The following is a 112,535-nucleotide window of genomic DNA, read 5'->3' as shown; positions in this document are numbered from 1 at the left end:
GTGTTCTGGTGGTTCGCGCCGTGGTCGGCGCGGGCGTACGCCGATTTCGTGGGATTGCCCATGCGCGAACATATTCGGGGTATTCCGGCCACGCCGGCGCTGATCCCGTTCTGCCTGATCCCGGTCGGCATCGTCATCGATCTGCTGGTGCGGCGGACCGGTGCGACCGCGCGGCTGCTCCCGGCGCTGGCGGGCGGGCTGGGCGGCGCGATCATCGCGGTCTTCCATCCGGTGCAGGACATCATCGTCTACGACGCGCACCTGGCACGGGCGGCGGTCATCATCGCCACCACCATCGCGGGCGCCGCCCTGGGCGCGCTCGGCGGATTCCTGGGCTGGCGTTTCGGGCAGCTGCTGCGCCTGACCGCCCCGGCCGCGGAGGTGACCGCGTGAAACGCGTATTCGCCACCGTCGCAACGCTGATCGCTTTCCTGGGGCTGACCGCGGCGGCCACCGGTACGGCCGCCGCCTATCAGCCCGTCGACATCGTGCACACCGAGCATGTGCAGGCGGGCCCGTACAACCTGACCCTCGGTTTCAGCCAATGGCCTTTGCGCGCAATGCAATCGCTGGATTTCACCTTCATTCCCGACGGTGGTATCGACGACAAGTCGGGCACCCTGACCACGGTGGAACCCGACGGCAAGATCCGCCATGCGGACCCTTTGTCGCGGCATCCCCGCAAGCGCGATGTCTGGGGCCTGGATGTGCGGTCCCTGGACACACAGGGCGACTGGATCTTCCGGTTCGCCATCGACGGCCCCCTGGGCCACGGCGAGGGTCAGCTGACGAACCTGACGGTCCTGAAGCAGCCCGGTCCCCCGCTCGGCCTGAGCTGGGCCATCAGCACCTTGCCGCTGCTCGGCCTGATCGCGTTCCTCACCTACGTCTGGCGGCGCACCCGTCCCGCGAGCCGGGCGGTCGCCACCGCCGGCTGAGATCACCGAATCACTGTCGTCGAAAGAATCGCGACCAACAATCCGAGCAGTAATCCGGAAAGCACCTCGAGTACCCGGGAGTGCGTCCGGGGCACCGGCGTTCCGGCGGTCTTCGAACTGATGGCGTGCATTCCTGCTCCTGAATTCCTGGACAGTTCCGGAATTACATTCGAACGCATCGGAATGCGGTCCGGACAGGGCGGATGGTCGTTCGGTACGGGTCCGGGTGGCCCTCCTCGGGTGGCCGACCGGAATATCGGCCGCACGAATTCGATCTCCCGGACATTCCACACAGGCGTATGCAGCTGTGCATCGGCGGCGCGCTGATTGTGGTGTTCGCGGCGCTGTATCTGATCCTGTTGATCGTGACGATCCACAGCGGTCACCACTGGCATCACGGCGGTGGCGGCATGCGCGGCCCGGTCATGCGGCAGGGCTGACCCGGACGCCGGGTGACCCGGTCGCGCAGTGCGGCACGATCGGGTCGTATGCCCGGTGAGTAGCCGGCGCCGGAAGTCCCCCGGTGCCGGCTGCGCGGGCGGTGGAAGCCGCGGCTGGCAAGCTGGGCGGAGTGTGGAAATATGCGATGGCGGCAGGTGCGCTGGCGGTGGTCACCGGATGGCTACCCGCCGGCGCCGCCTACGAGGTCGGCGTCACCCGGGCGCTGCCGATTCTGGGCTTCCTCGTCGCGATTACTGTGCTGGCCGAATTGGCCGATACCGCAGGCGTCTTCGATGCGGCCGCGGACCGGTGCGCCCGGCTGGCCCGCGGCTCGACGGCCGCACTGTTCGCGCTGGTGGCCGTGCTGGCCACGGCGACCACCGTCGGCATGAGCCTGGACACGACGGCGGTGCTGCTCACTCCCGTCGTGCTCGCGCTGACCGCGCGGCTGGGTCTGGCCCCGCTCCCGTTCGCGCTGCTGGTGATCTGGCTGGCCAATACCGCGAGCCTGCTGCTGCCGATCTCGAATCTCACGAATCTGCTTGCGCTGCAGCACAGCCGGATGTCGACGGTGGAGTTCGCGGGCCGGATGGCCTTGCCCGAATTGGCGGCGGTCACCGTGACGGTGGTCTTTCTCGCGATCCTGTTCCGCCGCAAATTGATCGGCCGCTACGACGTGCCCGAGACCTCGCCGCCCGCCGATCGGATCACCTTCGGGCTCTGTGTGGTGGCCTGCGTGGGATTCGTCGTGGCCGTCACCGCCGGCGTGCCGCCGTGGCTCGCGGCCACCCTCGCCGCGCTGGTCGCCCTGACCGTGTTCGTGGTGCGCGGCCGGAAACACCTGCGCTGGTCGCTGTTTCCGTGGCGGCTGGTGCTCATGACCGAGGGCCTGTTCCTGCTCGTGGCCGCCCTGGTCCAGCACGGCCTCGGCACGCTGCTGACCCGCTGGGCGGATCATTCCGGCCTGCTGACCACCCTGCTCGCCGCGGGTGCGGGCAATCTGGTCAATAATCTGCCCGCCTATCTGGCCATGGAGACCTCGGTCCCGGCCGGGTCCGGCCACGGCCTGTTCGAGATCCTGCTGGGCACCAATATCGGCCCGCTGGTGACCATGTGGGGTTCGCTGGCCACGCTGCTGTGGGCCGATCGCTGCCGCGCCCGCGGGGTGCGGGTGCGGCCCACTACCTTCGCGGCCATCGGCCTGGCCGGTATGCCGCTGGTACTGCTCGGCGCGTGGGCCGCACTCCAGGTGTGACGCACGCGCCGAAAGCGATTACCGGACAGCCGCTCTACTCGGCCGGCGAGGTTTTCTCCGGGATGGTCACCACGTGGTTGGTCGTGTCGGGAACGGTGGCCTCCGGGGCGGCCCCCTTGCCGGACCGCCAGTGGTTGAACAGCAGGTTCAGTACGAACACCACGATCACCGCGGAGGTGATCGGGCTGCTGGCGATCATCTGGAAGTCGGTCGGGAACTTGGTGTAGAAGCTCGGCGCGACCGCCGGCAGCAGGGCCACCGACAGCGTGACCGCGATGATCAGCATATTGCTGGTGCCCTCGAACTGGACCTTGTGCAGCACACGCAGGCCGACCGCGGTCACCATGGCGAACATGACGGTCGCCGCGCCGCCGACCACCGGACCGGGCAGCGCCGCAACCACATTGCCGACCTTGGGCACCAGGCCGAGCACCACGAGGAAGCCACCGCAGACCGCGACCACCCACCGGCTGCGCACCCCGGTCAAGCCGACCAGGCCGACGTTCTCGGCGAAAGCGGTGTCGGGGAACGAGTTCATGAAGCCGGCCAGCACGGCGGACAGGCCGTCCGCGGCCAGACCACGGGCCAGATCGGCGGGTTCGAGCTGCTTGTCGACCATTTCGGCGACGGCGACCATATCGGCGGTGGATTCGGTGAAGGTCACCAGCATGACCACGCACATGGAGATGATCGCGGCCAGATGGAACTGCGGCGCACCGAAGTGGAACGGCTGGGAGATGCCGAACCAGCTCGCCTTGCCGACCCCGGACATGTCGACCAGATGCATCGGCCACGCGACCAGCGTGCCGACCGCGACGCTGATCAGCACCGCGAGCTGACTCACCAACCCCCGCCCGAACTTGGTGACCACTACGATGAGCAGGATCACCAGCCCGGCCAGCGCGATATGCGAGATCTGGCCGTAGTCGGCCGATTTCGGGTCGTCGCCGGCGATCAGCCCGGCATCGGCGCCGATCAGCGACAACCCGATCACACAGATGACGCAGCCCGACACCAAGGGCGGGAAGAACCGCGCGACCTTGGCGAAGAACCGCGCGATCAGCAGGCCGAACACACCCGACACCAGGATGGCGCCGTACACCGTGGGCAGGCCGGCCTCACCACCGCCGAACTGTTCCGCGATCAGGATCATCGGCGAGACCACGGTGAAGGTCGCGCCCGCGACCACCGGTAGTCGCACACCCAGGATCCGGCCGATGCCGATGGATTGGATGAGCGTGACGATGCCCGACACCAGCAGGTCGGCATTCACCAATAGGCCGATGGTGTGCGTGGGTAGTTTCAGCGCACCGCCGACGAGCAGCGGCACGGCGACCGCGCCCGCATACATGATCGCGAGGTGCTGCAGACCGAGCAGCACCAACCGTGGCGGGGGTGGAACTTCATCGACGGGGTGCCGAGCGACGCCGGGATCGGAAGTACGGGCGGGGCGCGAAAATCGCATTTGCATGGCATGTCTCCTGGACAAGCAGAAATACGGCCGAAACCACCGGGGGGCGACATCGAAATGCCATGAGCCGACGTCCGGTTGACCGCAATACACATATCTACAGTAGAAAGACGGCCGCCACAGCGTTTTATATGATAGTCCAGCCGGATCATTCGCGGCGATACGGCCATTCGTACGATCCTCCAAATCCCAGCCGGGGCTCCTGCCTGCGGCTCGGCCGCCTGCGGCAGAAAGCGGCATAGAATATATTCTTAGTTATACGCACGTCCAGGTATGAGAATCGGGGTGCGGCATGGTAGAAGCGCAGATCAATATCAACGGGCACGACGTCCCGATTTCGCCCGCCGCGACGCATACGACGATCCTGGACTTTCTGCGCGACAACGACCGCACCGGAACGAAAGAAGGCTGCGCCGAGGGTGCGGTCGCCTTCGCGCTCGACATCGAGGACGGCACGGTGGGCAGGGCCCGCATCGGATTGGGTGGCGTGGCCGCGACGCCGATCCGCGCGCGGGCCGCCGAGGAGGCACTGACGGGCCGGCCGTGGTCGGCCGCCACCGTCGAGGTCGCGGCGGAGCTGCTGCAGGCGGCGGGCACGCCGCTGGAGGATCACCGGGCGAGCGCTCGCTACCGCAGCGCCATGCTCGGTCAGAGCTTGCGAAAGCTGTACGCGGAGACCACCGAGGCGGTGCCGTCATGAACCATCCGAAGGGGCCGTCATGAGCCGGTTGTCCCAGCGACCCGAGAATCCGGCCGTCGGCATGGCCCTGCCGCACGAGAGCGCGGTCCTGCACGTCACCGGAAAAGCGCTCTACACCGATGATCTCGTGCAACGCACCAAGGATGTCCTGCACGCCTACCCGGTACAGGTCATGCAGGCGCATGCGCGCATCACCACGCTGCGCACCGCACCCGCGCTGGTGGTGCCCGGCGTGGTGCGGGTGCTCACCGCCGCGGATGTGCCCGGCGTGAACGACGCCGGAGTCAAGCACGATGAGCCATTGTTCCCCGACGAGGTCATGTTCCACGGGCACGCGGTCTGCTGGGTGCTCGGCGAGACCGTGGAAGCCGCGCGGCTGGGCGCGGCCGCCGTCGAGGTCGAGACCACCCCGCTGCCCTCGCTGATCTCGATCGTGGATGCGGTGTCCGCCAACAGTTTCCAGGGTGCACAGCGGCTGGTGCAGCGCGGCGATATCGAGGCCGGCTTCGCCGCGGCGGCGCACATCTACAGCGGCGAGATCCAGTTCTCCGATCAAGAGCACTTCTATCTGGAGACGCACGCCGCGCTGGCCCTGGTCGACGAGGGCGGACAGGTTTTCGTGCAGTCCAGCACCCAGCATCCTTCGGAGACACAGGAAATCGTCGCCCATGTCCTCGGCCTGCACAGTCACGAGATCACCGTGCAGTGCCTGCGCATGGGCGGCGGGTTCGGCGGCAAGGAGATGCAACCGCACGGGTTCGCCGCCATTGCCGCGCTGGGCGCGACGCTGACCGGGCGGCCGGTCCGGCTGCGGCTCAACCGGACCCAGGATCTGACCATGTCCGGTAAGCGGCACGGATTCCACGCGAGCTGGCGGGCCGGCTTCGACGCCCAGGGGCACGTGCTGGCGCTGGACACCACCCTCACCGCGGACGGCGGCTGGAGCCTGGACCTGTCGGAGCCGGTGCTGGCCCGCGCGCTCTGCCACATCGACAATGTCTACTGGATTCCCAACGCGCGCTTCCTCGGTCGCATCGCCAAGACCAACAAGACCTCCAATACCGCCTTCCGTGGTTTCGGCGGACCGCAGGGCATGCTGGTGATGGAGGATCTGCTGGGCCGTTGCGCGCCGCTGCTCGGACTGGATCCGATGGAGTTGCGGCGGCGCAACTTCTACCGGGCCGGCCAATCCACGCCCTACGGGCAGGTGGTGCGGCACCCGGAGCGGATCGCCGCCACCTGGGAGCAGGTCATCGAGCGGGGCGAGGTCGATGCGCGGCGGCGCGGGATCGCGGAATTCAATGCGGCGCACCGCAATACCAAGCGCGGGCTCGCCGTGACCGGGGTCAAGTTCGGTATCTCGTTCAACCTGACCACCTTCAATCAGGGCGGGGCGCTGGTGCTGATCTACAAGGACGGCTCGGTGCTCATCAATCACGGTGGCACCGAGATGGGTCAGGGCCTGCACACCAAGATGCTGCAGGTGGCCGCCACCACGCTGGGTATTCCGCTGCCGAAGGTGCGACTGGCGCCGACGCGAACGGACAAGGTGCCCAATACTTCCGCCACCGCGGCCAGCTCCGGCGCCGACCTCAATGGCGCGGCGGTCAAGAACGCCTGCGAGCAGTTGCGTGAGCGGCTGATGCGAGTCGCCGCAACACAATTCGGCGTCGGTCCCGCGGATGTGCGCCTGACCGAGGGCATTGCACGGCCGCTCGGGGACGAGACGCGGACCCTGGACTGGAACACCCTGGTCCGCACCGCGTACCAGCAGCGAGTTCAGTTGTCGGCGGCCGGTTTCTACCGGACCGAGGGCCTGCACTGGGACGCACAGGCCATGCAGGGCACCCCGTTCAAGTACTTCGCCTACGGGGCCGCCGCGGCCGAGGTGGAGGTCGACGGCTTCACCGGCGCCTACCGCATCCGCCGGGTCGACATCGTGCACGATGTCGGCGACAGCCTCTCCCCGCTCATCGATCTCGGTCAGGTCGAGGGCGGCTTCGTGCAGGGCGCGGGCTGGCTGACGCTCGAAGAACTGCGCTGGGATACCGGCACCGGGCCCGGCCGCGGCCGACTCCTCACCCAGGCCGCGAGTACCTACAAGCTGCCCAGCTTTTCGGAGATGCCCGAGGTCTTCAATGTCACGCTGCTTGCGAACGCCACCGAGGAGGGCGCGGTCTACGGATCCAAGGCCGTCGGCGAACCGCCGCTCATGCTGGCCTTTTCGGTGCGTGAGGCATTGCGGCAGGCCGCCGCGGCCTTCGGACCCGAGGGGATCAGCGTCGCACTCGGCGCCCCGGCCACGCCGGAGGCCGTGTACTGGGCGCTGGACGCCGCCCGGCGCGCCGCGAACGCGCCCGGCGAGACCACCATCGAAGAGCCGAGCCGGATCAATGTCTGACCTGAACTGGGTGGCCGCGATCACCCACCTGCGCACTTGCCGGGAGCCGGGCGTATTGGTGACGGTGGCGACCGTCCGCGGGCACGCGCCCCGCCGCCCGGGCGCGAAACTCGTTGTGGGCCCGGCGGATACGTGGGGCTCGATCGGCGGCGGCAATATCGAGGCCGTCGCCATCGAGCGGGGACGCGAACTGCTGGGCAAGACCGAGGCCGAACCGGAACTCATGGAATTCGCCTTGAACGACAAGGTGATCGGCGAGCACGGCGTGCAATGCTGCGGCGGCGTGGTCACCCTGCTGCTGGAGCCGCTGCCGGTGGTGCCCGCGGTGGCGATCTTCGGCGTCGGGCATGTGGGGATCGAGCTGGCGCGCATCCTGGCCCGCCACGATCTGGAGTTGCACCTGATCGACACCCGGCCCGACATGCTCTCCGCGGAACGGCTCGCGGCGCTCTCGGATGCGGTGGCGCGGATACACGTTCACCACACCCCGCTGCTGCCGGAGGAGGTACTCGAGCAGCTGCCGGCCGGCAGTCACGTGCTGATCATGACCCATGACCACGCCGAGGACGCGGCGCTCTGCGATGCGGCGCTGCGGCTGGGCCACTTCGATTCCATCGGGCTCATCGGCTCCGCCGCCAAATGGTCGCGCTTCCGCAGCCGGCTGATCACCGAGGGCGGCCATGATCCGGCAACGCTCACCCGCATCAAAACGCCCATCGGCCTGCCCGAGATCACCGGTAAGGAACCCGCCGTCATCGCGGTCGGTGTCGCCGCTGACCTGCTGCACGCCTTCGAGCATCGGCCCATCACCGGTTGAAGTCGAGGTAGCCTGTGGGACACGACATTTCAGGAGGCGATGTGTTCGATCCGGATGCCATCGAGGCCATTACCTTCGATATCTTCGGTACCACCGTCGACTGGTACACGGGTGTCAGCCGGCAGGCCGAGACGATATTCCGGGCGGCGGGTGTGGACCTCGAGGCCGGCGGGTTCGTCTCCGAATGGCGGGCGCGGTATCTGCCCGCGCTGGAACGGGTCCGCGACGGCGAACGCAAGTGGGCGTACCTGGACACCCTGCACCGGGAATCGCTCGACGAGTTGCTGGACCGCCACGGCGTCGGCGCGGCGCTCGACGACACCGCGCGAAACCGGTTGGTGCGCACCTGGCATCGCCTGCCCGCCTGGCCCGACGCCACGCCCGGCCTCAAGCGCCTCCGCACCCGCTACACCGTGGCCGCGCTGTCCAATGGCGGCTTCGCGCTCATGACGCGACTGATCAAGTCGGAGAACCTGCCCTTCGACTGTGTGCTGTCCGCCGAACTCGCGCGGACCTACAAGCCCGGTTCGCAGGCGTATCTGACCGCGGCCGAGCTGCTGGATCTGCCGCCGGACCGGATCCTCATGGTCGCCGCCCATCGCTGGGATCTGTCGGGCGCCCGGTCCGCGGGTTTCCACACCGCCTACGTCGAACGCCCCTACGAGCAAGGCCCGGATCACGCCACCGACCGCACCGATCCGGCCGCCGACTTCAATGTGAACAGCTTCCCCGCCCTGGCCGCGGCGCTCGGCTGCTGAGCTGTGCCGCCCGGACCGATCGAGATTTGTAAGCCCGGGTAACGTTCTACCCGGATACTGATGTCGGGCGAAGGCGAGTCGGAGTGCACCGGTGACGATGACCCAGGCCCTCCTGTTGCTGCTCATAGGATTCGGTTCGGGGCTGGCGGGCGTGCTCACCAGCGTCGCGTCGCTCATTTCCTATCCGGCACTGCTGGCCATGGGATTGCCGCCCGTCTCGGCGAATGTCACCAACACCATGGCGGTGCTGTTCACCGGTGCGGGCGCGGCCGCGGGTTCCCGCCCCGAGTTGTCCGGCAAACGTGAGATCATCCTGAAGCTGAGCGCGCTGGCGGCGATCGGCGGCGCGATCGGCGCCGCCCTGCTGCTGCTCGCGCCCGCCTCCACCTTCCATGTGGTGGTGCCGTTCCTCATCGGCGGCTCATCGCTGTTCCTGCTGGCCCAGCCCTATCTCGCGCGCCGCCGGGCCGAGCACGCCACCGACCCGCCGCATCGGCCCTCGCGCTGGCTCTATGCCGCGTTCCTGGCCTCCGCCGTGTACACCGGTTACTTCGGCGCCGCGGGCGCGGTCATGATTCTCGCGATTCTCGCCGCCATGTATCCGACGTGGACGGCCCAGCAGTCCAATGCGGTGAAGGCCCTGGTCAGCTTTGCCGGAAACGGCGCTGCCGCCATCGGATTCGCGTTCTTCGGACCGGTGCACTGGGCCTTCGTCATTCCCTTGGCCCTGGGCTCGTTCCTGGGCGGCCGTATCGGGCCGTCGGTGGCCCGCCGCATGCCCGGCACCGCCCTGCGCATTCTCGCCGCCACCTGCGGTCTCGCCATGGCAGTGAAATTCGCCTTCTGACAACGACAGTCGGCGCCCAGCTCGAGCAACGACAGTCAGTGCCCGCCCATATCCATGCCCGGCATGCCGGGCTGCCGGTGCCCGGGAACCGTGACCGACGAATCGACCTGCCGCCCGGACGAAATCCATCCGACGGTCCACGCCGTGCTGAACACGAAGGTCAGCGCGAGCGCGAAAACGCCTATCCGCCACCGCGGCCCACGTTCGACCCGCCGTCCCGCCTCATCCATGCCGGACATGGTCTCACGGGGCCGTCACCAGGGCACAACCCCGGCGTCGTCGAAGAACCCGCCGGTCGGTCCGTCGTCGGGCAGGGTCGCGAGCCGGATGGCGATGGCCGCACCCTGCTCGGGCGTGCGGACGCCATGGAAACCGTTGAGGTCGGTCGCGGTGTAACCCGGGCAGCCGGCATTGATCAGAATATTGCTGCCGCGCAGCTCTTTCACGTACTGGATCATGACGGCATTGAGGAAGCTCTTCGACGGCGCGTAGGCGGCGGACACCGGGCTCGCCGCCACCTCGGACGCATCCGACGCCTGCAGGGTGAGCGAACCGACGCTGCTGGACATGTTCACGATGCGCGGCGAGGCCGAGCGGCGCAGCAGCGGCAGCAGCGCATTGGTGACGCGGATAACGCCGATCACATTGGTTTCCACGGCAGTTCGCACGGCGTCGAGATCCGCCCGGGTCGGTTCCTGCGGCATCCCGCCGGTGACGCCGGCATTGTTGACGAGCACGTCGAGGCGTCCGGCGCGCTCGTCGAGCAGCCGCGCCGCGGCGGTCACGCTCGCATCATCGGTGACGTCCAGTGGGACGCCGAACGCGTCGGCGCCGGCCGCCCGCAACTTCGCCACGGCCTCCTCGCGGCGGCGCTCGTCCCGCGCGCCGACGCCGACGCTCCAGCCGAGTGCGCCCAGCCCCACGGCGATTTCGTATCCGATCCCCTTGTTCGCGCCGGTGACCAGCGCGATCGTCTTGTCACTCATGTCTCCAATCTGTCCGTGCCGCAAGGAAACGTCCAAGACCATGTGGGTGGGCAGCGATACCTCAGCGGTATCGTTGCCGGTACCGTGGTTGTCATGGAGACGCGAGAACTGCGGTACTTCGTCGCCGTCGCCGAGGAGTTGCATTTCGGCCGGGCCGCACAGCGGCTCGGGATCGCGCAGCCACCCCTGTCACGGGCGATACGCCAACTCGAAAGACGGCTCGGGGTAACGCTGCTGGATCGCAACAGCCGTGCGGTCACCTTGACCGAAGCCGGTTCGGTGCTGCTGAACGAGGGACGCGCGGCGCTGCACGCGGTCGATGCCGCGGACCGCCGCACCCGCCGGGCCGCGCGCACGGCGGCCGGTGGTCCCGAGCTGGTGCTCGTCACGAAGGCGGGCGCCTCCAGCGAACTGCTGCGGAAGCTGCTCGACGCGTACGCCGCCGAGCCCGATGCGGTGGCGGTCGAAGTGGTGCTGTGCGGGCCCGGCGAGCAGCAGCAGGTACTGCGGGACGGGCGCGCCGATGTGGCGCTGCTACACCTCCCGTTCGACTCGACGGCCGACTTCGACACCGAGGAGCTGCAGACCGAAGGGCAGGTCGTCGTGCTGCCCGCCGGGCACGCCCTCAGCGCCCGCGCGACCGTCCGCCTGGCCGATATCACCGGGCTCCCCGACCTGCCGCTGCCGCGCTGGCCCCGGCCCGCCGGCGACTATCCCGAGGGCCCCGGACCGGAGGTGCACAGCAGCACGCAGCTGTATCAGCTCATCGCCCTGGGCCGCGCCGCGGCGGTGCTGCCGGAATCGTCCCGCATCCACCTGCAACCCGATCTGGCCGCTGTCCCGGTGGTGGACGCGCCCGCGGTGACCACCGTCATCGCGTGGCCGCCGCACAGCCGTTCCCGGGCGCTCGCCGGGCTGATCCGCGCGGCCACCAGGCTCTAGCGATATCGCCGTTCAGCGCCGGAGCCGGGCGAGGGCCAGGTCGGCGGCGTGGGCGCCGCACATCCCGTGGGCGCCCGGTCCGGGTGGGGTGGCGGCGGAGCAGATGTACATGCCCGGGATGCCGATGCTGTACGGGGACAGCGTGGTTCGCGGTCCGAACACCAGCTGGCGGATGTCCTTGGCGCCGGTCATGATGTCGCCGCCGACGTAATTCGGGTTGTAGGCAGCCAATTGGGCGGGATTGCGCGTCGAGTGCGCGATGATCCGGTCCCGGAATCCGGGCGCGAACCGTTCGATCTGCGCGATGATCGCCGCGGTCGCGTCACCGGTATATCCATTGGGCGCATGGGCGTAGGCCCACAGCGGATGGATGTCACCGGCCGAGCGCTGCGGATCGGCCAGGTACTGCTGGCCGACCAGGACGAACGGTCTTTCGGGCATGCGGCCGGCATGCACGGCACGCTCGGTGGCGGCCAATTCGGCGTAGTCCCCGATCACATGAACGGTACCGGCGCGGCGGGCGGGTGCGCTGGTCCACGGGACGCCGTCCTGGATGGCGAAGTCCACCTTGAAGGCGGCCGGGCCCTGCCGGAATCGGCGGTAAGCGCGGACGATCCGGGCGGGCAGGCGGTCGCCGAGAATATCCGCGACCGCATCGGGGGCCAGGTCGAAGAGCGTCACATCGCTGTCCGGGAGCTGCGCGGCGGCCTCGATCCGGGTGCCGGTCTCGATCTTGCCGCCGAGTTCGGTCAGCAAGGCGGCCAGCGCATTCGTGATCGATTGCGAACCACCCGCGGCGACCGGCCAGCCGTAGCGGTGCCCGGCGGTGAGAATGCCGAGCCCGATGGCCGAGGTGAGGGGCAGGTGCAGGGGCCGGAAGGCATGGGCCGCAATGCCTCCGAACAAGGCGCGCGCCTCGTCGGTGCGGAAGGTCCGGGCCAGCGCCGAGGCGGGCAGCAGGGTCGGCACGCCGAACCGGGTCAGGGTCAGCGGATGCCGTGGCACGCGCAGCAGCGGGCTCAGAATGTCCTGGGCCAGTTCGTCGTAGCGGGCCGAGGGCCCGGCGAACAGGGCCCGCCAGCGGCCGCCGTCGGGCCCGAATCCGGTGGCCGTCTCGTCCACCGAGCGGTGCAGGACCCCGGCCCGGCCGCCGTCGAGCGGATGCACACAGTCGATTTCCGCTGTGCGCCAGGACAATCCGTACCGCTCCAGGCCGAGCTCGGCGAGGAACGGCGAGCCCGCGGCCATGGGATGGGTGGCCGAGCACCGGTCGTGCAGCAGGCCGGGCACGAGCGCTTCGTGGGTACGGGTGCCGCCGCCGACCTCGTCGGCGGCCTCCAGCAGGGTCACCTGCACGCCCGCGCGGGCCAGGCGCACGGCGGCGGCGAGTCCATTGGGCCCGCCGCCCACCACCGTCGCGGTCGTCATGCCCGCGCCCCGTGTCCGCGCCGATCCTGTTCGCTCACCACGTGATCCGGCTCGCCGGGCGTGCCCGCCGCCGCGGTCCAGGTGACCGTCAAGGGGATGGGCCCGTTGGGCAGCCAGGGTTGTTCGGCCACCGCGTCGGCCACCCGCCAGGTGCCGCGTTCGGTGACGCCCAGCGCGGCGTCGATCACCTTGTAGTGCTGTACCCCGCTGCCCCAGGCCTGTGATTCCACCCAGACCACCACCAGCTCACCGGGTTCGAAGCCCGCTTCCTGCTGGACGGCGGCGATCATGTCCTCGTTGTGCAGGTGCCCGTCGCCGAAGTTGAAGCCGATCAGCGAGTTACAGCTGAACTCGGCCTCGCGCACGGTGCGGGTGTCGATATCGGGCAGGTTCTTCAGCAGCACCGAGAACAGTCCGCGGCCCTGACTGTGCATGGTGCGCCAGGCGGTGGTGAGCTGCATGGTCACTTCGGCCCATTCCGGTTCGTAACCGAATTCGACGAACTGGTCGACCTGATTCTTCGCGGTACGGGTCACCCCATCCAGTTTGCCCTCCGCGCCCGGAGCGAAGGCCCACACCGCCGACGCCCAGTTGCCGGCGTACTGCCGCATGGACGGCAGGAACGACACCTTGTCGGGCCGGAAGTTGCCCAGAATCGGGAACACCAGCAACGCGGCGATCAGCAGTACGGCCAGCCAGGGCGCGGAGATATCGGTGAGCGCGTACCCCTTCCAGTTCGGGAAGCCGAGGAACAGGAACACGGTCGCGTACGCGAACAGCACATTCCATTCCAGCGGCACCGCCAGCGGGAACGTCGACACGATGAACAGGTGGAAGATCACCATCACCGCCACGGCCGCCAGCGTCAGCCACTTGTTCGTCGAGAAGAACAGCACCAGCGGGACGACCACCTCGATGGTGGTGCCACCGACGTGCGCCATCAGATCGGCCACCCGCGACGGGCGCAGATCGCGCGGAAAGTCCCGATAGTGCGCGCGCTTCAACCAGGTGAACGGCACCGACGGACTGTTGCTCACCATCGGCGGCACCACGTGCGAGAAGTGCTTGCCGAACTTGGACACGCCCGCACCGACCCACACCACCAGGATCAGCAGTTTCAGCGCGATGATCATGTCGACGAACGGCAGCACGGTGAAGAAGATCAGCGCGGGCAGATACTGCTCGCCGCGAGCGCCCAGGAAGATGGTCTTGTCGCGCAGGCCGTTCAATATGAGCAGCACGATCGGCGCGATCAACAGCGCGGGCCGGACCAGCCCCGAGGTATTGCCCGGCACCACCGCCGACAGCGAATCACTGTGCACGCCAGGGAAAGCCAGCGCGACCACGAGGCTGATCAGCAGGGCGGCATACAGCCCGACATCGAGCCGGTTGCGGCGATTTCCCGCCGTCCCCGGCACCCATGTCCACGGCCGTAACCGGATGGTCCCCGGCCGGGCCCAGAACAGAATGCCACCGGTCATCGGTTTCACCTTGCCCGCCAGCGGCCCCCAGGAGCCCGCAATGCCGATGGTCTCCAGCAGCACGGTCCACAGAATCACCTTCTGGTAGACGATCGGCTGATTCCACCACTGCGAAACATGCCAGAAGGCGGGCAGATTCGATGTGAGCGTGGCGACCAGTACCCCACCCAGCACATAGAGCACCAGCAGTTTGACGATGTATACGGTATGCACCATCCGCGGCGACCCGAACCCGTGCTCGGCCCAGTGCAGCGCCAGGATGCGCATCCGCTCCATGAGCGGCAGCTGCAGAAACGTGTGCGGATCCACCTGCGGCAGATCGGGTTTCGTGAATCCCATGATTTCTCACCCTTGGTTATCGGACAACTGGCGATAACGGTAGAAATCCGGGCGGCCGGCGGCACCGTCGCGCATCGACGAAATCCGGCGCGGGAGTTGTCGCCGGAGAACAATCCGATACCCGGTGTGGGGCGGCCCGTCAGCCGAGCGAGTGCGAAATCGATTCCAGGAAGCCCGCGAGCAGACCGGTGACCACGCCGGGTTGTTCCAGGGTGCTGGTGTGGCCGCAGTTCTCGATGAACTCCAGGCGGGCCGCGGGAATGCGGTCGGCGAGCTCGCGGGCGCCGGGCGGCGGTGTGGCCTGATCGTCGGCGCCCACCGCGATCAGGGTGGGCACGGTGATGGCGGAGATCTCGTCCAGGACGGCGGCACGGTCGGCCACGCCCAGCACGGCCTGCTGGAGGGCGGCCCGGTCGGCCCGGCGCAGCCGCGCCGACCATTCCCGGATGATCGGGCGCGCGGCCGGATCCGCGCGGAAGGCCGGACCGAACATGTGCGGCTCGACCAGACGCTGGATCGCACGGAAGCCGAGCAGGCGCAAGGCCAGCGCGAGTCGCTTGTACTCGGCCACCTTGGCCGGATCCTCTTGTCCTGCACTGGTATCCAGCAGCGTCAGTGAGCGCAGTAGTTCGCCGTGGCGGGCGGCGAGGCGCTGGCCGACGAAGCCGCCCATCGACAGCCCGACCCAGTGCACCGGTGCGAGATCGAGGGCGCGGATCAGCGCGGCAGCATCTGCGGTGAGGGTGTCCATGTCGTAGCCGCCGCCCGGCACCCTCGGCGTCTCGCCCTGACCGCGCCAATCGATGGTGACGCAGCGGTAGCGCTCGCGCAGCGCGGCGATCTGCGGGCCGAACATCCAGCCGCCGAACAACAGGCCGTGGCCGAAGACGATGGTCGGCGCACCGGGATAACCGGGCGGAATCCCGGTGTCGGAGTACGCGATCGGCACACCGTCGAGCTGAATGGTCGGCATGGGGCGGCTCCTCGGCTATACCGTGACGATGAGTTCGGCGGGGCCGCGGACATTGATGCGGCCGTTCCAGCGCACGTCCTCCACCACAGCGTCCGGGAAGCGCCGGACGAAGGCGGGCAGAGCGATCCGGCTCTCCAGCCGGACCAGGGCGGCGCCGGCGCAGTGATGGATACCGGCGCCGAACGAACCGTGCTGCACGGCGATCGGCCGGTCCAGGCGCAGTTCGGCGGCGTCCTCGCCCCAGAATCCGGGATCCCGATTGGCGGCCGCGATGCAGCCGAGCACCCAGCTGCCGGTGGGGATCTCGATCTCGTCGATGGTCAGCGGCTCGACGGTGATGCGGCGCATCAGGTGGACCGGGGAGTCGTAGCGCAGCAGCTCCTCTACGGCGTTGGCGGCCAGCGCCGGCTCGGTGCGCAGTCGCCCGGCCTGCTCCGGATGCCGCAGCAGGGCGAGCAGCCCGCCCGCCAGATGGTTCACGGTGGTCTCGTGCCCGGCCAGATACAGGAACATCACCTGTGCGGTCAGCTCGTCCTCGCTGAGCACGTCGCCCTCGTGCTCGGCGGCGATCAGCGCGCTCAGTAGATCGTCACCCGGATGCGCGCGCTTCCACCGGACCAGTTCACCCACGCGGCCGAACAGTTCCGCATCGGCCGCCCGGACCCGTTCCTGCAGCTGCGGATCCGCGAGCGGTTCGAGCGAGAGCACCACCATGGCGGTGAGTTCCCGCAGCCGCGCGTCGTCGGCCACCGGAATGCCGAGCATTTCCGAGATGATCGTGAACGGCAAGGGAAAAGCCAGCTCGGCAACTACATCCACGCGCCCGGCCGCCGCCATCCGGTCCAGTGCGGTGTCGACGTAGGCTTCGATGCGGGGCTGCAGGTCCTCCACCGCCCGGCGCGTGAAGGCCTTGGCGACCAGGCGGCGCAAGCGGGTGTGATCGGGCGGGTCCTGATCCAGCATGGACATCCCGCCCATCATCCGATTCCGTTTGCCGAGGGTGGCGCTGTCGCTCTTCCAGGCGGGCAGGCGGGTCAGGTTCGCCTCGTCGACCGAGTGCGAGGCGCGTTGCAGCGCGGCCACATCCGCGTACCTGGACACGATCCAGAAGCCGAGCGGATGCTCGTATACCGGGGCCTGGGTGCGCAAACGCGCATAGTGCGGATACGGGTCCGCCGCGTAATCGGGTGCGAACGGATCGAAGACGAACGGCGCGGTGGTCACGACTATCCCAGCTTCACATTGCGCATGGTGACCAGTGCGGTGGCGCAGAGGATCTCGGCTTCGCCCTCGAGAGAGTAGAGATCGGCCGCGGCGATGGTGATGAGCGCGCCCGGTTTCACCACCCGGCCCCGGGCCAGTACCTGCTCGCCCTTGGCCGGTGCGAGGATCTTCACCGTGTAGTCGATGGTCATATTGACCCAGCCCGGCTGCAGCAGCGTGCCGGCCGCGGAGCCGGCGGCGAAGTCGGCCAGCGAACCGAGCACACCGCCCTGGAAGTACCCGTTGTGCTCGGTGAGTTCGGCGCGGTGCGGCTGCACGATCTCGACCTCGCCCGGCGCTATCTTGCCGAACTCGAAGCCCAGGTGCCGGGCGGCGGGCATGGTCAGCACCACGGCCTCGATCGCCGCGGCGTAGTCCGGATTCGATATCTGCCAGGTCTGCATGCTCAGCTCCTCTGTGCTTCGGTGAGATCGTCGGATCGCGGCAGCCACGGCGCCACTTCGCGTGCCAGGTATCGGGTCCGGACGGCGGACCGCCGGATCTTGCCGCTGCTGGTGCGCTGCACCTGATCCGGTGCCGCGAGCACGACATCGGCCGGGGCGAGTTCATGTTCGGCGACCACGGCCGCCCGGATGGCGCCCAGCACCTCGGCGGGGTCCGCCGCGGCGTCGCGGCGGATTTCCTGGACCACCACCAGCTGTTCGCCCGCCGGCGCGGGGATCGCGAACGCGGCGCAGGCGCCCGCCCGCAGTGCGGGATGGCTGGCCTGCACGGTCTGCTCGATGTCCTGCGGGTAGTAATTGCGGCCGCGAATGATGACCATGTCCTTCGCTCGGCCGACCACGTACAACTCGCCGTCCACCAGCAGGCCGAGGTCACCGGTGCGCAGATACTCGCCCGCGGCGCGGAAGGTCTGTGCGGTGGCGGACGGATTGCGCCAATAGCCCTGGGCGACTTGACCGCCCGACACCCAGATCTCCCCCACTCGATCCGGCGGGCAGGTTTCGCCGGTGGCGGGATCGGCTATCCGCACGGTCTCGCCCGGCAGCACCTGCCCGCAACCGACGAGGGTCTTGGACCGCGTCCCCGTGGCGGGGACGTACCGGCGCGCACCGAGCGCCTCCGCGTCCACCTCGAGCAGCCGGGGTCCGCGACCGGGTGTACCGCCGCTGACCAGCAGGGTCGCCTCGGCGAGGCCGTAGCACGGATACCAGGCGCCGGGGTCGAACCCGTGCGGTGCAAAGGTTTCCGCGAATCGTTCCAGGGTCTCCGGTCGGATCGGTTCGGCGCCGTTGAAGGCGACCCGCCAGCTGCCGAGGTCCAGCTCCGGCAGAGGCCCAGCGGCCGCTCGCGCCACGCAGGCCTCGAAGGCGAAATTCGGGCCGCCGCTGGTGTGCGCGCGATACCGGGAGATGGTCGACAGCCACAGCAGCGGCCGGCGGATGAACGCGACCGGCGACATCAGGATGGCGGTGGTGCCCACGTAAAGGGGTTGCAGCACATTGCCGATCAGCCCCTGATCATGGAAGAACGGCGCCCAGCCGACCACGGTGGAATCGCGGGAGTGGCCGAAGCCCTGGCGGATCATCTCCTCATTGGCCACCAGATTCCCGTGGGTGACCATGACGCCCTTGGGCGCGCCGGTGGAGCCCGAGGTGTATTGCAGGAAGGCCACCTCCGCCGGTGCGGCCCGCCGGGGTTCGAAATCGACTGCCGCACTCGCCATTCCGTCCACGGCCAGCCAATGCGAGGCCGTGCACAGCGGCTCCAGCGCCGCGCGCAGCGGAGCCACGAACATATCCAGGGTCAGCACGGCGGCCGGAGCACAGTCCCGCATGATCGAACCGGTCGCATCCTGAATCCGGTTGCGGCGCGGCGGGTTCAGCGGCACGGCGATCACGCCCGCGTACAGGCAGCCGAAGTAGGCGATGATGAACTCGGGGCACTGCGGGAACACCAAGGCCGCACGATCACCCGGGACACAGCGTGATTCGAGTTCGGCGGCCACCGCGAGCGCTCGCTCGTGCAGTTCACGGTAGGTGAGGGTGGTGGCCTCCGCGCCGGTGTCATCGAGGAAGACATACGCGGTACGGCCGGGCTCGGCGCCGGCGCGGCGGGTGAGGATCTCCGGCAGCAGTTCCGGGCGCGGGTCGCTCATGCGGCGCTCCGGATGGCCACCGGCAGGTTTTTCAGTCCGCGGACGATGAAACTGTGTTCCTGCCATTCGAATTCGCCGGTCAGCGGTTCCAGGTCGAGTTTGCTGAGCCACGCGAACGCGGTCTCGGCGAGCAGTTCGGCCAGCTGCCCGCCCAGGCAGCCGTGCATGCCGTGCCCGAAGGCCAGATGGCCGCTGCCGCCGCGCACCGGATCGAACTCGTCGGGTCGTGCGAAGACCTCGGGATCGCGATTGGCCGCGCCGAGGCAGACCAGCACCTGATCGCCTGCGCGGATCGTCTGCCCGCCGAGCTCGACCTCGCGGGTGGCGAGCCGCTTGGTCAGCTGCAATGGGCTGTCGTAGCGAAGCGCTTCTGTCACCACGGCTTTCACCGATCCGGGCGTGCGGCGCAGCGCCCGTGCCTGCTCGGGATGCCGCAGCAGCGCGAGTGCGCCATTGCCGATCAGGGATTTGGTCGTCTCGTTCCCCGCGACGAAACACATGATGCAGACGAAGACCAGCTCCTCCTCGCTCAGTGCGTCACCACCCGCGGTGCGGGCCGCCAGCAACCGGCTGATGAGATCGCCGCCCGGCTGCGCGCGGCGTGCGGCCAGCACGCCGGTGAGCGCGGCCGCGAACTCCGCCACGACCGTGCGCACCCGGTCGAAGTCGGCGGCCTGCATCAGACCGGGCTCCAGCAGGAAGCGAATGTCATGCGTCCACGGCCCGACCTGTTCGCGCAGGTCTGCGGGCAGCGCCATCCACTCGCACAGCACCGAAACCGGCAGCGGAGCAGCGAGATCGGCGATCACATCCAGGCCGCCGGCGGCATGCGCGCGAGCGCGGCAGCGGTCGACGAATTCGGTCGCCACCGGACGCAGCTCGGCTATCGCCTGGGCGGTGAACACCCGGTTCACCAGCCCGCGCAGGCGCGCGTGATCGGGATTGTCGGTGAATACCAGCGACTTCTTCCCGAGCCGGTCGATGCGGTCCACCTCGGCCTGGCCCAGCCGCCGGGCCTGTTCGGTCACCAGTTGCGGGATCAGCCCGGCGCTGAAGGTCCGATCGTGCAGGACGGCCTTGACATCAGCGTGCCGGGTCAGCACCCACATGCCGAGGGTCTTGTGCACCGGCCGGGTTTCGCGCAGTTCGCGGTACATCGGGTAGGGGTCGCGCCGGAACTCGGTGCTGAACGGGTTGAACCGGAGGCGCGGGCGCGCCGGTTCCGAGGCTTGTACCGTCATGCGATCACAGTTCCGCGGCCGGCGAAGTATTCGCTCCGGTAGGGCCGCAGCACCAGCCGGAACAGCGTGAGCTTGCCCATCCGGAAACCCATGGCGGACAGCTTGAGATAGCGCGCGTAGCGGGCCACCGCGTCGGGCCCGACCAGTGCGGTGGCCGCCGCCCGCTCGGCCCGCAGCCGGCGCGCCCATTCCGTGCAGGTCCAGGCGTAGTCGAGGCGGCCGTTGGTGATCGCGCAGATCTCGAACAACCCGTCGGCGGCGGCGGTGATCTCGGCCAGGGTGGGCAGTTCGGCGTCGGGGAAGATCTCCCGTTGCATGAAGGTGTCCGCCTGTGCCGCGCTCATGTTCGCGTAGGCGATGGTCTGCAATGAAAGTGCGCCGTCCGGCGTCAGCCAGTCCCGGCAGCGGGTGAAGAATTCGCGGTAGACGCGGATCTTCTCCGCGGGCCCGTCGTCGGGACGCGCGAAGTGCTCGAAGGCGCCGATGGAGACGATGCCGTCGAACCGTTCCGCCGGGCGGTAGTGCAGCCAGTCCTCGACCCGCACCTCCACACCCGGATAGTGCTGTGCACGAACGTATTCCGCCTGCTCCGGGCTGAGGGTGAGCCCGACCGACCGGGCCACACCGTGCCGGTTCGACAAGCGGTCCAGCAGCGCGCCCCACCCGCAGCCGATATCGAGCACCGCGCGCGCCCGGCCGGCGTCGATGGCATCGAGGTGATGACGCAGTTTCCGCTCCTGCGCGACTTCCAGTGTGTCGTCCGGCTGTTCGCGCAGCGCGCACGAATAGCTCAGCGTCGGGTCGAGCCAGAGCCGGTAGAAGTCATTGCCGATGTCGTAGTGATGGCGGATGGCCGCAGCCGCGGCATCGGTGCGCCCGGTATCCGTCTCGATGCGACCGGTGTCGGTGGCGACCATCCTCAGGCCGCGTTCTCGGCGAGCTGCTCGTGCAGGTAGGCGCCGACGGCGTCCAGGTTCGGATTGCGGTAGAGGTCCTCCGGTGACAGGTCGATGCCGTAGCGCTCCTCGACCTCGATGAGCAGTGATACCGCCAGCGCCGAATCGACGCCGAGCCGGTCGAAGTCCGCCTGCGGGTCGATCGCCGCCGCGGGCACTTCCATCAGGTCCGCCAGGTACTCCCGGCACCAGGTCACGATCGCTTCCTTACTGGTATCCACGGTGTTCCCTCTCTCAGGCAATGCGTTTGGCGGCCATGCGCGCCTCGGACGGCAGCTTCAGATCCCAGGCGAGACCGGCGGCGGCGAGCGTTCTTATCAGCCAGTACCCGGGATCGAGCCGGTACCAATGCAGGCCGAAGGACGGGGATTCCGGGAACGCGTGGTGATTGTTGTGCCAGGACTCCCCCAGCGTCACCAGTGCGAACACCCCGCCGTTGCGGCTGTTCTCCCGGGAGTCGTAGGGCCGGGTGCCGAACATGTGCAGAAACGAATTGATGGCCCACACAATGTGTTCGAGCAGGAACATGCGGGCGAAACCGCCCCACAGCAGACCGCTCACCGCACCGGTCCAGCTCATGCTGATCAGTCCGCCGAGCACGGCCGGAATCAGCAACCCGAGCGCGACCCACCAGTAATACAGCCGGGCCACGCGCACCAGCCTCCGATCCTTGATGAGATCGGGCGCGTAATGCACGATGTTCGGGTATTCGTGGCGGCGCATCCACAGGAAGTGCGAATGCGCCAGTCCGCGTACCGCGCCCAGGACGCCGCCGCCGGACAGATTCGGCGAGTGCGGGTCTCCCTCACGGTCGCTGAATTCGTGGTGGCGGCGGTGCAGCGCGACCCAGGACACCACCGCGCCCTGGCCTGCCATCGAACCGAGCACGACCAGGACATCGACCACCCACGGTGCGGCCTTGAAGGTGCGGTGCGTGAACAGCCGGTGATAGCCGACCGTCACACCGAGCCCGGTGACCAGCCACATCGAGAACAACAGTGCGAATTCGAGCACGCCGAACGGCCGCACCCACAGGAACCCGACCGCCGCCACCGTGCCGATGATCGGCATGACATCGAACAACAGGAAATGCCGTTGCTGCAATCGGTGAATATAGGGGGTGCTGATCGTCTTCCTGCGCGGCGCGGATTTCCAGTTCCCGAATGCCTCCGGGAAATCCCCGACCGACAGCGGATTGTCCTCGCTCATACCTCCGAAGGTAGTCACCGATTTCCGGCCACTGAAGTCGAATCCCGTTTGCCTGCACTGCGATTCGTTCTCCCTATCGCCGCAGACCCCCATCGATGATCGTGATCGTGCCCGACCTGCTCTGACCAGGCCGCCAGCGGCAGGCGGCGGGCATGAGCGATCATGGGTTGATGGGCAGCACAATGGTCGAACTTGCCGCGGGTGACGCGGGACTGAGCATCGATACCGGGACCGGGCGTATCACGAGCTTCCGGGTGGGTGGAGCCGACATACTCACCCCGGGGCCGAAGAACGGGGCCTTCCCCATGGCGCCGTGGTGCGGGCGCATGCGCAATGGGATTCTGGCGTGGGACGGGAAGCAGTACGAGTTTCCGCGCAATGCCGAGCCGCACGCCATGCACGGGACCGTGCGCGGCCATCCGTGGGAGGTGGCCGAGCGGTCCGACGCGCGCATCGTGCTCACGCAGAAGCTCCAGGAGCGCTGGCCCTTTCCGGGGACCATCACGCAGTCGATCGATCTGACGGCCGATTCCGCCGCCTTCCGCATGACGATCGACGCGGACGCCGAACCCTTTCCGGCACAGGTCGGCTGGCATCCCTGGTTCGCCAAGCGGCTGGCCACGGGCGGCGCGGCGCAACTCGACTTCCGTCCGGCCTGGCAGGAGGAGCGGGGTCCCGACTATCTGCCCGACGGCAACCGGATCGCTCCCCTGCCCAGTCCGTGGGACGACTGTTTCGGCATGCCCGACGGCGTGCACGCCACCCTCACCTGGCCGGGCGCCTTCGAGCTCACGATGTCCAGTCCGCTGCGGTGGATCGTGGTCTTCGACGAGCCAGCCGACAGCATCTGCGTGGAACCGATGTCCGGCCCGCCGAACGGGCTCAACACCATGCCGCACACCGTGACGCCCGATGCGCCACTGCAAGCCGAAATGAACTGGCAGTGGCGGGATCTCAGCTCGGGCTCGACTCCGCAGCAGTGATCGTGATGGCCGCGGCGGGGCAGTCCCACGCGGCACGGTCGACGAGTTCGGCCTGGCCGGCGGTCACCTCGATGGGGCCGCCGGTCAGTTCCCCGCCGCTGTGCAGCGCGACAATGCCCTCCGCGTCGAGGGCGAAGACCTGCGGCGCGGTGTGTACGCAGTATCCGGACGACTGACACACCTCGCGGTCGACTTCGACTCGGATCCCGGCCATCTCGTCACCTCCTGCTGATCCGGACGGGCAGGCCGCCGTCGAGAGTGATGGAGAACGTGGAGGCGTGCCGGGGCCGCCAATCCGGCGGCGTCTCCAGGCGGTACCGCTGGAAGATCAGCGTGAGCAGGAATTGGGCGTTCATATAGGCCATTCCGGAGCCGATGCAGTGATGCGGCCCGGCGCCGAACGGGATGAACGCGGTATTCGGACGATTGGGATGGGAGGCGTCGGTGAAACGGGTCGGATCGTAGCGATCCGGGTCCTGCCACCAGCGTTCGTCCCGGTGCACGGTGTAGACCGGGGTACCGATCAGGGTGCCGCGCGGAATATGGAAGCCGCCGAGTTCGCTGTCGCGCAGGGTGAGTCGCGGGTTCATGGGGTGGCCCTGCAGCCGCTGGCCTTCGTCGAAGCAGGCCTTGGCCCAGGTCAGCCGGGACAGATCGGCGAGCGTGGGTGTCGCATCGCCGAGTTCGTCGATCTCCGCGTAGAGCCGTTGCGCCGGTTCGGTATTCACGCAGAGGTGGGCGAGCGTGTGGGACAGCGAGGCGACCACGGTCTCGTAGCCGCCACCCATGAGCGCGATGAGTTCGGCGCGCAGATCGCGGCGGGACAGGGCGGTGCCGTCCTCGTAGCGGCTCTCCAGCAGCAACCCCAGCAGATCGGTGTCCTCGATCGGGTGGGCGGCGCGCTCGTCGATGAATCCACCGACCAGGGTGACCATCCGCCACACCGCCAGCGGCAGGTTCTCGGTGCCCGGAATCGGCAGTGGATTGGGCGGATTCGACAGGAACACCCCCGCGGCGACCGTGCGCATGAGCAGCCGCATATCCGCGTCGACCCGGGCGAGCTGCACATCGGTGAGCCGGGTGGAGTACATGGCGCGCAGGAAGGCGGGCAGCGTTACCTGCGCGATCTCGTGCTGCAGATCCACGGTTTCGCCGGTATCGGCGAAGCGATCCCAGCGCTCGATGCGCCGGGTGAACTCGTCGACGATGGTGTCGGCGATGCGGGCGAGGTGCTTGCGCCCGAACATCGGGGTGAGCATGCGCCGGCGCTGCCGGAAACGCTCCCCCTCCATCATCGGCAGCGCGGACCCGATGGTGCGGGCCACCGGGCGCTCACCGGGACCGATCATGCTGTACCTGCCTTCGCGATTGTTCATTACCTCGTTGACCAGATCCGGGTGGTTGATCATGACGAGGTTCCAGGCCGGAATGGGCACCCGGAACACGTCACCGTGCTCGCGCGCCCAGCCGCGCACGGATTCGAAAGGGTCCCTGCGGAATTGGGGCAGCACCCCGAGCACCGGCAGCCCCTTCGGGCCGGGGATGGCCGGGTCCAGCGCCCGGCCCAGGGTGCTCAGGCGGCGGGCGCTCATGCCCGCGTCTCCTGCGTACTGCCCTGCCATTGGTCGAGCTTGGTGATGTTGGGCATGGGCAGATCGAACCGGCGATGCGCTTCCATACCGCCGCGCCCGAACCGGTTCAGCAGCGGTATCAGTACCCGCGCGGCCACCGAGGCCAGCCGCATCACCTCCAGTCCCGGCGCCTTGATACCCAAGGGCGACAACTGGATTCCCATGTACACCATGTCCCAGTCGGTATCGATGTGGCTGATCCGGAAATCATCGGTGAGCAGGTAGCGGTCGACGCCGATGAAGTTCAGGCAGCGCCCCGTCGGCGGGAAGACGATCTCGGTTCCGGGCAGGCGCAGCGGTCCCGCCCAGCGGGTGATGCCACGCCAGGGAATGAGCATGCGCAGCTGGCCGTGCGTGTAATCCAGGAAGGGCAGGGCGCGCAGGCTGTCGTCCTGCGGGTAGAAGGCCATGTCCGGGAAGGCTTCGAAGCAGGCCGCGCAGTTGGCGAGGGTCTCCTCGCGCCCGATGCGGATGTTCTGGAAGGTGGTGCTGTCGATGAAATCGCACTCCTCGGCCATGCAATCGCGCAGCCCGTCGACATTCTGAGTTGCCCAGGCGTCCAGCCACTTTCGCCCGAATTCGGTCGCGCCGGCGATCGGGAACCCGCGTTCGAGCGCCTCGGTCTCCTGCTGCTCGACCTTCCGCCAGAAGTCCGGGAGCAGGGCCTGGTAGCGCGGGTGCTCGGGAGACGGGCCGAGGTGATGGAAAGTCCTCATCAGGGGATGCCTTTCGAATCAAGATGTGAGACGAAAGTACGCAGTTGTAACACCACAGGTCAAGGAAACAGTGCTAACTTGCAGTTCAGAGCGTGAACACTTTTGATTTTTCGTCTCATCACGGAGCGCCTATGCCCAGCCGGTAATCTCGCAGTCATGACCTTCCCGGGTGCCGACCAGTTGCTCAGCGCGGGCCTGCCCACCACCGACGCCGATCAGCAGCGGCTGCTGGACGCGGCCCGCGCCGAATTCGTCGAGCGCGGCTTCCGGCGTACCTCGGTCGGCGATATCGCCCGCCGGGCAGGCGTTTCCAGGCCCACGGTCTACCGGCGACTCGGCGACAAGGACGAGATCGTGCGTCAGGTCGTGGTGCGCGAGGTGGTGTCGTTCTTCGTCGCGATCGGCCCCCGGGTCCTCGGCAAGAACACCCCCGCCGAGAAGGCGATCGAGGCCTTCGTGCTCGGCGTTCGCGAATGCCGCCGCCATCCGCTGGTCGCCGCGCTGCGGCAGTTCGAGCCCGAGACTTTCAACTCGTTCCTCACCGACGATGTCGCGACCATGGAACCGGTGCGCGCCGCCATCGCCATGGCCATTGCCGGCGACAGACTGCCCCTCGACGCCGCCCTGCGCGCCGCCGAGATGTTCGTCCGCGTCACCGCGTCCATGCTGCTGGTCTCCAGCGAATTGCTCCCCATCGATACCGACGAGCACGCCCGCTGGTTCGCGCAGACCTACTTTCCCCCGCTGATCGCGGCCTCGGCCGGACCCGGCCCGCGCTGAACCCACTCACAGCCGGCACATAGGTGCGGCACAGCAATCGTCCAGTCACATGATCGAGGCTGGGACGATGCCCTCGACGACCACCGCGAACAGCCCTATCGGGCGCGTGAACATGCTGCGTACGGACGGCAGCGCGATCAGCGTGCTGGTCGTCGACGACGAACCCGCGCTGGCCGAGCTGGTATCCATGGCGTTGCGCTATGAGGGCTGGGAGGTCAGCACCGCCGCCGACGGACGCACCGCCGTCACCGTCGCGCGCGAGGTGCGCCCGGACGTGGTCGTCCTGGACCTGATGTTGCCGGATATGAGCGGGCTGGAGGTGCTCGCCCGCTTGCGGCAACAGCTCCCGCAGTTGCCGGTACTGCTGCTCACCGCCAAGGATTCCGTCGAGGACCGGATCGCCGGGTTCACCGCGGGCGGCGACGACTACGTGACCAAGCCCTTCAGCCTCGAAGAAGTCGTGCTGCGGCTGCGGGCACTGCTGCGGCGCACCGGAGTGTCCGGCCCGGACAGCGGCGCCGAAATCGTGGTCGGGGACCTGATACTCGACGAGGACAGCCACGAGGTCGCCCGCGCCGGCGAGCAGATCGTGCTCACCTCCACCGAATTCGAGCTGCTGCGCTTCTTCATGCGCAATCCCCGGCGCGTGCTGAGCAAGGCGCAAATCCTGGACCGGGTGTGGAGCTACGACTTCGGCGGGCGCTCCAATATCGTCGAACTGTATGTCTCCTACCTGCGCAAGAAGATCGACAGCGGCCGCGAGCCGATGATCCATACCCTGCGCGGCGCCGGCTATGTCCTCAAGCCCGCGAGCTGACGCCGTGCGCCGGGTCCGGTCGCCGCGGCGCTGGTCACTGCGCGCGCGGCTGCTGGTGGGCCAGGTGCTGCTGCTCGTGGTCGTGGTCATCGGCATCGGCGTCGCGACCGAGGCCGCGCTGCAACATTTCCTGGTGCACCAGCTCGACACCGGACTCATCGACATCGAGCAGCGCTCGCTCGGTGCGGCGGGCGGCGGCCCCAGCCTCGGCCCGCCCCCGGACACCGGCACGACTCCCGGCCCGCCGCCGCCGGACCTCACCGGTGGACCCGGACCCGATTTCATGAATCTGCATGGCCTGCAACCCGATACCATCGGCGCACTCGTCACGAACGGGCAGACCACCGCGAGCCATATACGCACCGACGGCAGCCAGGTGGCGCTGTCGGCCGCGGCGGACCAGCAGCTGTCCCGGATCGGGCCCGGACAGACCGTCACCATCGATCTGGACGGTCAGGGTAGTTATCGCCTTGTCGCGCAATCGACCTGGTCCGGCGACACCGTGATCACCGGACTGCCGATGACATCCGTGGACGCGACTCTCACCCAGGTACTACTGATCCTGCTGATCGTCACCGTCGTGGTGCTGATCGTCGCGATCAGCGCGGGCATCTGGGTGATCCGGCGGGCGCTCGCCCCCCTGGACCGCGTCGCGAGCACCGCGGCGCGGGTCGCGGATCTGCGCCTGGATCGCGGGGAAGTCGAACTGCCCGTCCGGGTTCCGGCCGCCGACACCGACCCGCACACCGAAGTCGGGCGCCTCGGCGAAGCCATCAATCGCATGCTCGATCACATCACCGAAGCGCTCTCCGCCCGGCACGCCAGTGAGACCCGCGTCCGCCGGTTCCTCGCCGACGCCAGCCACGAACTGCGCACCCCGCTCGCCGCCATCCGCGGATATGCCGAACTGGCGCAACGCGAACGCGGCGCCGTACCCGCCGAGATGGCCACCGCCATGGGCCGGGTGGAATCGGAATCCAAACGGATGACGACGCTGGTGGAGGACATGCTGCTACTCGCCCGCCTGGATTCCGGACGCGGACTCGAGCATGCCGCGGTCGATCTCACCCAGCTGACCGTGGACGCGGTCAGCGATGCGCACATCGCCGGACCCGAGCAGCACTGGGACCTGGAGTTGCCCGCGGAACCGGTGGTCGTCGACGGCGATACCGCACGCCTGCACCAGGTCCTGGCCAATCTGCTCGCCAATGCGCGCACCCACACCGGCCCCGGCACGACCGTCACCGTCGCACTCGCGGCCGACGGTGACGGCGGCGCGCTCTGGCGCGTCACCGATGACGGACCGGGTATTCCGCCGGACCTGCAGCCGGAAGTGTTCGAACGCTTCGCCCGCGGCGACTCCTCCCGCTCCCGGCGAGCGGGCAGCACCGGACTGGGCCTGGCGATCGTCGCCGCGGTGGTGCAGGCGCACGGCGGGGACATCGCGGTCGAAAGCGCGCCGGGGCGAACCGAATTCACGGTGCGACTGCCGGGATCGCGAGTGGAACAGCGGACCGCACCGGACGCGGAACCGCCGGATACCCGCCACGAACCCGGCCGCCATACACAGCGGGCACATAGCTCGCACCAACAGTCGGCCCACATCGCGCCCGAAGAATCGTCGGCATGACTACCGCTACCCTCGATAGTCCCGCGCGGGAGCACCCGGCCGCGGCGGGCGCAGCAACCGTATGGCGTGTCCGCGGCGCATGCTGGGCAATGCTGGCCACCACGGGCATGCTCTACTTCTGGGGCCTGAGCAGATCCGGTTGGGCCAACGACTTCTACGCCGCCGCCGTGCAGGCCGGCACCCAGAGCTGGAAGGCACTGCTCTTCGGTTCACTGGATGCCGGCAATGCCATCACCGTCGACAAGCCACCCGCCGCCCTGTGGGTGATGGGGTTGTCGGGCCGGCTGTTCGGCTTCAGCTCGTTCTCCATGCTGCTGCCGCAGGCGCTCATGGGCGTCGCCTCGGTCGCGCTGGTGTACGCGGCGGTGAAACGCTGGAGCGGTCCTACCGCCGGTCTGCTGGCGGGCGCGGCGCTGGCCGCGACTCCCGTTGCGGCGCTGATGTTCAAGTTCGACAACCCCGACGCACTACTGGTGCTGCTGCTGGTGGGCGCGGCCTACTGCACGGTGCGCGCCACCGAGAACGGCAGTGGCCGCTGGCTCGCCGGGGCGGGCGTATGCGTGGGATTCGCCTTCCTCGCCAAGCTGATGCAGGCCTTCCTGGTGCTCCCCGCACTCGGACTGGTGTTCCTGATCGCGGCGCCGATCGCGCTGCGCGGCCGGATCTTCCGGCTGCTGGGCGCCTGCCTCGCCATGGTGATCTCCGGCGGCTGGTTCGTCGCACTGGTCAGCCTGTGGCCCGCGGGCTCCCGGCCCTATATCGGCGGCTCGACCGATAATTCGCTGCTGCAATTGGCCCTCGGCTACAACGGACTCGGCCGCGTCCTCGGCGGCAACGGTGACGGCGGAGGCGGCGGTGCACCGCACGGCGGTCCCGGCGGTGGAAACTCCATGTTCGGTGGCAGCACCGGAATCACCCGCCTGTTCGGTGATTCCATGGGCACCGAGATCTCCTGGCTGCTGCCCGCCGCACTGATCGGACTGCCGGCAGGACTGTGGCTCACCCGCCGCGCGCCCCGCACCGACCGCACCCGCGCCGGACTGCTGCTCTGGGGTGGCTGGCTGCTGGTGACGGCCGTGGTGTTCAGCTACATGCAGGGCATCATGCACCCGTACTACACGGTCGCTCTCGCACCCGCGGTGGCGGCGGTGGCCGGGATCTCGGCCTGGGCGCTGTGGAAGCAACGGGAGTCGCTCTGGGCCCGAATCGTGCTCGGCGCCATGCTCGCCGCGACCGGAGTATGGAACTACGTCCTGCTGGACCGCACGCCCGACTGGTACCCGGCACTCCGGTGGATCATCCTGATCGGCGCACTCGTGACGGCCGTGGTCCTCACGTCCGTCGGGCACCGACTCGGCCGCTCGACCGCCGTGATCGTCACGGCCGCAATCCTCTTCGGATTCGCGGGCAGCGCCGCGTACACCATCGACACGGCCCTCACCCCGCACACCGGCTCCATCCCCACCTCCGGCCCGAACAGGGGCCACGACATGGGATTCCCCGGCGGCGGCACCCCGCCCGGCAGCGCAAGCACCGACAGCACCGCACTGAATTCACTGCTGACCGGCACTCACAACCGCTGGGCCGCGGCAACAGTCGGCTCCCAGACCGCCGCACCCCTCGAATTGTCCACCGGCACTTCGATCATGGCGATCGGCGGCTTCAGTGGCGGCGACAACTCCCCCACCCTCGCCCGATTCCAGCAGTACGTCGCCACCGGCCAGATCCACTACTTCATCACCGGCGGCGGAACGCACGGAGCGCCCGGCAACTCACCGGACGGAAAGGGCGGCGGCCCAGGAGGAATGGGCGGCTTCGGCGGCGGATCCGGCGACGCCTCCGCGATCACCGCCTGGGTGAAGGCCCACTACACCGCTACCACGGTGGACGGCACGACGGTCTACGACCTCACCGCACCGGCCACCTCCTGACGAACGAACGCCGAGCGGTCCCCGGCATGAACCGGAGACCGCTTGCCGTCCGGAACTAGCGGGCGGCCGATGATTCGTGTCCGCGCACCCCTCGTGCGAGTTCCGCTGCGAACGTTCGCACGGCATCGGCTCCGGTGTAGACGTCAGGGGCGTCGAGGAGTGTCTTGACCAGTGCAGAACCGACGATCACACCGTCGGCGAAGTCCGCCACGGCGGCAGCCTGTTCCGCGGTGGAGATACCGATGCCGACACACACGGGCAGGTCCGTGACCGCCCGGATGCGCCGCACCAGCGTGCTCGCCGCCTCGCCGACCGACTTTCGCGAACCGGTCACTCCCATCAGGGCGGAGGCATAGACGAATCCGGAACCGGCCGCGGTGATTTCGTGCAGCCGCTCGTCCTCGCTGCTGGGCGCGACCACGAAGACGGTGGCGAGACCGCGGGCGGTGGCATGTGCTCGCCATTCGGCCGATTCCTGCACCGGCAGATCGGGCAGGATGCAGCCCGCGCCACCGGCCTCGGCCAATTCGGTGGTGAAGCGTTCGATCCCGTAGCGCGAGATCGGATTCCAGTAGGACATCACCAGCACCGGTTTGCCCGTGGCGTGATACACCTCCCGCACCGTGCGGATGACGTCCTTGATGCGGGTGCCACCGCGCAGGGCGATATCGGCGGCGGTCTGGATGATCGGCCCGTCCAGCACCGGATCACTGTGCGGCAGACCGACTTCGACGATATCCGCCCCGCCCTCGAGTATCGCGGTGAGTGCGGCGATCCCGCCGTCGACGGTCGGGAATCCGGCCGGCAGATACCCGATGAGCGCCGCGCGATGCTCCCGCTTCGCGGCGGCGAAGGTCTCGGCCAGCAGTGTGATGTTTCCGCTCATGTCACATTCCCCCGTCGATCGCAGCCGCGTCCCGGTCGCTGAAATAGCGGGCGGCGGTATCCATGTCCTTGTCGCCCCGGCCGGACAGATTGACCAGGATCAGTCCGTCCTCCCCGAGTTCCCTGCCCACTTCGAGCGCGCCGGCCAGCGCGTGCGCGCTCTCGATGGCCGGAATGATCCCCTCGGTCCGCGACAGCAGCCGAAACGCCTGCATCGCGGCGTCATCGGTGATCGGGCGGTATTCGCCGCGGCCGCTGTCGTGCAGATACGCGTGCTCGGGCCCGATGCCCGGATAGTCGAGTCCGGCGGAGATGGAGTGCGCCTCGGTGATCTGCCCCTCGTCGTCCTGCAGTACGAAAGACCGTGAACCGTGCAGGATTCCGGGCTCGCCCGCCGACAGCGACGCCGCGTGCCGGCCGGTCTCCACCCCGTCCCCGGCGGCCTCGCAGCCGATGAGCCGCACGCTCGCATCATCGAGGAAGGCGTGGAAGAGGCCGATCGCATTGGATCCGCCGCCGACGCACGCAATGGCCGCATCGGGCAGCCGCCCGGCCCGTTCCAGGAGCTGGCGGCGCGCCTCCACGCCGATGACCCGCTGGAAGTCGCGGATCATGGCCGGGAACGGGTGCGGCCCGGCGACGGTGCCGAAGATGTAGTGCGTGTCCTCGACATTCGCGACCCAGTCGCGGAAGGTCTCGTTGATGGCGTCCTTCAAGGTGCGCGAGCCCGTGGTCACCGGAACCACCTGCGCGCCCAGCATTTCCATTCGCGCCACATTCAGCGCCTGCCGCTGGGTGTCGACTTCCCCCATGTAGATGACGCATTCGAGGCCGAACAGCGCGCATGCGGTCGCGGTGGCGACGCCGTGCGATCCGGCGCCGGTCTCGGCGATGACGCGCCGCTTGCCCATGCGCTTGGTGAGCAGCGCCTGGCCCAGCACATTGTTCACCTTGTGCGAGCCGGTGTGATTGAGATCCTCACGCTTGAGGAAAATCCTTGCGCCACCGGCATGTTCGGCGAATCGGGGCGCCTCGGTGAGCGCGGTGGGCCGGCCCGCGTAGTTGGCGAGCAGGCCGTCGAGCTCGGCGAGGAAATCGGGATCGGTCTTGGCCTTCTCGTAGGCGACGGCGACCTCGTCCACGGTGGCGACCAGCGCCTCCGGAATGAATGTGCCGCCGAAGTCGCCGAAATAGCCTCGGGCAGTGGGGAATCGCCCCGGCGCGGCCGGGACGAAGAATTGACTGGTCATTATGGGACATGCTCCTCGACCGGGACGCAGGTCCCGGTGGTCAGCTGATGGGGGTCACGAGAACGCGCCGCCGGGGCGCGTCGTGCCATCGCATGCCATTGACCTGACCGGGCTCGGAGCCGATCACATAGCGCACCCTGCGTCCGTGGACCCGCCGTGCGGGCGCCCGGCAGCCACGCGGGCGGCAACCCGGGGCGAGACGGACGGCAATGGGCATGCCGCGATCCTAACCCATTTCTCAGGTACCCCGTGTTACCGTTATTGCAGCACTACTGCAATAAGACAGAGTGCGGCAATTGCACCGATCGAGAACGGACCGTGACAGCATGTCAGTAGCCGAACGTTCGCTATTGGTTCCAGCACATGCCCGACCACAGGTGGCGACATTGGAGTTCGACGAGCAGACCCGGCCTACCGCAGCTGATATGTGGGGCAAGTTCAGGGCACTCGGCGGCCTGCAGCACCTTCTGGACGGCGCCGCGCCCGCCATCGGCTTCCTGCTCGGCTACGGCATCTGGAACGCGAAGATCGGCGTGCTGATCGCGCTGGCGGTGGCCGTCGGGATCGGCGTCTACCGCCTGTTGCACGGTGATTCGATCAAGGTCGTCGCCATTTCGGTCGCGGTCGTGGCGTTGTTCTCGCTCTTCGTCGGCCTCACCGGCGAAGGCCGCGGTTTCTATCTGCCCGACCTGCTGGTCGGCGCGGCGGGCACGCTCGCATTCGGCATCGCCGCGGTGACCCGGCGTCCGCTGAGCCACTGGATCTGCCGCCGCATCGGCCTGGAACCGGCCGAAACCGCCGATCCCGCCGCACGATTGCGGCTGCATCGCCGAGTCACCTTGGCGTGGTTCGTGTTCTGGGCGCTGCACCTGGTGGTGATGGTGCCGCTGTATGCCGCGAACCAGGTGGTCATCCTCGGTTCCGTCGCCCTCGTACTGGGCAAACCCGCCCTCGTGGTGATGCTCGCCGCCACGTGGCTGTGGGTGCGCCGATCTCTCCATTCCGCACCAGAAGCAACTCCGAACAGGAAGGTGTCCTGATGACCGCAGCTACCGAACCCAGTAGCTATATCGTCGACCAGAACCAGCGTGTCGCCGCCGAACTGCCGTTCGCCGACACCACCGATCAGGACGACGCCGACCGCGGCTTCATCGCGGCACTCGAACCCGGGGTGGTCCGGGACGCCGCCGGAAACATGGTCTGGGACAACGACTCCTACGACTTCCTCGAGGGCGCCTGCCCCGCCAGCGTGAACCCAAGCCTGTGGCGGCAGGCCGGGCTGAACATCCGCCAGGGCCTCTACCGGGTGACGGACCGGATCTATCAGATCCGCGGCCTGGACCTCTCGAACATGACGATCATCGAGGGCGACACCGGCGTGATCGTGATCGATCCGCTCATCTCCGCCGAGACCGCCAAGGCCGGCCTGGACCTGTATTTCGCACACCGCGAGCAGCGCCCGGTCACCGGCATGATCTACACCCACTCGCACGTCGACCACTTCGGCGGCGCCATGGGCGTGATGACCGCCGAGGACGCCGCATCCGGCCGCATCCCGGTGATCGCGCCCGCCGGCTTCCTGGAACACGCGGTGGCCGAAAACGTCTACGCCGGCACGGCCATGACCCGCCGGGCCACCTACATGTACGGCGCGGTCCTCCCCCGCGGTCCGAAGGGCCAGGTCACCGCCGGCCTCGGACAGACCACCTCGACGGGCACGGTCACCCTCATCGCGCCCACCGTCGACATCACCGAGACCGAGCAGGAACTCACCGTGGACGGGGTGCGGATCGTCTTCCAGATCACCCCCGGCACCGAGGCGCCCTCGGAGATGAACTTCTTCTTCCCGGACATGCGCGCCCTGTGCATGGCCGAGAACGCCACCCACAACCTGCACAACCTGCTCACGCTGCGCGGCGCCCTGGTGCGCGACCCGCACGTGTGGTCGCAGTACCTCACCGAGTCGATCAACCTGTTCGGCTACGACTCCGATGTCGTATTCGCCTCGCACCACTGGCCGACCTGGGACACCGAGCGGCTCATCGGCTACCTGTCGATCCAGCGCGACCTCTACGCCTACCTGCACGACCAGACCCTGCGCCGGCTCAATCAGGGCTACGTCGGGGGCGAGATCGCCGAAATGATCGAGCTGCCACCGGCAATCGAGAACGCCTGGCACGCGCGCGGCTACTACGGCTCGGTCTCGCATAATGTGAAGGCCATCTACCAGCGCTACATGGGCTGGTTCGACGGCAACCCCGCGCACCTGTGGGAGCACCCGCCCGTCGAATCCGCCAAGCGGCACGTGGAATTCATGGGCGGCGCGGACGAGGTGCTGCGCAAGGCGCGCATCTCCTTCGACAACGGCGACTACCGCTGGGTGGCCCAGGTCATCAACTACGTCATCTTCGCCGATCCCTCGAACGAGGCCGCGAAAACCTTGCAGGCCAGCACCTTCGATCAGCTCGGCTATGGCGCCGAGAACGGCCCGTGGCGCAACTTCTACCTCATGGGCGCCTACGAATTGCGCAATGGCAGCGTCGGCACGCCCACCAAGGCGAATGCGCCGACCATGGTGGCCGCGCTGAGCATCGATCAGGTCTTCGACGCCTTGTCGCTGCGCCTGGACGGCCCCAAAGCGTGGCACGAAAAGGCCGTCAGCGACTGGCATTTCACCGATGAGCAGCGGCTGCACCGGCTCGAACTCCGCAATGGCGTACTGGTGCATTACGACCGCCGCAGTGGCGACAAGCTGCCGCCCGCGGAGGTGACCTTCACGCTCACCCGGCAGGCCCTCATCGGCGTCCTGCTCGGCGGTCAGGACCTGGGCGCCACCATGCAGTCCGGCGCCATCAAGATCGACGGCGACGCCCAGAGCTTCGCCAAACTCATCACCCTGTTCGACGCACCCGACCCGGGCTTCAATATCGTCACCCCCTGACGACCGCTCTCATTCCCCGATCCGGGCGATGGTCTCCGCCACTCGTTCCAGATGATCGGTCATGGCGAGACGGGCAGCCTCCGCCGACCCGGCTTCGATCGCGCGCACGATGGCCTCGTGCTCACGGTCGGAGTCGGCCCGGCGATGCTGGGTCAGATTCAGGAACTCCGACTGCACGTCCAGCGCGCGCCGGGTGTCGGCCACCATCGACTTGAGCATCGCGTTCCCGCTCGCCGCCGCGATTGCGGTATGCAGTTCACCATCGAGCCGCACCCATTCCCGGGCATCGGTCGTCTCGCCCAGCTTGTCCAGCAGGGCGAACAGGTGCCGCAACTGATCGGGCCGCCGACGCTCGGCGGCGAACCCCGCAGCCGGTATCTCCACCAGCCGACGAGCCTCGATGAGGTCACGAGCATCCACGCCGGCAAACCTCAGCTGCGAACTCTCCTTACTGGAGACAACGAAAGTGCCGCGCCCCGTCCGGGTTTCCGTGAGCCCGAGAATCGCGCAGGCATGCAGCGCCTCCCGCACCACCGGCCGACTCACCCCGAATTCCTTGGCCAGCGCGATCTCCCCCGGCAAGCGGTCCCCAACCGCGTACTCCCCGGTATGAATCAAGCTCTTCAGCCGGCGAAAGACGGCTTCGGTAGCGCCGATGCGCTGCACTTGTCCTTCTTCGACCGTCACGCGACAAGTATGCATTGACATCGAGTGTGACCCCTATTACGGTTCACCTGTCTTACAGCCTGACAGCCTTACTGCCGGAGCTCTCGTGTCCGTGCCCATGAAGGCTGGATGCGGCTCCCGGAAGGTTTGAAGGATCTCCATGCAGCACGACTCAGTGACGAGTCCCCCGGCCACCACGCCGGCGCCCCCGATCGACGCAGGCGACCTCGGGTATCAGAAGCACCTGCGTAAACGGCATATGCGGATGATCGCCATCGGCGGATCGATCGGCACCGGCCTGTTCCTCGGGGCGAGCGGGCGGATGGCGCTGGCCGGACCGTCGCTGGCCCTCGTCTACATCGTGTGCGGCATCTTCACCTTCATGGTCGTGCGCGCGCTGGGTGAGCTGGTGATGTACCGGCCCTCGTCCGGTGCGTTCGTCTCCTACGCCCGTGAGTTCCTGGGTGAGCGCGGTGCGTATTCGGTGGGGTGGCTCTACTTCCTCAACTGGTCGACCACGCTGGTCGCGGACATCACCGCCGTCGCGCTGTATGTGCACTACTGGTCGTTCTTCGTGCCGGTGCCGCAGTGGGTGCTCGCGCTCATCGCACTGACCGTCGTGGTCGCGCTGAACGTGGTGTCGGTCAAGCTCTTCGGTGAGCTCGAATTCTGGTTCGCGCTGATCAAGGTCGGGACCATCGTGGTGTTCATGGCGGTGGCCATCGGATTCATCGTCACCGGAACGCATATCGGCGGGCATGCGCCGGGCTTCTCGACCATCACCGATAACGGCGGCATCTTCCCGCGCGGTCTCGCCCCGATGCTGACCATCGCGCTGGGTGTGGTGTTCGCGTTCGGCGGCACCGAGATGATCGGTGTGGCCGCGGGCGAATCCGATGATCCGAAGGCCGTGGTGCCGAAGGCCGTCAACTCGATCATGTGGCGGATCATCCTGTTCTACGCCGGATCGGTGGTGCTGTTCACGCTGCTGCTGCCGTGGACCGCGTACTCCGCGGCGGAAAGCCCGTTCGTCACGGTGATGAGCAAGATCGGTGTGCCGCACGCCGGCGACGTGATGAATCTGGTGGTGCTCACCGCCGCCATGTCCAGCCTCAATGCGGGCCTGTACGCGACCGGCCGCACCCTGCGCTCGATGGCCGTGGCCGGCACCGCGCCGCGCTTCGCCGCCCGGATGAATCGCAATGGTGTGCCCTACGGCGGCATTCTCATGACCAGTGCGGTCGGCATCGCGGGTGTGGTGCTGAATCTGCTGATGCCGCAGAAGGCCTTCGAGATCGTGCTGAATCTGGCCGGGCTGGGCATTGTCGGCACCTGGGCGTCGATCATGATCTGCCACTGGATCTTCGTGCGCCGGGCCGAACGCGGCGACTATCCGCGGCCGGACTTCCGGCTGCCCTTCGCACCGGTGCTCAATGTGCTGACCCTCGGCTTCCTGGTCGCGGTGGTGGTGCTGATGTTCTTCGACGGCGATATCGGGCGCATCACGCTGGTGGTGTTCGCGGGCGTGGTCGTCGCCATGGTCGCGGGCTGGTTCCGGGTGCGCGGCCGGCTGAATCAGGAGGTCCTGCAGTGAGCACGTCCGCAACCACCCTCGCGGCGCCGGAAGTGACGACCTTGCGCGTCAGCATTCTGTACACCGGCGGCACGTTCGGCATGGTCGATCGGGGCGACGGGCTGCATCCGCGCTCCGGGATCGATGACGAGATCACCGAGGTGGTCGAGGCTTTCGCCGCCGAGACCGGTATCGAGGTCGAGGTTCGCTACACCGAATTCGACGATGTCATCGATAGCGCCAATGCCGATCCCGCCACCGCCCGCCGGATCGCCGAGCGGGTGCGCACGGATCTCGGACCGAGCATGCCCGACGGTGTCATCGTCATCCACGGCACCGACACCATGGCCTATGCCGGTGCGCGAATCGCGTTCGAGCTGCACGACATCGAGGTTCCGGTGGTGCTCACCGGGGCGCAGATACCGCTGGGCCATCCCGGTAGCGATGCCCGCGACAATCTGGTGCTGGCCCTGAATTCGATTGCCGCGCAACCCGGTCCGGGCACCTTCATTGCCTTCGGCACGACATTGCATCCGGCCGTGCGCGCCAGCAAGCGCAGCTGCGACGGTTACGACGGGTTCGCCACCTTGCGGGAGTTCACTCCCCCGTCGGCCCGGCCCGCGCTCCCGGCACCGCGGCGCCGGCGCGAAACCCCCGCGCCGATCGGCCTTTTCGCCGTGTTCCCCGGAGTCGACATCGATCTCCTCGACGCCGCACTGCGCATCTATCACGGCGGTGTGGTGCTCGAATGCTATGGCTCGGGCACCATGCCCCTCGATGGCGGCCGGACCGTCGAGGCCGTCCGCCGCGCCACCCGGCGCGCCACTCCGGTCGTCGTGATCACCCACTGTGACAGCGGTGCGGTCGATCTCGGCCGCTACCAACCCGGACGGGCGCTGCTGGAGGCGGGCGTCATCGGCGGGGCGGATCTCACCCGCGAGGCGGCGCTGGCCAAGCTGGCCCACCTCACCGGGCTCGGGCTCACCGGCGCCGAGCTACACCGCTGGATGACCACAAATCTTCTCGGCGAACTCTCGAATTCCCTTGCTCATCAATGAATTACCCGTCAGTTGATAACCGCATGGAGACGCTAGTGAACAACACTCGCACGGAAAACGATTCGCTCGGCAGCCTCGAAGTGCCCCGGGAGGCCTACTGGGGCATTCACACCGCACGCGCGCTGGACAACTTCGCCATCTCCGGGGACGCCATCGGCCGCTACCCGGCGCTGATCATCTCGCTGGCCGCCGTCAAACAGGCTGCGTGCCGCGCCAATCGGGAGCTGGGCCTGCTCGATGACCGCCGCGCGGATGCCATCGAGGCGGCGTGCGCCGAGATCCGCGGCGGCGCATTGCACGACCAGTTCCCGATCGATCCCATCCAGGGCGGTGCTGGCACCTCGACGAATATGAACGCCAACGAGGTCATCGCCAACCGGGCCCTGGAACTGCTCGGCTTCGAGCGCGGCGACTACGCCGAACTCGATCCGCTGGATCATGTGAACCTCGGCCAGTCCACAAACGATGTCTATCCGACGGCCGTCAGACTCGCTGTCGTGCAGCACATTCGGCTGCTGGTGGCCGCGATGGGCCGGCTGACCGGCGAGTTCGCCCGCAAGTCGGCCGAGTTCGCCGATGTGCTCAAGATGGGCCGCACCCAGTTGCAGGATGCGGTGCCGATGACGCTGGGTCAGGAGTTCGGCACCTTCGCGGTGATGCTGCGCGAGGACTGCGCCCGGCTGGAGGAGGGCATCGCCCTGCTGCGCGAGGCGAATCTGGGCGGCACCGCCATCGGCACCGGCATCAACGGTCATCCGCTGTATCCCGCGCTGGCGTGCGCGCAGCTCAGTGAGCTGACCGGTGAGCAGGTGGTGTCGGCCGAGAATCTGATCGAGGCCACTCAGGACTGCGGCGCGTTCGTGCAGATCTCCGGGATTCTCAAGCGGGTGGCGGTGAAGCTGTCCAAGACCTGCAATGATCTGCGCCTGATGTCGTCGGGCCCGATCACGGGCCTGGGCGAGATCAATCTGCCGCCGGTGCAGGCGGGTTCGTCGATCATGCCGGGAAAGGTCAATCCGGTCATTCCGGAAATCGTCAATCAGGTGGCCTTCGAGGCCATCGGCTCGGATCTGACGGTCACCATGGCGGCGGAGGGCGGGCAGTTCCAGCTCAACGCATTCGAGCCGATCATCGGTTACAGCCTGCTGCGCACGACCGCGCATCTGACCGCGGCGGCCGACACCCTGGCCACGAAATGCGTCAGTGGAATCACGGCAAATCGGGAACGCCTCTACGACAGCGTGCATCGCTCGATCGGAATTGTCACCGCACTGACCCCGCATATCGGATATGCCGCAAGTGCCCGAATCGCCAAGCACGCCTTGCAAACCGGACAGCCGGTGGCCGAGGTCGCGACCGAACTCGGCCTGCTCACACCCGAGACCGTGCACGCATTGCTGGCGCCGCATCGCCTGGCCGGATTGCCCAGTCCGACCCCCGCCTGACGCGCGGCTCGCCTGGTCATCGCAACTTGCGGCAAATCGGCAACAGGACCGGATAGTTTTTTTGGTATGTTCGGCGCGGTGTCTCCACCGCATGCCGAGTATTCGCCAAGTCTCGCCCGGCAGGCGTCGGGCGGGGCCGGGCGTGGATATCGCAGTGTCGCTCATCCCCGCACAGTGGGGTGCCGCAAGCTTACGAATGGTCTCGAGCAAGGAGTGTTGGCCTTGTCGTTTCGAACAACGCGGTTTAGAACTGCCTGTGCCGCCGCGACGTCCGTGGTCGCGGTCGCCGCGGGAGTGCTGTCCGCTACCACCGGTGCACCGCACGCTGCCGCCGCGCCCGGCGGCTGCCCGGACATCAATGTCATCGCCGTCCCCGGTACCTGGGAGACGTCCGACAGTGATCCGCGCCAGGGCATGTTGTCCCTGGTGACGCGCGGCCTGCCGGGCAATGTGCAAACGGATTACGTCAACTATGCCGCCACCGCCCTGCCCTGGGAGGGTGCGGTCTACGGTCGCTCCGAGCATGAGGGCGTCAACAATGCCCGGGGCATGATCTCCGATATGGCGGCCCGCTGTGGCAACACACGTTTCGCCATGGTCGGTTACAGCCAGGGTGCGAACGTGGCGGGCGATGTGGCCGCCGAGATCGGCACCGGGATCGGGGTCATCCCGCCCGATCGGCTGATCGCGGTCGGCCTGCTGTCCGACCCCCGCCGCTCTCCCACCGACGCGCTGGTGGGCCCGCCGGTGCCGGGTGCGGGTGCGGGCGGCGCCCGGGTGGGTGGCTTCGGCTGGGTGAGCCCGGCGGTCCGGTCCTTCTGTGCGGCGGGCGATTTGTACTGTTCCGTCCCCACCGATGACCTCGCCGGGCGTTTTGCCGGCTGGGCCACCGAACTGTCCGCGCCCGATGTGCTGCAGGTCCCCAACTACGTCTACAACTTCAATTCCATCCTCGGCGAAGCCCTGATCCCCGGCTGGCAGTCCATTCTGTCCGCCCCGCAGGACGATCCGTCGAGCAAACAGTGGACCCGGCAGATCCAGGACTTCCTGGCCTCCGGCGTGCACCAGTCCTACCCGCGCTACGTGGTGGACAGCAATGGCACCACCGCCACCACCTGGCTGCACAACTGGCTGTCCGACCTGGCCGGCCACTGATCCGAGCCGAAGAAGAAGCCAAAGAATGGGCCCGGCACCGATTTCGGTGCCGGGCCCATTCTTTGCCGCTTCAGCCGCTTCAGCCGATATCGCCGAAGAACTGGTAGCCGGTGGGATCACCGGTCATCTTCCAGTGCAGGCCCTGCAGCAGGAAGCACGCCACGAGATTGGTGCCGGCAAAGGCCAGCAACACCATCGGGGTAATCCGGGCCGCGGTACGCAGCCCCGCCGAGGCAGCCGCCAGCGGTTCGGCGAACTGGGTCAGGAACAACGCGACGGCAGCGGCGAATGCGGCGGCCACGAAGGTGATCAGCGCCCAGGTGTACAGATGCAGCCCGAACAACGCACCGGCATAACCGGGATCCGGCGGCACCACATGCATGAGCACCTGCGCGGCCGACACCATGCCGCCGAGTATGGCGGCCATGATCGACCACCCCCAGCCCGCGGCGAATTCCCGGGTGGTCACCGAACCGGTGCGCGAACGCACAATGATCCACACCGGACCGATCGCGGTCAGCAGGAAGAACATTCGCTGCAGCAGGCACATCGGGCACGGGTGCTCCCACAACCCGAACTGGAAGAAATACGCGCCGGCCAAGGTGCCGCAGATACCCAGCACATAGACATGTGCGAACCACAATCCGAGACGATGGGAAAGGCTTGTCATCTCGGGCATCACAGCCCGATTCCGAACGACCGGCCCACGACGTGCGGCAGAAAGGCCAGCACCGCCAGCGCCAATGTCCCCGAGCACAACGCCATGACCTTGGGCCGCGGCCAGTTTCGGACCACGCCCACCGCACAGAGCACGATCAACGCAAAAAGTAGGGTGTACACAACGACCTGATTTCATCGGATTCCTGTTTCATCCTCGACTCTGCCCGCGAGGATTGCTATCAGGTAGCCGCCACGAATCGATGCACCCATAGATTCGATCTATGGGTGCATCGAGGGCCGGGTGATATCAGGCGCGGAGTTCGAGAGCTATTGCGCCGGTGAGGAGTTGGCGAGCCGCATCCAGGGAGATCGACCCACTGTGCCAGCGTTCGCTGAGTCCCTCGACGAGCGCCGTGAGGCGGACCGCCGCGGCATCGGCATCGACGCCGGGACCGACCGCGCCGGAATCCTGGGCCTGGCGGATCAGGAGTTCGACATCGGCGTTCCACGCCCGGGTGGTGTTCCGCAGCGGTTCCCGGAGGTCCGGGTTGAACACCGCGCTGGCACGCAATTCGCCCCAGGCGATGCTGGTTTCGCGGACCTCGTCACTGTCCTGAAGTTCGAGCAGGAGCATCCGCTCGACCTGGGTGCGTGGATCGGCGATCTCGGTGAAGGCCGTGTCGGTGTAGCCCTGCGCGCGGTGATTGATGTGCTCGAGGGCCGCGTGCAGCACGCCGGACCGATCCTTGAAGTGGTAGTAGATCAATGCCGTCGACACTTCGGCCGCGGCGGCGAGCTTCTCTATGCGCAGTCCGCGCACGCCATCCTGAGCGATGACACGGACTGCGGCTTCCAGGATCTGGGTTCGACGTTCCGACACGGTTCCTCACAGTAGGGGTGAGCCGGCTAGGCGGGCTCTTGCTGGGTGGTGCAGTGGATGCCGCCACCGCCGGCGGCGATGCCGTCGATATTGATCTGCACCACCTGGCGACCCGGGAACAGGCGCTCCAGCGTCGATTTCGCGGCGGCGTCGGTATCCGGGTCACCGAATTCGGGGCCGATGACCGCGCCGTTGCAGACATAGAAGTTGATGTATCCGGCGGCGAAATCCTCGTCCGCGAACGTCTCTCGCACGGTCGACGGCCCTTCGAGCACCTCGACCTGGAGCGCGTTCCCGTGCACATCCGTGGCCGAGTGCAGGATGTCGAGGTGACGGCGGGTCACGTCGTAATCGAAAGAGTCCGGATCGTTTTCGAGTCCGGCCACCACCACGCCCGGGCTCGCGAAGCGGGCGTAGAAATCGGTGTGACCGTCGGTGATGTCCTTACCGGCGATGCCCGGCAGCCAGATCACCTTCTTGACGCCCAGCAGGTGGTCGAGTTCGGCCTCGACATCCTGCTTCTTCCAGCCGCGGTTGCGATTGTTGTTGAGGACGCAGCTCTCGGTGATGATCGCGGTGCCCTGACCGTCGACCTCGAGTGCGCCGCCCTCGAGGACGAGATCGGTGTGCACCGTCTCGACTCCCGCACGGCCGGTGACGAATTGGGCCACCTTCGCGTCATTGCGGTGCTGCTGCTTGCCGCCCCAGCCGTTGAAGTTGAAATCCACACCGGCCTTGGTGTTCCCGTTCTTCACGAACACCGGGCCGGTATCGCGCATCCAGAGATCGTCGAGTTCGGCGGCCACGAGTTCCACGTTCGCGTCGCCGATGAGTGTCTTGGCCTGCCCCAGCTGCCCCGGGGAGACCAGCATGGACACCGGCTCGAACCGGGCGATGGTGGTGGCGATGCCGGCCAGGTTGCGTTGCACCTCCGGCACCAGGTTCGCACCCCAGATGCGTTCGTTCGCGGCGAACGCCATCCAGGTGCGGGTGTGCGGCTGTCCCTCGTCGGGCATCAGCCAGGTCCTGCCGTCGTCGTGTTCACCGCTGGGACCGCCGCCGAGCGGCAGGCTCTTGTCGTTGCAAGCGGCGAGCAGCACACTGCCGAGCGCGGCCATAGAAGTCTGGACGAACGTCCGTCGTCGCATTTCCATGTCTCCTCTGTTCGACCCTCGCAGACCAGGACTCTAGATCCTGACTAAAAAATTAGTCAAGGCGACGGGCACCGACGTGACCCACGTCATGCAGATTTGCTATCGAGCCGATTATGCCTGGCCGGAGGTCCCCGACATCAGGTCGTAGCAGTAGTCCACCCAGGTGGTGACGAAGCGATCGCGGTCCACGCCGAGCGGGGGCTGCGAATAGGTCCACTGGGTGCGCGCGTAGTTGAACACCGCGCCGATCATGACGGTGGCGGAGGCTTCCGGATCACGGGCGGGGTGACTGGTCTCGGCCGCCCAGCGGCAGGTGAACTGCACGGCGGCCAGATGCGCGGCGTCGATGAGGTTGACGCGGAAGTGGTCGCGCAGCTCCGGGAAGCGATCGCCGTCGCGTTCGACGACGCGGAACAGATCCCGCTGCTGCTCGATCGCGCCCAGCAGCCAGCGGCACACCAGTGTCAGTTCGGACCGGAGATCGCCCAGCGGCAGCAGGCCGAGCACCGCCGCCTGCCCCTGCGAGATCTCGCGGATATGGGTGTCCACGGCTGCGGCGAGCACTTCCTCCTTGGACTGGAAATGCCGGTAGAAGCCGCCGCCGCGGGGTGTCAGGCCGGCGTCGCCCTCGATATCGCCGACGGTGGTGCCCGCGAAACCCTTGTCCGCGAACAGCTTCAGCGCCGAGTTCAGCAGTCGCTCGCGCGTGGACCCGCTGCCCTCCCCCGCCCCGGTGACCGCGTCGGGTGACGGCGTTCGCTCGGGCTTGGGCGGAGTTCGTTTCGGCATTCGGCCATTATCGCCCGGCGTATCACCGCGGCCCGTCAGGCATTGACCATGCCATCAATTGATTACTAGAATCATCACTGGATTGCACGGCTGGCATCGACAGCCACACCTCACCCACTCAGGGGGTTCCCGTGACCAAGAAGAATCTGACCGCGTCCATCGACATCGACGCAGCGCCGGAACAGGTTTGGGGCATCGTGTCCGATCTGAAGCGCATGCCCGAATGGAGTGACCAGTGCCGGCTGATGCGGCCGCTGGGCCGTGTCAAGGTCGGCGCCCTCACCGTCAACATGAACCATCGCGGCCGCAGGTACTGGCCCACGGTCTCCAAGATCGAACGCTTCGAACCCGGCCACGCCATCGCGTTCCGCACCCTGAGCAACGACAGCGTGTGGCACTTCGAAATCACGCCCACCGCAACCGGTTCCACCGTCGTGCACCGCCGCACCGTGCCCCCGCACGGCACCAAGTGGATCTCGTACACCATCGTCGACCACTGGCTCGGCGGCGAGGAGACCTTCGATATCGAGATGGAGGAAGGCCTGAACACCACACTGCGGCGGATCAAGGCGGCCCTCGAGCATCGCCCAGCCGAAATCTGGCCGCGCACCGTGTGAATACCGATGGCCCGACCGGGTAGTGCGTGAGGACGACACACGGACGCGCGACCTCCCGGAAAGGACTCATCATGCTGCGGCGAGTTGCTCATCCCCTGTTGGCGGCGGTTTTCGTCGTCGACGGAATCGATACGCTCACCAGTCCCGAACCGCGGGCGAAGGCGGCGACGGAACTCGTGCACCGCGGCGAGAAGCGGCTGCCGCCCAAGCTGGCGGCCTATCTGCCCGACGACCCCCTGCTGGCGGTCCGGATCAATGCCGCGGTCCGGATCGGTGGCGGGGCGCTGCTCGCACTGGGCAAGCTGCCGCGTCTCTCGGCGGTCGTGCTCGCCGCGACCATCATTCCGTCCGCACTGACCGAGGACGATTACTGGAGCGAGCAGAGTCCGGAGCGGAGGGCGGCGAAACGCACTTCGCTACTGAAGGACGCGAGCCTGCTCGGCGGCCTGCTGATCGCCTCCACCGACCGGGAGGGCAGGCCCTCGCTGGGCTGGCGTGGGCGGCGGGCGGTTTCGCGGCTCCGCAATGAATCCACGCCCCCGCGCGAGCGTTTCGCGGATATCGCCGATTTCGCGAAGGATCACGGGCCCGAACTGGGCTCCGCACTGCGGGATCAGGGCGGGAAGCTCGTCGAGGTCACCCGCGATCTCGGTGCCCAGGTGGGTACGGTGGCCGCCGATCGGGGCGGGAAGCTCCTCGACGCGGCCCTCGAACGCGGCAGCCAGTTCGCCGAGGTCGCGCGTGAACGTGGCGGACAGGTCGCCGAAATCGCACGCGAGCGCAGCGAACAGCTCGCGGAAGTAGCGCGCGAGCGCAGCGAGCAGCTGGCCGAGGCGGCACGCGAGCGCGGCGAACAGCTCGCGGACGTGGCGCGCGAACGCGGGGAACAGCTGGCCGACGCCACTCGCGAGGCGACTCGCGACGCGGCTTCCCGCGTGCGCTGACGCTGCCTCGAATTCCCCGGTCCTGTTGCAGGGCCGGGGATTTCAGCTGCCCGGGGCCGGCGGCTCCGCATCCAGGCGCGGAAAGAGCATCTCCTGCACGAGCAGCAGGACGGCCGCGGCCAGCGGGATGGCGATGAGCGCGCCCAGGACACCGAGCAGTGCGCCACCGATCAGCACGGCGACCACGGTCACCACGGCGGGGACCTGCACGGTGCGGCCGATGATGCGAGGCGAAAGCAGGTAGTCCTCGAGCAGGCGCAGGACGAGGAAGAAACCGATGGTGGCCAAGCAGACCGGGAATGAGACGGTCAGCGCGACCACCGCGATGATCAGCCCGGCGAGGGTGGATCCGATCAAGGGGATCAGGTCGAGCAGCGCCACCAGCACCGCGAGCACGAGCGGGAACGGCACGCGGAATGCGGTGAGCCACACGAAGGTCAGGGCGCCGGTGACCAGTGAGATCAGCAGGTTACCGAGCACATAGCCGCCGACCTTCGCGAAAATGGCGTCTCCGATGAGGATTGCGCGCGGGCGGCGCGAGGCCGGGAACAGGCGATACAGATTCGCGCGCAGGCTGGGGAAATTCGCCGAGAAGTAGGCGGTCAGCACCGCGACGATGACGGTACTGGTCAAGGCGCTGAACACGATTCGCCCCGCGCCCACCACGCCGCGCGATACCGGTCCGAAGTCGTTGCCCAGCCCTTGGCGCAATTTCTGGTCGAGCTGGAAACGCTGGTCCAGTGACCGCACCAGCGGATAGGTCTGTTCCAGGTGGTGCAGCCGGTCGGGCCCGTGCGCGATCAGCGCTTGGGCCTGGGCGATGAGCGGGGTGATCGCCGCGAACAGGAATCCGCCCAGTCCGGCGAGCACGAGCACGTACACCAGGGCCACGGCCACCGTGCGCCGGAATCGATGCCGCACCAGCCAGGAGATCGCGGGTTCGATTCCGATGGCCAGGAACATGGATGCCACCACGAGCAGCAGCGCCTCGCGGGCGGCGAGCAGGGCGCGCACCCCGGCCAGTGCGACGAGAACGCCTGCGGCACCGGCCAATCCGAGCATGAACGGCGAGCGCCGGTCGAACCTCCGTCCGGGCGTCCCGAGAGGATGTTCGGCGCCGGTTTGTTCGGCGGCTTCGGCTTCCGCCTCCAGAATGGGTTCGGGTTCGTCGGTGGGTTCCGGTCTGCCCACCCAGTCGTCGGGCTGTTCGCCGGGCGCCGGCTGCTCCTGGTCGTTCTGGTCGCTCATGACTCCACCTCGGTGCGCTTCCGCACGGGCAGTACCCCATGGAAGGGTTGTCAGTCCCCGAGCGATGCCCGGTCAGTCTTTGAGCGATTCCTCGCGAAGCCAGTTGAGGGTTCGGGTGAGGATGCGGGAGACCTGCATCTGCGAGACGCCGAGTTGTTCGGCGATCTGGCTCTGGGTCTTGGATTCGAAGAACCGCATGACCAGCACGCGCCGTTCGCGGTCCGGTAGTTCTTCGATGAGTGGCCGCACCGCCAGAAACTGATCGACCAGTTCGTAATTCGGTTCTTCCTCGCCCAGCGCGTCCAGCAGCGCGAGCGGCGTGTTCTCGCCTTCATCGGGCGCCACCGCGTCCAATGAGGTGCTCTGATAGGCGTTGGAGGCGAGCAGCGCCTGGGTGATCTCCGGCCGGTCCACGCCGAGTTCGGCGGCCAGTTCGCGGGCCTTGGGCATGCGGCCCAGCCGCTGGGCGAGGGTTTCGATGGTGATGCCGAGCCGATTCTGGGTTTCCTTGACCCGTCTCGGTACCCGTACCGCCCAGGTGTTGTCGCGGAAGTAGCGCCGGACCTCACCCATGATGGTCGGCACGGCGAAGGACAGGAACCGCGAGCCGCGGCTCACATCGAAGCGGTCGATGGACTGCACCATGCCGAGCCGCGCGACCTGCAGCAGGTCTTCGTAGGCTTCGCCGCGGCCGGAGAACTTGCGCGCGATGTGGTCGGCCAGGGGCAGGCATCGGCGAATTGCTTCCTCCCGCAGGGCATCTCGCTCGGAAGCATCGTTTTCCGCGGCGACGGCAAGCGCTTTCAGCAGCGGCTCGATATCGTCGTAACTGTCACCCGTCATCGGCGTCACTCCGTACTCGGCTGAACTGCACGAGTATCGGGTACCCGCCGAGACGGTCGTCGAACGTGCCGGGTGTTATTTCCAGGGAATCGGTCAAGGTGCCCAGCACGTGCCAGGCGAAACTGTCCTCGTCGATGGCGTTGTCGGTGGCGCCGACCGAGGCGACCCGCACGGTGATCGCCTCGGCGTCGTAACGGAATTCGCAGTCGATCACCGCGCCCGGCACGGCGGCGACGATCATGGCGGTCGCGACCTCGTCGAGGGCCACGCGCATATCGGTGACCACGTCCAGGGTGAAATCCGCTGTCAGCATGATGGTTTCGGTGATCGCGCGCAGCATGCCGAGTTGGGCGGCCGCCGCCGGTATCTGCAGTCGGAGCACATTGCGGTGATCATCCGGCGCCGCGGTCGAATCGGACGCCGGCTCGGATTCGATGTGCCGGCCCCGGGTCGATTTCGTCATCGCCCGCCACCCCCGTCGATGCGCTCGTGCACTGTCAGCAGCAGATGATCGAACCGGGTCCGCAGCGAGGCGGTGGAGTCGGCGAACGAGCCGAGCTCCTCGACCAATTGTTCGGCGAGCGCCCGCAGTTTCGTATTGGTCTCCTGGGACCGCCAGGTCAGGACCCGGAAGGCCTGGTCGGCGCTGATGCCGTAGACCAGCCGCAACGCCCCTTTGGCCTGTTCGATCACCGCGCGGGCGGCGAACAGTTCGGGTAACTCGTCGTCGAGCGTCTCCTGCCGTTGTTCGGCCAGCGTATCGGTGACGTCGATGTAGTAGCCCGCGGTGCCCACGACCCGGCCGTCGTCATCGAGCATCTGGTCGCCGACGACGATCACGTGGTGAACTTCGCCGGCCGTGTCCACGATGCGGTGCCGGCTGCAGAACGGCTCGGCGTCCTGGACCGACCGGTCGATCGTGTTCGCGACCTGCACCCGGTCGTCGGGATGCTTGTGCGTCAGCAGCAGTTCGGTGGTCGGGTGTACCGTCCCGGGCCGATACCCGTGCATTTCGGCCAGTTCGTCGGACCATTCCCATCGCTGATCGTCGAACCAGAAGCGGAAGCTGCCGATCGTCTGCGCACAACCGGGCCCACCCATCACCTGCTCGAACGCCTTCACCTCATCGGGCGAGGCCTCACCACCGTGCATCACAGTGGGAATTATCCGCTTCGCCGCTGCTGAAAGTGCTGTTCCGCGTGCATACGGAATCGCTGTTCCGCGTGCATACGGCCGGGCCGGGTGGCAATACCACCCGGCCCGGCCGCCGTTCCGGCGATTCACGCTGTTCTCGCGTGTATTACCGCTGCTGCTGCGCGCGCTGGCGGGCCTCTTCGGCCGCGGCCTTGGCACGCTCCGCCTCGGCCTGGGCCTCCTTCTTGGCCGCCTCGCGCTGGGCTTCCGCCTTGTCCTGCTGGGTGCGGCCCTCGCGGCGCAGATTCTCATCGCCGAAGACGCTGCCCGCTACCTCCTTGACCTTGCCCTTGATGCCCTCGGCCGCGCCTTCCAGGCCTTCGCGGGGTCCGCTCTTCTCGTGTTCGGACATGTGATGTACCTCCGGAATATCGGATTTTCAGGGACATCCCGAGTGCTACCCGGCCATTTGGCGACGAAACAGCCACGCCACCAATAACTTTCGTGAGCGGGATCACCTCGTGTTTCACCCGACCGGTCGGGGTCATTGCCGGTCCGTGACATCGGTCCGAGAATCGGCCGCCCGACACCCGCACACCGGCGCCCGCGCCGCCGGACCTTTGACTTCGCTGGATCGGATACCACAATTCGGCATGCCGGGTATACGATTTCACCCTGGTACATGCCGGTCGAGAACACGGCTGGCTACCGCCGACTTTCCATACCGGCCCCGTCGGTGTGGCATCCGCTGAAAGGCATGCCTTGTCCGACGTATCGATCGTCTCGGACCGCCTCGATATCAGTCCCAATGGCGACAGCACGGGGCTGCTGTCGGAATTGGTACAGCATCTGCGGCAGAACCGGACGGTCCTTCGGGAAGAGTGGGCGCGGCGCATTACCAGCGCCCAGCTGCTCACCGCGATGACGCCCGACGAGATGTTCTCCGAAGCGACCTCGGTCTACGACAATTACGTCGCCGTGCTGGAGACCGGTTCGGTGGAGGCGCTGCAGGATTACGCGCGTGACCTGTCCGAGCGCATCATTCCGCGGGGCGTGGAAACCGACGAGGTGCTCGGTATCGTACTGCTGCTGCGAGACGTGCTGGCGCGCTCGCTGTTCCAGAAGTACCAATCCGACTTCGAGGTGCTCAATCGCGTTCTCGACGCCTACGAACCCGCCGCGAACCGTATCGCCAATACCGTGGGCGTCTCCTTCGTCGATGAGCGCGAACGCATCATCCGCCAGCAGCAGGAAGCCATCCGCGAGCTCTCCACCCCCGTGCTGCAGGTGCGTGAGCAGTTGCTCATCCTCCCGATCATCGGCGTACTGGACGGTCAGCGGGCCAGACAGCTCACCGAGCAGTTGCTGCGCGCGATTCGCGCCAATCGCGCCAAGGTCGTCGTCATCGATATCACCGGTGTGCCCGAAATCGATTCCACCGTCGCCAACCACCTGGTGCAGACCGTCGACGCCTCCGGCCTCATGGGCGCGAGCGTGATCATCACCGGCATGTCCTCGAAGATCGCCCTCACCCTGGTGGCCATCGGTCTCGACTTGTCCAAGATGAACGCGGTCGGCGACCTCCAGGGCGGTATCGAGGAAGCCGAACGCCTGCTCGGTTACGAGGTCAGCCGCACCGGCGACAACAGCTGACTCCGTGAGAGCTCGCGAAGTGCCAGCTACTCCGGAGTCGTGTTCCGGGTGTCGACGGCGGGCAGGTTGGCCAGGCGAACATTGCCACGTGCGATGAGTTTTCCCTCGGAGTCGGTGATCGTCACGGCCCACAGCTGCTGAGCTCGACCACGATGCAACGGGAGAGCCACGCCGTAGAGTGTTCCTTCGCGCGTCGCCCGCAGGAAATCGGTGTTGTTGTTCACCCCGACCACCCGGCCACGCTCGCCGTACCAGTGCGAGCCGCCGACGCTGCCCAGCGCCTCGACCACCGCACTGTAGACACCGCCGTGCACGATCCCGTCGGGCTGATGCAGGGTGGGGTTGATCGACAGTTCCGCTGCCACCCGATCGCTGGTGACCTCGCTGTACTTCAGGCCCAGCACGTCGCCGAAACCCGCATTGATATTGTCTCCGACCATATTTCGGGTGCTCATTTCAGAACGCGGCTTCGTGGAGTTCCATGACGTCGATGTCGATCTCGGCCAGGATGGATTTGGTGGAGGTCAGACTCGGCAGGATGTTCTTGGCGAAGAACGCCGCGGCCGCGACCTTGCCTTCGTAGAACCGGCGATCCTCCCCCTCGGCGCCGGCCAGCAAGGCAGTGAGGGCGATTTCGGCGTGGTGTAGCAGTTGCCATCCGATCAGTAGGTCGCCCACCGCGAGCAGGTACCGCACCGAGCCGAGGCCGATCTTGTACAGCTTGCGAGGATCCTGTTGTGCGGCAACGAGGTAGGCGGTCATCGTCATGGTCATCTCGTGGACGTCCTCGAGCGCTGTCTTCAGCAGTGCGCGTTCGGTTTTGAGTGCGTCCTGGGCGACGTCGCTGTCGAGGAACGCCGTGATCTGCGCGGTCAGGTGCCGCAGCGCCACACCCTGGTCGCGGGCGATCTTGCGGAAGAAGAAGTCCTGCGCCTGGATGGCGGTGGTGCCCTCGTAGAGCGAGTCGATCTTCGCGTCGCGGATGTACTGCTCGATCGGGTAGTCCTGCAGGAAGCCCGACCCACCGAAGGTCTGCAGCGATTCGGTCAGGTACTGGTATGCCCGCTCGGAACCGACACCCTTCACGATCGGCAGCAACAGATCGTTGACGCGGAACGCGGTGTCGGTGTCGGCGCCGGAAACCAGTTCGGCCACATCGGCGTTCTGGTGCGCGGCGGTGTACAGGTACACCGCGCGCATACCCTCGGCATAGGCCTTTTGCAAGATCAGACTGCGCCGCACATCGGGGTGATGGGTGATCGTCACCCTGGGCGCGTCCTTGTCCGCCGAGCGGGTCAGGTCCGCGCCCTGCACACGAACCTTGGCATACTCCAACGCGTTCAGGTACCCGGTCGACAACGTGCCGATGGCCTTGGTGCCCACCATCATCCGCGCGTTCTCGATGACGTCGAACATCTGCGCGATCCCGTTGTGCACCTCGCCCACCAGCCAGCCCTTCGCGGGCACACCATGCCCGCCGAAGGTCAGCTCACAAGTGGCCGAGGCCTTCAACCCCATCTTGTGCTCGACATTGGTGACGAACACACCGTTGCGCTCACCCCGGGTCCGGGTGTCGAAATCGAAGTGGAACTTCGGCACATAGAACAGCGACAGGCCCTTGGTGCCCGGTCCGGCGCCCTCGGGGCGGGCCAGCACCAGATGCATGATGTTCTCGAACAGATCATCGGAATCACCCGAGGTGATGAACCGCTTCACACCCTCGATATGCCAGGAACCATCCTCCTGCGCAACGGCTTTGGTACGGCCCACACCGACGTCGGAGCCCGCGTCCGGCTCGGTCAGCACCATGGTGGCGCCCCAATTGCGCGCAGCGATGGTCCGAGCCCACCGCTTCTGCTCATCGGTGCCGTTGTCGTAGAAGATGTTCGCGAACGCCGGCCCCGCGTTGTACAGATGAGCGCCCGGCTGGGCACTGACGATCATCTCGGTCAACGCCCACGACACCGCACGCGGTACCGCCTGCCCACCGAGTTCTTCCGCGACACCCAACAGGGCCCAGCCACCGGCCTGCAACGCCCGGAACGACCGCTTGAACGGCTCGGGCAGCCGCACCGAGTGCGTCTCGGGATCGAAAGTCGGTGGATGACGGTCGGTCTCGGCATACGACGCCGCCAGCGGACCCTCGGCCAGCCGCCGAACCTCACGCAACATCTCACGCACCGCGTCCGAGTCCAGCTCGCCGTAGGCTCCCGACTCCAGAAGCGGGCCCAGACCGAGCGCTTCGAAGAGGTTGAACTCCAGATCACGCACATTGCTCTTGTAATGACCCATCGACCGGGTCCTTTCTCGATCGTCGCCAAGCGTGCATCACGCGATGCCCATCCCGGCGGACAACCGAGATTGATACGCGCTTGCGTATCATCTACATGAAATGACTATCTGTCAACGCTTATCTTCGGGCCCGATATGACAGCCGGCAAAAAGCGGCTTCCGTGCATGTCTTCGCCGCAATCGGGTAGGCGGCCCGGTAAGGCGAACAACGACAACACAAGGAGTTGGTTCAGAGTCATGAGCACCGCGAACACACCCTCGGAGGCCGCTCGTACCCCATCCGATTCGAAGACGGCGCTGCTGATCTACGCCATCGTGCCGGCCGAAACGCGGCTCGCGGCAGACGGTATCGGCCGTGTCCCCTCCCCGGTCCGCACCGTCACGCACGGGCCGATCGCGGCGCTGGTCAGCGAGGTGCCGGCCGGGCAGCCGCTGGATCAGGCCGAGGACATCCGGGGTTTCGCGAATATCGTGGACGCCCTGGTCACTCAGGGACCCATCATTCCCATGCGGTTCGGCTCCGCGCTGCCCGACGACAAGGCCGTGGACGAGAGCCTGCTCGCGCCGAACGAGGAACGCTTCCATGCGGCGCTGGGCCAATTGTTCGGGCAGGCCGAATATCTGGTGCAGGCCCAGTACCTCGAGATGCTCACCACCGCGGTGGCCGAGGAGCAACGCCACGCCGACAGTGAGATCCTGCTGCGGGCCCTGTCGCAGCTGACCGGGCAGATCTCGGTACGGCCGCCCACCCACGATGCGGAACTGGCCGATATCGCCGTGCTGATCCCGTTCGACAAGCAGCAGGAACTGCTGCACATCGTGAACAGCTTTGCCGAGGAGTGGCAGCAGCGGGCGCAGCTGCGCATCGTGGGACCGCTGGCGGCGTGGGATTTCCTGGCCGCCGAGGCCCCGGAGTCGACCGCGCGACTGCGCTGAGGTAGCCGAGTTCCACTGGGTGGTACCGGAACCGCTCGACGACCGGCCGCTGTGCTCTAGTGGATCAATGCGTCTGGATATCCAGCTCGATGCCCGGCCGGATCAATTGCTCTCCAGGGCAACCGATCTGGCCGGGCTCGGGATCGATGGGCTGTTCACCTTCGAGGGCCGTCATGATGTCTTCGTACCGCTCGCGGTGGTCGCGGCGGCGGTGCCGGTGGACATCATGACGAATGTCGCCGTGGCCTTTCCGCGGAGTCCGCTGCAGGTGGCGCACGCGGCCTACGATCTGCAACTGCTGAGCGGTGGCCGTTTCCGGCTCGGGCTCGGGTCGCAGGTCCGGACGCATATCGAAAAACGTTATGGCGCAACCTGGTCCAAGCCCGCGGCGCGGCTGGGTGAGTTCGTATCGGCGGTGCGGGCCATCCTCTCGGCCTGGCAGACCGGCGAACCATTGGACTTCCGCGGCGAATTCACGACGCACACCTTCATGCCCGCCGCTTTCGACCCGGGCCCGAATCCGATGGGGATGCCGCCGATCCTGATGGGCGGCTCTGGGCCGATCATGGTGCGCACGGCGGCCGAGGTGGCCGACGGACTGCTGGTGATGCCGTTCCATACCGAGCGGCACTTCCGGGAGCGCACACTGACCGCGGTTCGCGCGGGCCTGGATCGGGCCGGCCGCGCGGCCGAGGATTTCACGATCGTGCCGCAGGTGATGGCGGCAATGGGCACGACCCCGGAGCAGCGGACCCGGGCCGAAGCCGGTGTGCGCGAACTGATCGCCTTCTACGGGTCGACCCCGGCCTACGCGCCGGTCCTCGAGGTCGAAGGCCGAGGCGAGCTGCAGCCGCAGCTGAACGCCTTGTCCAAGCGCGGCGCCGCGGATCGGATGGCCGAGCTGATCGACGATTCGCTGCTGTCCGCGGTCGCGGTCACCGGAACTCCGGAACAGTGCGCGGCCGAGATCTGCCGCCGCTTCGGCGAAGTGGCCGATCGAGTGTGTGTCTACTTCCCCGGCTACACCCCGGATTCGCGGGACATCGCCGCCCTGCGCACCGCCCTGCGGTCATGATGACGGAATATCGGACAATCCAATTCGATGTCGGTGCGCGCATCGCGACGGTGACGCTGCATCGACCGGACCGCCGCAATGCCTTCACCCGCGAGATGGGCGTGGAACTCGCGGATGCCTACCGCCGCTGCGACGCCGACGATGACATCCGGGCCGTGGTGCTCACCGGTACCCCGCCCGCGTTCTGTGCGGGCGCCGATCTCGCGACCGGTGACCGCACCTTCACCGAGCCGGGCGCGGAGTTCAGCGCCGCCGGTGTCGAGCTGCCGGCGTGGCGGGTGCGCAAGCCGGTGATCGCGGCCGTCAACGGTCATGCCGTGGGGATCGGCCTCACCCTGGCCTTGCAGTGCGATCTGCGCATCATGGCCGCGGACGCCAAATACGGTGTGGTGCAGGTGCGCCGGGGCATGATCGGTGACGCCTACTCGCATTGGACACTGCCGCGACTGGTCGGTATGTCACGCGCCGCGTATCTGCTGCTGACCGGCGCCACCATCGACGGCCGGCGGGCCGCCGAGATGGGTCTGTGCCTGGAGGTCCTGCCGGCCGCGGAAGTCCTCGACGCCGCCCTGGCGATTGCCCGCGATATCGCCGAGCACACCGCCCCTTTGGCGGTGGCGGCGAGCAAACGCCTGCTGTGGTCCGCCTTCGAGAACGACGAACACCGCACGGCCGCCGCCGAAACCGATCTGCACCTGCTGCTGATGGAGCACGACGATGCGCGCGAAGGCATGCGCGCCTTCCTCGACAACCGGCTGCCCGACTGGACGGGCCGGCCGAGCCGGCTGCCCGCGGATCCGCCGTCAGCGTGAGATCCCCGCGAGCTTGGCCAGGTAGCCGACTTCCGTTCGGGTGAGGTAGTTGTCACGGCGAAGCAGGTGCTGGACGCAGTGGTGGGCTTCGGCGTCGTAGCGGATGTCCTCCGGGCTGACATTGGCGATCTTCATCAAAGCCAGTGTGGCCTCGGCGTCCTCGCGCCGCAGAACGTAGGCGCGGGCCTGGCAGATGTGATAAGCGGCGCGGCGTTCATAGGATTGCCCCTCGAAGAGCGGGACCGCCGGCGCCAGCCGGATGGCCTGATCCGGATCGTGCTGCGCGAGCGCCATTTCCACCGTCGTGATGCCGACCTCGCTGGGACCGAAGGGGATTCCGCGCGCGGTGCGATCGGCGCCGAAGCTCACGGCCCGGGTCTTGGCCTCGCTGAGCAGTCCCGCCGATTCGGTGAGATCGCCGGCGACGGCCGCGGCGTGCGAGGCCAGCAGGCGTAGCGCGGCATCGATGATGTCCGAATCCGGCGTGGACAGCCCGGTTTCGGTTAGTCGGCAGGCGGCCGCCAGGGCGTAGTCGTGGCTCTCGACCGGATGTCCGGAGTGCAGGAGTGCGGTGGCGACGTGCCAGGCGCTGGCGGCGATCAGCAGCGGCTGATGCACCTGCGCCGCCGTGCCCATGGCGCGATCGGCGACGGTGGCGGCCATGCTGTGGTCGCCGCAGGCGGTGAGCAGGTGGCGGGCAATGTGATACGCCTCGACGAGCTGATCGGCCGTCTCCAGGTTCTGTAGCTGCCAGCGCGCGGAGCGGGCCGCCTCGATGACATCCGGGAGGGTGCGGGTGAGCTGTGAATACCGTTGCGCCGAACCCGTCCACACCTGGCGGCAGGTGCGCAGGTCGGCGGTCAGGACCGCCTGGTCGTAGTCGTCGACCGGGCGATTGCTCCGGATTCGCAAGGCGGGGTGGTCGATGATGACCTCGCGCAGTTCGCGAAGGCATTCGTGGGGTTCGACATTCGTGTGTGGAATCACCCGGGCGGGCCAGTCGATCAATTCGGTGACGTCGTCGATCTGCAGCACTTCGGCGAGCCGGGCCAATACTTCAAGGCTGTCCAGTTTGCGTTGTCCGGATTCGACGAGTCTGAGCCATTCCTCGCTGCGGCCAACCAGATTCGCCACCACCTTCCGGGATAGGCCGCGACGCCGCCGGCGGAATTCGAGCCGTTGACCCACCGTCTGTCCACCCATTTTCGGCGTCACGAAAGCCAATGGTGACATCACCATTCGGGCACGCGCGGCGACATGGAAGTATCGGTTTGGGCACAGTCTCCATTCGGGCGCGTCGCCGGTTCGGACTCTTCGCCGGTTCGGGACGCCTCGTCAGTTCGAGCAAAGGGGTGATCCGGGTGTGACGCCGGTGAGCGCGCCGCCGCGCAGGACCGGAATCCCCGCTACCAGAACATCATCGATACCCCCGGCCAACTCCCTCGGATTGTGGTAATCGGCGCGATCGGCCACGGTATTCGGATCGATGACAATGACATCGGCGGCATATCCGGGCGCGAGCCGCCCCCGGTGCGGCAATCGGAACCGTTCGGCGGGGCGGGTCGAGAGATGCTCGATCGCGTCCGCCCAGGACCAATCCCCCCACTCCCGGACCTGTCCGCGCAGAAATCGCGCGAAGGCCCCGTACCCGCGCGGATGCGGATGCCCGCCGATATAGATGCCGTCAGAGCCGCCGACATGCGCGGAATCTCTTGCGAGCGTGCGCATATCGTCGATCGTGGTGGTCGCGGGATAGTCGAAGACCATGGCGGTCTCGGCGCGCGTGGCGATGAGCAGTTCGGCGCAGAGTTCGCCGACGGTCAGGCCGGCGCGCTCGGCGGCGCAGGGCAGGGTCAGGCCCTCGGCCCAGGCGAAGCGGGCTTCCGGGATGTGCGCCAAGGTCACCCGGGCCGATCGGTCCGGCCCCATCTCGACCGTCAGACGGTGCCGTATGCGCCTGTCCGACAGCACATCACACAGCCGCTCGGGATCGCCGCTGGGCAGCCATTCGGGCAGTACGGCGGTCAGGACGCTGGCGCCCTTCAGGTACGGGTAACTGTCGAACGAGACGTCCGCACCGCTGCTCCGGGCCTGCTCCAGCAGGGCCGTGAGCGAGCGCGCCGGGCCATGATAGTGCGAGATATGCACGGGAATCCCTGCGCCGCAGCCGATCGCGGCCGCCTCCGCCATCCCGATGGCGGCCCGCTCCTCGTAGCCGCGCATATGGGTGACATACGGCAGGCCCCGGGCGGCCAGCGGCCGGCAGAGTTCGGTGAGTTCGGCGGCGTCGGCGTAGCGGCCCGGCAGATAACCCAATCCGCTCGACAGGCCGATGGCGCCGTCGGCCAGCGCCCGGTCGACCATGGCGCGCATGCGAGCCGTCTCCGCGCCGGAGGGGCGGTAGTCCCGCCCACCCATGACCACCCGCCGAATAGTGCCGTGCGGGGCCAGATATGCCGTGTTCAGCGCGGTGGAGCCGCGATAGGTCGCCAGCAGGCGCGCGACGTCCACCCAGCCGCTCGCGGGCACCGTGAGGGTCGGATGGCGGCCGTTGACGCCGGCGAAGTAGCCGCCCACCCAGTCCAGGGTCGCGGCATCGGCGGGTGCGAAGGACAGCCCGTCCTGGCCGAGAATCATGGTGGTGATCCCCTGTCGCAGGGCCGCGAGCTGCACGTCCGCATCGAGGATGCGGGCGTCCGCGTGCACGTGGGCGTCGACGAATCCGGGCGCGACCAGGCGGCCCGTCGCATCGATCTCGCGCCGCGCGCGGGCCGCCGCCAAACCGCCTACGGCAGCGACCTTCCCGCCGGTGATGCCGATATCGGCCGCATATGCCGTGCGCCCGGAGCCATCGAGCACACTGCCGGCGCGAATCACGATGTCGAACATCATTGCTCCCTCTCGATGGTGCGCTCCGGATGCCGAAAGACCGCCGCTATGATCGCCGCATGGATTGTCCGCCACGGTTTTTGCCGACGACCGAGCCCCGGATATATCAATTCCGCGATCCGGCGGAAATATCCGAGGGGATCGCGCTGTATCGGAATGTATTTCGAGTTCCGCCGGCGGACTGTACGCTCGGCCCGCGCTTGCTCACCGGATTGGCGAACAATCATGGCTTCGTATTCGGCGCCCGGATCGGTTCCGAACTGGTCGGTTTCGCCTACGGATTTCCCTGCATCCCCGACTCCTGGACCCCGCCATATCTTTATCTGCAATTGATAGTCGTGCATCCCGAACATCAAGGCGCCGGCATCGGGCGAACCATGATGGTGGCCTTGGCCGATTTCGCACTGGCCCGCGGATTGCTGACCGTCCGCTGGGCCTTCGACCCGGTCGATACCCGCAATGCCCACTTCTACCTCGATGTCATCGGAGCCTCCGCGCAGCAGTTCGTGCCGGACATGTACGGCGCGGCGGCGGACGCCCCGACCGACCGGGTCATCGCCGAATGGGACCTGACCGATTACGCCGGACCAACCATTCTCCATGCCCCGCGCGGTGCATCGACCTGCTGAACATGGCCACAACCAGCGTTGGATGATCCGGGTCCCGGACCCTTAGCGTCGGAAGGCATGATTCAGCAATCGATCGGGATCATATCGACCGGTTCCTATGTTCCGGACCGCACGATCTCCAATGCCGAATTGGCCGCGCGGACAGGCACTTCGCCAGAATGGATAGAACTCAAGACACAGATCAGAAGCCGGCGCTACGCCGCCCCCGATCAGGCGGCCTCGGATCTCGCCGTCCTCGCCGGGCGGCGCGCGCTCACCGCGGCACGGTTGTCCGCGAACGATATCGATTACCTGATCGTCTCCACCTCCACCGGTGATTCACCGCAGCCACCGACCGCGGCGCTGGTCCAGCACGCGCTGCAGGCGCACCGCGCGGCCTGCCTCGATATCAATGTGGTCTGCAGTGGATTCGTCTACGCGCTCGAACTCGCGCACGCCCTGCTCACCCTGCATCCGGGCGGCCGGGCACTGGTCATCGCCGCCGATGTGTATTCGCGCATACTCGATTTCAGCGATCCGCGCACGGCGGTGCTGTTCGCCGACGGCGCCGGTGCGGCCGTGGTGGGCCCGGTCCCCGGACCATACGGGATCGAGCGCGTGCTGCTCCGCAGCTTCGGCAATATGCACCACCTGCTCGGGGTGCCGGCCGGGGGCAGCCGATCACCGGCCTCCCATGCCACCGTCGACGGCGGTGCGCACTACTTCAAGATGGACGGGCACGCCACCGCGGACTTCCTGCTCGACATCCTGCCGCCGCTGATCACCGAGGTGGTACACGCGGCGGGCTTCGAACTCGACGATATCGAACACGTTGTGCCCCACCAGCCCAACGGGCGGCTGATCGACGATCTCGCGCACAAGGCGGGGCTGGACCACACCCGCATCCACCGCACCATCGACACCCTCGGAAACATGGGCAGCGCCTCGATCGCGGTCACCCTCGACCGGGCGTGCGCCGAGTTCACCGACGGCGATCTGATTCTGCTGATCGGATTCGGCGGCGGTATGGCGGCCGGGGCGTGTCTGTTGCGTTGGGCGCAGCGCCGGGAGTTGTGATCGGAGACCAACAGAAGTTGGGTGGCCGCTTCCACGCCGCGTTGGTGATCGAACACTTTGGCACGCCGCGCAATCCGCTCTCCTACCGTGAACGGACGGCATTCGGCCGCACGGTGAACATTCGCCCATCTGTGAATCCGATCTTCTGGAGGTGACTCCGCATGCCCGCATTGGCTACCGGATCGGCTGTGCAACGGTCTTCGGCCTCGAGGCAACTGGCGCAGGCCCGCGCCCTCATCGACCCGATCCTCAGGAACGCGGTGGCGACGCTGCCGCCGCCGCTCGACGTCATGACCGGCTATCACTTCGGCTGGTTCGACTCCCAGGGCAGCGTCGCATCGAACCCGCCCGGCAAAGCCCTGCGCCCGGCCTTGACGGTGGCCGCCGCACAGGCTTGCGGCGGCGCACCCGCCGATGTCGCGCATGCCGCCGCGGCGGTCGAACTGCTGCACAACTTCTCGCTGGTGCACGACGATATCGTCGACGCCGATCCGATCCGGCACGGCCGGCCCACGGTGTGGACGGTCTGGGGTGCGCCCAATGCGATTCTGGTCGGCGACACCCTGCATGCGCTGGCCGCCAAGGTACTGGTCGCCGGGGCCGCGGCGGGCGCGATCACCGAGTGCGCGCTCCGATTGGCCGATGCCACCATCGAATTGTGCCGGGGCCAGCAGCTGGACTGCGCCTTCGAGACCCGCGGCGAAGTGACGGTGGGCGAGTATCTCTCGATGTCGATGGGCAAGACGGGCGCGCTGATGGGCTGCGCGTGTGCCCTCGGCGCCCGCACCGCGGGCGCGGATGCGGCGACCGTGCAGGCCATGGACGCCTTCGGGCGGGCCGTGGGGATCGGATTCCAGTTGGTGGACGATGTCATCGGCATCTGGGGCGATCCGGAACTGACCGGTAAGCCGGCGGGCAGCGATCTGGCGCGCCGGAAGTGGACCTTTCCGGTGGTGCGCGTGCTGAATTCGGGTTCCGTGGAGGCCGGGCACCTGGCCCGGCTGTACCGGGCGCGGGAACCGATGTCCCCGGCCGATGTGGCGACGGCCACCCGGCTACTCGACGCGGCCGGCGGCGCCGAGCCCACGCTGCACTATGCCGCGCAACGCGTGGCCGCCGCCTTCGAATCGCTGCCGGCGTACTCCGGATCCGCCGAACTGCAGGCGCTGGCACACCGCGTCGCACACCGGGACCGGTAGCCATGACGACAGCGAACTCCGAAATTCCCGCGGCGCAACGGATTACCGCAATGGACGACTCCCGGGGAATGCGCCTGCGCGGCACCGGTCACGCGCATGCGAAGGTGATACTGATCGGCGAACACACCGTCGTGCACGGCACCCCCGCCATCGCCGTTCCGGTGCGCCGCTTGCAGATCGATGCGATCGCCTATCTCGGCGGCACGAACACGACCACCGGCCCGATCGCACCGGACACGGCGCGCTCCGGCACCGACCAGGCCGTCCAGGAACTGTTGCGCCAGTGGGGAATCACGGACGCCACCGTGGATCTCCGGCTGCACATCGGCATTCCGCCCGCGCGTGGCCTGGGCGGCAGCGCCGCCTGCACGGCCGCGGCCGTCCGGGCCGTCGCGCAGCTCTGCGGCCGGGAACTCGATGCGGCGCAGCTGTACGAATCGGTGCAGTTCGGGGAGCGGATAGCGCACGGGCGCGCCAGCGGGATCGATACCGCCGCGGTCCTCGCCTCGGACCCCATCCGGTTCGAGCGGGGCGAGAGCCGTCCGGCCGCCTGCGGGGTGCGCGCCGGACTGATCATCGCCGACTCCGGGATCCGGGGCGAGACGCGACCGGCGGTGGCCGCCGTCGCGGCCCGGCTCGGCGACGATCCCCGGCGGGGCAGCGAGATATTGACGCACGCAAGGGAATTGGTCGAGGAATCGGCCGAGTTCCTGAGCGCGGGCCGGATCGCCGAGCTCGGTCGCGCCCTCAGCGAATTCCACCGCGTGCTCGGCGGGCTGGGAGTGAGCCTGCCCCGGCTGGATCACCTGGCCGAGGCCGCGCTGCGGGCGGGCGCCTACGGCGCCAAGCTCACCGGTGGCGGACTGGGCGGCTGTGTGATCGCGCTGGCCGACCCGGATACCGAGAGCCAGCAGCGAATTCGTACCGCCCTGACCGAGGCGGGCGCAATCCGCACCTGGGTCACGACGCTCGGCGGTGCGTCATGAGCATCCTCTACACCACCGGCCGTGAATCCGGCGCCGGTCACGAATCACGAACCGCTGCCGTGGAATCGACTCCCGACCACGCCACCGCCATCGCGCATCCCAATATCGCGCTGGTCAAGTACTGGGGCAAGCGCGACGATTCCCTCATCCTGCCGGTGACGGACAGCCTTTCGATGACGGTGGACATCTTCCCCACCGTCACCACCGTGTCGATCGACCCGCAGGTGCGCGCCGATACCGTCGTCTTCGGCGAAGAGCCTGCCCCCGAACACATTCGGGCCAGGATCACGCGCTTCCTCGACCTGATCCGCGAATTCGCCGGCGCTTCCGGTCATGCCGTGGTGCACACCCGTAACTCCGTGCCGACCGGAGCCGGATTGGCCTCCTCCGCAAGCGGTTTCGCCGCCCTGGCGCTGGCCGCGGCGACGGTCTACGGGCTGCGGCCGGATCGCGCGACCCTGTCGCGGCTGGCGCGGCGCGGTTCGGGCTCGGCGTGCCGATCCGTGCACGGCGGGTTCGCGCTGTGGCATGCCGGGGCCGGTTGGGGCGCGGACGGTGACCATTCCTCCTACGCCGAACAGCTGTACACCTCGGAATTCGATCCGGCCATGGTGATCACGGTCGTCGATGACCGGGCCAAGCGGATCTCCAGCCGCGATGCCATGCACCGCACGCTGAGCACCTCACCCCTGTATCTGGCGTGGGCCAATACCTGCGCCGCCGATATCGCCGGCATCCGGGCCGCGCTGGGCTGCGGGGATCTCGATGCGATCGGCCGGATCGCCGAGCACAATGCGCTGGGCATGCATGCCACCATGCTGGCCGCGCGCCCGCCGATCCGGTACCTCTCGCCCAAGTCCGTCGCCGTGCTCGACCGCATTCTGCACCTGCGTGAGCAGGGCCTGTGCGTCTACGCGACCGTCGACGCCGGCCCGAATGTGGTGGCGCTGTGCCATGAATCCGACGCGGTGGCCGTGGCCGCCGAGCTGGGTGCGGCGGGTGAGCACATTCGTACCTTCATCGCGCGTCCCGGCCCGGGGGCCGCGCTGGTCTCGGGCGGTGGCGCATGATCGTCTGCCGCGCGCCCGGGAAACTGTTCATCGCCGGGGAATACGCCGTGCTGGAGCCCGGGCACTGCGCGGTGCTGGTGGCCGTCGACCGCTTCGTCACGGTCACATTGTCCGAGCACGGCGAATTCGATACGGTGCTGCTCGAATCCGATCTGGACGGCGGAGTCGAGCTGGCGTGCAGGCGATCCGGGCAGTCGCTCATACCGCTCGGGGCGCGGGCCCCGATCACCGCCTTCGCCTTCGTGCTCGCGGCCATCGACGCCATCGAGGAGTTGCTCGGCGAACGGGAACTGTCCCCCAGGTCTTTCCGCCTCACCGTGCACAGCGAACTGGCCGAGCCGGACGGCCGCAAGTACGGGCTCGGCTCGAGCGCCGCGGTCACCGTCGCGACCGTCGCGGCGCTCGACCGGTTCTACCGCCTCAACCTGACCCGCGAAGATCGCTACCGGGTGGCCCTGCTGGCCACGCTGGCCGTGCATCCCGAGGCCTCGGGCGCCGACGTGGCCGCCGCCACCTGGACCGGCTGGCTGGCCTACAGCTCACCGGACCGCTGGCTGATCAACTCGCAGCGCGCCGCCTACGGCATGCTCTCCGCACTCCATGCGCCATGGCCGGGCCTGGCCATCCGGCATCTGCCCGAACCGGTCACCGTGCGATTGCTGGTCGGCTGGACCGGACGGCCCGCCGTCACCCATCGCCTGGCCGCCCGGCTGGATCAGGAGAGCGGCGGAGAACCCTACGAGCGTTTCCTCGCCAGCACCGCGACCACCGTCCGGCTGCTCATCGAGGATCTCATCGCCGACAATCCGTTCCTCATCAAACGCGATATCCGCTGGGCCCGAACCGGACTCATCACCTTCGACGATGCCATGGGGATCGGCATCATGACGCCCCGGCTGCATGCGCTGTGCTGGGCGGCCGAGGCCGCGCGGGCCGCGGCGAAACCCTCGGGAGCCGGCGGCGGGGACTGCGGCATCGCGATCGCGGACGCCCTCGATCAGGACCAGATCGAGGAGGTGGAGAAGCGCTGGGACGTCGCCCGGATACAACCCCTGCGGCTGAGCGTGTATTCGGAAGGACGGGTATGGCAATGACAACAGGCGAATACGCCGCGATCCCACTCGAATGGGTCGGCCCCCTGCGTATCACGGGCGCGATCGAGGAGGAGATCGAAGTCCCGCTCGCCACCTACGAGTCTCCGCTGTGGCCCTCGGTGCGGCGCGGCGCGCGCCTGAGCACGGCGCTCGAACGCGGCATCGTCGCCACCGTGATCGACGACCGCATGACCCGCTCCATCCTGCTGGAGGCCGACGATGCCGCCGCCGCGCTCACCGCGACCCGCGAGCTGGAACGTCAACTGCCGCAACTGCAGACGATCGTCGCCGGCACCAGTCGCTTCGCACAGCTGATCGGACTGCATCATCAGATCACCGGCAATCTCTTGTTCCTGCGCTTCGAATTCACCACGGGTGACGCCTCCGGCCACAATATGGCGACCTTGGCCGCCGACCGGCTCATCACCCACATCCTGGACACCAGCCCCCGGCTGCGCTACGAATCGATCTCCGGAAACTATTGCGTCGACAAGAAGGCCGCCGCGGTCAACGGGATCCTCGGCCGCGGAAAGAATGTCGTCACCGAGATCCTCATCCCGGGCGCCTTGGTGCGGGATCGCCTGCACACGACGCCGGCGCGCGTGGCGCAGCTCAATGTCCGCAAGAATCTGATCGGCACCATCCTGGCCGGCGGAATCCGTTCCGCCAATGCGCATTACGCCAATATGCTGCTCGGTTTCTATCTGGCCACCGGTCAGGACGCCGCCAATATCGTGGAGGGCTCGCAGGGCATCACCCATGCCGAGGAGCGCGGCGCGGATCTCTACTTCTCCTGCACGCTGCCGAATCTCATTGTCGGCACCCACGGCAACGGCAAGGCCCTGCCCGCCGTCGAGGCGGCCCTGCGCCGGCTCGGCTGCCTTGCCCCGCGCCCGCCCGGCGACAATGCCCGCCGGCTGGCCGTGCTCGCCGCCGCAACAGTCCTGTGCGGTGAGTTGTCCCTGCTGGCAGCCCAGACCAATCCGGGTGAGCTGATGCGCGCCCATACCAGGCTAGAACGTCCCGACACACGAAATTTGGTGAGCAACCCATGAATCCGATCGCCGTCGGAATCCACGACCTCTCGCTGGCCGCCACCCACTACTTCCTCGATCTCGCCGTCCTCGCCGAACGCAGCGGCGTCGACGTGGACAAGTACTACCTAGGTCTGGGGCAGGAACTCATGAGCGTGCCCGCCGCGGACGAGGACATCGTCACCATGGCCGCGGCCGCGGCCCAGCCGATCCTCGCACGGCACGGCACCGCGGGGTTACGCACGGTGCTGTTCGCCACGGAAAGCGGTGTGGACCAATCCAAAGCCGCGGGCTTGTTCCTGCATCCGTTGCTGGGCCTGCCGCACGATTGCCGCGTCGTCGAGTTGAAGCAGGCCTGCTACGGCGGCACCGCCGCCCTGCAGTTCGCGGCGGCCCTGGTGGCCCGCGACCCGCAGCAGCGGGTGCTGGTCATCGCCTCCGATATCGCGAAATACCAGCCCGACTCCCCCGGCGAACCGACCCAGGGCGCGGCCGCGGTCGCCATGCTGGTGACCGCCGATCCGGCCATCCTGGCGCTGGATGCCGTCTCCGGCATCTATTCCGAGGACATCATGGACTTCTGGCGCCCCAATCACCGGACCACCGCGCTGGTCGACGGCAAGCTCTCCATCGAGGCCTACCTGCGGGCAAGTCTCGGGGCCTGGGAGGACTATCGGCGGCGCGGCGGCCTGGCCCTTACCGAGTTCGCCGCGTTCTGCTATCACCAGCCGTTCACCAAGATGGCCTACAAGGCGCACCGTAATCTGTTGCAGGCGAACGGCTTCAATCCCAGTTCCGCCGATCTCGACGCGGCGCTGCTGGCCACCACCACCTACAACCGCCTGCTCGGCAACAGTTATACCGCCTCGGTGTACGTCGCGCTCGCGGCCCTGCTCGACAGCACCGCCGATCTCACCGCGCGGCCCATCGCCTTCCTGAGCTACGGCTCGGGCAATGTGGCCGAATTCTTCAGCGGGCGAGTCGTTTCCGGCTATCGCGACCAGCTGCGCACCGTCGCCAATGCCGAGATGATCGCCCACCGCAAACCGATCACCTTCGATCGCTACCGCGAACTGCCCGATGCCTTGCGCGCCGCCGTCGGAAACCTCGTGTCCCCCAGGGAATCCGAGGGGGCCTTCCGCATCGCCGCCATCCGGGACGACAAGCGCATCTACGAGGTCGTCCTGCACTAGTCGTGTCACGGCGTCACCGCCCGGCCGTCGACGAGTTCGGTGCGGGCGGTGACGACCACGTTCGCAATACCCTCCGCCGTGAACCCGGCCTCGTCCAGCAGCTCGCTCCGGCCGCACTGTGACAGGAACCGATGCGGAAGTCCCATGCCGCGCACCGGAATCGGGGCGCCGGCCGCGGTCAGCGCCCGCGCCAGCGCACAGGCGACGGCGCCCGCGACGGTGTTCTCCTCCACCACCACGACCAGCCGATAACGCAGGCACACCCCGATCAGCACATCGGTGATCGGCAATACCCAGCGCGGGTCGACGACCGTCACATACACGCCGACCTCCGCCAATTGCCGTGCCGCGGAGACGCATTCGGCCGTCACCGGACCCACACCCATCAGCAGTACATCCCGCCGCGCCGACCGATACAGCACATCGAGCGACCCCCACCGCTCGACCGCCGGAATATCGGGCCCCACCGCATCCCGCGGAAATCGCAGCGCCGTCGGCCCGGTGTCACAGCAGATCGCCTCGCCCACCAGTTCTCGTAATGCGGTCCCGTCGCGCGGAGCGGCGACCCGGATCCCCGGCACCGCCGCCAGCAGGGTCAGATCCCATAAACCGTGATGGCTGGCCCCATCCGGACCGGTGATGCCCGCGCCGCCCAGCACCAATGTCACCGGGAGCCGGTGCAGGGCGACATCGAACAGCAGTTGATCGAAGGCACGATTGAGGAACGTCGAGTAGATCGCCACCACCGGATGCAGGCCCGCCGTGGCCGCGCCCGCCGCACTGGCCAGGGCATGCTGTTCGGCGGCTCCGACGTCGTAGCAGCGATGCGGGAAGCGCGCCGCGAACGCGGTCAGCCCGGTCGGGCCCGGCGCGCCCGCCGTAATGGCGACGACGTCGGCCCGCCGGTGCGCGATCGTCACCAGTTCCGCGCCGAATACCTCACTCCACACCGGACTTCCGGGGTCGACGGCACCGCCGGTACCCGAGCCGATGGTGTGCATCCGCTCGGCGTCCGCATCGGCCGGTGGATAGCCGTGCCCCTTGACGGTGGTCACGTGCACGACCACCGGCCGGCGCAGCGCCCGCGCCTGCCGCAGCACGGCCTCCAGGGCCGGGATGTCATGACCGTCCACCGGCCCCAGATAGCTCAGGCCGAGTTGTTCGAACACGGTCGTCCGATCGAACACGCTGGGCCCCAAGGGACTTGCCGGTGCCCCCGCGCGCAAGCGGCTCAGGTGCCGGGCGATCGCTCCCGCCGTGGGCGCGCAGCTGAACCCGTTGTCGTTCAGCACGACGATCACCGGCCGCTGCGGCGCCGCGCCGATATTGTTCAGTGCCTCGTAGGCCATCCCGCCGGTCAGCGCGCCGTCACCGACCACCGCGACCACCGCGCGATCGGTGACGCCCTGCAGCGCACGGGCTTTCGCGATCCCGTCGGCGTATCCGAGCGCGGTGGAGGCGTGGCTGTTCTCGATCACATCGTGCTCGGACTCCCCGCGATCGGGGTAGCCCGACAGCCCGCCCTCCTTGCGCAGCCCGTAGGCGAAGGCGAGCCGCCGCCCGGTGAGAATCTTGTGCACATAGGCCTGATGACCGCCATCGAACAGCAGCGTGTCCCGGGGCGAGTCGAAGACACGGTGCAGCGCGATGGACAGTTCGACGACACCGAGATTCGACCCGAGGTGGCCGCCGCTCGACAGCACCGTGTCGAGCAGTAGCCGTCGAATCTGGGCGGCGAGCAGCGGCAGCTGCTCGGGCGGTAGTCGCCGCAGGTCGTCCGGGGAGGCGATATCCGTCAATGGTTTGCCCACCATCCAACGATATTTCCGCGGACCCGCGGCGCACCCATCTCCCGTTGGAGCCAACCGTATTGGTCACGCCCGCCAGGCGGCGCGCAGCGTGGTGTCGTGGTTCACCAGGCGTCCGCCGGTCTTGGTCGCGTTCACCGCGTCGGGGTCGTGGCGTACGTAGACGTTGTAGTAGCCGAGCGCGACCAGTCCGAACCACGCCACGAGCAGGTTCGCGATCCCCGAGTGAAAGATCGCGAAGGCAAAGAAGGCAACCACGACCGCCGCGACGACCGCGCAATCGAGCAACTTCCCGTTCACCGAATTCTCCTCATCCTTGATACTGCGAGCGATTTGTTCCAGATGGAAGAGTAATACCGATCCATGGTCGAAGTAAAAGGATTCGTCATGAGATGGGATGACTGATTCGCCAAAATGACTCGCGGCGTACTTATTTCGTAAATACTCGCGCGAAATGCGAAGGGAAACCGTTAATTCGAGACGGCCGGAACTTCGCTAGTGACCGATCACGGTGAAGCGAAGGTAATGAAGTGACGACAACGCCCGCCGCCGGCGGCGCGCCGCGGCCATGGTGGCGTCGACGGCCGCGAGTTCGGCGGGCGCGTTCCGGATCTTCGCCATGCGGCGGGCCAGCTCGTCGCGTTGCTTCGCCACCGCCGCGGCGGCCGTCGCGGCCTCCTCGGAGAGGGACCGCTGGCTGATTTCCAGCCGCTGCCTGGCGTTTTCGCTGCGCGTGCGAGCATCCGAGCCGATCACCCGGCGCTGTTCCTCCAGCTGACGGCGATCGGCGGCGAACTGGTCGGTTATGGCCGGGCCGCGGGCCGGTGCGTGAATCGTGCACCGCGCCCGCATCATTGCGGCCAGCCGGTCCCGCCACTCCATCAGCGCATTCGCGGTGGCCTCCCCGATACCCCTGATATGCACCGAGCGCCCGTTCGGCAGGAAGAATGTCGTGGTCACCGAGTTGTCGCCGCCCACGCCGTGGCGGAGCCGAATTCGAGTGAAGTCGGCCGCCGTTCGGATCCCGTGCTCCGCCAGCTCCGCCGCGATTCCCCGCCCTATTCCCGCGATCGCCGCACCGGACAGGCTGAATGTGGCGAGTTCGCGCTGCACGAATTCACGCTGCTCCTGGAGGAGTGCGGCCGCGAGCCCATCCTGCAGCGCCTGTCCCAGCGCATCGATACGGCGATCCAGACCGGCGGAGGCCATGACCCGGTGCCGCTCGATCTCGGCCCGTTCCTTGTCGTATTGGCGCCGCAACTGATCCCGCAGACCGTTCAGGTGCGCCAACTGCTGCTGCTCCGACGCATCGAGCAGGTTGCGATCACGCTGGACGGCCCCCGCCGCGTCCGCGGTGTCCACGATCCCGCGGCGATGCGCTTCCAGATCGCGCACGTACTGCCGGAGCGTGACGAGCTCGACCCGCGAGCGCCGGGCGGCCGACACCGCCAGGGCCGCCGCGACGATCGGGCCGGCCGCGATCGCGACCGGGGCGCCGAAATTCAGGCACACCACCGGGATCAGCAGCGTGAGCAGGAACAGCAGCAGAACCAGGACATCGGCGGTCCGGCGACCGGCGAACCCCGCCTTCCCGTCGAGTGCGGCCGGGACCTCGACGCGCGGCAGCAGCGCGACCGGGGCCACATGCCCCGCCATCCACCGGGGCAGGCCATTGCCGGCCGCTCCCCCGTCCGGCGCCGGCGCCTCGGCGGCGGTCGTGGCCAAGGCGGGCAAGGTCATCAGAGGCTGGGCGACCAACAGCCGGACCTGCGCCGCTAACTGCCGGATCCGCCCGTCCGAATGCGCGAGCAGGGCCGGAAAGCGCTGCGAGATCGACGGATCCTCGAAGTCCGCCTCCCGCAGCAGCAGATACTCCCCTTGTGGTTCGTGCAGTCGCTCCCACAGCTCCGGATCGATGGCGACGGCCTTCAACGCGAGATAGATGACCCACGCGGAGAATCGGTCCAGCGTCGCATCGAAATCGTAATCACCGCGCTGCGGGGACTGATAGTTCCGGTGCCCCCGTTCGGTGCCGCCCAGACCGGCCAGCGCCGGGACGAACATGCCGTCGTAGTCCAGCAGCCGCAGCGTGTCATCCTCCGCGACGAGCAGATTGCCGTGCTGCAGATCGCCGTGCGCGATGCCGTACACCGCGAGATCGGCGATCAGCTCCGCGAACCGTTCGGCCACCCGGTCCACCGCGCGGCTGTCCCGGTGGTGCACATCGAGCCACGCCGCCAGCGTGGTGCCCTGCGCCCATTCCATTTTCAGCACCGGATATCGGCTCGCGCCGACCAGCACGGCATCCGGCAGATATTCGAATCCGATCTTCCAGGGCTGCGACAGCTCCGCCGCGGACAGGGCGGCCAGCTTCTCACTGATGGCGCGGTATCTGGCCTGCTGGTCGGGCACATAGCGGGTGAAGCATTTGACGGCGTAGCGGTGACCGGTCCGGGTGTGGGTCATCGGGAACACGCTCGCGAATGCGCCCGAAATGGCCCGGGGCTGCCGGAGTTTGGTCAATTCCGGGACCGAATCCCTGAGCTCGGCGTGTGTGAAGCACAGGCTCGGATGCTGCAGGGCCTCTTGATAATTGCCCGCGGTGGGAAAAGCCCGGGCAATCCCCGTCGTCATCCCCGCTATCTCCCCTCGACGTCGATGCGGATCAAGGCGACGTCGTCGTTTCGAAGGTCCTGCCGGGCCCGCAGTTTGCCCAGCCATTCGGCGAATCCGGGCGTATCGTGCGGACCGCCGAACTCCAGGAGTTCGCGCAGCGCCGCACCCGGGTCCCCCGCAGCCAGGAGCCAGGCCGCCAATGCGTCCGACATCAGCAACAGCCTGTCACCCGGCAGGCACGTACCCGTGTCGAATCGGGTACGAGCCGTCAACAAGGCGGTGTCATGGTTGCGACTGCCGAAAAGGTCGGGGGTCGTTCCGAAATCCTCGGCGCTCTCGATCGGGAACGACCGGATCAGCGCCTCGTCGCGAATATGGAACAGGCACGAATCACCGAGTGCCGCCGCGTGCCAATGCCATTCGGGGGTTGCCCCCGCCTCGGCTTCGGGTCCACCGGGCGAATCGCCGGGTGCGACACGCACGGTGAGCATGGTGGCGAAGGTGCTGCCCGCCAGCTTCGCCTGCTCGTACCATCGCAGGGGGCGGCCCGCCGCGGCGCGACCGCCGGCGTACTCCGCCAGCCAGGGATCCCAGCGGCCCACCACCTCGGCGGCGAACTCCTCGTACGCGGTCCCCGGCGCGAAGAAACCCGGATCCGGCAGGGCCTTCGCCACCGAGACCGCGGCGAGCAGGCGGGCCCAATCCTTCGCCAGCACACTCTCGGTCGCGCCATCGCACACGCTGGCCGCGAGCGGACCCTCGATCAGCTCATCGAACGGAAGATCCGGCAGCACGCAGACCGCGTCCTCGCATTCGGCCGCGGTGCAGCCGTGCTTGGGCGCGATCAGATGGGTTACGTACAGGCCGGGAGTTGTCACCGCAGATCGGTCGCACGTGTCCCGATGTCCAGGAATTGGACCACCGATGTGATGTCCGCGTTGTAGACGAAACCGCGTGTGGTGTCGCCGACCAGTTGCCCCTGGGCGGCCGCGTAGGCGCGCATATGGCTGGGCAGCACGCTCGACATGCCGAAGAGCGTGCGGGAGTACGCATCCGGCAGGCCGTGATCGGAAGCCGGGAAGGTGACCGGGGACCCGCCGGTGGCCGAGACGTGCAGATTGAACAGCAGTACCGCGCCGTCGGCGGTGGCCTGCGAGGTCAGTTCGGTGGCGGCCTCGGTGGGTATGCCGTCGGTCGATTCGCCATCGGTGAGATTGATGACGATGGGCGGGAAGCCCGCCGGATACCGCTCGATCCAGCCCTTCACGAGGTTCTCCGCGTAGCGCAGCGCGCGGTTCATCGGGGTGCCGCCGTCGGCGTGGGGATCCATCCACAGCGGGAAGGTCACCGTCGTCTCGACGAGCCCGCCCGCGCCGTCGGGCACCTTCTTGGCACGCTCGTCCACGCGGGCCGGATTGTCGGCAACCTCGCTGAGCGGCACCAGATCACGCCCGGCCAGCGCGCCGGAGAAGGCCGAGCCGACGGTCGCGCCGTAGCCGATCACCGCGACATGGAAGTAGTCCCGGACTCCTTCCTCCTTGGCGCACTTGACGGCTAGTTCGGTCAGCAGCCGATTGATCGCATCGGCAACGACATCCGCCTTCCGCTGCGGTACGCCGCCGCCGATCTGATCGTTCATCGACGTCGATCGGTCGACCAGGAAGATGAAGCAGGTCGGATTCGTCCGGCTGATCTCTGCCGTGTACGGCATGAGCGCTCCCCAATGCTTTGCGAAACACGTGCTTGGCAACACACGAGACTCACCCCATGATGCCGCGCCACCGGCAGCGCGGCATCCATACGATCCAACCTCTCAGCCACTGGACTCCAACCTCCCAGCGGAGTCCCAATTTCGGTGGTGGTCAGACGGCGATCGGTTCGGCGCGGTCGTCGCCCGGCGACCGTAGCTCGACGCGCTCCCAGGGGGCGGGCTCCGGGAAGTAGTGCTGCAGGAAGTTGCGCACACGGGAGCTGCGGTGCGCTTCCTCGATCTCGGGGAAACTGCCGTCGTTCAGGCAGAAGAAGTCGGCATCGCGCCGAATCCCCAGTCCGACAAGCTGATCCAGCCCCTCCCGCGTAGTGGTATCGATGTAGCGGGCGCGGGCCGTTTCGTTCTGCACCGCGCGGCCGGAGAGCAGCGCGTAGTAGTGGTAGAGCGAATTGGTGACGGAGATATCCGTGCTGGAACGGAAACGACTGGCCTGGGTGCGGGCGAAATCGTCGGCGAAAACGCCCTCCAGCTCGAACAGCACACTGCGCCGCAGCGGAGCCGGCGCGTGCTCGAGATGCCGGGTGATCAACTGGCCGAAACGATTCCGCAGCAATTGCCGGTTATTGCGGGCCGCATTCTCGAATCCGCTGCGGCGCACGGCACGGGTGCCGGTGCCGATGCGCACGGGGGATTCGATGAACTTGCTGATCCCACCCGCAGTGAAGAACATCGTCGGCCGCATGGGACGACCGAAGAACATATCGTCATTGGCGTAGAGGAAATGCTCGCTCAGCCCCGGGATGTGGTGCAGCTGCGATTCCACGGCATGCGAGTTGAACGTGGGCAGGCTCGACCGATCCGAAAAGTGTTCGGCCGCACGCACGATCGTCACCTGCGGGTGCGCGTCCAGCCAGGCCGGCGGCGTGCAATCGGTGGCGATGAAGATGCGCCGCACCCACGGCGCGTTCGCGTAGACCGACCGCAGCGCGTACCGCAATTCGTCGATCTGGCGGACGCGCGCCGGCGCGCCGTCACCCTCGCCGAGCAGCGCCTCGGAAATCGCCGCGGACCGCAGCGCATTCCGCGCCGGATCGGCGGCATCCACCCAGGAGAACACCACGTCGATATCGAAATCCACATCCCCGGCATGCACATCGAACATGCCGCGCAACGTGTCCCAGTCGTAGCCGAAACGGCGGATCCGGGTCCGCTGCAGATCCTCGGCCGGAATCCGTTCGCGGGTAAGGGCATTGGGCCGCGGGCCGAGCAGCCCGTCGGCGCGGTGATGCCAGAATTCGATATCCACCGTGCCGGGACCGGCGGCGGCGCTGACCAGCGCATCGACGCGCGGGCGATAGCGCTGATCGATGGCCAGCGCCGGTTCGTCGCGCTCGGACCGGATCAGCAGGAACGGAATCTCCTCCGCCACCAGTACCGCGCGCAGCGCCAGCAGATTACCCAGCGCCGAACGCTCGATATCCGGCACGGCCGCCGCGCCATCGGCCACAGCCGCGGGGACACAGCTCAATACATTCCTCATCGTCACACCTACCTAGAACACAGCCGGAATCAGTGACGCACGAAAGAGTTCTGAACGCGAAAGACCTTCGCGTACTACCCCACACGTTGAGTTTCGACACTGAGCGACGTATCCCTGCGGTGCGCAGAATCCGGAAGCCACTTGGGATCAACCCTTAAGCCGGGAAGATCTGTCCTGATCTTGGGCGTCTCTCGACGTCGTCAGATCAGTGGCCTATGTTCGTTCAGGAGCCTCACCTAACGAGGTGCAGTCGCCATCCTAGCCGCCGCTCTTGGGCACGACAACCGGCCCCGGCCCACCTGAACAGCGCCACTGGCCGTCGGCGTACTGCGGAAACTGCCACGGCGTGTGGCATTTCAGGTCCGGCGGCGGTGTTTGCGGCGCGGGATCGGCCGCGGCCGATCCCATCACACTCCATGCGCACAGCACACCCACGGCTACGGCGGTCCAGCGGTGAGACATACGTCTCCATTCCTTCAGGCGGGCTGCCGGAGCGGACTGCCGGCCTCGTGCAAGTGTCGCAGCGCCTGTGCGTAGGACTCCAGGAGACCGGTCTCGCAGTACGGGATTTCGTGCTCGGCGCAGAACGCGATCACCATCGGCCGCGCCAGGCGCAGATTCGGGCGGGGCATCGAGGGGAACAGATGATGCTCGATCTGATAGTTCAGGCCGCCCAGCGCCACATCGGTGAACCAGCTGCCGCGCACATTGCGGGAGGTGAGCACCTGACGCCGGAGGAAATCGACGGCGCCGGGCTCGTCGAATACTTCCATCCCCTTGTGATTGGGTGCGAAGGTGCAACCCATGTAAAGGCCGAACAGGCCCTGCTGCACCGCGATGAAGACGAGCGCCTTACCCGGTGACAGCACCAGGAATACGACGGACAGGTAGGCGACCGCGTGCAGGGCGAGCAGCGCGCCCTCCCAGCCCCAATTCGGTATCGACCGCCGCCACACCGCACGCACGCTGGACCAGTGCAGGCTGCCGCCCTCGAGCAGCAACATCGGGAAGAACAGCCACGCCTGATAGCGGAAGATGAATGCCCGGAAACCGCGACCGGTCGCGGCGCGCCCGCTCGAATGCGCCAGGATGCCCATCACATCGGGGTCCGCGCCCTCGGTATTCGGATTGGCGTGGTGCCGATTGTGATTGCTGGTCCACCAGCCGATGCTCAAACCGATGCCGAGATTTCCGAACAACAGCCCGGCCAGATAATTGACCCGGCGGGTGCCGAAGATCTGCTGATGCCCGGCATCGTGGCCGAGGAATGCGAACTGCGCGAACACCAGCGCGAGAAATACCGCGGTGCCCAGCTGCCACCACGAATCGCCGATGAGCGCGAACGCAACCCACCCGCCCAGGAAGGCGGCCACCGTGATCCCGGCGCGCACGCCGTAGGACCGCAGGCGCCGATTCAGCAGTCCGGCATGCCGGATCTGGCGCATGAGCACCGCGTATTCACTGCCACGCCGAGCACCCGAGGCGGGCTCGGGCCGCGGTTCGGTGTCGATCAGCAACGCGGAAAGGGGAATTGCGCTGTCGGGGTCACCGACTGCGGAAGGTACGGGCACTCCACCTACGCTATCCGCACGAGGCGAACAACAGGCCCCTGTCGCCGAAACAATTAGCGGCGTGGCACGCATCGGCCGCGTTCCGCCGCACAAAACCGCAGCGTGCGCCTAGGGCGTGAGCTGATCGAGCAGCCAGCGCGGACCGACCGTCACGGCCCCGAACGGCTCGACGCGCTCACGTAATCCGCGATCCGCCGTCACCACGGTGATCGCCCGATCGCCCTGTTCCGCCACCGCCGCGGCCACCACGCGCACGATCTCGTCATCGCCGGACCCGGCGGCCGGCACCACGCGCAGTCCGTCGAACTCGGCCGCATCACCGGCGACCGCGGCCTTGGCCGCGCCCTCGAGCACGACGGTCACCTCGGTCGGCTGCCCCGAATCCAGTTCCGCCGCGGCCAACTGCCCGAGCAATCGCCGGGCCGCCCCCGCCCGGTCGCGCCACCATCCGTCGGGTCGCGAACCCACCACATTCGCCGCGTCCACGACGATCAGCCGAACTGCGTCATCCGTCACGCCCCCAGTCTTCCCCCTCATATTCGCGGTGGCCGACATTGACCGTTTGTGGCCCGATACGGACGGCCTTCGCGGCGATATCGTGACCGCGGTGCGCCCGGGCGAAAGTGCCCGGGGTTTGCCCCTTCCAGGTGCGGAAGGTCGAGGCGAAGGATGAGACGCTCGAATAGCCGAGGCGATCGGCGACCGACTCCACCGTCAGGCCCGTCATCAACAGTTCCTCGGCGAGCAGCCCGACTGTCTCGCAACTCAATTCCCGGAAGGTGGTGCCTTCCTCGGCGAGTCGCCGGCGCAGGGTCCGCACGCTGATATCCAGTCCGGCCGCGATACTGGACTGATCGGCGGTGCCGACACTGTGCACCAGCAGTTCCCGCACCCGCCCGCTGATTCCGCTGCGTTGCCTGCGCCGCTGCATGATCTCGACGCACTGCTGCTCGTAGGCCCGCGCCAGAGCCGCATTCGACTGTGCCGGGCGCATTTCCAGCATCGCCGCCCGCATCACGATCTCGAAGCGTGGCGCGTCGAAGTTCAGCTCCTCGACATTGAGCACGACGCCCAGCGTCTCGTAGACCGGATGCGCCTCCCACTCCAGATCCACCCGGGTGACCGGAAACGGCATGGGCAGCAGATCCTGCTGGATCGTGGAAATCATGGCGATGTCCCGCTCCTGCGCGAACCGCCGCAGGTCCGCGGGCACCACGCGATCATCGCGCAGCAACGCGACCTCCGCGCCCCTGACCTCGAGGTAGTGATGCGCGATGGCCACCGACAGATCGGTGTACCGCAACGCGATCTCCAGCGCACCGCGCAAGGTGGGACTGCTGATCATGGCGAATCCCAGCACGCCGAAACTCGTTGGATGACAGTGGAATCCGGCCAGAAACCCCAGTCCGGGTTCGTTCCCCAGCCCCTCCACCACCGTCCGCAAAACGATGAGCTCCTGCTCGAGCAGGATCTCCCCCGCCGGCTCGGCCAGTTCGCGTTCCTCGATCCCGCTGCCCTTCAGCACGGCCTGGATCGGCAATCCCCGCCCGACCGCGAACTCGGCCAGCAATGCCGTACCGCCGATGGAACGAACCCTCCCCAACCCGTCACCCATCGACGCATCCTCGCAAATATCGAGCACACACGAACCGAGAACCCGCCGGTAACATCCCCCGGCGGCCGGTCACCGATGTGCTGACCGAAAACCGGGGAATGCCGACGTTATTCGGCTACCACAGCACCGGGAGTCGCTCCGGGATCCGCTTCATGAAACGGGTTCGCCAGACCAGCTGATCGATCGGGACGGCCAGGTCCACGGTGGGGATGCGGTCGAGGAGGGCCTCGAGGGCGATCTGGGCGTGGCGGCGGGCGAGGGCGGTGGCGGGGCAGTAGTGCTGTCCGCCGCCGAAGGACAGGTGGGACGCGCTGTTGGGCCTGCCGAGGTCGATCACGTCCGGTTGCGGAAAGGCCCGAGGATCGAAGTTGGCGCCTTCGACCAGCACCAGTACCAATTCGCCGTTCCTGACCAGTACGTCGCCGAGCTGGATATCGTCGGTGGCGAGCCGAGGGAGCGCGTCGCCGATCGAGAGGTTGATCCGCAGCAGTTCCTCCACCCCGGCCGGGATCAGGGATCGATCGCGCAGCAATAGTTCTCGCAGCTCCGGGTGCTGGATCAGCGAGACCAGCGCCATGGACAGGAAGCCCGACGTGGAGATCACGCCGGCGCCGAAGAGCGTGACGCCGACCGTGGCGAACATTTCGGCGGAGACGTGGGCGTATTCGGGTTCCCGGCGCAATGCGGCGAGTTCCGCGATGAGGCCGCCGGATCGGGGATCGTCGAGCCGGTCGGTCATGTATTCGATATCGCGGTCCCAATTGAGTTTTGCGGCCGGGATCGGTTCGGCGGAGTTCATGAACGCGATGTGCAGGCTGCGCTGCAGCCTGGGCGCGTCCTCCTGCGGAATTCCGAGGATATGGCAGTGCAGCGCACTGGAATACGGTTCGGCGAAATCGTTCCGGAGGTCGGCGGGAGCGCCCTCGGCGACCAGGTTGTCGAGCAACGTGTCCGCCGTGGTGCGCAGGAACTCTTCCAGCCCGGGGGTTTTCGGGTTCAACGCCTTCATCACCGCCTTCCGCAGGCCGGCTCCGGTGATATTGCCCATGTTGTTGACCACTTCCGGCGGAATGGTCAGCGCGTACTGGCGCGGGACCCCCGGGGCGGAGGTGTCCTTCAGCGAGAACCGGCGGTCCTCCAGGACCTGCTTGCACAGCGCGTACGAGGAGACCAGCCAGGCCTCGTCGCCGGCGATGGTGCGCACCTTGCGGACCGGCGACGAGGTCCGCAATTCGGCGACCTCGTCCGGAATCCGGTCGCCACGGGCCGAGAAGGGAAACTCCAGGGGAGCACTGGCGGTAATGGTCATTTGCTGAGTCCTTCGGCGGGAGTGACGATGGCGTGCCCCTGATTTCGCGAAGCGCGCAGGCCGGCGCCCCGGGAATAGAGCAATTCCGCCATGGGGAGCAGCTGGTGGTAGCAGTTCAAAGACGAAGGGACGCCGAGGATTGCGGGCGTATCGAGGAAAAGCGGCGCCTCGGCGCAGATATAGTCCAGGCACGCCTGTTGCTGCCGCGGACTGGGTTCCGAACCGGCCAGCACTTTCGACGACAGGAAGTAGCCGACCAATGCGTGGCAGACGTCCCGGAATTCCTGGTCATCGGCCAGCCGGAGGAGCAGATCCGCATGCAGGCACCGGTAGGCATCATTGCCCCGGAATGCCGAGATCGGTTGCGCGAAAAGGCGTTTCCCCGTGGAATCGAGCTCGCCGACCACCGAGGTGATCTTCGCGCGGACACCGCGCAGGTTCTTGTCCGCCTTGCGGCGCGCGTTCAGCTCGGAATAGCCGAACGCTTCGTACATTTCGACCTGGAACACATCGGTATAGACGAAATCGATACGATCGAAACAGGCCAGGCCCCACTGTGCGAGCGCCCGAATGCGACTCGCGGAGAAGTAACTGTTCCCGGGCGATACCCCGATGACGGCATGATCGCCGTCATTGTGAATGACCTGGCAGTGGCTGGTGAAGGGTTGTACCGAAAACCCCTCCTGAACAACGGGTTCGACAACTCTGTGCGCCGGTCCGGAAAGCGTTGCTGACATCACGAACTACCCACCTCTGGTCGAATGACGACAGATCCACTCGAGGAGGCCCGAGCCGGCGCCCACCCCTGGGCGCCGGACTACTGTGCGATCGGGCCGAATCCTGCTGCGTCCCTTGTCAAGACGGTGTCCCGTGGAACGCAAGCCCCGTTATCGTCGCCCCGCCGCCGATGCCGAAACACCTCGGCCCGTCACAAAGCAAGCCCCGAATTTCACCGTCACCTTCGTAGGATCGGACAGTTGCGCACGAGTGACGTTGCGGCCCTATGCCACCGACTCGACGAGCGCGGCGAGCAACTCCGCGCGTTGCGGGTATTCGCCTGCGTACCAGGGACATGCGATGTCGAGGGCCACCATCCGGCCTGTGCCGGCAATGCCGCGAATCGCCTCCAGCACTGCCGGACCCGGGCAGTCGAAAGGTATTCCCGCTCACCGGGATCGAGATCCCGCGCATCGACGAGCACCACCCGCTCCTCGGCGACGGGCTCGAGCCCGAGCGGACCGGCCATCCGAGCGGCATGCGTGCTCATCCTGATGGAACGGCACAACAATGATCGGCGACATGGATCAGGAAGCTAGCCTGCTACACAGGCGACTTCCATCGAATTTGCACCCGCAAGGTGAGAGACAAGGCGCAGGCGGTCAGGGCGGCTGCGGCCAGGTAGATCGGGCGGGGACCCGCGGCCGAATCGGCGATGAAACCGCCGAGCAGGCCCGCACCGGCCGCGGCGAGCTGGTAGGCGGAAGCGTTGACCGCCATGGACAGGGTGGGAGCCGCGGCGGCGGCGCGGAGCACGCGGGCCTGCATGCCCGGGATGATCGCGAAGCCGAGCGCGCCGATCAGCACCATCGCCACGGCGGCCGGTAACGGTGTGCGCGCGGCGAACCAGCTCCCGAGCAGGACGGCGGTGAGCAGTCCCAGGGCCGCGGGCTGGAATACCCGCGGGTTCTTGTCGTAGAGCGCGCCGCCCACGAGATTGCCGAGGGTGGCGCCGATTCCATAGGCGAGCAACAACATCGGCAGACGCCGGCTCGGATGACCGGCGAGATCCATGAGCAGCGGGGCGAGGTAGGTGAACACCATGAGCACGCCGGCATTGCCGATCGCGGTGAGGGACAACGCGAACAACACCGGGCGGCGGGTGATCACGCGCAGTTCCGCCGTCGCCGACCGCCGCGGCTCTTCGGACGGAGACGTAATGAGCGCGGCCACCAGGCCCAGGCAGATCAGGCATCCGAGACCGACGAACGAGAATGTGGCTCGCCAACCCCAGTGGCCACCGATCGCGGTGCCCAGGGGCGCGCCCACAATCATGGCCAGGTTCATGCCGAATGCCAGCCGCGCGATGGTGGACGCGGCACGTTCGGGCGGCGCCGAGCGCACCGCGATCACGATGGCCTGCGCGAAGAACGTCGAAGTCACCAGCGCCGTGATCACCCGGGCGCCCAGCAGGACCACGAAATCCGAAGCAAGGGCGGAGATCATGTTGCCTACCACCGCGACCGCGAGCAGGGCCAGCAGCAACCGTTTCCGGTCCGCGGCCGCGGTCAGCGCGGTGAGCAGTGGACCGCCGATGATCATCCCGAGGGCGTACGCCGTGACCAGCAGCCCGGCCGTGCCGACCGGAACATGCAGGTCCCCCGCCACCTCCGGCAGGATCCCCGCCACCACGAATTCGCCGGTGGTGATGCTGAATACGCCGGCCATCAGGATCGAGATTCGAAGCATGCCGGTACGCTAAAGTCTCACGTCAATGTGAGAGTCAAGCCGGGCGATGCACGGGAGACGCCAATGAAGATCGGCGAACTGTCGAACCGGACCGGCGCCAGCATCCGGGCGCTGCGCTACTACGAGGAGAAGGGCGCCCTACGCCCGCAACGCACTTCGAGCGGATACCGGATTTTCGACGACGCCGCCGTATCGACCGTCGGCCACATCCGGACGCTCCTGTCCGCCGGACTCGGCATGGACCTCATCACCGAGATCCTCACCTGTGCCTCCGATGAAACCCCACTGCTGCAAGGCTGCCGAGAGCGTCTCGTGCACGAGCGTCGGCGCATGACCGCGGACATCGATCGAATCAACACCGCACGGTCGATGCTCGACCAGCTGCTGGAACGCTAGTGGTCGGCGTCGAGCGGCGCATTGCGGCGTTCGGGGGCAGCCGTCCAGGAGGCCAGGATGCGCAGGGCCTCGTGGGTGGGTGAGCCGACGGGGGCGGTATAGGTGACCAGTGACTGGTCGGGGGCGGTAAGCACTTGCAGGACTTGCCAATCCAGCTCCAGCTCGCCGACCACCGGATGCCGGATCCGTTTGCGACCACCCGACGGTGTCCGCACCCCGTGCCCGGCCCACCAGCGCCGGAAGTCGGCGTCGTGCACCGACAGCTCCCCCACCAGCCGCGCCAGCAGCGGATCGCCGGGAGTGCGCGCGGCGACCATCCGCAATCGCTCCACAGCTTCCATGGCGACCTGCTCCCACTGCACGAACAGGCCGCGCACCCGCGGCTCCAGGAACACCATCCGCGCCAATGCTCTTTGCTCCAGCGGGATTTCACCGAAGTCCATAAACAGCGCCGTCATCCCGGAATTCCACGCGAGGATATCGGTGCGCGGTCCGAGGACGACGGCCGGCGTCGCCATCGCATCGAGCAGATCCCGCAGTGCCGCACCGATTTCCGGCACACTCGCGCGCTGACGGCGGACAGGCCGCGCCTGCACCAGCATGCGCAGGTATTCGTGCTCCTCGTCGGTGAGTTTCAATGCGCGAGCGATACCGGCCAGGAGATTGTCGGAGGCGGCCGCGACGCGGCCCTGTTCGAGCCGCGTGTAGTGGTCGACGCTCACGGCGGCCAGCAGCGCGACCTCCTCACGGCGCAGGCCCTCGACCCGGCGCGGGTTCCCCACCGCTGGCAGCCCGACGTCTTCGGGCGAGATGGCCGCGCGCTTCGCCTTCAGGAATTCGCCGAGTTCGCTCACCGGGTCAGTGTCCCATCGGCGGGCGGTCGTGTTCCTGGGGCAGCCGTCCCCAGGAACACGATCTCCAGGTACGACGCCACCCTGTTTGCGATGCCCGCGGCACCGCAGGCTGGTCTTCGTACCGGAAAGCATCTTCCCGAACGGAGACTCACCCCATGAGCGCTTTGACCCTGGACACCGCCGCGCGCCTCGCCACCGCCGGGCAGCAGGCGGCTGCCGCGATCGAAACCCCGATGACCATCGCCATCCTCGATGCGGGCGGACACCTGCTGCACCTGATCCGCATGGACGGTGCCGCGCTCGGTTCGATCGATCTCGCGCAGCGAAAGGCCCGGACCTCCATCATGTTCCATATCCCGAGCGCGCTGCTCGGTGAGATCTCCCGGCCGGACGGCCCGGTGTACGGCATCGAGTGGAGCAGCGGCGGGCTGATCTCCTTCGGCGGCGGGCTGCCGATCACCGATGCCGAGGAGCGGGTGATCGGTGCGGTCGGCGTGTCCGGTGGCACCGCCGATCAAGATGTGGAGATCGCCCGGGTGTGCGTCGAGGCGCTGCAGTCGAATTCGGTGCCGGCCTAGCCGGCAATGGCCGCGCGCAGGATGCCGATCCACCATTCGAGCATGGGATCGCTTGCGGCCGTATCCATTCCGGCGCTGCGGCGGAATTCGGCGCCGAATACCGGCTCCAGCGCAATGGCCTGATGGAGCGCGGCCACGGTGAGCTGGATCTGCTCGCGAGACGGGGGCGTGCGGCCGGTGGCCGCGCAGTTCGCCTGCGCTTGGGCATGCAGGCGGTCCACGACCTCGTCGAGCAGTCCGCTGCCGCTGTCTCGCCAGCCGGATTGGTACAGCGCGAGAGCCAGTTCGGCGTATCCGTCCGCGTAGAGCGCGAACAGGGTGCGCACCAATTCCGCCGGATCGACCGGACGGTCGGTCCAGGCGCCCAGGGCGGCATGCAGTTCGGCTTTGAGTTTCGTCCCGCCGAAGCGCAATAGCGCCGAGAGCAGCTGCTCCCGGGTCCCGAAGTGGTGGTTGACCGCGGCATCGGTCACCCCGACCACGGCAGCCACGGCCCGCACCTGCACGGCCGCCGGACCGCCGGCGGCGAGCAGTTTTCCCGCCGCCTGCAGGATCAATCGTTTGGCGTCGTCGGGTTTGCGTCGTACGCGGGTGGCCACTCCCTCACATTACCTTGACCGATCAAAGTAAGAGTCTTACCTTGGAGACCCAAGGTAGTGAGGTGCCGCTATGACCGGACAGATCACCATCCCGTCGATGACCGAACTGGCGACGTCCCTGGGCGTCCGCATCCACGATCCGGCCCCGCCGCGAGATATCGCCTACTCCCACGCGGGCTGCCGATTGCACGGATTGGACTGGGGCGGAACGGGACCCGCGGTACTGCTGCTGCACGGCGGCCGATTGACCGCGCACACCTGGGATTTCGTCTGCCTCGGACTGCGCGGGGAGGCGCGGCTCGTCGCCCTCGATCTGCGTGGCCACGGCGACAGCGGCTGGTCCGACGACTACCGCATCGCCACGATGGCCGAGGACGTCCTCGCCGCCGCCGACCACCTCGGCTTCGATCGGGTTCGACTGGTCGGCATGTCACTCGGCGGTGTGGTCGCGGCCCATATCGCCGGCACTCACCCCGATCGCGTGGAACGGCTGGCGCTGATCGATGTCGCGCCCGGCGTCGATTTCGAGAGCACCCGGCGGATGCGGACCTTCATTCTCGGACTCGGCCCGGCCGACGGACTCGAGGAGGTGGTGGATGCCGCAATGCAGGTCAATCCGCTGGCCGACCGCGCGATTGTCACCTATCGGATGAGCACCTTGTTCCGCCCGGTGCCCGAGGGTGGCTGGGTGCCGAAATGGGATCCCCGCCCACCCGACTTTCCGCACATTCTCGCCGCCCTCGAACGAATCCCCGTGCAGCTCACCGGCCTGCCGGTACTGCTCGTCCGCGGCGGGCGCAGCCGGGTACTTCCCCAGTCGACCGCCGAACGCCTCGTCGCGCGTATCCCGGATGGCAAGCTCGTGGTGGTGCCGGACGCGGGTCACAATGTGCAGGAGGACAATCCGGCCGCGCTGATCACCGCTCTACGCGCCTTTCCGACGCGATGACGACGGTGTCACCGCCCTGCTGCTTCGCCCGGTACATCGCCCGATCCGCGGATTGGATGACCTCCCACAGCGCATGCTGGTTCTGCACCCGATCACCGATCATCTCCCGCGCGAGAATCGCGAGACCGATGCTGGCGGTGACCGATATCGAGCCGATCGGTTCGGCCACGGCACGGCGCAGGCGGTCCGCCGCGTCGAGCGCGTCCTCCACCGGCAGCCGCACGATCACCGCGAACTCCTCACCGCCGAAACGGGAGACGATGCTGCCGGCCGGCGCGGCCCGGCGTAGTCGATCGGCCGTGCACACCAGCACCTCGTCGCCGGCGGAGTGGCCGAAGGTGTCGTTGACGGCCTTGAACCGATCGAGGTCGATCATCAGCACTCCGACCGGCAGCGGCACCGGACGTGCCAGCAAGGGCACCGAATGGTAGTCGAACCCACGTCGGCTCAGCAGCATTGTCAAAGGGTCCGAAAGCATTTCGCTGCGCAGCACCCAATAGCAGAATTGCAGTCCGGGCGGCACGACAATCGTCGCCGCCATCCCCAGGAGCATGATCAGCGCCGAGGCGGTGTCGCCGTGGCCGAACAGCGGCGCGGCCAGTATCACCGCCGCGCCCATCGACCAGATCGTGTGCAGGGCAAGAATTTTCGGGCTGTGAAAGGCGCTGATATACACGCCGACGACCAGCAGCATCATCATTCCCACCGACCGGACCACATCCCCGGGACTCAGCGCGCACACCGTGGTGAGGCAGACATCGGCGACCGAGACCAGCAGCAGTGATTTCCGCTCGGTCGGCCACGGCAGCACCCACCAGCTGACACCCCACAGCACGCCCACCACGATGAGCAACCACAGCAGCGCCTTCGCGAGCGGTTCATCCGGTCCCGCCGCCGACAGCACGGTGATCAGTCCGATGATCGGCGCCGCCATTCCGGAGAAGCCGATGGCGACCTTCAGGACCCCGAGCGCAGACCGCGAGGAAATGGCGTCGACCACCCACCCGTAGTCGACGTCCTCACTCCACCAATTCCGGAGCAACCGCAGATAAACCCACATGTACTGCCCCTCGGCGCCGGATGAACCTCCTGCACTTCGACGTACATCCCGCCGGTGACCCCGACCCCGGCCGGATAAGGCAGTCTATTCAGGCACGATGCGACATCCGCATCACTGTAATCCATGTCACACGAAGGAAAGGCGGCCACGCCGGTGCGAAATCGTTCATGCGGTAGTTGAAAACCGGCGCAACCCAGACAATTGCCTTGAGTGCCAGGCGATGCCGCGCAGCAGGATGCCCGCGACTGCCGCTTCCGGGGCACTCGCCGGCAGTATGCGCGCGCTCTACGGCCAGGTCCGCGCCCTTGACCTGCAAGTTGTGGTCAAGCGCCCAGCCGCGCCGGGTGATTGATGAAGTGCGGGCGCGTCGCCCGGATTGCCTTTACCATCGATCGAGACAGCCATTACACTTCCTTTAGTCTGATCCGGAGAACTGCCCGGAAATGGAGACGCGATGAGTGCGCCCGCTATTGCCAGTTCGCCTTTGGATCGCGACATCATCCGCGCACGGGTGGAGTCCGCACTGCACGAATTCCTGGATTCCAAAGCCGAATCCGCCGCCGCCCGCCGCTTGCCGGCCGATGTCGTGCATTCCGTGCGGTCCTTTCTGTTCGCGGGCGGGCGCCGGCTGCGATCCCAGTTCTGTGCCCTCGGCTGGTATGCGGGCGGCGGCGCGGGCCTGCCCGACGAGGTGGTGCGGGCCGCGGCGGCCATCGAGCTCTTCCACGCCGCGCTGCTCATGCACGACGATGTCGTCGACGATCGGGACACCCGCGACGACCGGCCGACCGTCCACCGTGTGGTCGCGGACCGCAATCACGGCGTGCGCGGCGGACAGGCCGCCGAACGGCTGGGGGCGCGCGCCGCGATCGTCATCGGCGACCTCGGACTGGTGTGGGCACAGGAACTGCTGCATACCTCGGGGCTCTCGCCGGATCGAATCCATGCCGCCACAACGGTTCTGGACGCCATGCGGACCGAGGTGGGCTACGGCCGCTACCTGGAACTGGTGACCGCCGGCCGGCCCACCTGCGACCTGGAGCAGGCGTGGGAGATCGTCCGATACAGCTGCGCGGCCTCGATGGTCGAGGGCCCTTTGCGACTGGGCGCGGTGCTGGCCGATGCGGGACCCGATGTGCTGCAATCCCTCTCCGCCTACGCGCATCCACTCGGAGAAGCGGCCCGGCTGCAGGACGAACTCGGCGACGTGTTCGGCGATTCCCGCAGCGGACGCACCCCCACCCTGCGCGATCTGCGCGACGGCAGGCATACGGTGCTACTGGTGCTGGCCCTGCGCCACACCACCCCCGCCCAGCGCGATCGGCTGACCGATTTCATCGCCAACCCGCGCCCGACCGAGGGCGATGCCACACTTTGCCGCGAAATCCTCGACACCACAGCGCGTTTCGAGGTCGAGCGGATGATCCGTGACCGCCGCCTGCGGATCCACCAGGTCTTGACGGAGGCGCGCCTCCCCGCCCAGGCGACGGCCGAGCTGGACAGCATTGCCGAAGCAATCCTGAGCCGAGATGCGCCGCAGCGCTGATCAGACCGTCATTCGGCCTGGCAGGTCGTGTCTCCGGCGGGCAGCTTGCCGGTGGAGAAGAAACCGGTCAGGGCGGACCGGATGCAGAGGTTGCCGAAATCCACGCCATGGCCGGCGCTTTCGACCGTCACCATCGCCGCGCGGTGACCCAGTGCGGAAAGCATCTGGCGTGCACCGGAATACGGTGTCGACGGGTCGAGGCGGTTCTGCAGCAGCAGGATATCGGCCGGACCGTTGTCGTCGATCTTCACGGCCGGCTCCTTCGGCTGGTAATGCCAGTAGTTGCAGGCCCATGGGCTGCCGCCGAATCCATTGCCGATCGGGTACTTCGCCTTGTCCTCGGCAACCGCGGCGGGGAACTGTCCGGTGTCGGGCGACCAGGCCTGGTCGTCGCACATGACGGCGAACTGGTCGGACAGGAAGTTGTCGGGGATCTCCGTCGGCAGGGCCGACGACCCGGCCGAGGCGCCGGAACTCTGCGGAGCGATACCGTTCGCCACCTGAAATACGTTGGCGACCAACGGATAATACTTCGCGTTCTCCTCGAACTCGTAGACGACGGAACGCAGACCGTTGCCGTCGAGTACCCGCCCGCCGGTCAGCGGGATCGGCGTACGGTCCAGACGTTCGGTGATCCGGAAGTAGGCGGCTTCGACCTGTGCCTCATCGGTGCCGAGATGCAGGGTCGCGTCATTGGTGGCCAGCCATTTCGCGAGCGGCGGGAAGGCTTCCTGGTCGCCACGACTGAACATCTTGCGGGCCGAGGTCTCCTCACCGAACGGGTTGACCGTGCTGTCCAGGATGATGTGATCGGTCCGCGACGGGAACATCTGCGCGTAGACCGCGCCCCGGTAGGTGCCGTACGAGGCGCCCAGGTACGACAGCTTCGGAACGCCCAGCGCCGCCCGGAACCGGTCGATATCGCGAGCGATATTCGCGGTGGTGATATCGCGCAGGTAGTCGCCGGCATTGGCTGCACAGGTGTCGGCGATCCGCTTGGCATAGGCGATATTGCCGGTCACATCACCGTCCGGCGCCGGGAACGGCATGCCCGCCACCGCAGCGGCGCGATCCGCCTCGGCCAGGTTGCAATGCACCGGGGTGCTGTTGCCGATGCCGCGATCATCCAGCCCGATCAGGTCGTAGGCATCGGTGATGGCCGCCGGCAGCTGACCGCGCATGACACTCGGCTGATCCAGCCCCGACCCGCCCGGCCCGCCGGGCGCCACCAGCAAAAAGCCCTTCCGCGCACCGGGTTTGGCGGTGGCGATCCGAGACACCGTCACCGTGATGTCGCCCGCGCCACCGGCCGAATAGTCCCGTGGCACCCGTAATGTCGCGCACTGCTCCGCCGAATCCCGCTGCGCGGCGGCACCTTCGGCATCGGGCGTGCCCGCCGGGCACGCACCCCACTGCAGACTCTGCGCCGCCCCGGCACTCGAAGTCGAAGTACACCCGCCCGCAATCAACGCGGCCGTCACCACCACCGCGACGGACCAGACTGAACGAACGCCCACCCTCAACCTCCGATGATCATCGATCGACATGAGAAGCACGGCGAAGTGCCGCAATGCGAGTCTGTCGCGCCCGGTCGGCGACCGGCTCCACCCGCGGGTGGGTGCGGGGTGGAAACCTGTACACCGTTGGCTTCACCGGTCAGCGGCAGAGTTTGGCTATGTCGTAGAGCTGGCAGACCTCGGCGCGGTCGCTGCGGACGGATGCGTAGAGACGTTGTTCGATGCCTGCTAGGTCGCGGGGCATCCAGGGCTGCGAGGTGATCAGTTGCTGGGTCACGATTATCGCGATGGTGGTTTTGGCGGCGAAGCGGACGGCTCGGGCGTGGCGGCCCATCCGCATTTCGTGTTCGGCACAGGTGCTCATGGCGCCCTCGCCTCCTTCGTGACACGGCCGCTCCCGACAGCGGTGCGACCGCTGCGTCAGGGGGCGTTCGGAGTGCGATATGTGCTGGTACGTGGCGTTGATGCTCACGTCCGCTGGCGTAGGGAACTCACGGGGTCGGCAGGACCGCCCGGGCGGCGTCCACCTCACCCAACAAAGTGGCGTAGATCACATCGGACCTTCTAGCGTAGATCTGAAAACCCCGCCTTTTGGACACAGAAAGATCACGATCTTCAGTCGCCCTGCGACCAGGCCGCGGCCGGTAGCGACAGGTAAATCCCGAAGTTCCGCAGGGCGGTTTCGTGCTCGATCCGCTCGTGCAGCTCGTCTACGCGTTCCTGGCGGTTCTTTGCCCGGCTCTCGAAGTACTTGGACCGGATTTCGACCACCGCATCCAGTCCACTGCGGTCCAACGGGCCGAGCGCGCGGAAACGGATCTCGATATCGCCCGGTTGCAGGTCGTGGTCGTACGGCTCCTCGGGGCACTCCACCGCCAGCGACACCAGATGCGGCAGCTGCTCCCCCAGCGCACGCAGCGTCGATTCGGGGACATGCGGCGCGTAGGTCACTTCGATCAGGGGCATTCCGCCAATCTATCGAAAGCGGCTGCCCGACAGCGGTATCCGACACGTTTGGCAGACTGACGGGATGACTATCGGGAGTTGCCCGTTCCAGGCCGGGATCCATGCCGTCGATGAGCTGCACGAGGAATTGCGGACCCGCGGGGCGGGAGTGCACGAGGCGGAGTTGCCCGATGGGTCGCCGGTGTGGGTGATCACGGGGTATGACGCTGTCACCCGGCTGCTCGCCGATCCGAAGGTGTCGGCGGCAAAGGCGGACTCCACCACCGGGTTTCGCGGGAATAAGCTGCCGCCGGCATTGGACGCCAATCTGCTCAATCTCGACGGGGATGCGCACCGCCGTATTCGCCGGCTCGCCACCGAGGCGTTCGGGCCACGCAATCATGCCGCGCAGGAGCGAGTCGTCATCGACGCCGTCACCGAACTGGTCGACGGCCTGCCCGATAGCGGCGAGATCGATCTGATGAACGGGCTCTGCGAGCCACTGCCGCCGCGCGTCACGGGCGAGCTGCTGGGACTGCCGCGGGCGCAACTCGGCGACTTCCGGAACGCATCCGCGCCGCTGCTGCGCGTGAATACCGGCGGTGACGAGACGCGCACGGCGATGGGCATCATGCTGCGGCTGGTCTCCGACGTCATCGCCGACAAGCGGCGCGAACCCGGGGACGATCTGCTGTCGGCCTGGATCGCGGCGCGCGACGGGGAGGACCGGCTCAGCGAGAACGAACTCGTCGGCCTGGCGTTCATCACCATTGTCGGCGGATTCGAGAACACCATCAGCCTGACCGCGTTCGTCCTCGACGAGCTGGTCCGCGAGCACCAGGCGCATGCGCGCGAGATGCTGGACAGCCCGGCCGAATTCGATGCGCTGATCCGCCGGCTGATTCGCGCCGCCGCACCGATGAACTATGCGATCCGCCGCTTTCCACTCACCGATATCGAGATCAACGGTGTGGTCATTCCGCGCGGGCACACGGTGCTGGCGTCCCTACGCTCGGCGCATCTCGACCCGGCCGGCGCCGGACGACCCGACGTGGTGTTCGGGCATGGCCGGCACTACTGCCTCGGCGCGAAACTCGCCGAAATGCAGACCCGGCACGCGGTCCGCGCGGTCCTGCACAAGTTCCCGCGGTTGAGCACGATCGCGCCCCGCGAGGACTACCGGTTGCGGCCGTCCTGGCAGACCTACGCCCTCGCTGAGCTCCGAATGACCTCCGCCTGAGCCCGGCCCGCTGCTGCTCGGTGATTTCGCCGAGGTCGAGGCCGAGTACATCCGTTTCCACGCCGAGGGTCACCACGGCGACCTCCGGTGCGAGGTGCAGCGGCACCTCGGGGGTGATGTGCAATGCGATGGCCAGCCACACATTCCGCGCCTCTTGCTCGGTGCGACCGTGCTCGAGCAGGAAGTTCCGCGCGGCCTCGGCGCCATCGATCTCGAACCGCCGTTCTCACCCACTGCCTGAACTGACCGCTACCCCACAGATCCGGACATCGTGCTCCCGAACCTGGCCCGGTACTGACTGGGCGAGATCCCGAGCCGCGCAACAAAGGTCCGCCGCATGGTCTCCGAACTCCCGAACACCGAGGCCCGCGCGGCCTGCTCCACATACCGTGCGGGCGTGGTGTTCAGCTCGGAAGCGAACAATCGAGCCAGATGCCGTGGACTGACCCCCGCCAGCGCGGCCAGCGAACTCACACCGTGATCGCGAGCAGGCTCCGCCGAAATCACATCCACAATGGCCCGGACAGTGGGCGTCCGAGCGGGCCGAACCTCCAGCGGCGCCGAAAACTGCGACTGCCCACCCGGTGACCAGCACCTCCCCACCGGACACCAGCGGGCCGGAAGTCAGTCCATGCCGCGGCGGCCGGGGGTCCAGAAGGGCTTGGTGATGATGGCGCGGCGCGGCCAGTTACGTTCTTGGACAAGATGTTTCGTGATCATCTGGATGGTGCGGGCCTCGCCTGCGACGTAGGCGACGCCCGGGGTGGCCGATAGGCGGAGGTTGCGGACGGCGTCGAGGAGGATCTCGGAGCGGGCTGCGGGGGCGGTGCCGCGCAGGGGGTGGGAGAGCTCGGCCGCTCGGGGTAGCGGGAGACGGTCCGCGGGCGTGGCGGTTTCGATCGCACCGCTGACCGGGACCTCGTCGGGTACTGCACGGAGCATGGCGCCGAAGGCCACCGATGCGGTCTCCTCACCGATGAACAGATGGTTCGGTGCGTCGGGGCGGAGGGTGAAAGAGCCCTCGGGGCCGCGGAATCGGACCTGCATACCGACCTCGGCGGTGCGCCCCCAGCGGGAGCCGGGACCGTCACCGTGGTCCAGCACGCACAGGTGGAGTTCGCCGTTCTCCTGGTCGAAGTGCCACACCGTATAGGTGCGCAGGTCGCCGACCCGGGACAGCAGTCCGTCACCGCCGACCACTACCCGGAGATGCTGGCCGGGAAGGCAATTCAGGGTCCGCAGGGCCGGGCCGCCGATACGGATGCGGATCATGCGCGCAGCGATGCGCTCGGTCTCCAGGACGCGGCCCGTGGTGAAGAACCGGTCCAGGAGGCGATCGCCGAGGCCGCGGGATTGCCGGACGGTGGCAGTATCCTGCGCGGGATTGTCTGTGTGCGCCATGGGAATACCTTCCATTCGAAGCGCTCTGTCAGTCGGCGTGCCGGCCACGCCGCCGGCCGTGCTGCTGACGCTTGATATCGGACTTCAGTTGCTGCAGTTCGCGTGTCGTATTGGTGAGGATTTCGCGGACCTGATCGATCACCGCCGGATCCCGATGCGAATGGACCACGGCCGAGACCGCGGCCTTGAACAAACGCAGTGCGGGACCGACGATTTCGGCGGCATCAGGATCCCGGAACATACCCCATTCGCCGCGTTGATCGGCGCGGGCCCAGATGCAATCGATCGCATCGGAATGTCCGTCGACCTCGGCCCGGCCCTCGGCTCGGATATGGAAAACCTTTCGGCCGCCCTCGATTTCGAGGGTGACCAGACCTTCGTCCTCCAGCTGCTGCAGCGTCGGGTAGACCGCGCCCGCGCTGGGGCGGTAGGCGCCGCCGCAACGCCGCTCCAGCCGGGACATCAGCTCGTAGCCGTGGCCGGGCTGCTCGGCGATCAATGCCAGCAAGGCCCAGCGCAACTCGCCCGGACCGAAGAAACGGCCGGTACCGGGTCCGCCGAAGTCGGCGAATCGTCTCGGGCTCACGCACTGAAGATATATCGTAAGATATAGCTGCCGCAACACCTTCGGACCGGGCGAGCCGCCGGACTCGATCTAGGAATGGTGTCGGTTGCGCGACGGATCGGTGGCGATACCGCCTGTCGGCGCCGTCACCGTCCCCCGGCTGCCGCATGCTGCACGTGAAGGTCTGCCCTGCACCGGCGAAGGGAGACAACGATGGCATTGCGACGTCGTGAGCTGCTGATCGGATTCGCGGGCGCCGGCGGGCTGGCCCTGACCGCGTGTTCACAAGAACGGAAACCACCGCCGCCACCGCCCGAACCCGCCGTGATCGGATTCGATCCGCCACCCGATGCCCACGATGTCGCGGCCCGCGCACCCGCCAAGGTCACCATCACCAATGGGACTGTGCGGTCGGTCGAATGGATCGACGAGACGGGCAGGCCACTGCCGGGCGGACCGGCGCCCGACCATCGAACCTGGATCAGCTCCGAACCGCTCGGCTACGGCCACACCTACACGGCCAAGGTCGTGGCGCACGGCGAGACCGGAGACATCACCGCGACCGCAACCTGCACCACCGTGCAGCCCGACCGGCTCGTCGACGTTTCCCTGCGCTCCTCCAACCTGAACGAGATCGCCGAAAATGACACGTATGGAACAGGTTTCGTGCTCGTCGCCCATTTCGACGAACCCATCGATCGAGCGGCCGCCGAACCTCATCTGAAGGTCACCACCGTGCCCGCCGTGACCGGCGCCTGGTACTGGCTCGACGATCAGAATGCGCACTGGCGGCCCGAGCACTATCACCCGCCGGGAACCAAGGTCACGGCCGCGGCCGAATTCTTCGGAGTCGATCTCGGCGACGGCGCGTTCGGGGAGCGCGACCAGCGCATCACGGTGAACATCGGCCCCGCCCACCTCGCGATCGCCGACGATGACACCAAGCAGATCGAGGTCTTCGACAATGACGTTCTCGTACGCACCATGCCCACCTCGATGGGCCGGGGCGGCACCGCGGTCATCGGCGACCGAGTCCTGTCGTTCTGGACCCGGCCCGGCGTCTACACCGTCCTGGACCGGAAAGACCCGGTGATCATGGATTCCGCCACCTACGGCCTCCCCACGACCTCCGGCCTCGGCTACCGCACCAGCATCAACAAGGCGGTCCGCATCAGCCACGACGGCATCTACGTCCACGAATTGGCCGAAACCGTCTGGGCGCAGGGCAATACCGACGTCTCACACGGCTGCCTCAATATCTCCCCCGACGATGCCGCCTGGTTCTACGACTTCGTCATCCCCGGCGATATCGTCGAGGTCCGCAACACCGGCGGCGATCCCCTCGATATCTGGCAGAACGGCGACTGGACCATCCCCTGGCCCGATTGGCTCCGCGGCAGCGCCCGCACCTGACGCAGTGCAACGAACCGCCCACCGCCGGCAGGCGGATCGGGATCCCGGTCGGGTGTACTTAAGTACGACAGATTCCTGGGTGGGCGGCGGTCAATAGCTTTGTGTTCAGCACGAACGAGAACACAAGGAGAGAGACCATGAGTGACATCAACGAGCTGGTCGGGCGCTATCTGACGGCCTGGAATGCTACGGATCCGAGCGCCCGGGCGGCACTGGTTGCCGAGGTGTTCACCGAGGAGGCGGAGTACACCGATCCGCTGGTATCGGTGCGGGGTCACGCGGGACTGGCCGCCACTATCGCCGCGGTGCAAGGACAGTTCGCGGGACTGGAGTTCAGCCCGGGCGCGACCACGGTCGACGCGCATCACAATATTGTCCGGTTCACCTGGAATCTCGGGCGGCCGGGGGCAGAACCGCTGGTCATCGGGTTCGATGTCGCGGTGATCGCCGAGGACGGGCGGATCAGCCAGGTGCTCGGATTCCTGGACCAGGTACCGGCCGGCGCCTGACAGGGATTTACCGGCGGGAATGCGGAGTGCGCGTTCCCGCCGGTTGTTTTCTCATGGAATACATTGCGGCACAGTCAACCTCGAAATCATGTCGACTACTCGAACTGCGCGGCAACATCTTTCAGTTCGCCGCGGGAGGTGACGCAGAGTTTCGGATACGCCTTGTAGAGGTGGTAGCCGACGGTGCGGTGACTGAGGAACAGTTGTGCGGCGATGTCGCGATTCGACAGGCCTTGTGCGGCGAGTCTGACGATCTGCAGTTCCTGCGGAGTGAGGCCGGACAGCGCGGCGGGCGCGGGGCGGGCGCTGTCGTCCGTGGCGCCGGTTGCGGTGAGCTCGTTGCGGGTTCGCTGCGACCACGGCTGCATCCCGAGTCGTTCGAAGACCTCCAGCGCATCGTTCAGATGCGTGCGGGCCTCGGCCTTGCGGCGGCCGCGGCGCAGCCATTCGCCGAACAGCAAGGCCGTGCGCGCGTATTCGATCGGGCGGCCGTCGCGGTCGTGCGTCTGCAGCGCTCGCAGATAGAGCTTCTCCGCGCCGTCATCGTCGAGCAGTGCGGCACAACGCAAGACGAGCGCGTCGGCCCAGGGCTCCCGCACCGACTGCGCCCACTGCTCGAAGCGGGTGAACGCGACGGCGGCCCGCTCCGGAACACCCAGGCGCACTGCCGCTTCGACCAGATCGGGGACGGAGTGGGTGGCACAGACGTGATGCCGCATGGGATCCCGGGTGAGCCGGTCGAAACGGGACAGTGCCGCCTCGGCGCGGCCCAGGCCGAGCTCGAGCAGTCCGAGCGACCAGTGCGCCCACGGTGCGCCCGGCGCCATCGAACCGGGAGTGTCCCCGGCCAGGCCGATATCCGCGTGTTGCCGGCAGGCGTCGGCATCACCGGCGAGGGCGTCCAGATACGCCTGCACGCTGGCGAGTTGGTGGACCCACTGCTGCTGTCCGGTATCGCGTGCCAGCTCGCGCGCCTCCGCCACGGTGGTCTGCGCGTTCCGCAGGCGACCGGTGAAGATGTCGGTCTCGGCGGCGAAGAACAATACCGTCGGCAGGCGGCCCGCGGCCCCGGCGGCGCGATGACGCGCGATCTGCGCCGACGCCAGGGCGTAGGCTTCGCCGTCCTGGCCGCGCGCCAGGGCCACACCGCAGAGCATCACCAGAACCTGATCCGAAACCTCGCCCCGGGCACGGATTTCGGCGAGTGTGCCGGCGAGCGAAATCGGTTCGGCCGTCCCTCGGTAGAGCAGGCGGCCGACGTACTCCGTCGCGGGCGTCATCGGGTGGGCCGGCGGGAATTCCAGTCCGGCAATGCGTTCCAGCACCTCGGACAACTGCGCTTCGCCCAGATACCAGGCGGTGTGCAGCGCTTGCAGGAGCATCCCGGCGGCCTGCTCCGGCGCCGAGCCGGCGATGGGATACGCCGCATCGATGAGCAGCCGGTGCGCTTCCGGGAAGGCGCCTTGCCAGAATCGAGCCAGTGCCCGTACCTGAGCGAGACCGGCGCGCAGGGGTTCCGCGATCTCTCGCCCCGATGCCCGTTCGGCCAGCCGATCGGCGTGCTCGAGTTCACCTGCCTCCAAGGCCGATTGGGCGGCCAACGCCTCACGCCGGGTCTTCGCCTCCACCTCGACGCTGAGTCTCGCGGCGCGGTCGTAGGCGGCGGTCGCGGCCTTGTGACCGCCGCGTTCGCGGGCTCGGACGGCGGTGTGCTCCAGTACATTCGCCGTCTGCTCATCCGGGCCGGTCGCGGCGGCGGCCAAGTGCCAGGCGTGGCGGTCGGCGTGTTCGGGGGCATCCAGCGCGGCGGCCAAGGCTCGGTGTGCTGCCAAGCGTTGTGCCAGCGGCGCGCCCTGATACACCGCAGCACGGATCAGTGGATGACGGAAATCGACTGTCGCGCCGGAGCCTTCGCCGCGATGCAGCAAGCCGGCGGCCTCGGCCGGAGACAGGTCGTCGATGCTCGCGCCGAGCGGCTCGGCGGCCCGCAGCAGCACTCCCAGCTCACCGGTTTCGTCGGTGGCGAGCACCAGCAGCAGGGTCCGGGTCGCGTCGGGGAGTCTGCTCACCTGACCGTGGAAGGCCGCGCGCAGTAGATCGGTCAGGGGCAGCGATCCGACGCCGAGGTCCACCGAACGTTCGGCGGCGACCGCGACGGCGACGGGCAATTCGAGCAGCGCCAGCGGATTCCCGCGCGCCTCGGCCAGTAGCCGGTACCGCACCGACGGGCTGATCGATCGGCCCTGCAGCAGTGTGGCCGACGCTTCGAGCGACAGACCCGCGAGCCGCTGTTCCGGGATCCCGGGAGCGGGGAAGGAGCCCTCGCCGTCGCGGGCGGCGAACAGGATCACGACGCCGTCGGCCTGTAATCGGCGGGCGGCGAACAAGAGCGCGTCCTGTGATGCGCGGTCCAGCCATTGCGCGTCGTCGATTACGACCAGTGCACCGGTGCGGTCCGCGTATTCGGTGAGCAGCGACAGCACGCCCAGCCCCACCAGCATCGGCTCGCTCGCCGCGCCGGCCGCCAAGCCCAGCGCGGTCGCCAGGGCCGCACGCTGCGGGCCGGGCAGTGCGTCGAGGCAGACCAGTGCCGGGCGCAGCAGCAATTGCAGTCCGGCAAAAGGTAATTCGGCCTCGACCTCGATCCCCGTGCCACGCAGCAGCCGCATCTCCCCGGCCGTGGCGGCCGCGTACTCCAGCAGCGACGTTTTCCCGATCCCGGGCTCGCCCCGCACGACGAGGGCGCCACTGCCGCCCGCGCGCGCCGCGGTCAGCAGCGCGGTGATCGCCTGCTGCTCCGGCTCACGTCCACACAACTCCACAATCTGCCCGGACAAGACCGGCTTCCCACCTCTCGATTGAGCCGGGGGTACCGCGGCAGATCATCGACAACGGTTCATCATTGCCGCATCGGACGACGGACGGCAACTACATTCGGGCGGGGACCGGGCTTGCCGTGGTCGCGGACTTGGGGATCTGCCAGGCGGTTGCCAGTCTGGACTCCTGTAGTTGGGTTCCGCCGCCGAAGAACTCGCAGAACTTCATGATCAGCGGATCCCAGCCGAGCGGGTCGATGTACTGGGTGCCGGGGATGACGAGTTCCTCGGCCGCGTGCACGCGGACCACTCGGACAGTGTGCGCGGTGCAGTGATTGCCGGCGTCGAACGGCGTGGCCGACACCAGTTCACATTCGAGTTGTATCGGGCATTCGGCTACCAGTGGCGCGTCGACGAGATCGGCGGCCAGCGGAGTGAGTCCCGCTGCCTCGAACTTGGCCGGTTCGTAGCGGTAGCCCTTCTCGATCTTGTGGGGCGACAGCACAGGAGATCCGGTCAGCAGGGCCAACCGGTCGACCGCCGCAGCCAGCTCCGACGACGGCAGGTTCAGCACGCATTCGCGTTCTCGCAACAGGTTGATGGTGGTCTGCGAGCCGGTGTTCATGCCGAGCATGCATTGGTCGCCCAGCCACCATGCCGACGACATCGGCGCGAGGTTCGCGGTGCCATCGATATTGCGCGTGCTGATCAGCACGACCGGTGTGCCGAAGTAGAGAACCTTCAGGTTGACGTTTCGATGCATGCCACCACACTGCTGGGCCGTCGCGGTGGGCGCTGGCGGAAAGCGGACACGGCGTTGCCGTGCGCAAAAAGCACAGAAGCCGATCGAATGTTCAGATTATCGGATACGGGCAATACGATCGAAAGTTGTTGATATCGAATGGTTTTCACCGCGCAAGCAAACGTTCCGCAATGTTCTCCGGATGATTACTCGCACTTCATCGGACAACGCCAATTTGATTCCTTGCGCACGGTGATATTCGCGCATCTCCCGAAAGGAATCTCAATGTCGACCGTCGATCGAACTCGCCGAATCCCCGCCATGCGGCTCACCGGGGTCACGGCCGCGATGCTGTGCACCGCGCTGATCAACACATCCATCTCGGCCGAGGCGGCCGAACCTCCGATCGCGGCGCCGATCGGACTCGGCAGCGGGAGTGCGGCACTGGGCACCGGCAGCGCGGGGCTATCGGGATCCGGTAGCGCCGCCCTGGGTACCGGCAGCGCCGCCACCGGCCCGCTCGCCGCTCAACTCGGCACCGGCAGTGCGGTTCTCGGGACGGGCAGCGCGGCCGCCGCCCCGCTGGGCGCGCTGCTCGGGGCGGGCGCGCTGGCGCTGGGCACCGGCAGCGCCGGAGTGGGTGCGTCCGGTAGCGCCGCGACCGGCGGTCTCGGCACACCGCTGGCACTGCTGGGCACCGGCAGCGCGGCCCTGGGGAGCGGCAGTGCGGCGCTGGGCGCGGCCGCCGCCGGTGCGGCCCCGTTCGCGGCCGGGCTGGGCACCGGCAGTGCGGCGGCCGGTAGCGGCAGCGCCGCGGCCGCACCGTTCGGCGCGATGCTCGGCAATGGCCTCGCCGCACTACTGACCACCGGAAGCGCCGCCGTCGCACCCGCCGGCCCACTGCTCGATACCGGAAGCGCCGCGGCCGGCACCGCCCTCGGTCTCGGCTCCGGATCCGCGGGGTAACCGGGGACCGACGAACCCGGTGAAATAGGGTCGTCGGTCGTGACAGGTGAAGGTGACGCGAGGCTCGGCGGCGGTCATGGGTAAGCCGAATCGCAAGCACCGGGCTGCCAAGCAGCGGGCGCGACAAGGCAGCTCCGATTTCGGGAGCACCTCCGGAGAACGGTCGCCCACCGCGGAGGAGATCGCCGATGCGATCATGGCCGCCGCCATGGAGTCGGCCCAGCGCGGGTCTCGTGGCAAATCCGCAGCGAGCGATCCGGTCGTCGTATTCGTTACCGGCCTTGCCGGTGACAGCCCACTTGTTGGTGAAGTCGAACGAGGTGTGCACTCGGCGGCTCGGCACATCATCACGAGAGTTTTCCAGAATGGCTGGCTGCCTGCGGATATCCACCAGGCGGCACGGCGACGAGTGGATGATTTCGCGGTCGGCTTCCTGACCGATGTGATGGCGACCTACGCCCAGCCCTTCACCACCGCGACCATCGACGAGACCTGGCTCGTGCAGCTGCGCGAATTGCAGGCCACCACTTGGTGGTCGGAGTCGGCACCGCATTTCGGGCAATGGGCGGCCAAGCACATGCTGACCACCGGCGAGGCACTCGGCACGGTGATCGAGGCCCTGGCCTTACTGATCGTGCTGCCCAAGCTGGAGCTCATCCGGCCATTGCCCGGTACCGCACGCCCCCGGACCGAAGTCCAGCACCATGTCGACGAGAAGGTGCTCGGCCGCGTCCGGGGTCTGCTCGCCAAGGCCGAATCGACCTCATTTCCCGAAGAGGCCGAGGCGCTTTCGGCCAAAGCGCAGGAGCTGATGACCAAGTACGCACTCGATCGAGTACTGGTCGACGCCGACGCATCGGTGGTGGATCTGCCCGGGGCACGGCGAATATGGCTCGATACGCCGTACACGGATGCGAAGGCGCTACTGATCGATGTGGTGGCGAAAGCCAATCGATGCCGCGCGATCTTCGCATCGGCGTGGGGCTTCATGACCATTGTCGGCGACGAAGCCGATCTGGACGCGGTCGAATTACTGTCCACCTCACTGCTCGTCCAAGCCACCCGGGCGATGATCGCGAACGGCAACAAGGACTCCCGAACCGAGGAGACACGCAGCCGCACGTTCCGCAAATCCTTCCTCGTCGCCTATGCCACCCGTATCGGTGAACGACTCGAGGCGGCCACCGCCGCCGGTATCGCGGAATCGGCTGAGCCGGAACGATTATTGCCCGTGCTGGCTTCCCACCAGGTCGCCGTCGACGCGGCCTTCGACACCCTGTTCCCGCAAGCCCGCAATCGTGGCATCAGCATCCGCAGCGCCGCGGGCTGGGACGCCGGCCGTGCGGCCGCCGACCGCGCCCGCCTCGATACCCGGCGCTCGCTCGACAAATAGTTCGCGGCCGGTTCCGGCAGACGCACTGAGCTCGCCGTCACTGATCGCGTCACCGATGTACTTTCGGGGCATGGGGAGTCCGACCGGTCCGTTGCGTTCTATCGACAGGTTTCGCCGGCCGATTGCGGTGGTGATCGGCATCGTGGTGGCGGCGACGGTCGCGGGGTTACTGCCGGGCTGGTGGTGCGGTCGTGATGCCGATCGGTGGTTTCGCGGGGATCCGGCATCGGTGCACGGTCTCGCCGAGGAATTGGTGGCCTTCGAGGCCGCGGACGATCAGCTGCGCGCCAAGGGATCTCGCGATGTGCTCACCGATATGTGGGGGCTGCTCGCACACCAGATGACGGCGCTGGGTCTGGCGCAAGTGTGCCTGTCGCATCCCGAATGGCGAGATCGCTACGCCCCCATCGTGACTCGCGCGGCCGCCAAGAGCCTGCTGCCCGATATGCGCACCACTTTCACCACCGCCTGGCACGGTGACGACGGATCGGCCGATCTCGACAATCCACACGGTCACGCCTACCTCTCCTATCCCGCTCTCGCACTGGGAATGGCGCGCCTGGTCGATCCGGCGTTCCCGCACAGTCTCGCGGTCCAGGACGATGCGCTGATCGCCGCCTTCGAACGGCAGCTACTCGCCTCCCCCACCGGCCTGCTGGAAACCCTTCCCGGCGAGGCCTACCCGACCGACGTGGCCGCCGTCGCCGCGGCGATCGCCGTGCACGGCCGCGCGACCGGTACCGACCACACGGCGGTCCTCGCCCACTGGGCGCAGCAGGTACGAGCGACACAAATCGATCCGGCCACCGGCCTGGTCCTGCAGCGCATGGGTCTCGACGGCCGCGCGCACGACGCCCCGCGCGCCTCCGGAACCGGACTGGCCGCCTACTTCGCCGGCTTCGCCGACCGCTCGCTCGCCGAGCAACTCGCCACCGGTTTGTTCCACCAGGAGCGAAGCCTCTTCGGCTTCAGCGCAATCCACGAATACGGCAAGGGCTACGACGGCGCAGGCGATATCGACAGCGGCCCGGTAATCCTCGGAGTATCGGTGTCCGCCACCGCCTTCGCCTTCGCTCCCGCCCGCGCCTTCGGAAACAGAGCCCTCTTCACCCGCCTGTTCCGCACCACCAACCTGCTGGGTCTCCCCCTGAGCAAGGGCTCCCGCCTACGTTTCGCCACCGGCGGCGCAATCGGCAACGCCCTGCTACTCGCTTTCCTGACCTCCGGACCGGAGCTGGCCCAATGAAACTCCCCACTACCCGCCAACTCCGCACCGCCTGGCGACCGGTCCGCACCCCAGCGATCCTGATCGCCCTGTACCTGGCCCTACACCCGGTTCTGGCAGCATTGTCAGAGCGCCACGGCTTGGGCTCCCCCAATGGCCTCGGTCTCCCCTACCTTGCAACAGCCATCGCCACCGTGGGCCTACGCCTGATCCTTCTCATCGTCCTCCCCAGCGTCCTCACCTACCGCCTGGTGACGTGGGCGGTCTATCGAATCCTCTCCCCGCCAAAGGGCGAGGCGGGATTCGTATTCCGTGGTGACGATCTGGAGGGCCGATTGACCGAGTAAGAGGCGGAGGGGCGGTTTTTCGGCGTCCACCAGTGCCAACAGGGCGGTGCGGGTCGAGGTGGGGTCACCCAGGGGGTGACCCGAAGGGTCGGCGGTGGTGCGGAGGTGGCTATAGGCCGGGTTGGGGGTGGCGAATTGGGTGAGTTTGAAACCGGTGTCGTAGCTGGCGGGTTCGAGGATCGTGACGTGGATGCCCAGGTCGGATACTTCGGCGGCCAGGGATTGGGAGAGGCCTTCGAGGGCCCATTTCGAGGCGTTGTAGGCGCCGGCGTTCGGGGAGGCGACGATTCCCCAGAGGCTGGAGACCTGGATTATGTGACCGCTGCCTTGTGCCCGGAGGATCGGGAGTGCCGCTTGTGTTACCCAGAGGGCACCAAGCAGATTGGTCTCCAGTTCTCCTCGGATCTGTTGCTCGGTGAGTTCTTCGACCATGCCGAACTGCATGTATCCGGCATTGTTCACTACCACGTCGAGCCGGCCGAAATGCTGTGCCGCTTCTTCGACAGCGGCGAAATCGGCCGGTCTGTCGGTCACATTCAGTTGTAGCGGCAGGAACGTTTCTGGGAACTCCGTGACCAGGTCGGTGAGTGCCGCCAGATCGCGAGCGGTGCCGGCGACTCGATCGCCTCGTTCCAATGCGGCCGACGCCCATTCGCGGCCGAGGCCGCGCGAGACACCGGTGATGAACCAGACCTTGCTCATATGAACTGCTTTCACTTGTTCTCAGGTGTTCGGGAAGTGCGCGAGTGCGGTGATGAGGCGTTCGGCGATGTCCGGCGGCCAGGGGAAATTGGGGGCGGCCGCCTGCTGGTGCGCGAGGCCGTGCAGTCCGAGCCATAAGGCGACGGCATCGGCGGCAGGGTCGGTACTGGTGGATTCGCCAGTACCGACACAGTCCTCGAGGGCTTCGGCGAGCAGCCGCAGGCTGGTCTGGCCGAGTAGGGCCAGATCGTTCTCGGTCACGGAGGCGTCATTCAGGTCGGGCGCCCATATTCCGCCGAACATGGTGCGGTAGCGGCCCGGCCGGGCCCGGGCGAAGCCGAGATAGCCGTAGCAGACGGCCAATAGGCGTCCCCGGGGCGAGTCACCTTCGGCGCGTACGGCTTTGCGCAACTGTTCGTTCAGCTCGGCGAAGGCGTCCTGCACCACGGCCAGCATGATGGCGGGCTGGTCGGGGAAGTGGCGATAGATCGAAGGGGCCGCGATCCCGGCGCGGCGCGCGACCGAGCGCAGCGTTACGGCACTTTCCTCACCGGTCTCGTCGAGCAGCTCGACCGCTGCCGCCACGATCTCGTCGCGCAGCCGAGCACCCTCCCCTCGGGGGTTGCGTGCGCGGACATTTGTCGCGGCCTCGTTCTTTGCCATGGACTCACCTTACAACGGAAAGCTTACAAGCGTTAGCTCTTGCGGAAAATAAACTTACGGACGTAGCCTTACATGCGTTAGCTCAAGCGATTCGAACTGGAGCCCCTCATGGGAAGCAGCACCGCCACCAGCACCGTTACCGAGATAGTCCTGCCGGGCAAGGTCGAGCCCGATGGCCTGCAAGTCACCACCCGTGACCTTCCGGCGCCCGCCGCGGGCCAGGTCGTACTGCGCATGGAGGCGACAGGGGTCTCGTTCGCAGAGCAGCAGATGCGGCGCGGCAAGTACTTCGACCAGCCGCCGTTCCCCTTCGTACCGGGTTACGACGTGGTCGGCATCGTGATCACGACCGGACCCGGGGTGGATCCCGCGCTCATCGGGCGGCGGTTCGCCGCGATCACCAAGGTCGGCGGCTGGGCGGGTGCGCTGGTATTGGACGCCGCGGATCTGGTGCCGGTGCCGGACGGCGTGGCCCCGGCCGCCGCCGAGACCGTGGTGGTCAACGGTTTGACGGCCTGGCAGATGTTGCATCGGAAGGCCGCGGTGCAGCCCGGCGGGATCATCGTGGTGCTGGGCGCCAACGGTGGCGTCGGTTCCACGCTCGTGCAATTGGCCCGCCACAGCGGAATCACGGTGATCGGCACCGCCTCCCCGCGGCACCATGCGGCGCTGCGCGAGCAGGGCGTGACTCCGATCGACTACCGCGACCCGGAAATGTACCGCCGGATCAGGGAATTCGCGCCCGACGGGGTCGACGCGGTATTCGACCATGTCGGCGGTCCCGGAATCGTCGAGTCGTGGCGACTGCTGCGCCGGGGTGGGACGCTGATCTCCTACGGCAGCGCGGCGACGAAGAATGTGGACGGCAATGCGAAACTGCCGGTGCTGAAGATGTTCCCGCGCCTGATGCTGTGGAATTACCTGCCCAATGGCAAGAGTGCGCAGTTCTACAACCTCTGGGACGGTCAGCGTCGAATCGAGGCCTTCCGCCGGCGGCAGTGCGAGGACCTCACTCAGGTATTGCGGCTCCTGGTCGACGGTGCGCTGACGCCGCAGATCGCCGCCGAATTCCCGCTGTCCCAAGCCGGTTCGGCATTGGAGCTGGCGGAATCGCGGACCGTCGCCGGCAAGGTCGTCATCGTCCCGGACCCGTCACGGTCATGAATCCCATCGCCGCCATCCCTACTTCGGAGACTGCAATGACCACCACCACTTATGCCCCCTCGATCGCTACCATCCGCAGCGGTGACGTCGACAACCGCGCCGTCTATATCGCGTTCGGACTCGCCTACATCCTCGGACACGGCGCCGCCGGCCTCTCCAAGGGTGACAACCCGCTGGTCAGCCTACCCGGATGGCTGCCGATGACGCTGCTGGGCAGCGGTTTCGCGATCGGTACCGTGTTCGCCACCCGCGCGGCGCTGCGCGCCCAGCGTAATGCCGGCAAATCCGATGTCCGCACCGGACAACTCCTCGGCCTCTCCTGGGTCGTAGGGTTCGCCGCCCTGTTCCTGGCGATCACCGGCCTGTCCTCGACGCTCGCCACCCCCGGCCTGCAGACCCTGCTCTGGCCCGCCGGTTCCGGTCTGGTGGTCGGCCTGATCTATCTCGCGGAAGGCGCCGCGCGCCGAAACATCCTGCACTACACCGTCGGTATCTGGCTCGCGTCGGTCTCCGCCGTCGCCCTCTTCTTCAGCCCGCCCGCCTTCTTCGCGATCCTCGCGATCGCCGGTGGCGGCGGATACGCGATCGCCACCATCCTCGAGTTCCGCCGGCACACCCGCTGACCGAAAATCGCGAGCCGAATGACGCAGTGGCACAACGGTTGTTCGGCTCGCCGACAGCGAGCCGAACAGTCACGTTCACCAGCCGGAGCCGGACCCACCCGATCCCGTGTTAGCCAGGATGGTGCCGATCACCATCTGCAAGAGACCGGCAATAGAGCCAAGAAATTCCACAGTGTCCTCCGACTATCTCATCGCCGATCATCCGGCGTAGCGGTGAACCTAGCGCAACTTCCATATGGAAGGAGCATGTTTCATAAAACTCAGCCAGGCCCGACGCGCCGCTCACCCTCACCACTCAGCCGTAGTAGCTGGTACTGCGGTCTGGCCGGATCTTGACGAAGAACGGCCGTCGGATTGCTCGCCGGGGAGGTGTCCGCGCGGCAGAGTGGGCTGATGAGCGAAATCCAGTGGCCCGTGGTGGAACTGCGGCAGTATACGTTGCGGCCGGGTAGCCGTGACACACTGATCGAGCTGTTCGATCGGGAGTTGGTGGAGACGCAGGAAGCTGTCGGGATGCGGATTGTGGGGCAGTTTCGCGACGAGGATGACCCGGATCGATTCGTCTGGATCCGGGCCTTTCGTGATATGCCCTCTCGGCTTTCGGCGCTGACGGGTTTCTACCTGGAGAGCGATGCTTGGCGTACGCATGCGCCGGCTGCGCGAGCCACCATGGTGGATACCGACAATGCGCTGTTGTTGCGGCCGGTCGGGGGAACGGGTGAGCTGGCGGCCGGGGCTGTACGGCCGGCCGTGGGGGCGGGCGAGTTGCCGGCATCCCGTGTGTTGGGCACGATCTATCAGCCGGCGGTACCGCTCGACGAGTTCACCGAATTCTTCGAGAGCACGATCCGGCCCACGCTCGCCGACGCCGGCATATTTCCTATCGGGTGTTATGAAACGAGTTCTGCGGCAAATGATTTCCCGGCGCTCCCGGTTCGCGAGGATGAGCAGGTCTTCGCCTGGTTCGCCGTAGTGGACCGATCACTGGTCTGGACGGAGGATATCGGGCCGGAGCTGTCGAAACGGCTTGCGGCACCGACGGTTCACCTTCGACTCGCTCCCACCGCGCGTTCGCTGCTGCGGTGACAGTTCAGGAGCACTATTCGGGGGCGGGACCCAGGAGATCCCAGCGGTTACCGGAGATGTCCAGGAAGACGGCTACCTGGCCGTAGGGTTCGGTGCGAGGTTCGGTGATGAATTCGACTCCGGCCGCGAGGAATTGGGCGTGGGTGGCTTCGAAGTTCTCGACTTGGAGAAAGAAAGCCACTCGGCCCGCCAGTTGATTGCCTATGGCTTGATGCTGCTGGGCGCCATCGGCGCGAGCCAAGAGGATGCCGGTGGCGGCGGCGGGCGGGCGGACTACGACCCAGCGCTTCGGGCGGCCATCGTTGGTCCGGGAGGGGGAATCCTCGATCAGCTCGAAACCCAGGGTGTCGACGAAGAAGTCGATGGCCGGGTCGTATTCCTCGACGATGATCGTGACCAGTTGCAGGTGCATTGCGCGAGCGTAGAGGCCGCGGTGGGCGTCAGCCGGGTTTCGAGGCCGCGGGGAGGGTCAGGACGCTGCCCGCGATGGTTGCCAGGGGTCCGGCGAGGTCCGGGATGGCGCGCAGGTGGGGTGTGAGGGCGGTGTCGTTGATCATCGTCTGGGCGGCTTGCACTCGGATGCGGGCTGCGACCGGATCGACGGTGGGGTGCAACTGGCGAAGGAGATGGACCCATTCGGCGATATAGGCGCGCTGGGAGGCGCGGGCTCGGGTTCGGTCCGCGGCGGGGAGGTGCTCGATTTCCGAGATGAGGAGTTGGATGAGATGCGGGTTTTCCAGGGTGAATTCGGTGTAGTCGGCGAGTAGCCGGGTCAGGCCGTCGGAGGGGGTGGTGGCTTCGCCGAGGGCGCGGTGCATGCCCATGCGGAGCCATTCGTCGCCGCGGGTGATGGCGGCGTTGAGGATTTCGGCCTTGCCGGAGAAGTGGTTGTAGACGCTGGGGCCGGTGATGCCGGCGGCGGCGCCGATGTCATCGACGCTTACCCCGTTGAAACCCCGATCGGCGAAGAGTTCGGTGGCTTCGGTCAGGATCATCTCGCGGCGGGAGGTGGTGGCGAGACGGGTTCGGGGCGTGCGGGAGTGGCGCTCTTCCGGCAGCGCCGGGGCGGGGGCGTCGATCACCGCGCCGATGAGTCTGCCCAGCAGGTCGGTGAATTCGAGTTCGGGGAGCGAAAGGCTGTGGAAGGACACGCTGTTCGCGACCGCGAGGGCGCACCAGGCCAGTAGGTCGGACTGTGCGGAGGTGAGTTCGGGGCGGCGACGGGTGATGAGCTGGGTGAAGCGGGCGCCGATGCGGCGCGCGTCGGCGCGGAATTGCTCGCGGTCCGCGTCGGAGAGGTGGCGGGCTTCCCGGCGCCACAGCACCCCGACCTCGCGGCCGGCGAGGATGGATGCGGCGAGGGTGGTGGCGATGTCCTCGCGGGGATCCTCCATGGCCACGATGGCATCGTCGAGTTTCCGGAGCGCGCCGCCGATCACGGTGGCGAGCAGGCTCTGTTTGCCGCGGAAGTGGCGGTAGAGGGCGGAGGGCCCGATGGCCACGGCCTCGGCGACCTCGCCCATGCCGACGTTCTGATATCCCTTGCGGTAGAACAGGTCCGCGGCCGCGGCGACGATCAGATCGCGGCGGTTCGCCGGCCTGGTGTTGCGGGCCGGACGGACCACGTCCGGCCCACTCATCATTGCTTCACTCTCCTCAGGAGACCTGACTGCCGTCGGCATCCCAGTACGGTTTGCGCAGTTCGCGCTTGAGGATCTTACCCGCACCGGACATGGGCAGTTCCGGGGCGAACTCGACGGTGCGCGGCGCCTTGTAGCCGGCGATCAAGGTCTTGCAGTGGTCACGCAGCTCTGCTTCGGTGGCCTGCTCCCCCGGATGCAGTACGACCACCGCGTGCACCCGTTCACCCCATTCGGCGTCGGGGACGCCGATCACCGCGCACAGGGCCACCGCCGGATGGTTCGACAGGGCGTTCTCCACTTCGGCGGAGTACACGTTCTCGCCACCGGTGATGATCATGTCCTTGATGCGGTCGACGATGAATACGTAGCCGCGCTCATCCATGTAGCCGCCGTCTCCGGTGTGCATCCAGCCGTCCCGCACGGCAGCCGCGGTGTCCTCCGGGCGATTCCAATAGCCGAGCATGACATTGTCCCCACGCACCACGACCTCGCCGATCTCGCCACGCGGCAGCTCTCGATCGTCCGGATCGACGATGCGCACCTCGGCATGCGGTACCGCGCGGCCCGCCGAACGGCGCAGCACCGGATCGTCGTGGTCGTCCGGTTGCAGCAGCGTGGCCACCGGCGCGACCTCGGTCATGCCGTAGGCCTGGGTGAACCGGGCCTGCGGGAACACCTTCCGCGCTCGCAGCAACAGCGCCTCGGAGATCGGCGAGGCGCCGTAGGTGATGGTCTCCACGCTGTCGAGATCATGGTCGAGGGTAGTGGGGGCATCGACCAGCATCTGAATCATGGTCGGCACCAGCAAGAGATTGGTGACCCGATGCGCGGAGATCGCGTCGGCGACTCCCGCCGGGGTGAAGACGGGCACGATCGCGTGGGTGGAGCCGGACAAGTTGGCCGCCACCCACATAGCGGCATCGGCGAGGTGGAACATCGGGGCGGCGTGCAGCACCGTGCCGAGCCGGGTGACGAAATCACCGGCGGCGACCGATCCCAGCGCCGATACGATCAGGTTGTCATGGCTGAGCATGACGCCCTTCGGATAGCCGGTGGTGCCGCCCGTGTAGAAGACGCCCGCCAATTCGCTGCCGCCGGTGCGGGTATCGTCGATCGGCTCGTGCTCGGCAATCAAACCTTCATAGCTCAGCGTGTCCGCCGGTTGCGCGCCGTCGCCGCAGAAGATGACGGTGGCCAGTTCGGGGAACTGTGCGCGCAATGCCGGAATCATCGGCGCGAAGACGTCGTCCACCAACAGCACCCGCGTATCGGATTCCTGCAGCGAGTACGCGATCTCGACCGGACTCCAGCGGATATTGACGGGATTCACCGCCGCGCCGATCCACGGCACGGCATACAGATATTCGAAGTACCGGTCGGAGTTGAGGCCGAGCATGCCGACCCGATCACCGCGCCGCACCCCGAGCGCCGCCAATGCGCCGCCCAGTCTGGCTATGCGGTCGGCTGATTCGGCGATGGTGCGCACTCGAGCACCGAAGATGGTGAGCGGTCGGTCGGGCTGCTGTTGCAGATTGCGGTGCAGTGATTGGGTCAGGTACATGCCGGTTCCTCGATCAGATGCTGAAGCCGCCGCCGCAGACCAGGGTCTGCGCACTGACGTAATCGGATTCCGGAATGCAGAACAGGTACACCGCGCCCGCGGCCTCGGACGGGGTGCCGGCGCGGCCCAGTGGAATCATCTGCTCCATGGCGGCCAGCAGGCCCGGGTTCACGCCGACCTTGATCTCCTTGCCCTGCACGTCGATGGTGCCGTCGCCGCCGGCGGGCGTCTCGGTGAGCCGGGTCTTGATCATGCCGAACGCCACGCTGTTCACGGTGACGTTGTAGCGGCCCCACTCCTTGGCGATGGCCTTGGTCAGGCCGATGATGCCGGCCTTGCCGGACGAGTAGTTCGCCTGTCCCGCATTGCCTCCCGTGCCGGCGAGGCTGGAGATATTGACGACCTTGCGGCACGGGATCGGCTCCCCGGCCTCCTTGGCCTTCTTCACCTGCGCGGAGATCACCGGCTGGGCGGCGCGCAGGATCCGGAACGGGGCCTTGAGGTGCACGTCGAGAATCGCGTCCCACTGTTCGTCGGTCATCTTCTGGATCACCGAATCCCAGGTGTACCCGGCATTGTTGATGATGATGTCCAGCCCGCCGAAGCTGTCCACGGCGGTCCGCACGAAGCGCTCGGCGAACCCGTCCTCGGTGACGCTGCCGGTGCAGGCGACGGCCTGACCACCGGCGGCCTCGATCGTGGCGACCGTATCCTTCGCGGGCTCGGCGTCCATATCGTTCACCACGACCTTCGCGCCCTCGCTCGCGAGTTTCAGCGCGATCTCGCGGCCGATGCCGCGACCGGAGCCGGACACAATGGCGACCTTGCCATCGAGAGTTCCCATGTGTGACAAATCCTTTCAGAGTGCGACGACGGCGTCGCCGAGCAGAGTGACGGTGCCGTCGGCCAGGGTGACGGCGAGTTCGAGGGTGACGCGGCGCTCGCCGTCCACCTCGTCGATGGCGGTGACCCGGCCTGTCGCGGTGGGCCGCGCCAGCACCGGGGTGATGGCGGCGAACCGCACCCGATAGCTCCGAATCGCCTGCGGGCCCACCCAATCGGTGAGCAGGCGACCCAGATAGGCCATGGACAGCATGCCGTGGGCGAAGACATCGTCCAGCCCCGCCGAGCGGGCGAAATCGAGGTCGATATGAATCGGGTTGTGATCGCCCGACGCACCGGC

Annotated in this window: 112 protein-coding genes and 1 riboswitch (2 of these 113 running past the window's edge); of the genes, 48 read left to right on the top strand and 64 right to left on the bottom strand. The window is 67.4% G+C overall.

Going from position 1 to position 112,535, the window contains the following annotated elements; translation table 11 throughout:
* From ACIP5Y_RS38105 to ACIP5Y_RS38090, 4 genes are all read left to right on the top strand, one after another.
* Nucleotides 1–393, top strand: partial view of a hypothetical protein gene (locus ACIP5Y_RS38105; RefSeq protein WP_400357453.1) — the 3' portion only. It extends 750 nt beyond the left edge of the window; the window shows 393 of its 1,143 coding nt (coding positions 751–1,143); its start codon lies off the left edge, out of view; its stop codon occupies nt 391–393.
* A 29-nt stretch (nt 394–422) separates the two neighbouring features.
* Nucleotides 423–938, top strand: a complete 516-nt coding sequence (locus ACIP5Y_RS38100; RefSeq protein ID WP_400358063.1) for a hypothetical protein — start codon at nt 423–425, stop codon at nt 936–938.
* Nucleotides 939–1,237: 299 nt separating this feature from the next.
* Nucleotides 1,238–1,378, top strand: a complete 141-nt coding sequence (locus tag ACIP5Y_RS38095; protein ID WP_400357451.1) for a hypothetical protein — start codon at nt 1,238–1,240, stop codon at nt 1,376–1,378.
* Nucleotides 1,379–1,524: 146 nt separating this feature from the next.
* Nucleotides 1,525–2,634, top strand: coding sequence for an SLC13 family permease (locus ACIP5Y_RS38090; protein ID WP_400357449.1), 1,110 nt, complete (start codon nt 1,525–1,527; stop codon nt 2,632–2,634).
* A gap of 34 nt (nt 2,635–2,668) precedes the next feature.
* Here the strand turns inward: ACIP5Y_RS38090 and ACIP5Y_RS38085 are convergent, their stop codons facing one another.
* Nucleotides 2,669–4,105 (bottom strand): nucleobase:cation symporter-2 family protein, encoded by a 1,437-nt coding sequence (locus ACIP5Y_RS38085; protein WP_400357447.1) that lies wholly within the window; start codon nt 4,103–4,105, stop codon nt 2,669–2,671.
* Nucleotides 4,106–4,397: 292 nt separating this feature from the next.
* On the opposite strand from ACIP5Y_RS38085, the gene ACIP5Y_RS38080 reads away from it, so the two are divergent.
* The 5 genes from ACIP5Y_RS38080 to ACIP5Y_RS38060 all read left to right on the top strand — a co-directional run bounded on the left by ACIP5Y_RS38080 (nt 4,398) and on the right by ACIP5Y_RS38060 (nt 9,628).
* Nucleotides 4,398–4,805 carry a hypothetical protein gene (locus ACIP5Y_RS38080; RefSeq protein WP_400357445.1) on the top strand — a complete coding sequence of 136 codons (408 nt, stop codon included), beginning with the start codon at nt 4,398–4,400 and terminating at the stop codon, nt 4,803–4,805.
* A 19-nt stretch (nt 4,806–4,824) separates the two neighbouring features.
* Nucleotides 4,825–7,206 (top strand): xanthine dehydrogenase molybdopterin binding subunit, encoded by a 2,382-nt coding sequence (xdhB, locus tag ACIP5Y_RS38075; RefSeq protein WP_400357443.1) that lies wholly within the window; start codon nt 4,825–4,827, stop codon nt 7,204–7,206.
* Nucleotides 7,199–8,023 (top strand): xanthine dehydrogenase accessory protein XdhC, encoded by an 825-nt coding sequence (gene xdhC / locus ACIP5Y_RS38070; protein ID WP_400357441.1) that lies wholly within the window; start codon nt 7,199–7,201, stop codon nt 8,021–8,023. Before xdhB ends, xdhC begins: the two co-directional genes overlap by 8 nt.
* 41 nt (nt 8,024–8,064) lie before the next feature.
* Nucleotides 8,065–8,781: a haloacid dehalogenase type II gene (locus tag ACIP5Y_RS38065; protein WP_400357439.1), complete on the top strand. Its 717-nt coding sequence runs from the start codon at nt 8,065–8,067 to the stop codon at nt 8,779–8,781.
* A 97-nt stretch (nt 8,782–8,878) separates the two neighbouring features.
* Nucleotides 8,879–9,628 (top strand): sulfite exporter TauE/SafE family protein, encoded by a 750-nt coding sequence (locus ACIP5Y_RS38060; RefSeq protein ID WP_400358061.1) that lies wholly within the window; start codon nt 8,879–8,881, stop codon nt 9,626–9,628.
* 35 nt (nt 9,629–9,663) lie between these two features.
* Here ACIP5Y_RS38060 and ACIP5Y_RS38055 read toward each other — a convergent pair whose 3' ends face one another.
* Both ACIP5Y_RS38055 and ACIP5Y_RS38050 read right to left on the bottom strand, forming a co-directional pair.
* On the bottom strand, nt 9,664–9,858 hold the full coding sequence (locus ACIP5Y_RS38055; protein WP_400357437.1) for a hypothetical protein: 195 nt from the start codon (nt 9,856–9,858) through the stop codon (nt 9,664–9,666).
* Between the two features lie 24 nt (nt 9,859–9,882).
* A complete protein-coding gene (locus ACIP5Y_RS38050) occupies nt 9,883–10,614 on the bottom strand; it encodes an SDR family oxidoreductase (protein WP_400357435.1) in 732 nt (243 codons plus the stop codon).
* 93 nt (nt 10,615–10,707) lie between these two features.
* Between ACIP5Y_RS38050 and ACIP5Y_RS38045 the strand changes: the two genes are divergently transcribed.
* Nucleotides 10,708–11,556, top strand: a complete 849-nt coding sequence (locus tag ACIP5Y_RS38045; RefSeq protein WP_400357433.1) for a LysR family transcriptional regulator — start codon at nt 10,708–10,710, stop codon at nt 11,554–11,556.
* 12 nt (nt 11,557–11,568) lie between these two features.
* Here the strand turns inward: ACIP5Y_RS38045 and ACIP5Y_RS38040 are convergent, their stop codons facing one another.
* From ACIP5Y_RS38040 to ACIP5Y_RS37995, 10 genes are all read right to left on the bottom strand, one after another.
* Complete coding sequence (locus ACIP5Y_RS38040) at nt 11,569–12,984, bottom strand: phytoene desaturase family protein (RefSeq protein ID WP_400357432.1); 1,416 nt, start codon at nt 12,982–12,984, stop codon at nt 11,569–11,571.
* Entirely contained in the window at nt 12,981–14,804 is a 1,824-nt protein-coding gene (locus tag ACIP5Y_RS38035; protein WP_400357430.1) for a DUF3556 domain-containing protein, read from the bottom strand. The genes ACIP5Y_RS38040 and ACIP5Y_RS38035 overlap by 4 nt, the downstream gene beginning before the upstream one ends.
* Before the next feature lie 139 nt (nt 14,805–14,943).
* The gene (locus ACIP5Y_RS38030) at nt 14,944–15,777 is read right to left on the bottom strand and encodes an alpha/beta fold hydrolase (protein ID WP_400357428.1); all 834 of its coding nucleotides are present in this window, start codon (nt 15,775–15,777) and stop codon (nt 14,944–14,946) included.
* A gap of 15 nt (nt 15,778–15,792) precedes the next feature.
* The gene (locus tag ACIP5Y_RS38025) at nt 15,793–17,001 is read right to left on the bottom strand and encodes a cytochrome P450 (RefSeq protein ID WP_400357426.1); all 1,209 of its coding nucleotides are present in this window, start codon (nt 16,999–17,001) and stop codon (nt 15,793–15,795) included.
* Nucleotides 17,002–17,003: 2 nt separating this feature from the next.
* Nucleotides 17,004–17,444 (bottom strand): PaaI family thioesterase, encoded by a 441-nt coding sequence (locus ACIP5Y_RS38020; protein ID WP_400357424.1) that lies wholly within the window; start codon nt 17,442–17,444, stop codon nt 17,004–17,006.
* Between the two features lie 2 nt (nt 17,445–17,446).
* Complete coding sequence (locus tag ACIP5Y_RS38015; RefSeq protein WP_400357422.1) at nt 17,447–19,159, bottom strand: fatty acyl-AMP ligase; 1,713 nt, start codon at nt 19,157–19,159, stop codon at nt 17,447–17,449.
* Nucleotides 19,156–20,400: a cytochrome P450 gene (locus ACIP5Y_RS38010; RefSeq protein ID WP_400357420.1), complete on the bottom strand. Its 1,245-nt coding sequence runs from the start codon at nt 20,398–20,400 to the stop codon at nt 19,156–19,158. Before ACIP5Y_RS38010 ends, ACIP5Y_RS38015 begins: the two co-directional genes overlap by 4 nt.
* A complete protein-coding gene (locus ACIP5Y_RS38005) occupies nt 20,397–21,317 on the bottom strand; it encodes a class I SAM-dependent methyltransferase (RefSeq protein ID WP_400357419.1) in 921 nt (306 codons plus the stop codon). The genes ACIP5Y_RS38010 and ACIP5Y_RS38005 overlap by 4 nt, the downstream gene beginning before the upstream one ends.
* A gap of 2 nt (nt 21,318–21,319) precedes the next feature.
* Nucleotides 21,320–21,577 (bottom strand): acyl carrier protein, encoded by a 258-nt coding sequence (locus ACIP5Y_RS38000; protein ID WP_400357417.1) that lies wholly within the window; start codon nt 21,575–21,577, stop codon nt 21,320–21,322.
* Between the two features lie 13 nt (nt 21,578–21,590).
* Nucleotides 21,591–22,565, bottom strand: coding sequence for an acyl-CoA desaturase (locus ACIP5Y_RS37995; protein ID WP_400357416.1), 975 nt, complete (start codon nt 22,563–22,565; stop codon nt 21,591–21,593).
* A gap of 152 nt (nt 22,566–22,717) precedes the next feature.
* Between ACIP5Y_RS37995 and ACIP5Y_RS37990 the strand changes: the two genes are divergently transcribed.
* Entirely contained in the window at nt 22,718–23,548 is an 831-nt protein-coding gene (locus tag ACIP5Y_RS37990) for an aldose 1-epimerase (RefSeq protein WP_400357414.1), read from the top strand.
* Here the strand turns inward: ACIP5Y_RS37990 and ACIP5Y_RS37985 are convergent.
* The 3 genes from ACIP5Y_RS37985 to ACIP5Y_RS37975 are packed head-to-tail and all read right to left on the bottom strand — an operon-like array spanning nt 23,520 to nt 25,895.
* Nucleotides 23,520–23,762: a ferredoxin gene (locus ACIP5Y_RS37985; RefSeq protein WP_400357413.1), complete on the bottom strand. Its 243-nt coding sequence runs from the start codon at nt 23,760–23,762 to the stop codon at nt 23,520–23,522. The genes ACIP5Y_RS37990 and ACIP5Y_RS37985 overlap by 29 nt on opposite strands.
* Nucleotides 23,763–23,766: 4 nt before the next feature.
* Nucleotides 23,767–25,140: a cytochrome P450 gene (locus ACIP5Y_RS37980; protein ID WP_400357411.1), complete on the bottom strand. Its 1,374-nt coding sequence runs from the start codon at nt 25,138–25,140 to the stop codon at nt 23,767–23,769.
* On the bottom strand, nt 25,137–25,895 hold the full coding sequence (locus tag ACIP5Y_RS37975) for a nuclear transport factor 2 family protein (protein ID WP_400357409.1): 759 nt from the start codon (nt 25,893–25,895) through the stop codon (nt 25,137–25,139). Before ACIP5Y_RS37975 ends, ACIP5Y_RS37980 begins: the two co-directional genes overlap by 4 nt.
* A gap of 156 nt (nt 25,896–26,051) precedes the next feature.
* Here ACIP5Y_RS37975 and ACIP5Y_RS37970 point away from each other — a divergent pair, with 156 nt between their 5' ends.
* From ACIP5Y_RS37970 to ACIP5Y_RS37955, 4 genes are all read left to right on the top strand, one after another.
* Nucleotides 26,052–26,675: a TetR/AcrR family transcriptional regulator gene (locus tag ACIP5Y_RS37970; RefSeq protein ID WP_400357407.1), complete on the top strand. Its 624-nt coding sequence runs from the start codon at nt 26,052–26,054 to the stop codon at nt 26,673–26,675.
* 112 nt (nt 26,676–26,787) lie between these two features.
* Nucleotides 26,788–27,492 (top strand): response regulator transcription factor, encoded by a 705-nt coding sequence (locus ACIP5Y_RS37965; RefSeq protein WP_400358059.1) that lies wholly within the window; start codon nt 26,788–26,790, stop codon nt 27,490–27,492.
* Entirely contained in the window at nt 27,470–29,122 is a 1,653-nt protein-coding gene (locus ACIP5Y_RS37960) for a sensor histidine kinase (protein WP_400357406.1), read from the top strand. Before ACIP5Y_RS37965 ends, ACIP5Y_RS37960 begins: the two co-directional genes overlap by 23 nt.
* A complete protein-coding gene (locus tag ACIP5Y_RS37955; RefSeq protein ID WP_400357404.1) occupies nt 29,119–31,053 on the top strand; it encodes an ArnT family glycosyltransferase in 1,935 nt (644 codons plus the stop codon). Before ACIP5Y_RS37960 ends, ACIP5Y_RS37955 begins: the two co-directional genes overlap by 4 nt.
* A gap of 55 nt (nt 31,054–31,108) precedes the next feature.
* Here ACIP5Y_RS37955 and trpA read toward each other — a convergent pair whose 3' ends face one another.
* The 3 genes from trpA to trpM are packed head-to-tail and all read right to left on the bottom strand — an operon-like array spanning nt 31,109 to nt 33,405.
* Nucleotides 31,109–31,939 carry a tryptophan synthase subunit alpha gene (gene trpA, locus ACIP5Y_RS37950; protein WP_400357402.1) on the bottom strand — a complete coding sequence of 277 codons (831 nt, stop codon included), beginning with the start codon at nt 31,937–31,939 and terminating at the stop codon, nt 31,109–31,111.
* 1 nt (nt 31,940) lies between these two features.
* The gene (trpB, locus tag ACIP5Y_RS37945; protein ID WP_400357400.1) at nt 31,941–33,188 is read right to left on the bottom strand and encodes a tryptophan synthase subunit beta; all 1,248 of its coding nucleotides are present in this window, start codon (nt 33,186–33,188) and stop codon (nt 31,941–31,943) included.
* Between the two features lie 40 nt (nt 33,189–33,228).
* A complete protein-coding gene (trpM, locus tag ACIP5Y_RS37940) occupies nt 33,229–33,405 on the bottom strand; it encodes a tryptophan biosynthesis modulator TrpM (RefSeq protein ID WP_400357398.1) in 177 nt (58 codons plus the stop codon).
* Nucleotides 33,406–33,514: 109 nt separating this feature from the next.
* On the opposite strand from trpM, the gene ACIP5Y_RS37935 reads away from it, so the two are divergent.
* Entirely contained in the window at nt 33,515–34,228 is a 714-nt protein-coding gene (locus ACIP5Y_RS37935) for a DUF3159 domain-containing protein (protein WP_400357396.1), read from the top strand.
* Complete coding sequence (locus ACIP5Y_RS37930) at nt 34,228–36,129, top strand: alkyl/aryl-sulfatase (RefSeq protein ID WP_400357394.1); 1,902 nt, start codon at nt 34,228–34,230, stop codon at nt 36,127–36,129. Before ACIP5Y_RS37935 ends, ACIP5Y_RS37930 begins: the two co-directional genes overlap by 1 nt.
* Before the next feature lie 9 nt (nt 36,130–36,138).
* Here ACIP5Y_RS37930 and ACIP5Y_RS37925 read toward each other — a convergent pair whose 3' ends face one another.
* Nucleotides 36,139–36,816: a FadR/GntR family transcriptional regulator gene (locus ACIP5Y_RS37925; RefSeq protein ID WP_400357392.1), complete on the bottom strand. Its 678-nt coding sequence runs from the start codon at nt 36,814–36,816 to the stop codon at nt 36,139–36,141.
* Nucleotides 36,817–36,955: 139 nt separating this feature from the next.
* Here ACIP5Y_RS37925 and ACIP5Y_RS37920 point away from each other — a divergent pair, with 139 nt between their 5' ends.
* The 4 genes from ACIP5Y_RS37920 to ACIP5Y_RS37905 all read left to right on the top strand — a co-directional run bounded on the left by ACIP5Y_RS37920 (nt 36,956) and on the right by ACIP5Y_RS37905 (nt 42,026).
* Nucleotides 36,956–38,389 (top strand): amino acid permease, encoded by a 1,434-nt coding sequence (locus ACIP5Y_RS37920; RefSeq protein ID WP_400357390.1) that lies wholly within the window; start codon nt 36,956–36,958, stop codon nt 38,387–38,389.
* Nucleotides 38,386–39,426 (top strand): asparaginase domain-containing protein, encoded by a 1,041-nt coding sequence (locus tag ACIP5Y_RS37915; RefSeq protein ID WP_400357388.1) that lies wholly within the window; start codon nt 38,386–38,388, stop codon nt 39,424–39,426. The genes ACIP5Y_RS37920 and ACIP5Y_RS37915 overlap by 4 nt, the downstream gene beginning before the upstream one ends.
* A gap of 23 nt (nt 39,427–39,449) precedes the next feature.
* Nucleotides 39,450–40,871 carry an aspartate ammonia-lyase gene (locus tag ACIP5Y_RS37910; protein ID WP_400357386.1) on the top strand — a complete coding sequence of 474 codons (1,422 nt, stop codon included), beginning with the start codon at nt 39,450–39,452 and terminating at the stop codon, nt 40,869–40,871.
* A 273-nt stretch (nt 40,872–41,144) separates the two neighbouring features.
* Nucleotides 41,145–42,026 (top strand): cutinase family protein, encoded by an 882-nt coding sequence (locus ACIP5Y_RS37905; RefSeq protein ID WP_400357384.1) that lies wholly within the window; start codon nt 41,145–41,147, stop codon nt 42,024–42,026.
* 79 nt (nt 42,027–42,105) lie between these two features.
* Here ACIP5Y_RS37905 and ACIP5Y_RS37900 read toward each other — a convergent pair whose 3' ends face one another.
* The 5 genes from ACIP5Y_RS37900 to ACIP5Y_RS37880 form a co-directional block, all read right to left on the bottom strand.
* Nucleotides 42,106–42,696, bottom strand: a complete 591-nt coding sequence (locus ACIP5Y_RS37900) for a disulfide bond formation protein B (RefSeq protein WP_400357382.1) — start codon at nt 42,694–42,696, stop codon at nt 42,106–42,108.
* 8 nt (nt 42,697–42,704) lie between these two features.
* Nucleotides 42,705–42,866 carry a hypothetical protein gene (locus tag ACIP5Y_RS37895; RefSeq protein ID WP_400357380.1) on the bottom strand — a complete coding sequence of 54 codons (162 nt, stop codon included), beginning with the start codon at nt 42,864–42,866 and terminating at the stop codon, nt 42,705–42,707.
* Between the two features lie 127 nt (nt 42,867–42,993).
* Entirely contained in the window at nt 42,994–43,566 is a 573-nt protein-coding gene (locus ACIP5Y_RS37890; protein ID WP_400357378.1) for a TetR/AcrR family transcriptional regulator, read from the bottom strand.
* Nucleotides 43,567–43,592: 26 nt separating this feature from the next.
* Nucleotides 43,593–44,714 (bottom strand): agmatine/peptidylarginine deiminase, encoded by a 1,122-nt coding sequence (locus ACIP5Y_RS37885; RefSeq protein WP_400357376.1) that lies wholly within the window; start codon nt 44,712–44,714, stop codon nt 43,593–43,595.
* A gap of 117 nt (nt 44,715–44,831) precedes the next feature.
* Complete coding sequence (locus ACIP5Y_RS37880) at nt 44,832–45,509, bottom strand: TetR/AcrR family transcriptional regulator (RefSeq protein WP_400357374.1); 678 nt, start codon at nt 45,507–45,509, stop codon at nt 44,832–44,834.
* Between the two features lie 131 nt (nt 45,510–45,640).
* Between ACIP5Y_RS37880 and ACIP5Y_RS37875 the strand changes: the two genes are divergently transcribed.
* Both ACIP5Y_RS37875 and ACIP5Y_RS37870 read left to right on the top strand, forming a co-directional pair.
* The gene (locus tag ACIP5Y_RS37875; protein WP_400357373.1) at nt 45,641–46,126 is read left to right on the top strand and encodes an SRPBCC family protein; all 486 of its coding nucleotides are present in this window, start codon (nt 45,641–45,643) and stop codon (nt 46,124–46,126) included.
* Between the two features lie 71 nt (nt 46,127–46,197).
* On the top strand, nt 46,198–47,070 hold the full coding sequence (locus ACIP5Y_RS37870; protein ID WP_400357372.1) for a DoxX family membrane protein: 873 nt from the start codon (nt 46,198–46,200) through the stop codon (nt 47,068–47,070).
* Between the two features lie 42 nt (nt 47,071–47,112).
* Here the strand turns inward: ACIP5Y_RS37870 and ACIP5Y_RS37865 are convergent, their stop codons facing one another.
* The 5 genes from ACIP5Y_RS37865 to ACIP5Y_RS37845 all read right to left on the bottom strand — a co-directional run bounded on the left by ACIP5Y_RS37865 (nt 47,113) and on the right by ACIP5Y_RS37845 (nt 50,707).
* Entirely contained in the window at nt 47,113–48,318 is a 1,206-nt protein-coding gene (locus tag ACIP5Y_RS37865) for an AI-2E family transporter (RefSeq protein ID WP_400357371.1), read from the bottom strand.
* A 72-nt stretch (nt 48,319–48,390) separates the two neighbouring features.
* Nucleotides 48,391–49,161 (bottom strand): RNA polymerase sigma factor SigF, encoded by a 771-nt coding sequence (locus ACIP5Y_RS37860; RefSeq protein ID WP_400357369.1) that lies wholly within the window; start codon nt 49,159–49,161, stop codon nt 48,391–48,393.
* Nucleotides 49,151–49,624 (bottom strand): anti-sigma factor, encoded by a 474-nt coding sequence (locus tag ACIP5Y_RS37855; RefSeq protein ID WP_400357367.1) that lies wholly within the window; start codon nt 49,622–49,624, stop codon nt 49,151–49,153. The genes ACIP5Y_RS37860 and ACIP5Y_RS37855 overlap by 11 nt, the downstream gene beginning before the upstream one ends.
* Nucleotides 49,621–50,313, bottom strand: coding sequence for a PAS and ANTAR domain-containing protein (locus ACIP5Y_RS37850; protein WP_400358057.1), 693 nt, complete (start codon nt 50,311–50,313; stop codon nt 49,621–49,623). The genes ACIP5Y_RS37855 and ACIP5Y_RS37850 overlap by 4 nt, the downstream gene beginning before the upstream one ends.
* Before the next feature lie 148 nt (nt 50,314–50,461).
* Nucleotides 50,462–50,707, bottom strand: coding sequence for a CsbD family protein (locus tag ACIP5Y_RS37845; protein ID WP_400357366.1), 246 nt, complete (start codon nt 50,705–50,707; stop codon nt 50,462–50,464).
* Nucleotides 50,708–51,057: 350 nt separating this feature from the next.
* Between ACIP5Y_RS37845 and ACIP5Y_RS37840 the strand changes: the two genes are divergently transcribed.
* Complete coding sequence (locus ACIP5Y_RS37840; RefSeq protein ID WP_400357364.1) at nt 51,058–51,948, top strand: STAS domain-containing protein; 891 nt, start codon at nt 51,058–51,060, stop codon at nt 51,946–51,948.
* Nucleotides 51,949–51,974: 26 nt separating this feature from the next.
* Here the strand turns inward: ACIP5Y_RS37840 and ACIP5Y_RS37835 are convergent, their stop codons facing one another.
* Both ACIP5Y_RS37835 and ACIP5Y_RS37830 read right to left on the bottom strand, forming a co-directional pair.
* Nucleotides 51,975–52,403, bottom strand: coding sequence for a PaaI family thioesterase (locus ACIP5Y_RS37835; protein ID WP_400357362.1), 429 nt, complete (start codon nt 52,401–52,403; stop codon nt 51,975–51,977).
* Nucleotide 52,404: 1 nt separating this feature from the next.
* On the bottom strand, nt 52,405–54,240 hold the full coding sequence (locus ACIP5Y_RS37830) for an acyl-CoA dehydrogenase (RefSeq protein WP_400357360.1): 1,836 nt from the start codon (nt 54,238–54,240) through the stop codon (nt 52,405–52,407).
* A 237-nt stretch (nt 54,241–54,477) separates the two neighbouring features.
* Between ACIP5Y_RS37830 and ACIP5Y_RS37825 the strand changes: the two genes are divergently transcribed.
* The 3 genes from ACIP5Y_RS37825 to ACIP5Y_RS37815 all read left to right on the top strand — a co-directional run bounded on the left by ACIP5Y_RS37825 (nt 54,478) and on the right by ACIP5Y_RS37815 (nt 57,063).
* Nucleotides 54,478–55,176: a GvpL/GvpF family gas vesicle protein gene (locus ACIP5Y_RS37825; protein WP_400357358.1), complete on the top strand. Its 699-nt coding sequence runs from the start codon at nt 54,478–54,480 to the stop codon at nt 55,174–55,176.
* Between the two features lie 67 nt (nt 55,177–55,243).
* On the top strand, nt 55,244–56,251 hold the full coding sequence (locus ACIP5Y_RS37820; protein WP_400357356.1) for a TIGR03617 family F420-dependent LLM class oxidoreductase: 1,008 nt from the start codon (nt 55,244–55,246) through the stop codon (nt 56,249–56,251).
* Nucleotides 56,248–57,063, top strand: a complete 816-nt coding sequence (locus tag ACIP5Y_RS37815; protein WP_400357355.1) for an enoyl-CoA hydratase/isomerase family protein — start codon at nt 56,248–56,250, stop codon at nt 57,061–57,063. The genes ACIP5Y_RS37820 and ACIP5Y_RS37815 overlap by 4 nt, the downstream gene beginning before the upstream one ends.
* On the opposite strand, the gene ACIP5Y_RS37810 is transcribed toward ACIP5Y_RS37815, so the two are convergent.
* Together ACIP5Y_RS37810 and ACIP5Y_RS37805 are read right to left on the bottom strand one after the other, a co-directional pair.
* Nucleotides 57,055–58,266 carry a helix-turn-helix domain-containing protein gene (locus ACIP5Y_RS37810; protein ID WP_400358056.1) on the bottom strand — a complete coding sequence of 404 codons (1,212 nt, stop codon included), beginning with the start codon at nt 58,264–58,266 and terminating at the stop codon, nt 57,055–57,057. The genes ACIP5Y_RS37815 and ACIP5Y_RS37810 overlap by 9 nt on opposite strands.
* Nucleotides 58,267–58,398: 132 nt before the next feature.
* Nucleotides 58,399–59,955: an amidohydrolase family protein gene (locus tag ACIP5Y_RS37805; RefSeq protein WP_400357353.1), complete on the bottom strand. Its 1,557-nt coding sequence runs from the start codon at nt 59,953–59,955 to the stop codon at nt 58,399–58,401.
* 209 nt (nt 59,956–60,164) lie between these two features.
* Here ACIP5Y_RS37805 and ACIP5Y_RS37800 point away from each other — a divergent pair, with 209 nt between their 5' ends.
* From ACIP5Y_RS37800 to ACIP5Y_RS37765, 8 genes are all read left to right on the top strand, one after another.
* Nucleotides 60,165–60,581: a GNAT family N-acetyltransferase gene (locus tag ACIP5Y_RS37800; protein ID WP_400357351.1), complete on the top strand. Its 417-nt coding sequence runs from the start codon at nt 60,165–60,167 to the stop codon at nt 60,579–60,581.
* 57 nt (nt 60,582–60,638) lie between these two features.
* Complete coding sequence (locus ACIP5Y_RS37795; protein WP_400357349.1) at nt 60,639–61,637, top strand: 3-oxoacyl-ACP synthase III family protein; 999 nt, start codon at nt 60,639–60,641, stop codon at nt 61,635–61,637.
* Between the two features lie 161 nt (nt 61,638–61,798).
* Complete coding sequence (locus ACIP5Y_RS37790) at nt 61,799–62,836, top strand: polyprenyl synthetase family protein (RefSeq protein WP_400357347.1); 1,038 nt, start codon at nt 61,799–61,801, stop codon at nt 62,834–62,836.
* A gap of 50 nt (nt 62,837–62,886) precedes the next feature.
* On the top strand, nt 62,887–63,822 hold the full coding sequence (mvk, locus tag ACIP5Y_RS37785; protein ID WP_400357345.1) for a mevalonate kinase: 936 nt from the start codon (nt 62,887–62,889) through the stop codon (nt 63,820–63,822).
* Nucleotides 63,819–64,892 carry a diphosphomevalonate decarboxylase gene (gene mvaD, locus ACIP5Y_RS37780; protein ID WP_400357343.1) on the top strand — a complete coding sequence of 358 codons (1,074 nt, stop codon included), beginning with the start codon at nt 63,819–63,821 and terminating at the stop codon, nt 64,890–64,892. The genes mvk and mvaD overlap by 4 nt, the downstream gene beginning before the upstream one ends.
* Entirely contained in the window at nt 64,889–65,986 is a 1,098-nt protein-coding gene (locus ACIP5Y_RS37775) for a phosphomevalonate kinase (RefSeq protein WP_400357340.1), read from the top strand. Before mvaD ends, ACIP5Y_RS37775 begins: the two co-directional genes overlap by 4 nt.
* Complete coding sequence (locus ACIP5Y_RS37770) at nt 65,983–67,041, top strand: hydroxymethylglutaryl-CoA reductase (RefSeq protein WP_400358054.1); 1,059 nt, start codon at nt 65,983–65,985, stop codon at nt 67,039–67,041. The genes ACIP5Y_RS37775 and ACIP5Y_RS37770 overlap by 4 nt, the downstream gene beginning before the upstream one ends.
* Nucleotides 67,038–68,213: a hydroxymethylglutaryl-CoA synthase gene (locus ACIP5Y_RS37765; protein WP_400357338.1), complete on the top strand. Its 1,176-nt coding sequence runs from the start codon at nt 67,038–67,040 to the stop codon at nt 68,211–68,213. Before ACIP5Y_RS37770 ends, ACIP5Y_RS37765 begins: the two co-directional genes overlap by 4 nt.
* A gap of 5 nt (nt 68,214–68,218) precedes the next feature.
* Here ACIP5Y_RS37765 and ACIP5Y_RS37760 read toward each other — a convergent pair whose 3' ends face one another.
* The 13 genes from ACIP5Y_RS37760 to ACIP5Y_RS37700 all read right to left on the bottom strand — a co-directional run bounded on the left by ACIP5Y_RS37760 (nt 68,219) and on the right by ACIP5Y_RS37700 (nt 82,849).
* The gene (locus tag ACIP5Y_RS37760) at nt 68,219–70,027 is read right to left on the bottom strand and encodes a 1-deoxy-D-xylulose-5-phosphate synthase (protein WP_400357336.1); all 1,809 of its coding nucleotides are present in this window, start codon (nt 70,025–70,027) and stop codon (nt 68,219–68,221) included.
* A 60-nt stretch (nt 70,028–70,087) separates the two neighbouring features.
* Entirely contained in the window at nt 70,088–70,321 is a 234-nt protein-coding gene (locus ACIP5Y_RS37755; protein ID WP_400357334.1) for a hypothetical protein, read from the bottom strand.
* Between the two features lie 195 nt (nt 70,322–70,516).
* Entirely contained in the window at nt 70,517–72,655 is a 2,139-nt protein-coding gene (locus ACIP5Y_RS37750; RefSeq protein ID WP_400357332.1) for an AarF/UbiB family protein, read from the bottom strand.
* Nucleotides 72,656–72,660: 5 nt separating this feature from the next.
* A complete protein-coding gene (locus ACIP5Y_RS37745; protein ID WP_400357330.1) occupies nt 72,661–73,515 on the bottom strand; it encodes a hypothetical protein in 855 nt (284 codons plus the stop codon).
* The gene (locus ACIP5Y_RS37740) at nt 73,512–74,348 is read right to left on the bottom strand and encodes a vWA domain-containing protein (protein ID WP_400357328.1); all 837 of its coding nucleotides are present in this window, start codon (nt 74,346–74,348) and stop codon (nt 73,512–73,514) included. The genes ACIP5Y_RS37745 and ACIP5Y_RS37740 overlap by 4 nt, the downstream gene beginning before the upstream one ends.
* Nucleotides 74,349–74,499: 151 nt before the next feature.
* Nucleotides 74,500–75,888 (bottom strand): stealth conserved region 3 domain-containing protein, encoded by a 1,389-nt coding sequence (locus tag ACIP5Y_RS37735; RefSeq protein ID WP_400357327.1) that lies wholly within the window; start codon nt 75,886–75,888, stop codon nt 74,500–74,502.
* 71 nt (nt 75,889–75,959) lie between these two features.
* A riboswitch (M-box (ykoK) riboswitch) is annotated at nt 75,960–76,139 on the bottom strand.
* A 225-nt stretch (nt 76,140–76,364) separates the two neighbouring features.
* Nucleotides 76,365–77,459 carry a fatty acid desaturase family protein gene (locus ACIP5Y_RS37730; protein ID WP_400357325.1) on the bottom strand — a complete coding sequence of 365 codons (1,095 nt, stop codon included), beginning with the start codon at nt 77,457–77,459 and terminating at the stop codon, nt 76,365–76,367.
* Nucleotides 77,460–77,567: 108 nt separating this feature from the next.
* Nucleotides 77,568–77,975 (bottom strand): hypothetical protein, encoded by a 408-nt coding sequence (locus ACIP5Y_RS37725; RefSeq protein WP_400357323.1) that lies wholly within the window; start codon nt 77,973–77,975, stop codon nt 77,568–77,570.
* Nucleotides 77,965–79,074: an AraC family transcriptional regulator gene (locus ACIP5Y_RS37720; protein WP_400357321.1), complete on the bottom strand. Its 1,110-nt coding sequence runs from the start codon at nt 79,072–79,074 to the stop codon at nt 77,965–77,967. The genes ACIP5Y_RS37725 and ACIP5Y_RS37720 overlap by 11 nt, the downstream gene beginning before the upstream one ends.
* Nucleotides 79,075–79,189: 115 nt before the next feature.
* The gene (locus ACIP5Y_RS37715; RefSeq protein ID WP_400358052.1) at nt 79,190–80,377 is read right to left on the bottom strand and encodes a cytochrome P450; all 1,188 of its coding nucleotides are present in this window, start codon (nt 80,375–80,377) and stop codon (nt 79,190–79,192) included.
* Between the two features lie 2 nt (nt 80,378–80,379).
* Nucleotides 80,380–81,120, bottom strand: a complete 741-nt coding sequence (locus ACIP5Y_RS37710) for a tRNA-dependent cyclodipeptide synthase (RefSeq protein WP_400357319.1) — start codon at nt 81,118–81,120, stop codon at nt 80,380–80,382.
* 264 nt (nt 81,121–81,384) lie between these two features.
* A complete protein-coding gene (locus tag ACIP5Y_RS37705) occupies nt 81,385–81,516 on the bottom strand; it encodes a hypothetical protein (protein ID WP_400357317.1) in 132 nt (43 codons plus the stop codon).
* Between the two features lie 187 nt (nt 81,517–81,703).
* Entirely contained in the window at nt 81,704–82,849 is a 1,146-nt protein-coding gene (locus ACIP5Y_RS37700; RefSeq protein ID WP_400357315.1) for an MFS transporter, read from the bottom strand.
* A gap of 63 nt (nt 82,850–82,912) precedes the next feature.
* Between ACIP5Y_RS37700 and ACIP5Y_RS37695 the strand changes: the two genes are divergently transcribed.
* A complete protein-coding gene (locus ACIP5Y_RS37695) occupies nt 82,913–83,245 on the top strand; it encodes a MerR family transcriptional regulator (RefSeq protein ID WP_400357313.1) in 333 nt (110 codons plus the stop codon).
* On the opposite strand, the gene ACIP5Y_RS37690 is transcribed toward ACIP5Y_RS37695, so the two are convergent.
* Nucleotides 83,242–84,099 (bottom strand): helix-turn-helix domain-containing protein, encoded by an 858-nt coding sequence (locus tag ACIP5Y_RS37690; protein WP_400357311.1) that lies wholly within the window; start codon nt 84,097–84,099, stop codon nt 83,242–83,244. The two genes, ACIP5Y_RS37695 and ACIP5Y_RS37690, sit on opposite strands and share 4 nt — an antisense overlap.
* Before the next feature lie 155 nt (nt 84,100–84,254).
* On the opposite strand from ACIP5Y_RS37690, the gene ACIP5Y_RS37685 reads away from it, so the two are divergent.
* Nucleotides 84,255–84,677: a heme-binding protein gene (locus ACIP5Y_RS37685; RefSeq protein ID WP_400357309.1), complete on the top strand. Its 423-nt coding sequence runs from the start codon at nt 84,255–84,257 to the stop codon at nt 84,675–84,677.
* Here the strand turns inward: ACIP5Y_RS37685 and ACIP5Y_RS37680 are convergent.
* Nucleotides 84,674–85,276, bottom strand: coding sequence for a TetR family transcriptional regulator (locus ACIP5Y_RS37680; RefSeq protein WP_400357307.1), 603 nt, complete (start codon nt 85,274–85,276; stop codon nt 84,674–84,676). The two genes, ACIP5Y_RS37685 and ACIP5Y_RS37680, sit on opposite strands and share 4 nt — an antisense overlap.
* A gap of 70 nt (nt 85,277–85,346) precedes the next feature.
* Here ACIP5Y_RS37680 and ACIP5Y_RS37675 point away from each other — a divergent pair, with 70 nt between their 5' ends.
* On the top strand, nt 85,347–86,225 hold the full coding sequence (locus ACIP5Y_RS37675) for an alpha/beta fold hydrolase (protein WP_400357305.1): 879 nt from the start codon (nt 85,347–85,349) through the stop codon (nt 86,223–86,225).
* Here ACIP5Y_RS37675 and ACIP5Y_RS37670 read toward each other — a convergent pair.
* Nucleotides 86,194–87,285 (bottom strand): GGDEF domain-containing protein, encoded by a 1,092-nt coding sequence (locus ACIP5Y_RS37670; protein WP_400357303.1) that lies wholly within the window; start codon nt 87,283–87,285, stop codon nt 86,194–86,196. The two genes, ACIP5Y_RS37675 and ACIP5Y_RS37670, sit on opposite strands and share 32 nt — an antisense overlap.
* A 454-nt stretch (nt 87,286–87,739) precedes the next feature.
* Here ACIP5Y_RS37670 and ACIP5Y_RS37665 point away from each other — a divergent pair, with 454 nt between their 5' ends.
* Complete coding sequence (locus ACIP5Y_RS37665; RefSeq protein WP_400357301.1) at nt 87,740–88,831, top strand: polyprenyl synthetase family protein; 1,092 nt, start codon at nt 87,740–87,742, stop codon at nt 88,829–88,831.
* An 8-nt stretch (nt 88,832–88,839) separates the two neighbouring features.
* On the opposite strand, the gene ACIP5Y_RS37660 is transcribed toward ACIP5Y_RS37665, so the two are convergent.
* From ACIP5Y_RS37660 to ACIP5Y_RS37650, 3 genes are all read right to left on the bottom strand, one after another.
* Nucleotides 88,840–90,348 (bottom strand): alpha/beta hydrolase, encoded by a 1,509-nt coding sequence (locus ACIP5Y_RS37660; protein WP_400357299.1) that lies wholly within the window; start codon nt 90,346–90,348, stop codon nt 88,840–88,842.
* Nucleotides 90,349–90,487: 139 nt separating this feature from the next.
* Nucleotides 90,488–90,712, bottom strand: a complete 225-nt coding sequence (locus ACIP5Y_RS37655) for a hypothetical protein (protein WP_400357297.1) — start codon at nt 90,710–90,712, stop codon at nt 90,488–90,490.
* Nucleotides 90,713–90,963: 251 nt separating this feature from the next.
* Entirely contained in the window at nt 90,964–91,314 is a 351-nt protein-coding gene (locus ACIP5Y_RS37650; RefSeq protein WP_400357295.1) for a hypothetical protein, read from the bottom strand.
* 64 nt (nt 91,315–91,378) lie between these two features.
* On the opposite strand from ACIP5Y_RS37650, the gene ACIP5Y_RS37645 reads away from it, so the two are divergent.
* On the top strand, nt 91,379–92,533 hold the full coding sequence (locus ACIP5Y_RS37645; RefSeq protein ID WP_400357294.1) for a cytochrome P450: 1,155 nt from the start codon (nt 91,379–91,381) through the stop codon (nt 92,531–92,533).
* A gap of 624 nt (nt 92,534–93,157) precedes the next feature.
* On the opposite strand, the gene ACIP5Y_RS37640 is transcribed toward ACIP5Y_RS37645, so the two are convergent.
* Both ACIP5Y_RS37640 and ACIP5Y_RS37635 read right to left on the bottom strand, forming a co-directional pair.
* Nucleotides 93,158–93,934, bottom strand: coding sequence for a siderophore-interacting protein (locus tag ACIP5Y_RS37640; protein WP_400357292.1), 777 nt, complete (start codon nt 93,932–93,934; stop codon nt 93,158–93,160).
* A gap of 28 nt (nt 93,935–93,962) precedes the next feature.
* Nucleotides 93,963–94,520: a PadR family transcriptional regulator gene (locus tag ACIP5Y_RS37635; protein ID WP_400357290.1), complete on the bottom strand. Its 558-nt coding sequence runs from the start codon at nt 94,518–94,520 to the stop codon at nt 93,963–93,965.
* Between the two features lie 192 nt (nt 94,521–94,712).
* On the opposite strand from ACIP5Y_RS37635, the gene ACIP5Y_RS37630 reads away from it, so the two are divergent.
* Nucleotides 94,713–95,912 (top strand): Ig-like domain-containing protein, encoded by a 1,200-nt coding sequence (locus ACIP5Y_RS37630; RefSeq protein ID WP_400357288.1) that lies wholly within the window; start codon nt 94,713–94,715, stop codon nt 95,910–95,912.
* 137 nt (nt 95,913–96,049) lie between these two features.
* Nucleotides 96,050–96,421 (top strand): nuclear transport factor 2 family protein, encoded by a 372-nt coding sequence (locus ACIP5Y_RS37625; RefSeq protein ID WP_400357286.1) that lies wholly within the window; start codon nt 96,050–96,052, stop codon nt 96,419–96,421.
* Nucleotides 96,422–96,516: 95 nt separating this feature from the next.
* Here ACIP5Y_RS37625 and ACIP5Y_RS37620 read toward each other — a convergent pair whose 3' ends face one another.
* Both ACIP5Y_RS37620 and ACIP5Y_RS37615 read right to left on the bottom strand, forming a co-directional pair.
* Nucleotides 96,517–99,258 (bottom strand): AAA family ATPase, encoded by a 2,742-nt coding sequence (locus tag ACIP5Y_RS37620; protein ID WP_400357285.1) that lies wholly within the window; start codon nt 99,256–99,258, stop codon nt 96,517–96,519.
* Nucleotides 99,259–99,349: 91 nt separating this feature from the next.
* Nucleotides 99,350–100,000, bottom strand: coding sequence for a flavin reductase family protein (locus ACIP5Y_RS37615; RefSeq protein ID WP_400357283.1), 651 nt, complete (start codon nt 99,998–100,000; stop codon nt 99,350–99,352).
* Nucleotides 100,001–100,264: 264 nt separating this feature from the next.
* On the opposite strand from ACIP5Y_RS37615, the gene ACIP5Y_RS37610 reads away from it, so the two are divergent.
* From ACIP5Y_RS37610 to ACIP5Y_RS37600, 3 genes are all read left to right on the top strand, one after another.
* A complete protein-coding gene (locus ACIP5Y_RS37610) occupies nt 100,265–100,945 on the top strand; it encodes a hypothetical protein (protein ID WP_400357282.1) in 681 nt (226 codons plus the stop codon).
* 46 nt (nt 100,946–100,991) lie between these two features.
* Nucleotides 100,992–102,338, top strand: a complete 1,347-nt coding sequence (locus ACIP5Y_RS37605) for a DUF2786 domain-containing protein (RefSeq protein WP_400357281.1) — start codon at nt 100,992–100,994, stop codon at nt 102,336–102,338.
* A gap of 70 nt (nt 102,339–102,408) precedes the next feature.
* Nucleotides 102,409–103,584 carry a hypothetical protein gene (locus ACIP5Y_RS37600; protein WP_400357279.1) on the top strand — a complete coding sequence of 392 codons (1,176 nt, stop codon included), beginning with the start codon at nt 102,409–102,411 and terminating at the stop codon, nt 103,582–103,584.
* A 179-nt stretch (nt 103,585–103,763) separates the two neighbouring features.
* On the opposite strand, the gene ACIP5Y_RS37595 is transcribed toward ACIP5Y_RS37600, so the two are convergent.
* Together ACIP5Y_RS37595 and ACIP5Y_RS37590 are read right to left on the bottom strand one after the other, a co-directional pair.
* Nucleotides 103,764–104,612 carry an SDR family NAD(P)-dependent oxidoreductase gene (locus ACIP5Y_RS37595; RefSeq protein WP_400357278.1) on the bottom strand — a complete coding sequence of 283 codons (849 nt, stop codon included), beginning with the start codon at nt 104,610–104,612 and terminating at the stop codon, nt 103,764–103,766.
* A gap of 21 nt (nt 104,613–104,633) precedes the next feature.
* Nucleotides 104,634–105,275: a TetR/AcrR family transcriptional regulator gene (locus ACIP5Y_RS37590; RefSeq protein ID WP_400357276.1), complete on the bottom strand. Its 642-nt coding sequence runs from the start codon at nt 105,273–105,275 to the stop codon at nt 104,634–104,636.
* Between the two features lie 108 nt (nt 105,276–105,383).
* On the opposite strand from ACIP5Y_RS37590, the gene ACIP5Y_RS37585 reads away from it, so the two are divergent.
* From ACIP5Y_RS37585 to ACIP5Y_RS37575, 3 genes are all read left to right on the top strand, one after another.
* Nucleotides 105,384–106,439, top strand: coding sequence for a medium chain dehydrogenase/reductase family protein (locus ACIP5Y_RS37585; protein WP_400357275.1), 1,056 nt, complete (start codon nt 105,384–105,386; stop codon nt 106,437–106,439).
* 35 nt (nt 106,440–106,474) lie between these two features.
* A complete protein-coding gene (locus ACIP5Y_RS37580; RefSeq protein WP_400357273.1) occupies nt 106,475–107,062 on the top strand; it encodes an ABC transporter permease in 588 nt (195 codons plus the stop codon).
* 393 nt (nt 107,063–107,455) lie between these two features.
* Nucleotides 107,456–108,148, top strand: coding sequence for an NIPSNAP family protein (locus ACIP5Y_RS37575; protein WP_400357271.1), 693 nt, complete (start codon nt 107,456–107,458; stop codon nt 108,146–108,148).
* A gap of 13 nt (nt 108,149–108,161) precedes the next feature.
* Here the strand turns inward: ACIP5Y_RS37575 and ACIP5Y_RS37570 are convergent, their stop codons facing one another.
* The 5 genes in view from ACIP5Y_RS37570 to ACIP5Y_RS37550 are tightly spaced (at most 28 nt apart) and all read right to left on the bottom strand, a layout consistent with a single transcriptional unit that may run on beyond the window.
* Entirely contained in the window at nt 108,162–108,560 is a 399-nt protein-coding gene (locus ACIP5Y_RS37570; RefSeq protein WP_400357269.1) for a VOC family protein, read from the bottom strand.
* A gap of 28 nt (nt 108,561–108,588) precedes the next feature.
* Complete coding sequence (locus ACIP5Y_RS37565) at nt 108,589–109,791, bottom strand: TetR/AcrR family transcriptional regulator (RefSeq protein WP_400357268.1); 1,203 nt, start codon at nt 109,789–109,791, stop codon at nt 108,589–108,591.
* A gap of 13 nt (nt 109,792–109,804) precedes the next feature.
* Complete coding sequence (locus tag ACIP5Y_RS37560) at nt 109,805–111,352, bottom strand: long-chain-fatty-acid--CoA ligase (RefSeq protein WP_400357266.1); 1,548 nt, start codon at nt 111,350–111,352, stop codon at nt 109,805–109,807.
* A gap of 13 nt (nt 111,353–111,365) precedes the next feature.
* Nucleotides 111,366–112,196, bottom strand: a complete 831-nt coding sequence (locus ACIP5Y_RS37555) for an SDR family NAD(P)-dependent oxidoreductase (protein WP_400357264.1) — start codon at nt 112,194–112,196, stop codon at nt 111,366–111,368.
* 15 nt (nt 112,197–112,211) lie between these two features.
* On the bottom strand, nt 112,212–112,535 hold the 3' portion of the coding sequence (locus tag ACIP5Y_RS37550; protein WP_400357262.1) for a MaoC family dehydratase. It continues 87 nt past the right edge of the window; the window shows 324 of its 411 coding nt (coding positions 88–411); its start codon lies beyond the right edge, outside the window; the stop codon is at nt 112,212–112,214.

This window comes from Nocardia sp. NPDC088792 (assembly GCF_044750615.1).
GTDB lineage: Bacteria > Actinomycetota > Actinomycetes > Mycobacteriales > Mycobacteriaceae > Nocardia.
Note: the sequence above shows the minus strand (reverse complement) of the source record. Positions and strands in the feature narration are given on the sequence as shown.

Coding starts and splice junctions, on each gene's coding strand:
- ACIP5Y_RS37860 (WP_400357369.1), bottom strand. CDS start 49,161: ATGACGGGTGACAGTTACGACGATATCGAGCCGCTGCTGAAAGCGCTT.
- ACIP5Y_RS38015 (WP_400357422.1), bottom strand. CDS start 19,159: ATGAGCGACCCGCGCCCGGAACTGCTGCCGGAGATCCTCACCCGCCGC.
- ACIP5Y_RS38005 (WP_400357419.1), bottom strand. CDS start 21,317: ATGGTCGCCACCGACACCGGTCGCATCGAGACGGATACCGGGCGCACC.
- ACIP5Y_RS37920 (WP_400357390.1), top strand. CDS start 36,956: ATGCAGCACGACTCAGTGACGAGTCCCCCGGCCACCACGCCGGCGCCC.
- ACIP5Y_RS37955 (WP_400357404.1), top strand. CDS start 29,119: ATGACTACCGCTACCCTCGATAGTCCCGCGCGGGAGCACCCGGCCGCG.
- ACIP5Y_RS37850 (WP_400358057.1), bottom strand. CDS start 50,313: ATGCACGGTGGTGAGGCCTCGCCCGATGAGGTGAAGGCGTTCGAGCAG.
- ACIP5Y_RS37970 (WP_400357407.1), top strand. CDS start 26,052: ATGACCTTCCCGGGTGCCGACCAGTTGCTCAGCGCGGGCCTGCCCACC.
- ACIP5Y_RS37990 (WP_400357414.1), top strand. CDS start 22,718: ATGAGCGATCATGGGTTGATGGGCAGCACAATGGTCGAACTTGCCGCG.
- ACIP5Y_RS37870 (WP_400357372.1), top strand. CDS start 46,198: ATGCTGCGGCGAGTTGCTCATCCCCTGTTGGCGGCGGTTTTCGTCGTC.
- ACIP5Y_RS37995 (WP_400357416.1), bottom strand. CDS start 22,565: ATGAGCGAGGACAATCCGCTGTCGGTCGGGGATTTCCCGGAGGCATTC.
- ACIP5Y_RS37645 (WP_400357294.1), top strand. CDS start 91,379: ATGACTATCGGGAGTTGCCCGTTCCAGGCCGGGATCCATGCCGTCGAT.
- ACIP5Y_RS38085 (WP_400357447.1), bottom strand. CDS start 4,105: ATGCAAATGCGATTTTCGCGCCCCGCCCGTACTTCCGATCCCGGCGTC.
- ACIP5Y_RS37805 (WP_400357353.1), bottom strand. CDS start 59,955: ATGATGTTCGACATCGTGATTCGCGCCGGCAGTGTGCTCGATGGCTCC.
- ACIP5Y_RS38030 (WP_400357428.1), bottom strand. CDS start 15,777: ATGCCGACCATTCAGCTCGACGGTGTGCCGATCGCGTACTCCGACACC.
- ACIP5Y_RS37555 (WP_400357264.1), bottom strand. CDS start 112,196: ATGGGAACTCTCGATGGCAAGGTCGCCATTGTGTCCGGCTCCGGTCGC.
- ACIP5Y_RS37710 (WP_400357319.1), bottom strand. CDS start 81,120: ATGTCAGCAACGCTTTCCGGACCGGCGCACAGAGTTGTCGAACCCGTT.
- ACIP5Y_RS37830 (WP_400357360.1), bottom strand. CDS start 54,240: ATGGGTCATTACAAGAGCAATGTGCGTGATCTGGAGTTCAACCTCTTC.
- ACIP5Y_RS37855 (WP_400357367.1), bottom strand. CDS start 49,624: ATGACGAAATCGACCCGGGGCCGGCACATCGAATCCGAGCCGGCGTCC.
- ACIP5Y_RS37825 (WP_400357358.1), top strand. CDS start 54,478: ATGAGCACCGCGAACACACCCTCGGAGGCCGCTCGTACCCCATCCGAT.
- trpM (WP_400357398.1), bottom strand. CDS start 33,405: ATGCCCATTGCCGTCCGTCTCGCCCCGGGTTGCCGCCCGCGTGGCTGC.
- mvk (WP_400357345.1), top strand. CDS start 62,887: ATGGACGACTCCCGGGGAATGCGCCTGCGCGGCACCGGTCACGCGCAT.
- ACIP5Y_RS37985 (WP_400357413.1), bottom strand. CDS start 23,762: ATGGCCGGGATCCGAGTCGAAGTCGACCGCGAGGTGTGTCAGTCGTCC.
- ACIP5Y_RS37695 (WP_400357313.1), top strand. CDS start 82,913: ATGAAGATCGGCGAACTGTCGAACCGGACCGGCGCCAGCATCCGGGCG.
- ACIP5Y_RS37720 (WP_400357321.1), bottom strand. CDS start 79,074: ATGGGTGACGGGTTGGGGAGGGTTCGTTCCATCGGCGGTACGGCATTG.
- ACIP5Y_RS37975 (WP_400357409.1), bottom strand. CDS start 25,895: ATGAGGACTTTCCATCACCTCGGCCCGTCTCCCGAGCACCCGCGCTAC.
- ACIP5Y_RS37795 (WP_400357349.1), top strand. CDS start 60,639: ATGATTCAGCAATCGATCGGGATCATATCGACCGGTTCCTATGTTCCG.
- ACIP5Y_RS37880 (WP_400357374.1), bottom strand. CDS start 45,509: ATGCCGAAACGAACTCCGCCCAAGCCCGAGCGAACGCCGTCACCCGAC.
- ACIP5Y_RS37765 (WP_400357338.1), top strand. CDS start 67,038: ATGAATCCGATCGCCGTCGGAATCCACGACCTCTCGCTGGCCGCCACC.
- trpA (WP_400357402.1), bottom strand. CDS start 31,939: ATGAGCGGAAACATCACACTGCTGGCCGAGACCTTCGCCGCCGCGAAG.
- ACIP5Y_RS37570 (WP_400357269.1), bottom strand. CDS start 108,560: ATGCACCTGCAACTGGTCACGATCATCGTCGAGGAATACGACCCGGCC.
- ACIP5Y_RS37630 (WP_400357288.1), top strand. CDS start 94,713: ATGGCATTGCGACGTCGTGAGCTGCTGATCGGATTCGCGGGCGCCGGC.
- ACIP5Y_RS38050 (WP_400357435.1), bottom strand. CDS start 10,614: ATGAGTGACAAGACGATCGCGCTGGTCACCGGCGCGAACAAGGGGATC.
- ACIP5Y_RS37980 (WP_400357411.1), bottom strand. CDS start 25,140: ATGAGCGCCCGCCGCCTGAGCACCCTGGGCCGGGCGCTGGACCCGGCC.
- ACIP5Y_RS37965 (WP_400358059.1), top strand. CDS start 26,788: ATGCTGCGTACGGACGGCAGCGCGATCAGCGTGCTGGTCGTCGACGAC.
- ACIP5Y_RS37930 (WP_400357394.1), top strand. CDS start 34,228: ATGACCGCAGCTACCGAACCCAGTAGCTATATCGTCGACCAGAACCAG.
- ACIP5Y_RS38045 (WP_400357433.1), top strand. CDS start 10,708: ATGGAGACGCGAGAACTGCGGTACTTCGTCGCCGTCGCCGAGGAGTTG.
- ACIP5Y_RS37700 (WP_400357315.1), bottom strand. CDS start 82,849: ATGCTTCGAATCTCGATCCTGATGGCCGGCGTATTCAGCATCACCACC.
- ACIP5Y_RS37615 (WP_400357283.1), bottom strand. CDS start 100,000: ATGCATCGAAACGTCAACCTGAAGGTTCTCTACTTCGGCACACCGGTC.
- ACIP5Y_RS37750 (WP_400357332.1), bottom strand. CDS start 72,655: ATGACGACGGGGATTGCCCGGGCTTTTCCCACCGCGGGCAATTATCAA.
- ACIP5Y_RS37610 (WP_400357282.1), top strand. CDS start 100,265: ATGTCGACCGTCGATCGAACTCGCCGAATCCCCGCCATGCGGCTCACC.
- ACIP5Y_RS37810 (WP_400358056.1), bottom strand. CDS start 58,266: ATGGGTGGACAGACGGTGGGTCAACGGCTCGAATTCCGCCGGCGGCGT.
- ACIP5Y_RS37655 (WP_400357297.1), bottom strand. CDS start 90,712: ATGAGCACCTGTGCCGAACACGAAATGCGGATGGGCCGCCACGCCCGA.
- ACIP5Y_RS38035 (WP_400357430.1), bottom strand. CDS start 14,804: ATGGGATTCACGAAACCCGATCTGCCGCAGGTGGATCCGCACACGTTT.
- ACIP5Y_RS37960 (WP_400357406.1), top strand. CDS start 27,470: ATGTCCTCAAGCCCGCGAGCTGACGCCGTGCGCCGGGTCCGGTCGCCG.
- ACIP5Y_RS37625 (WP_400357286.1), top strand. CDS start 96,050: ATGAGTGACATCAACGAGCTGGTCGGGCGCTATCTGACGGCCTGGAAT.
- ACIP5Y_RS38055 (WP_400357437.1), bottom strand. CDS start 9,858: ATGGATGAGGCGGGACGGCGGGTCGAACGTGGGCCGCGGTGGCGGATA.
- xdhC (WP_400357441.1), top strand. CDS start 7,199: ATGTCTGACCTGAACTGGGTGGCCGCGATCACCCACCTGCGCACTTGC.
- ACIP5Y_RS37685 (WP_400357309.1), top strand. CDS start 84,255: ATGAGCGCTTTGACCCTGGACACCGCCGCGCGCCTCGCCACCGCCGGG.
- ACIP5Y_RS37665 (WP_400357301.1), top strand. CDS start 87,740: ATGAGTGCGCCCGCTATTGCCAGTTCGCCTTTGGATCGCGACATCATC.
- ACIP5Y_RS37675 (WP_400357305.1), top strand. CDS start 85,347: ATGACCGGACAGATCACCATCCCGTCGATGACCGAACTGGCGACGTCC.
- ACIP5Y_RS37585 (WP_400357275.1), top strand. CDS start 105,384: ATGGGAAGCAGCACCGCCACCAGCACCGTTACCGAGATAGTCCTGCCG.
- mvaD (WP_400357343.1), top strand. CDS start 63,819: ATGAGCATCCTCTACACCACCGGCCGTGAATCCGGCGCCGGTCACGAA.
- ACIP5Y_RS37835 (WP_400357362.1), bottom strand. CDS start 52,403: ATGAGCACCCGAAATATGGTCGGAGACAATATCAATGCGGGTTTCGGC.
- ACIP5Y_RS37820 (WP_400357356.1), top strand. CDS start 55,244: ATGCGTCTGGATATCCAGCTCGATGCCCGGCCGGATCAATTGCTCTCC.
- ACIP5Y_RS38090 (WP_400357449.1), top strand. CDS start 1,525: ATGGCGGCAGGTGCGCTGGCGGTGGTCACCGGATGGCTACCCGCCGGC.
- ACIP5Y_RS37590 (WP_400357276.1), bottom strand. CDS start 105,275: ATGGCAAAGAACGAGGCCGCGACAAATGTCCGCGCACGCAACCCCCGA.
- ACIP5Y_RS37865 (WP_400357371.1), bottom strand. CDS start 48,318: ATGAGCGACCAGAACGACCAGGAGCAGCCGGCGCCCGGCGAACAGCCC.
- ACIP5Y_RS37775 (WP_400357340.1), top strand. CDS start 64,889: ATGATCGTCTGCCGCGCGCCCGGGAAACTGTTCATCGCCGGGGAATAC.
- ACIP5Y_RS38080 (WP_400357445.1), top strand. CDS start 4,398: ATGGTAGAAGCGCAGATCAATATCAACGGGCACGACGTCCCGATTTCG.
- ACIP5Y_RS37900 (WP_400357382.1), bottom strand. CDS start 42,696: ATGACAAGCCTTTCCCATCGTCTCGGATTGTGGTTCGCACATGTCTAT.
- ACIP5Y_RS37740 (WP_400357328.1), bottom strand. CDS start 74,348: ATGCCGTACACGGCAGAGATCAGCCGGACGAATCCGACCTGCTTCATC.
- ACIP5Y_RS37595 (WP_400357278.1), bottom strand. CDS start 104,612: ATGAGCAAGGTCTGGTTCATCACCGGTGTCTCGCGCGGCCTCGGCCGC.
- ACIP5Y_RS37735 (WP_400357327.1), bottom strand. CDS start 75,888: ATGAGGAATGTATTGAGCTGTGTCCCCGCGGCTGTGGCCGATGGCGCG.
- ACIP5Y_RS37650 (WP_400357295.1), bottom strand. CDS start 91,314: ATGCCCCTGATCGAAGTGACCTACGCGCCGCATGTCCCCGAATCGACG.
- ACIP5Y_RS37670 (WP_400357303.1), bottom strand. CDS start 87,285: ATGTGGGTTTATCTGCGGTTGCTCCGGAATTGGTGGAGTGAGGACGTC.
- ACIP5Y_RS37575 (WP_400357271.1), top strand. CDS start 107,456: ATGAGCGAAATCCAGTGGCCCGTGGTGGAACTGCGGCAGTATACGTTG.
- ACIP5Y_RS38040 (WP_400357432.1), bottom strand. CDS start 12,984: ATGACGACCGCGACGGTGGTGGGCGGCGGGCCCAATGGACTCGCCGCC.
- ACIP5Y_RS37790 (WP_400357347.1), top strand. CDS start 61,799: ATGCCCGCATTGGCTACCGGATCGGCTGTGCAACGGTCTTCGGCCTCG.
- ACIP5Y_RS37640 (WP_400357292.1), bottom strand. CDS start 93,934: ATGGCGCACACAGACAATCCCGCGCAGGATACTGCCACCGTCCGGCAA.
- ACIP5Y_RS37600 (WP_400357279.1), top strand. CDS start 102,409: ATGGGGAGTCCGACCGGTCCGTTGCGTTCTATCGACAGGTTTCGCCGG.
- ACIP5Y_RS37760 (WP_400357336.1), bottom strand. CDS start 70,027: ATGGTGGGCAAACCATTGACGGATATCGCCTCCCCGGACGACCTGCGG.
- ACIP5Y_RS38095 (WP_400357451.1), top strand. CDS start 1,238: ATGCAGCTGTGCATCGGCGGCGCGCTGATTGTGGTGTTCGCGGCGCTG.
- trpB (WP_400357400.1), bottom strand. CDS start 33,188: ATGACCAGTCAATTCTTCGTCCCGGCCGCGCCGGGGCGATTCCCCACT.
- ACIP5Y_RS37845 (WP_400357366.1), bottom strand. CDS start 50,707: ATGTCCGAACACGAGAAGAGCGGACCCCGCGAAGGCCTGGAAGGCGCG.
- ACIP5Y_RS37885 (WP_400357376.1), bottom strand. CDS start 44,714: ATGCGACGACGGACGTTCGTCCAGACTTCTATGGCCGCGCTCGGCAGT.
- ACIP5Y_RS37560 (WP_400357266.1), bottom strand. CDS start 111,352: ATGTACCTGACCCAATCACTGCACCGCAATCTGCAACAGCAGCCCGAC.
- ACIP5Y_RS38060 (WP_400358061.1), top strand. CDS start 8,879: ATGACCCAGGCCCTCCTGTTGCTGCTCATAGGATTCGGTTCGGGGCTG.
- ACIP5Y_RS37910 (WP_400357386.1), top strand. CDS start 39,450: ATGGAGACGCTAGTGAACAACACTCGCACGGAAAACGATTCGCTCGGC.
- ACIP5Y_RS37580 (WP_400357273.1), top strand. CDS start 106,475: ATGACCACCACCACTTATGCCCCCTCGATCGCTACCATCCGCAGCGGT.
- ACIP5Y_RS37815 (WP_400357355.1), top strand. CDS start 56,248: ATGATGACGGAATATCGGACAATCCAATTCGATGTCGGTGCGCGCATC.
- ACIP5Y_RS38010 (WP_400357420.1), bottom strand. CDS start 20,400: ATGACGGTACAAGCCTCGGAACCGGCGCGCCCGCGCCTCCGGTTCAAC.
- ACIP5Y_RS37565 (WP_400357268.1), bottom strand. CDS start 109,791: ATGATGAGTGGGCCGGACGTGGTCCGTCCGGCCCGCAACACCAGGCCG.
- xdhB (WP_400357443.1), top strand. CDS start 4,825: ATGAGCCGGTTGTCCCAGCGACCCGAGAATCCGGCCGTCGGCATGGCC.
- ACIP5Y_RS37770 (WP_400358054.1), top strand. CDS start 65,983: ATGACAACAGGCGAATACGCCGCGATCCCACTCGAATGGGTCGGCCCC.
- ACIP5Y_RS37935 (WP_400357396.1), top strand. CDS start 33,515: ATGTCAGTAGCCGAACGTTCGCTATTGGTTCCAGCACATGCCCGACCA.
- ACIP5Y_RS38020 (WP_400357424.1), bottom strand. CDS start 17,444: ATGCAGACCTGGCAGATATCGAATCCGGACTACGCCGCGGCGATCGAG.